The 110,323-nt window shown below is 67.2% G+C and carries 110 protein-coding genes, 3 tRNA genes and 1 other RNA gene (1 of these 114 only partly in view); 55 read left to right on the plus strand and 59 right to left on the minus strand.

The window, feature by feature from the left end:
- Positions 1-1,538: the 3' portion of a pyruvate, phosphate dikinase gene (ppdK, locus tag FZ938_RS06740; protein ID WP_149197838.1), read on the plus strand. Its footprint begins 1,156 nt before the window's first position; the window shows 1,538 of its 2,694 coding nt (coding positions 1,157-2,694); its start codon lies beyond the left edge, outside the window; its stop codon occupies positions 1,536-1,538.
- 151 nt (positions 1,539-1,689) lie between these two features.
- Here ppdK and FZ938_RS06745 read toward each other — a convergent pair whose 3' ends face one another.
- Together FZ938_RS06745 and FZ938_RS06750 are read right to left on the minus strand one after the other, a co-directional pair.
- Positions 1,690-2,028 (minus strand): XRE family transcriptional regulator, encoded by a 339-nt coding sequence (locus tag FZ938_RS06745; protein ID WP_149197839.1) that lies wholly within the window; start codon positions 2,026-2,028, stop codon positions 1,690-1,692.
- Entirely contained in the window at positions 2,025-2,384 is a 360-nt protein-coding gene (locus FZ938_RS06750; RefSeq protein WP_149197840.1) for a type II toxin-antitoxin system RelE/ParE family toxin, read from the minus strand. Before FZ938_RS06750 ends, FZ938_RS06745 begins: the two co-directional genes overlap by 4 nt.
- A gap of 72 nt (positions 2,385-2,456) precedes the next feature.
- Between FZ938_RS06750 and FZ938_RS06755 the strand changes: the two genes are divergently transcribed.
- Positions 2,457-2,603 carry a putative PEP-binding protein gene (locus FZ938_RS06755; RefSeq protein ID WP_211101041.1) on the plus strand — a complete coding sequence of 49 codons (147 nt, stop codon included), beginning with the start codon at positions 2,457-2,459 and terminating at the stop codon, positions 2,601-2,603.
- 374 nt (positions 2,604-2,977) lie between these two features.
- Here the strand turns inward: FZ938_RS06755 and FZ938_RS06760 are convergent, their stop codons facing one another.
- From FZ938_RS06760 to hrpB, 6 genes are all read right to left on the minus strand, one after another.
- Positions 2,978-3,247: a type II toxin-antitoxin system RelE/ParE family toxin gene (locus tag FZ938_RS06760; RefSeq protein WP_149197841.1), complete on the minus strand. Its 270-nt coding sequence runs from the start codon at positions 3,245-3,247 to the stop codon at positions 2,978-2,980.
- A complete protein-coding gene (locus FZ938_RS06765; RefSeq protein ID WP_149197842.1) occupies positions 3,238-3,411 on the minus strand; it encodes an antitoxin in 174 nt (57 codons plus the stop codon). Before FZ938_RS06765 ends, FZ938_RS06760 begins: the two co-directional genes overlap by 10 nt.
- Positions 3,412-3,704: 293 nt before the next feature.
- Positions 3,705-4,865 (minus strand): helix-turn-helix domain-containing protein, encoded by a 1,161-nt coding sequence (locus FZ938_RS06770; RefSeq protein ID WP_174757212.1) that lies wholly within the window; start codon positions 4,863-4,865, stop codon positions 3,705-3,707.
- Between the two features lie 78 nt (positions 4,866-4,943).
- Entirely contained in the window at positions 4,944-5,642 is a 699-nt protein-coding gene (locus tag FZ938_RS06775) for a hypothetical protein (protein WP_149197844.1), read from the minus strand.
- Between the two features lie 272 nt (positions 5,643-5,914).
- Positions 5,915-6,280: an HVO_A0114 family putative DNA-binding protein gene (locus FZ938_RS06780; RefSeq protein WP_149197845.1), complete on the minus strand. Its 366-nt coding sequence runs from the start codon at positions 6,278-6,280 to the stop codon at positions 5,915-5,917.
- A gap of 440 nt (positions 6,281-6,720) precedes the next feature.
- Positions 6,721-9,288: an ATP-dependent helicase HrpB gene (hrpB, locus tag FZ938_RS06785; RefSeq protein WP_149197846.1), complete on the minus strand. Its 2,568-nt coding sequence runs from the start codon at positions 9,286-9,288 to the stop codon at positions 6,721-6,723.
- Positions 9,289-9,465: 177 nt separating this feature from the next.
- Here hrpB and FZ938_RS06790 point away from each other — a divergent pair, with 177 nt between their 5' ends.
- A complete protein-coding gene (locus FZ938_RS06790; RefSeq protein WP_149197847.1) occupies positions 9,466-9,939 on the plus strand; it encodes a ferritin-like domain-containing protein in 474 nt (157 codons plus the stop codon).
- A 57-nt stretch (positions 9,940-9,996) separates the two neighbouring features.
- Here FZ938_RS06790 and FZ938_RS06795 read toward each other — a convergent pair whose 3' ends face one another.
- Both FZ938_RS06795 and FZ938_RS06800 read right to left on the minus strand, forming a co-directional pair.
- A complete protein-coding gene (locus FZ938_RS06795) occupies positions 9,997-10,209 on the minus strand; it encodes a hypothetical protein (RefSeq protein ID WP_149197848.1) in 213 nt (70 codons plus the stop codon).
- A 112-nt stretch (positions 10,210-10,321) separates the two neighbouring features.
- Complete coding sequence (locus FZ938_RS06800) at positions 10,322-11,323, minus strand: hypothetical protein (RefSeq protein WP_149197849.1); 1,002 nt, start codon at positions 11,321-11,323, stop codon at positions 10,322-10,324.
- A gap of 225 nt (positions 11,324-11,548) precedes the next feature.
- Between FZ938_RS06800 and FZ938_RS06805 the strand changes: the two genes are divergently transcribed.
- Both FZ938_RS06805 and FZ938_RS06810 read left to right on the plus strand, forming a co-directional pair.
- Entirely contained in the window at positions 11,549-11,965 is a 417-nt protein-coding gene (locus FZ938_RS06805) for an HRDC domain-containing protein (protein ID WP_149197850.1), read from the plus strand.
- 220 nt (positions 11,966-12,185) lie between these two features.
- Positions 12,186-12,332 (plus strand): hypothetical protein, encoded by a 147-nt coding sequence (locus FZ938_RS06810; RefSeq protein WP_246457683.1) that lies wholly within the window; start codon positions 12,186-12,188, stop codon positions 12,330-12,332.
- A gap of 161 nt (positions 12,333-12,493) precedes the next feature.
- Here the strand turns inward: FZ938_RS06810 and frc are convergent, their stop codons facing one another.
- Together frc and FZ938_RS06820 are read right to left on the minus strand one after the other, a co-directional pair.
- On the minus strand, positions 12,494-13,744 hold the full coding sequence (gene frc, locus FZ938_RS06815) for a formyl-CoA transferase (protein WP_149197852.1): 1,251 nt from the start codon (positions 13,742-13,744) through the stop codon (positions 12,494-12,496).
- A gap of 137 nt (positions 13,745-13,881) precedes the next feature.
- Positions 13,882-14,334, minus strand: a complete 453-nt coding sequence (locus FZ938_RS06820; RefSeq protein ID WP_149197853.1) for a PAS domain-containing protein — start codon at positions 14,332-14,334, stop codon at positions 13,882-13,884.
- Positions 14,335-14,670: 336 nt separating this feature from the next.
- Here FZ938_RS06820 and FZ938_RS06825 point away from each other — a divergent pair, with 336 nt between their 5' ends.
- Positions 14,671-15,342: a YopT-type cysteine protease domain-containing protein gene (locus tag FZ938_RS06825; RefSeq protein ID WP_174757213.1), complete on the plus strand. Its 672-nt coding sequence runs from the start codon at positions 14,671-14,673 to the stop codon at positions 15,340-15,342.
- Positions 15,343-15,360: 18 nt separating this feature from the next.
- Here FZ938_RS06825 and FZ938_RS06830 read toward each other — a convergent pair whose 3' ends face one another.
- The 6 genes from FZ938_RS06830 to mdh form a co-directional block, all read right to left on the minus strand.
- Positions 15,361-16,086 carry a Tle-like phospholipase domain-containing protein gene (locus tag FZ938_RS06830; protein WP_149197855.1) on the minus strand — a complete coding sequence of 242 codons (726 nt, stop codon included), beginning with the start codon at positions 16,084-16,086 and terminating at the stop codon, positions 15,361-15,363.
- A gap of 257 nt (positions 16,087-16,343) precedes the next feature.
- Positions 16,344-17,600: a 2-oxoglutarate dehydrogenase complex dihydrolipoyllysine-residue succinyltransferase gene (gene odhB, locus FZ938_RS06835; protein WP_149197856.1), complete on the minus strand. Its 1,257-nt coding sequence runs from the start codon at positions 17,598-17,600 to the stop codon at positions 16,344-16,346.
- A gap of 40 nt (positions 17,601-17,640) precedes the next feature.
- Positions 17,641-20,592 carry a 2-oxoglutarate dehydrogenase E1 component gene (locus tag FZ938_RS06840; RefSeq protein WP_149197857.1) on the minus strand — a complete coding sequence of 984 codons (2,952 nt, stop codon included), beginning with the start codon at positions 20,590-20,592 and terminating at the stop codon, positions 17,641-17,643.
- A 306-nt stretch (positions 20,593-20,898) separates the two neighbouring features.
- Positions 20,899-21,774, minus strand: coding sequence for a succinate--CoA ligase subunit alpha (sucD, locus tag FZ938_RS06845; RefSeq protein ID WP_014246680.1), 876 nt, complete (start codon positions 21,772-21,774; stop codon positions 20,899-20,901).
- 1 nt (position 21,775) lies between these two features.
- Positions 21,776-22,972 (minus strand): ADP-forming succinate--CoA ligase subunit beta, encoded by a 1,197-nt coding sequence (gene sucC / locus FZ938_RS06850; RefSeq protein WP_149197858.1) that lies wholly within the window; start codon positions 22,970-22,972, stop codon positions 21,776-21,778.
- A gap of 132 nt (positions 22,973-23,104) precedes the next feature.
- A complete protein-coding gene (gene mdh / locus FZ938_RS06855) occupies positions 23,105-24,073 on the minus strand; it encodes a malate dehydrogenase (RefSeq protein WP_042699729.1) in 969 nt (322 codons plus the stop codon).
- Positions 24,074-24,343: 270 nt separating this feature from the next.
- Between mdh and FZ938_RS06860 the strand changes: the two genes are divergently transcribed.
- The gene (locus tag FZ938_RS06860) at positions 24,344-24,847 is read left to right on the plus strand and encodes a hypothetical protein (RefSeq protein ID WP_149197859.1); all 504 of its coding nucleotides are present in this window, start codon (positions 24,344-24,346) and stop codon (positions 24,845-24,847) included.
- Between the two features lie 9 nt (positions 24,848-24,856).
- On the opposite strand, the gene FZ938_RS06865 is transcribed toward FZ938_RS06860, so the two are convergent.
- The 3 genes from FZ938_RS06865 to FZ938_RS06875 form a co-directional block, all read right to left on the minus strand.
- On the minus strand, positions 24,857-26,020 hold the full coding sequence (locus tag FZ938_RS06865; protein WP_149197860.1) for a DUF2336 domain-containing protein: 1,164 nt from the start codon (positions 26,018-26,020) through the stop codon (positions 24,857-24,859).
- Positions 26,021-26,245: 225 nt separating this feature from the next.
- Entirely contained in the window at positions 26,246-27,154 is a 909-nt protein-coding gene (locus FZ938_RS06870) for a hypothetical protein (protein WP_149197861.1), read from the minus strand.
- A 479-nt stretch (positions 27,155-27,633) separates the two neighbouring features.
- Positions 27,634-29,202 carry a lysine--tRNA ligase gene (locus tag FZ938_RS06875; RefSeq protein WP_149197862.1) on the minus strand — a complete coding sequence of 523 codons (1,569 nt, stop codon included), beginning with the start codon at positions 29,200-29,202 and terminating at the stop codon, positions 27,634-27,636.
- A gap of 193 nt (positions 29,203-29,395) precedes the next feature.
- On the opposite strand from FZ938_RS06875, the gene FZ938_RS06880 reads away from it, so the two are divergent.
- From FZ938_RS06880 to FZ938_RS06890, 3 genes are read left to right on the plus strand one after another with little or no spacing between them, the layout of a single operon-like run.
- Complete coding sequence (locus tag FZ938_RS06880) at positions 29,396-29,719, plus strand: DMT family transporter (protein ID WP_149197863.1); 324 nt, start codon at positions 29,396-29,398, stop codon at positions 29,717-29,719.
- Between the two features lie 51 nt (positions 29,720-29,770).
- Positions 29,771-30,109 (plus strand): ArsR/SmtB family transcription factor, encoded by a 339-nt coding sequence (locus tag FZ938_RS06885; RefSeq protein WP_149197864.1) that lies wholly within the window; start codon positions 29,771-29,773, stop codon positions 30,107-30,109.
- Complete coding sequence (locus FZ938_RS06890; protein WP_149197865.1) at positions 30,106-30,579, plus strand: SRPBCC family protein; 474 nt, start codon at positions 30,106-30,108, stop codon at positions 30,577-30,579. Before FZ938_RS06885 ends, FZ938_RS06890 begins: the two co-directional genes overlap by 4 nt.
- Before the next feature lie 14 nt (positions 30,580-30,593).
- Here FZ938_RS06890 and FZ938_RS06895 read toward each other — a convergent pair whose 3' ends face one another.
- The 3 genes from FZ938_RS06895 to secA all read right to left on the minus strand — a co-directional run bounded on the left by FZ938_RS06895 (position 30,594) and on the right by secA (position 36,917).
- Positions 30,594-33,341 carry an EAL domain-containing protein gene (locus FZ938_RS06895; protein ID WP_246457686.1) on the minus strand — a complete coding sequence of 916 codons (2,748 nt, stop codon included), beginning with the start codon at positions 33,339-33,341 and terminating at the stop codon, positions 30,594-30,596.
- A gap of 136 nt (positions 33,342-33,477) precedes the next feature.
- Positions 33,478-33,969 carry a large conductance mechanosensitive channel protein MscL gene (gene mscL, locus FZ938_RS06900; protein ID WP_149197866.1) on the minus strand — a complete coding sequence of 164 codons (492 nt, stop codon included), beginning with the start codon at positions 33,967-33,969 and terminating at the stop codon, positions 33,478-33,480.
- A 212-nt stretch (positions 33,970-34,181) separates the two neighbouring features.
- Positions 34,182-36,917, minus strand: a complete 2,736-nt coding sequence (secA, locus tag FZ938_RS06905) for a preprotein translocase subunit SecA (protein ID WP_149197867.1) — start codon at positions 36,915-36,917, stop codon at positions 34,182-34,184.
- A 417-nt stretch (positions 36,918-37,334) separates the two neighbouring features.
- Here secA and FZ938_RS06910 point away from each other — a divergent pair, with 417 nt between their 5' ends.
- The 5 genes from FZ938_RS06910 (at position 37,335) to FZ938_RS06930 (ending at position 42,610) form a co-directional block, all read left to right on the plus strand.
- Positions 37,335-38,303, plus strand: coding sequence for a peptidylprolyl isomerase (locus FZ938_RS06910; protein WP_149197868.1), 969 nt, complete (start codon positions 37,335-37,337; stop codon positions 38,301-38,303).
- Between the two features lie 83 nt (positions 38,304-38,386).
- Positions 38,387-39,625, plus strand: a complete 1,239-nt coding sequence (gene argJ, locus FZ938_RS06915; RefSeq protein ID WP_149197869.1) for a bifunctional glutamate N-acetyltransferase/amino-acid acetyltransferase ArgJ — start codon at positions 38,387-38,389, stop codon at positions 39,623-39,625.
- 19 nt (positions 39,626-39,644) lie between these two features.
- Entirely contained in the window at positions 39,645-40,088 is a 444-nt protein-coding gene (locus FZ938_RS06920; protein WP_085090320.1) for a (deoxy)nucleoside triphosphate pyrophosphohydrolase, read from the plus strand.
- Between the two features lie 427 nt (positions 40,089-40,515).
- Positions 40,516-42,432, plus strand: a complete 1,917-nt coding sequence (gene recQ, locus FZ938_RS06925) for a DNA helicase RecQ (RefSeq protein WP_149197870.1) — start codon at positions 40,516-40,518, stop codon at positions 42,430-42,432.
- Between the two features lie 103 nt (positions 42,433-42,535).
- Positions 42,536-42,610, plus strand: a tRNA-Thr gene (locus FZ938_RS06930).
- 172 nt (positions 42,611-42,782) lie between these two features.
- Here FZ938_RS06930 and map read toward each other — a convergent pair.
- Together map and sfsA are read right to left on the minus strand one after the other, a co-directional pair.
- Complete coding sequence (gene map / locus FZ938_RS06935) at positions 42,783-43,592, minus strand: type I methionyl aminopeptidase (RefSeq protein ID WP_149197871.1); 810 nt, start codon at positions 43,590-43,592, stop codon at positions 42,783-42,785.
- 58 nt (positions 43,593-43,650) lie between these two features.
- The gene (sfsA, locus tag FZ938_RS06940) at positions 43,651-44,388 is read right to left on the minus strand and encodes a DNA/RNA nuclease SfsA (protein WP_149198589.1); all 738 of its coding nucleotides are present in this window, start codon (positions 44,386-44,388) and stop codon (positions 43,651-43,653) included.
- 66 nt (positions 44,389-44,454) lie between these two features.
- Between sfsA and FZ938_RS06945 the strand changes: the two genes are divergently transcribed.
- Positions 44,455-45,255, plus strand: coding sequence for a competence/damage-inducible protein A (locus FZ938_RS06945; protein WP_149197872.1), 801 nt, complete (start codon positions 44,455-44,457; stop codon positions 45,253-45,255).
- A gap of 105 nt (positions 45,256-45,360) precedes the next feature.
- The gene (locus tag FZ938_RS06950) at positions 45,361-45,606 is read left to right on the plus strand and encodes a hypothetical protein (protein WP_109152243.1); all 246 of its coding nucleotides are present in this window, start codon (positions 45,361-45,363) and stop codon (positions 45,604-45,606) included.
- Here FZ938_RS06950 and FZ938_RS30465 read toward each other — a convergent pair whose 3' ends face one another.
- The gene (locus FZ938_RS30465) at positions 45,607-45,780 is read right to left on the minus strand and encodes a hypothetical protein (RefSeq protein WP_174757217.1); all 174 of its coding nucleotides are present in this window, start codon (positions 45,778-45,780) and stop codon (positions 45,607-45,609) included.
- Between the two features lie 254 nt (positions 45,781-46,034).
- Here FZ938_RS30465 and FZ938_RS06955 point away from each other — a divergent pair.
- Positions 46,035-46,119 (plus strand) — tRNA-Leu (locus FZ938_RS06955).
- A gap of 124 nt (positions 46,120-46,243) precedes the next feature.
- Here FZ938_RS06955 and FZ938_RS06960 read toward each other — a convergent pair.
- From FZ938_RS06960 to FZ938_RS06970, 3 genes are all read right to left on the minus strand, one after another.
- The gene (locus FZ938_RS06960) at positions 46,244-46,414 is read right to left on the minus strand and encodes a hypothetical protein (protein WP_211101042.1); all 171 of its coding nucleotides are present in this window, start codon (positions 46,412-46,414) and stop codon (positions 46,244-46,246) included.
- Between the two features lie 11 nt (positions 46,415-46,425).
- On the minus strand, positions 46,426-46,656 hold the full coding sequence (locus FZ938_RS06965; RefSeq protein WP_149197874.1) for a hypothetical protein: 231 nt from the start codon (positions 46,654-46,656) through the stop codon (positions 46,426-46,428).
- Positions 46,657-46,746: 90 nt separating this feature from the next.
- Positions 46,747-47,130: a rhodanese-like domain-containing protein gene (locus FZ938_RS06970; protein WP_149197875.1), complete on the minus strand. Its 384-nt coding sequence runs from the start codon at positions 47,128-47,130 to the stop codon at positions 46,747-46,749.
- 175 nt (positions 47,131-47,305) lie between these two features.
- Here FZ938_RS06970 and FZ938_RS06975 point away from each other — a divergent pair, with 175 nt between their 5' ends.
- On the plus strand, positions 47,306-47,659 hold the full coding sequence (locus FZ938_RS06975; RefSeq protein WP_149197876.1) for a carboxymuconolactone decarboxylase family protein: 354 nt from the start codon (positions 47,306-47,308) through the stop codon (positions 47,657-47,659).
- 51 nt (positions 47,660-47,710) lie between these two features.
- On the opposite strand, the gene FZ938_RS06980 is transcribed toward FZ938_RS06975, so the two are convergent.
- Positions 47,711-47,795 (minus strand) — tRNA-Leu (locus tag FZ938_RS06980).
- A gap of 234 nt (positions 47,796-48,029) precedes the next feature.
- On the opposite strand from FZ938_RS06980, the gene FZ938_RS06985 reads away from it, so the two are divergent.
- A complete protein-coding gene (locus FZ938_RS06985; protein ID WP_149197877.1) occupies positions 48,030-48,548 on the plus strand; it encodes a disulfide bond formation protein B in 519 nt (172 codons plus the stop codon).
- Positions 48,545-49,141, plus strand: coding sequence for a demethoxyubiquinone hydroxylase family protein (locus FZ938_RS06990; protein ID WP_149197878.1), 597 nt, complete (start codon positions 48,545-48,547; stop codon positions 49,139-49,141). Before FZ938_RS06985 ends, FZ938_RS06990 begins: the two co-directional genes overlap by 4 nt.
- Before the next feature lie 45 nt (positions 49,142-49,186).
- Here FZ938_RS06990 and FZ938_RS06995 read toward each other — a convergent pair whose 3' ends face one another.
- Positions 49,187-49,750, minus strand: coding sequence for an HNH endonuclease (locus FZ938_RS06995; RefSeq protein WP_149197879.1), 564 nt, complete (start codon positions 49,748-49,750; stop codon positions 49,187-49,189).
- A gap of 410 nt (positions 49,751-50,160) precedes the next feature.
- Between FZ938_RS06995 and FZ938_RS30470 the strand changes: the two genes are divergently transcribed.
- Positions 50,161-50,328 carry a hypothetical protein gene (locus FZ938_RS30470; RefSeq protein ID WP_014248815.1) on the plus strand — a complete coding sequence of 56 codons (168 nt, stop codon included), beginning with the start codon at positions 50,161-50,163 and terminating at the stop codon, positions 50,326-50,328.
- Positions 50,329-50,388: 60 nt separating this feature from the next.
- Positions 50,389-51,252, plus strand: coding sequence for a tRNA glutamyl-Q(34) synthetase GluQRS (gluQRS, locus tag FZ938_RS07000; RefSeq protein WP_149197880.1), 864 nt, complete (start codon positions 50,389-50,391; stop codon positions 51,250-51,252).
- Between the two features lie 10 nt (positions 51,253-51,262).
- Here the strand turns inward: gluQRS and FZ938_RS07005 are convergent, their stop codons facing one another.
- The 5 genes from FZ938_RS07005 to ffs all read right to left on the minus strand — a co-directional run bounded on the left by FZ938_RS07005 (position 51,263) and on the right by ffs (position 56,809).
- Positions 51,263-53,428, minus strand: coding sequence for a phytoene desaturase family protein (locus tag FZ938_RS07005; protein WP_149197881.1), 2,166 nt, complete (start codon positions 53,426-53,428; stop codon positions 51,263-51,265).
- A gap of 180 nt (positions 53,429-53,608) precedes the next feature.
- Complete coding sequence (recR, locus tag FZ938_RS07010) at positions 53,609-54,202, minus strand: recombination mediator RecR (protein WP_149197882.1); 594 nt, start codon at positions 54,200-54,202, stop codon at positions 53,609-53,611.
- 182 nt (positions 54,203-54,384) lie between these two features.
- A complete protein-coding gene (locus FZ938_RS07015; protein WP_085090301.1) occupies positions 54,385-54,708 on the minus strand; it encodes a YbaB/EbfC family nucleoid-associated protein in 324 nt (107 codons plus the stop codon).
- Positions 54,709-54,711: 3 nt separating this feature from the next.
- Positions 54,712-56,607 carry a DNA polymerase III subunit gamma/tau gene (locus FZ938_RS07020; RefSeq protein ID WP_149197883.1) on the minus strand — a complete coding sequence of 632 codons (1,896 nt, stop codon included), beginning with the start codon at positions 56,605-56,607 and terminating at the stop codon, positions 54,712-54,714.
- A 104-nt stretch (positions 56,608-56,711) separates the two neighbouring features.
- Positions 56,712-56,809, minus strand: an RNA gene (ffs, locus tag FZ938_RS07025) — signal recognition particle sRNA small type.
- A 150-nt stretch (positions 56,810-56,959) separates the two neighbouring features.
- Here ffs and FZ938_RS07030 point away from each other — a divergent pair.
- Complete coding sequence (locus tag FZ938_RS07030) at positions 56,960-58,138, plus strand: AAA family ATPase (protein ID WP_149197884.1); 1,179 nt, start codon at positions 56,960-56,962, stop codon at positions 58,136-58,138.
- A 63-nt stretch (positions 58,139-58,201) separates the two neighbouring features.
- Here the strand turns inward: FZ938_RS07030 and FZ938_RS07035 are convergent, their stop codons facing one another.
- Positions 58,202-59,395 (minus strand): phosphoglycerate kinase, encoded by a 1,194-nt coding sequence (locus FZ938_RS07035; protein WP_149197885.1) that lies wholly within the window; start codon positions 59,393-59,395, stop codon positions 58,202-58,204.
- A gap of 303 nt (positions 59,396-59,698) precedes the next feature.
- On the opposite strand from FZ938_RS07035, the gene FZ938_RS07040 reads away from it, so the two are divergent.
- Together FZ938_RS07040 and FZ938_RS07045 are read left to right on the plus strand one after the other, a co-directional pair.
- The gene (locus FZ938_RS07040) at positions 59,699-61,303 is read left to right on the plus strand and encodes a CYTH and CHAD domain-containing protein (protein WP_149197886.1); all 1,605 of its coding nucleotides are present in this window, start codon (positions 59,699-59,701) and stop codon (positions 61,301-61,303) included.
- A gap of 11 nt (positions 61,304-61,314) precedes the next feature.
- A complete protein-coding gene (locus FZ938_RS07045) occupies positions 61,315-61,938 on the plus strand; it encodes a ParA family protein (RefSeq protein ID WP_149197887.1) in 624 nt (207 codons plus the stop codon).
- An 18-nt stretch (positions 61,939-61,956) separates the two neighbouring features.
- On the opposite strand, the gene FZ938_RS07050 is transcribed toward FZ938_RS07045, so the two are convergent.
- The 3 genes from FZ938_RS07050 to FZ938_RS07060 form a co-directional block, all read right to left on the minus strand.
- Positions 61,957-62,739, minus strand: a complete 783-nt coding sequence (locus FZ938_RS07050; protein ID WP_149197888.1) for a methyltransferase domain-containing protein — start codon at positions 62,737-62,739, stop codon at positions 61,957-61,959.
- 90 nt (positions 62,740-62,829) lie between these two features.
- Positions 62,830-63,018 carry a hypothetical protein gene (locus FZ938_RS07055; RefSeq protein ID WP_085090296.1) on the minus strand — a complete coding sequence of 63 codons (189 nt, stop codon included), beginning with the start codon at positions 63,016-63,018 and terminating at the stop codon, positions 62,830-62,832.
- Positions 63,019-63,137: 119 nt separating this feature from the next.
- Positions 63,138-64,631 carry a sensor histidine kinase gene (locus tag FZ938_RS07060; protein WP_149197889.1) on the minus strand — a complete coding sequence of 498 codons (1,494 nt, stop codon included), beginning with the start codon at positions 64,629-64,631 and terminating at the stop codon, positions 63,138-63,140.
- Between the two features lie 132 nt (positions 64,632-64,763).
- Here FZ938_RS07060 and rfaE1 point away from each other — a divergent pair, with 132 nt between their 5' ends.
- The 3 genes from rfaE1 to FZ938_RS07075 all read left to right on the plus strand — a co-directional run bounded on the left by rfaE1 (position 64,764) and on the right by FZ938_RS07075 (position 67,133).
- A complete protein-coding gene (gene rfaE1, locus FZ938_RS07065) occupies positions 64,764-66,209 on the plus strand; it encodes a D-glycero-beta-D-manno-heptose-7-phosphate kinase (RefSeq protein WP_149197890.1) in 1,446 nt (481 codons plus the stop codon).
- 197 nt (positions 66,210-66,406) lie between these two features.
- Complete coding sequence (locus tag FZ938_RS07070) at positions 66,407-66,616, plus strand: cold-shock protein (protein ID WP_109052004.1); 210 nt, start codon at positions 66,407-66,409, stop codon at positions 66,614-66,616.
- Positions 66,617-66,764: 148 nt separating this feature from the next.
- A complete protein-coding gene (locus FZ938_RS07075; RefSeq protein WP_149197891.1) occupies positions 66,765-67,133 on the plus strand; it encodes a DUF6481 family protein in 369 nt (122 codons plus the stop codon).
- Positions 67,134-67,311: 178 nt separating this feature from the next.
- On the opposite strand, the gene FZ938_RS07080 is transcribed toward FZ938_RS07075, so the two are convergent.
- Positions 67,312-67,470, minus strand: a complete 159-nt coding sequence (locus FZ938_RS07080; protein WP_149197892.1) for an entericidin A/B family lipoprotein — start codon at positions 67,468-67,470, stop codon at positions 67,312-67,314.
- 289 nt (positions 67,471-67,759) lie between these two features.
- Here FZ938_RS07080 and lpdA point away from each other — a divergent pair, with 289 nt between their 5' ends.
- Positions 67,760-69,157, plus strand: a complete 1,398-nt coding sequence (gene lpdA / locus FZ938_RS07085; RefSeq protein WP_149197893.1) for a dihydrolipoyl dehydrogenase — start codon at positions 67,760-67,762, stop codon at positions 69,155-69,157.
- Positions 69,158-69,247: 90 nt separating this feature from the next.
- On the opposite strand, the gene FZ938_RS07090 is transcribed toward lpdA, so the two are convergent.
- The 7 genes from FZ938_RS07090 to fsa form a co-directional block, all read right to left on the minus strand.
- A complete protein-coding gene (locus tag FZ938_RS07090; RefSeq protein ID WP_149197894.1) occupies positions 69,248-70,000 on the minus strand; it encodes a hypothetical protein in 753 nt (250 codons plus the stop codon).
- A gap of 84 nt (positions 70,001-70,084) precedes the next feature.
- Positions 70,085-70,285 carry a nucleotidyl transferase AbiEii/AbiGii toxin family protein gene (locus FZ938_RS31500; protein ID WP_425492019.1) on the minus strand — a complete coding sequence of 67 codons (201 nt, stop codon included), beginning with the start codon at positions 70,283-70,285 and terminating at the stop codon, positions 70,085-70,087.
- Entirely contained in the window at positions 70,194-70,601 is a 408-nt protein-coding gene (locus tag FZ938_RS30970) for a hypothetical protein (protein ID WP_246457688.1), read from the minus strand. The genes FZ938_RS31500 and FZ938_RS30970 overlap by 92 nt, the downstream gene beginning before the upstream one ends.
- A gap of 131 nt (positions 70,602-70,732) precedes the next feature.
- The gene (locus tag FZ938_RS07100; protein WP_149197896.1) at positions 70,733-72,913 is read right to left on the minus strand and encodes a methyl-accepting chemotaxis protein; all 2,181 of its coding nucleotides are present in this window, start codon (positions 72,911-72,913) and stop codon (positions 70,733-70,735) included.
- Positions 72,914-73,222: 309 nt separating this feature from the next.
- Complete coding sequence (locus tag FZ938_RS07105; protein WP_149197897.1) at positions 73,223-74,188, minus strand: tyrosine recombinase XerC; 966 nt, start codon at positions 74,186-74,188, stop codon at positions 73,223-73,225.
- Positions 74,185-74,907, minus strand: coding sequence for a DUF484 family protein (locus FZ938_RS07110; RefSeq protein ID WP_149197898.1), 723 nt, complete (start codon positions 74,905-74,907; stop codon positions 74,185-74,187). Before FZ938_RS07110 ends, FZ938_RS07105 begins: the two co-directional genes overlap by 4 nt.
- A gap of 17 nt (positions 74,908-74,924) precedes the next feature.
- On the minus strand, positions 74,925-75,581 hold the full coding sequence (gene fsa, locus FZ938_RS07115; protein ID WP_085090287.1) for a fructose-6-phosphate aldolase: 657 nt from the start codon (positions 75,579-75,581) through the stop codon (positions 74,925-74,927).
- A 105-nt stretch (positions 75,582-75,686) separates the two neighbouring features.
- Between fsa and FZ938_RS07120 the strand changes: the two genes are divergently transcribed.
- Together FZ938_RS07120 and FZ938_RS07125 are read left to right on the plus strand one after the other, a co-directional pair.
- Positions 75,687-78,005 (plus strand): primosomal protein N', encoded by a 2,319-nt coding sequence (locus FZ938_RS07120; protein WP_246457690.1) that lies wholly within the window; start codon positions 75,687-75,689, stop codon positions 78,003-78,005.
- 187 nt (positions 78,006-78,192) lie between these two features.
- On the plus strand, positions 78,193-78,708 hold the full coding sequence (locus FZ938_RS07125) for a cache domain-containing protein (protein ID WP_149197899.1): 516 nt from the start codon (positions 78,193-78,195) through the stop codon (positions 78,706-78,708).
- Positions 78,709-78,820: 112 nt separating this feature from the next.
- On the opposite strand, the gene FZ938_RS07130 is transcribed toward FZ938_RS07125, so the two are convergent.
- Positions 78,821-79,204, minus strand: coding sequence for a hypothetical protein (locus FZ938_RS07130; RefSeq protein ID WP_149197900.1), 384 nt, complete (start codon positions 79,202-79,204; stop codon positions 78,821-78,823).
- Positions 79,205-79,589: 385 nt separating this feature from the next.
- Here FZ938_RS07130 and FZ938_RS07135 point away from each other — a divergent pair, with 385 nt between their 5' ends.
- The 7 genes from FZ938_RS07135 to gstA all read left to right on the plus strand — a co-directional run bounded on the left by FZ938_RS07135 (position 79,590) and on the right by gstA (position 86,527).
- Positions 79,590-80,159, plus strand: coding sequence for a F0F1 ATP synthase subunit delta (locus FZ938_RS07135; RefSeq protein ID WP_149197901.1), 570 nt, complete (start codon positions 79,590-79,592; stop codon positions 80,157-80,159).
- Complete coding sequence (atpA, locus tag FZ938_RS07140) at positions 80,159-81,688, plus strand: F0F1 ATP synthase subunit alpha (protein ID WP_109075927.1); 1,530 nt, start codon at positions 80,159-80,161, stop codon at positions 81,686-81,688. Before FZ938_RS07135 ends, atpA begins: the two co-directional genes overlap by 1 nt.
- Positions 81,689-81,775: 87 nt before the next feature.
- A complete protein-coding gene (locus FZ938_RS07145; RefSeq protein WP_109075928.1) occupies positions 81,776-82,663 on the plus strand; it encodes a F0F1 ATP synthase subunit gamma in 888 nt (295 codons plus the stop codon).
- Between the two features lie 86 nt (positions 82,664-82,749).
- Positions 82,750-84,171 carry a F0F1 ATP synthase subunit beta gene (gene atpD, locus FZ938_RS07150; protein ID WP_109075929.1) on the plus strand — a complete coding sequence of 474 codons (1,422 nt, stop codon included), beginning with the start codon at positions 82,750-82,752 and terminating at the stop codon, positions 84,169-84,171.
- A gap of 145 nt (positions 84,172-84,316) precedes the next feature.
- Entirely contained in the window at positions 84,317-84,733 is a 417-nt protein-coding gene (locus FZ938_RS07155) for a F0F1 ATP synthase subunit epsilon (RefSeq protein WP_149197902.1), read from the plus strand.
- Positions 84,734-85,007: 274 nt separating this feature from the next.
- Positions 85,008-85,832 carry an acyl-ACP desaturase gene (locus FZ938_RS07160; RefSeq protein ID WP_149197903.1) on the plus strand — a complete coding sequence of 275 codons (825 nt, stop codon included), beginning with the start codon at positions 85,008-85,010 and terminating at the stop codon, positions 85,830-85,832.
- An 80-nt stretch (positions 85,833-85,912) separates the two neighbouring features.
- The gene (gene gstA / locus FZ938_RS07165) at positions 85,913-86,527 is read left to right on the plus strand and encodes a glutathione transferase GstA (RefSeq protein WP_149197904.1); all 615 of its coding nucleotides are present in this window, start codon (positions 85,913-85,915) and stop codon (positions 86,525-86,527) included.
- A 72-nt stretch (positions 86,528-86,599) separates the two neighbouring features.
- On the opposite strand, the gene FZ938_RS07170 is transcribed toward gstA, so the two are convergent.
- Together FZ938_RS07170 and FZ938_RS07175 are read right to left on the minus strand one after the other, a co-directional pair.
- Complete coding sequence (locus FZ938_RS07170; protein ID WP_174757218.1) at positions 86,600-88,105, minus strand: DEAD/DEAH box helicase; 1,506 nt, start codon at positions 88,103-88,105, stop codon at positions 86,600-86,602.
- A 317-nt stretch (positions 88,106-88,422) separates the two neighbouring features.
- Positions 88,423-88,977, minus strand: a complete 555-nt coding sequence (locus FZ938_RS07175) for a superoxide dismutase family protein (RefSeq protein ID WP_136704581.1) — start codon at positions 88,975-88,977, stop codon at positions 88,423-88,425.
- A 141-nt stretch (positions 88,978-89,118) separates the two neighbouring features.
- Here FZ938_RS07175 and FZ938_RS07180 point away from each other — a divergent pair, with 141 nt between their 5' ends.
- The 10 genes from FZ938_RS07180 to FZ938_RS07225 all read left to right on the plus strand — a co-directional run bounded on the left by FZ938_RS07180 (position 89,119) and on the right by FZ938_RS07225 (position 98,531).
- Complete coding sequence (locus tag FZ938_RS07180; RefSeq protein WP_149197905.1) at positions 89,119-89,565, plus strand: Fur family transcriptional regulator; 447 nt, start codon at positions 89,119-89,121, stop codon at positions 89,563-89,565.
- The gene (locus tag FZ938_RS07185) at positions 89,562-89,786 is read left to right on the plus strand and encodes a hypothetical protein (RefSeq protein ID WP_149197906.1); all 225 of its coding nucleotides are present in this window, start codon (positions 89,562-89,564) and stop codon (positions 89,784-89,786) included. The genes FZ938_RS07180 and FZ938_RS07185 overlap by 4 nt, the downstream gene beginning before the upstream one ends.
- Positions 89,787-90,075: 289 nt before the next feature.
- On the plus strand, positions 90,076-90,894 hold the full coding sequence (locus tag FZ938_RS07190) for a phage capsid protein (protein WP_149197907.1): 819 nt from the start codon (positions 90,076-90,078) through the stop codon (positions 90,892-90,894).
- A 59-nt stretch (positions 90,895-90,953) separates the two neighbouring features.
- On the plus strand, positions 90,954-91,226 hold the full coding sequence (locus FZ938_RS07195; RefSeq protein ID WP_149197908.1) for a hypothetical protein: 273 nt from the start codon (positions 90,954-90,956) through the stop codon (positions 91,224-91,226).
- Between the two features lie 78 nt (positions 91,227-91,304).
- The gene (locus tag FZ938_RS07200; RefSeq protein WP_149197909.1) at positions 91,305-91,874 is read left to right on the plus strand and encodes a phage connector family protein; all 570 of its coding nucleotides are present in this window, start codon (positions 91,305-91,307) and stop codon (positions 91,872-91,874) included.
- A gap of 13 nt (positions 91,875-91,887) precedes the next feature.
- A complete protein-coding gene (locus tag FZ938_RS07205; protein ID WP_149197910.1) occupies positions 91,888-93,783 on the plus strand; it encodes a phage tail protein in 1,896 nt (631 codons plus the stop codon).
- Positions 93,783-94,589, plus strand: a complete 807-nt coding sequence (locus FZ938_RS07210) for a hypothetical protein (RefSeq protein ID WP_149197911.1) — start codon at positions 93,783-93,785, stop codon at positions 94,587-94,589. The genes FZ938_RS07205 and FZ938_RS07210 overlap by 1 nt, the downstream gene beginning before the upstream one ends.
- Before the next feature lie 33 nt (positions 94,590-94,622).
- Positions 94,623-96,653, plus strand: a complete 2,031-nt coding sequence (locus FZ938_RS07215) for a glycosyl hydrolase family 28-related protein (protein ID WP_149197912.1) — start codon at positions 94,623-94,625, stop codon at positions 96,651-96,653.
- Entirely contained in the window at positions 96,650-98,176 is a 1,527-nt protein-coding gene (gene terL / locus FZ938_RS07220; RefSeq protein WP_149197913.1) for a phage terminase large subunit, read from the plus strand. Before FZ938_RS07215 ends, terL begins: the two co-directional genes overlap by 4 nt.
- Positions 98,177-98,210: 34 nt before the next feature.
- The gene (locus tag FZ938_RS07225) at positions 98,211-98,531 is read left to right on the plus strand and encodes a hypothetical protein (protein WP_109075942.1); all 321 of its coding nucleotides are present in this window, start codon (positions 98,211-98,213) and stop codon (positions 98,529-98,531) included.
- A 56-nt stretch (positions 98,532-98,587) separates the two neighbouring features.
- Here FZ938_RS07225 and FZ938_RS07230 read toward each other — a convergent pair whose 3' ends face one another.
- A complete protein-coding gene (locus FZ938_RS07230; protein WP_149197914.1) occupies positions 98,588-98,806 on the minus strand; it encodes a hypothetical protein in 219 nt (72 codons plus the stop codon).
- A gap of 332 nt (positions 98,807-99,138) precedes the next feature.
- Between FZ938_RS07230 and FZ938_RS07235 the strand changes: the two genes are divergently transcribed.
- The 3 genes from FZ938_RS07235 to FZ938_RS07245 all read left to right on the plus strand — a co-directional run bounded on the left by FZ938_RS07235 (position 99,139) and on the right by FZ938_RS07245 (position 102,005).
- The gene (locus FZ938_RS07235) at positions 99,139-99,513 is read left to right on the plus strand and encodes a DUF952 domain-containing protein (protein ID WP_085090219.1); all 375 of its coding nucleotides are present in this window, start codon (positions 99,139-99,141) and stop codon (positions 99,511-99,513) included.
- Positions 99,510-100,583 carry a quinone-dependent dihydroorotate dehydrogenase gene (locus FZ938_RS07240; protein WP_149197915.1) on the plus strand — a complete coding sequence of 358 codons (1,074 nt, stop codon included), beginning with the start codon at positions 99,510-99,512 and terminating at the stop codon, positions 100,581-100,583. Before FZ938_RS07235 ends, FZ938_RS07240 begins: the two co-directional genes overlap by 4 nt.
- A 222-nt stretch (positions 100,584-100,805) precedes the next feature.
- Positions 100,806-102,005 (plus strand): EAL domain-containing protein, encoded by a 1,200-nt coding sequence (locus tag FZ938_RS07245; protein ID WP_246457694.1) that lies wholly within the window; start codon positions 100,806-100,808, stop codon positions 102,003-102,005.
- Positions 102,006-102,015: 10 nt separating this feature from the next.
- Here the strand turns inward: FZ938_RS07245 and FZ938_RS07250 are convergent, their stop codons facing one another.
- Together FZ938_RS07250 and FZ938_RS30475 are read right to left on the minus strand one after the other, a co-directional pair.
- Entirely contained in the window at positions 102,016-102,363 is a 348-nt protein-coding gene (locus FZ938_RS07250; protein WP_149197917.1) for a type II toxin-antitoxin system PemK/MazF family toxin, read from the minus strand.
- Positions 102,360-102,605 carry an AbrB/MazE/SpoVT family DNA-binding domain-containing protein gene (locus FZ938_RS30475; protein ID WP_174757220.1) on the minus strand — a complete coding sequence of 82 codons (246 nt, stop codon included), beginning with the start codon at positions 102,603-102,605 and terminating at the stop codon, positions 102,360-102,362. Before FZ938_RS30475 ends, FZ938_RS07250 begins: the two co-directional genes overlap by 4 nt.
- A gap of 202 nt (positions 102,606-102,807) precedes the next feature.
- Between FZ938_RS30475 and thrS the strand changes: the two genes are divergently transcribed.
- Positions 102,808-104,772 carry a threonine--tRNA ligase gene (gene thrS, locus FZ938_RS07260; protein ID WP_136704571.1) on the plus strand — a complete coding sequence of 655 codons (1,965 nt, stop codon included), beginning with the start codon at positions 102,808-102,810 and terminating at the stop codon, positions 104,770-104,772.
- An 84-nt stretch (positions 104,773-104,856) separates the two neighbouring features.
- On the plus strand, positions 104,857-105,384 hold the full coding sequence (gene infC, locus FZ938_RS07265) for a translation initiation factor IF-3 (RefSeq protein WP_042696225.1): 528 nt from the start codon (positions 104,857-104,859) through the stop codon (positions 105,382-105,384).
- 72 nt (positions 105,385-105,456) lie between these two features.
- Here infC and FZ938_RS07270 read toward each other — a convergent pair whose 3' ends face one another.
- From FZ938_RS07270 to FZ938_RS07280, 3 genes are all read right to left on the minus strand, one after another.
- Positions 105,457-106,833 (minus strand): CocE/NonD family hydrolase, encoded by a 1,377-nt coding sequence (locus tag FZ938_RS07270; protein ID WP_149197919.1) that lies wholly within the window; start codon positions 106,831-106,833, stop codon positions 105,457-105,459.
- Positions 106,834-106,936: 103 nt separating this feature from the next.
- Entirely contained in the window at positions 106,937-107,134 is a 198-nt protein-coding gene (locus FZ938_RS07275) for a DUF2783 domain-containing protein (protein WP_149197920.1), read from the minus strand.
- A 26-nt stretch (positions 107,135-107,160) separates the two neighbouring features.
- Entirely contained in the window at positions 107,161-108,816 is a 1,656-nt protein-coding gene (locus FZ938_RS07280; RefSeq protein ID WP_149197921.1) for an FAD-dependent oxidoreductase, read from the minus strand.
- Between the two features lie 262 nt (positions 108,817-109,078).
- Between FZ938_RS07280 and FZ938_RS07285 the strand changes: the two genes are divergently transcribed.
- Positions 109,079-109,717, plus strand: coding sequence for an acyltransferase (locus FZ938_RS07285; protein ID WP_149197922.1), 639 nt, complete (start codon positions 109,079-109,081; stop codon positions 109,715-109,717).
- A gap of 15 nt (positions 109,718-109,732) precedes the next feature.
- Here the strand turns inward: FZ938_RS07285 and FZ938_RS07290 are convergent, their stop codons facing one another.
- Positions 109,733-110,290, minus strand: coding sequence for a MarR family winged helix-turn-helix transcriptional regulator (locus FZ938_RS07290; protein WP_149197923.1), 558 nt, complete (start codon positions 110,288-110,290; stop codon positions 109,733-109,735).
- Positions 110,291-110,323 lie beyond the last annotated feature (33 nt).

The raw sequence follows: 110,323 nt of genomic DNA on the forward strand, positions 1-110,323 counted from the left end.
GCCGCATCGATCCGGCCTCGCTCGACCAGCTGCTGCACCCGACGCTGGACCCCAAGGCCGACCGCAAGGTGATCGCCAAGGGCCTGCCGGCCTCCCCCGGCGCCGCGTCCGGCAAGGTGGTGTTCACCGCCGACGAGGCCGAGCAGATGGCCGGCAAGGGCGAGTCGGTGATCCTCTGCCGCATCGAGACCTCGCCCGAGGACATCCACGGCATGCACGCCGCCCGCGGCATCCTGACCAGCCGCGGCGGCATGACCAGCCACGCGGCGGTGGTTGCCCGCGGCATGGGCCGTGCCTGCGTGTCGGGCGCCGGCGACCTGCGCATCGACTACAAGACCAAGCAGATGGCCGTCCGCGGCGTCACCGTGAAGGAAGGCGACATCGTCACCATCGACGGCTCCACCGGCGAGGTGATGCTGGGCGAGGTGCCGACGATCCAGCCGGAACTGTCGGGCGACTTCGCCACCCTGATGGGCTGGGCCGACAGCATCCGCCGGATGAAGGTCCGCGCCAACGCCGAAACCCCGCTGGACGCCCGCACCGCGCGGAAGTTCGGCGCCGAGGGCATCGGCCTGTCGCGCACCGAGCACATGTTCTTCGACCCGGAGCGCATCCTGGCCGTCCGCGAGATGATCCTGGCGGAGGACGAGGCCGGCCGCCGCAAGGCGCTCGCCAAGCTGGAGCCCTTCCAGAAGAAGGACTTCGTCGACCTGTTCACGATCATGACCGGCCTGCCGGTGACGATCCGCCTGCTCGACCCGCCGCTGCACGAGTTCCTGCCGAACACCGAAGAGGACATGGCGGAGGTCGCCCAGGCCACCGGCACCGATCCGCTGCGGGTGCGCCACCGCACCATCCAGCTGCATGAAGCGAACCCGATGCTGGGCCATCGCGGCTGCCGTCTGGGCATCTCGTACCCCGAGATCTACGAGATGCAGGCCCGCGCCATCTTCGCCGCCGCCGCCGAGGTCGCCAAGACCACCGGCGAGGCCGTCATTCCCGAAGTGATGATCCCGCTGATCATCACGAAGAAGGAGTTCGACATCCTCAAGGGGGTGATCGACCGCGCCGCCGAGCAGGTGAAGGCCGAGACCGGCGTGACGGTGGAGTACCTGACCGGCACGATGATCGAGATCCCGCGCGCGGCCCTGAAGGCCGGCGAGATCGCCGAGTCGGCCGAGTTCTTCAGCTATGGCACCAACGACCTGACCCAGACCACGCTGGGCCTGTCGCGCGACGACGCCGGCAGCTTCCTGCCGGAGTACCAGCGCCAGGGCATCCTGGAGCAGGACCCGTTCCAGTCGCTGGACGTCACCGGCGTCGGCGAACTGGTGGAGATCGCCACCGAGCGCGGCCGCAAGGTCCGTCCGGACATCAAGCTGGGCATCTGCGGCGAGCATGGCGGCGACCCGGCCTCGATCTCCTTCTGCGAGAAGGTCGGGCTGACCTATGTCTCCTGCTCGCCCTACCGCGTGCCGATCGCCCGCCTCGCCGCCGCCCAGGCCGCGCTGAACAGCGACACGGTCAAGCGCGACTGATCCGCTTCGGATAGCTGAAACGACTTCGGCCCTCTTCCCGCAAGGGAAGGGGGCCGTTTCGTTTTGGGGGCGGGGGTGGGCGGGTGGAACATCGTGGAACAGGTTTTGGGAGACTGTTCACTGTTCCATCCGGCGTGGCATCATGGACGGCTCAGCGCTGGGAACCGGAGGTCAACTCGCCGATGCCCGTCAGCTTGAACGCCCCTTTTCCCGGCAGGGAAACCCGCAACTCCAACTCGCCGCCCGCTGCTTCCACGAAGCGCCGCAGGGTGGACAGATACAGGTCGGTCCGCTTCTCGATCTGGTGGACGGTCGGCTGCTTCACGTTCAAGGTTTCGGCCACCTGACCCTGGGTCAGTTCAGCCAGCCTGCGCAATTCCGCCAATCCGTCGATCTCGGCCAGCATCCCGGCGGCCCGTGCATCCACTGCGGCGCGCTCGTCGTCGGTCATCTCGGAGAGGATCTGGTCGAACGGGATCGTCGCCGTCATGGCTTGGTTCCTTTCAGGTCGGAGAGATGGTCGTCATACCGGCTGTCGGCGGTGGCGATCAGCGAGGCGTAGAACCGCTTTTCCGAAACCCCGCTTTTATCCCCGGCAACCAGCACGACGGCGTTGCGCTTCGGGTCGAAGGCAAAGGCGACGCGCCACACGCCACCATTCGACTTGAACCGCAATTCCTTCATGTTCGCATGCCTGGACCCGTTCAATGTATCGACATGGGGCCGGCCGAGCGCCGGGCCACGCTCTCCAAGCACCTTGGCCGCGGCAGCGAGGTCGATCCGCACGGCGTGTGGCAGAGCCCGGAATTCGGCCGCGAACGCGGTATGGAAGAGAACGGTGTGCATCGGGAAGAATATAGGCTGCAGGCTATTTTTCGGCAATGGAGATATAGTGCGGAGCCTATTGTCCGAAGGCCGTTGAGCGGCGTCGGCGACCCAGCCTCAATCTCTTTCTGTGAGAAGATCGGGCTGACCTATGTCTCCTGCTCGCCCTACCGCGTGCCGATCGCCCGCCTCGCCGCCGCCCAGGCCGCGCTGAACAGCGACACGGTCAAGCGCGACTGAGCCGCTTCGGGTAGCTGAAACTTCGGCCCTCTTCCCGCAAGGGAAGGGGGCCGTTTCGTTTTGGGGGCGGGGTGAGGGGGAACAGCGTGGAACAGGTTTCGGGGGAGTGTTCACTGTTCCATCCGGGGCGCCCGACCCGGCCTGCGGCGGTCGGATGGAACGTTTGGAACAGTTTGGAACGGTTTTCCGGGGGCTGTTCACTGTTCCATCCGGCGGGGCGGGTGCGCGGGAGGACGGGCGCAAGGCGGCGTGGCACCGTTGATGATGCATGCAGGGCGCTCCTCGGGCGGTTGAGGCTTATAGTCCTATCATGGACGGCGGTTGGTGGTAAGGGGGGCGTGGAAAAGACGTGGCGGCTTGCCGGTGGGGCTGCGTCAGGGGCGGTTCTGTGCCCCGTGCCAGACACGCAGAATGGTGACGCGGGGCGGCGTCACGTCATAGACGATCACATAGGGATGAACCGCCACCAGTTCCCGCGCACCGTCTCGCCGAAGGCGGCCACGGTCAGGGAGGTCGGCGAGGCTTTGCGTAGCACTTCGGAGGCGTAGCGCCATGCGCCGGGCGGCTGCGGGATTGAAATGGCCAATATAGTTGCGGATCGCGATCAGATCGGCAATGGCGGCCGGAGCGAAGATTACTTCCACGACGGCGCAGGACGCTCATCCGCCGTGCCCCAACTGTCGAGCCAGTCGGCAACGTCGCGCAGAGGAATCATCTGACCGGCGGCAACCTGTGCCCGCGCCTCGGCAACGGCGCGTGTCAGCGCATCGTCATCGGTCGGTTCGAATGCAGTCGCAGGCTCGGCCATGGGGCACCTCCGTCAGTGAATATATGTGGTGAGCGTGAGTTGGTCCAGTTGAGGTCGCTTAAGAGGTGGATCGCTGAGCGGGCAGCTGTAAGGGTGAATGGGGGAAAATTGACAAAGGCGTTGAATCTCTCCAACGACAAATCAGGTTATCCATAGAGTAATCCCGAGTTTTCATAATCGCTCGGAAATGGTATATTCACACCTTGGCTGTACCCGCGCCTTAAAGAAGGCGCGGGCTAGGTCGTCCCGCTTAGAAAAAATATTTCCGAGGGAGAAATAGAATGGGTATTTTCTCAGTCTTTATTGCGGTGCGCGGCAATCGAAACCACATTACTTGTATCGCCAATTTGTACTCTTGATCGGATTGCAGGTTTCATTCGAACTAAGTTTTGAGGAGGTGGTGCCAGATAATGTTCAGATACCCCAGTTAGGTTTGCTATGTCGGCAGGAGGAAGCCCGATTTGGCGAATAAGATCTGATCGTGTACACAAGTTTTCGTCCAAAACCATCTGAATAGCGTTTGAGAGAACTTGTGGTTGCTCAACTGGTAGCTCATCATCAAATGGCTCGCACCCTCGCCAGCGTCTGTAACTATAATACTGCCATAGTCGTCTTTCATATTCCGGAGTAATTCTATCCAAAGCTGATAGTCTTTTGATCATAGCGGCTATAGCTACTTTCCAGCGTGGCTTCAGGTTACAGAGAGCCTCCAGCGAAAGTGAATAAACTTCACTCCCAAATGTTTCTTCTGGAAGAAGAAAAGCTCCAGCAAACATCATTGCTTGTTCTTCAATCAGAGTAAAATTGCTTTTCAGATCGTCGGGAGTTACGTGCCTATGTAAAACAATATGCCCAAGTTCGTGAGCTGCGTCGAAGCGCCTCCTTGCGCCAACGTTTTTGTCGCGGGCAAGTAGCATATAAGGACGCTCATCCAGTCCCCAGCGGGAAACACCATCAAGTTTGTTGGAGCCAATCTCATCATGGGCAGTCACAATTCCAGCATTCTCGATAACAAGAAGAAGGTCCTCAATTGGCTCATGACCAATATTCCAGTAATCTCGAAGTGCGTTGGCGTAATGGTCCATATCTGCATTGCGCAGCGTCCTAAAATCTCGGCCGTCCAATATATCTGGGATGTCAACAGGTGGTAGATCTATGTATTCACTTATAGAAGAGTTAATTTCCTCTACAAATGATAGTTTTGCTTCCGCTTTGTCGCGCATTCTTCCTAGTTCTGATTTCAGAGAGCGAAAGAATGCAGCCCCTTGTGCTTCGCCAGTAGGTTTGAAGAACCAGCTTACTTCGATGTTCAAAGCATTGGCAAGGCGAGACAAAGCGACAGCATCTGGACGTTGCTCATGATCGTCACTCTCCCATTTCGACACAGTCGTGTCGGCGCGGTCAACCAATGCAGCAAGATCTTTCTGCCTCAATGCGCGCGCATTGCGTGCCATTCGCAGGCGTGCAGGGACGAACCGATCAACACCCGCAGGCATAACGCACCACCATCCATTTTATCACCTGTCAACTCGTTACTTCTTCTTAGGGCTTGGTTTCTGCTTCAACGTCGGGAATTTCCGGCTTGGATTCTTTCTGGTCGGTTTTGTCTGCTTAGCAAGCTTAGCTCGGAGATATAGCATAATCTCTTCCAGAGAATAGCTGTGATATCTCTGCTTTAGGTCATTCGACGGAATCCACAACCCGAGGAAAGAGGGCACCTCATCGGTATAGCTACTATGTTCAGAAACTATAAAGCCACCAAAAGCGCCCTCAGGAATAACAGTTTTAACTGCTTCTGATGGATCGGGGAAAAGTTGCCCCTGGGGACTTAGGGGAGAATTTCTGGCGCATAGTGCTTTGGCGTATGCAGATTTAGTGCGTAGCTGCCTTGGAGCGTTACGGTTTCTGCTAAATATAATGCCAACAGCAACTTTAAACGCGCCCATCTTGACCGTTGGATAGCTCCAAGTTGCTGGTTTGCTCCATTCGGTGTCAACTTGAATTCCAGTCCGGAGACCAGCAGAGCGAATGGCATTTTCCATAAAGTGGCGACGTGCTGCGCCTCTTGCTTGCTTGGCTGATGATGTTGTTAGCGGAAAAGCTCGAACAGCATTTGCCGTTGCCGCGGTCATTTCTTCGTCCAGAGCCTGGATGAAACGCAACAACTGATTTGTGTCATGAGAACGAGACAGGAGGTCCAGTGGTTCAAAAGCTTGACCATCTATCGACATGGAAAACGGCCTTCGTGTTTATGACAAAGGCACAATAAACCTTCGTCGTTGCCGTGCCAAGCGGTTTTTCCTGCGGCGCCAGCGCGCTTTTGAGTCGGCGTTCCAGTGTTTTGTTTCAAGAAAATTGTTTATTTTCAGTCGTTTATCCGTACATTGCAAAGCGGCGCCAGTTCAGAACTTTGTATGCGCACGATCCTGCAAGCTATCGCTATCGAATGATGGGGTCCTCGTGTGGACCACGCGTTCCAGACTAATAAGCGTACGAAACTCTTTCACTCGACCGCCATAGGCACCACGCGGCAAGTCCCCCGCACCAGATCGACGTCGATCTTCGCCGCGACCAGTTCCGGCCAGATACTCATGCCATCGCGGACCAGTCGCACCAGACCGTGCTTCGCCAAGTCTTGCAGAGCGCGCGAGACGTTGGGCTGGGTGCGGTTGGCGAGTTGGGCGAGGCGGGAGACCGTCTCCGGGCGTTCGGCGGCAATCAGGTGCATCAACGCCCGGTTGGCCGGGGTCAGCACGCCGAGAAGACCGGAGACCGCCCCGTCATCCGTCACCGAGTGCGCCGGGGGAACCGGGCGGGTGCCCTGGGCGACCGCCAGCATCTCGTCGCGCAAATCATGCAAGGTCCGCATGGTCGGGCTCCCTGGTGTCTTCGGCGTGGTGGTTGGTAAGGCGCATCTAATATGCGCTTGGCGAGGGGATGCGGCTACCGCGTTTGCGTCCGGCTTTGGCTGGAGGTGCAGGGGCCATGCGGTTCGGGAGCCTTGGGGTGCCCCTCACCCTCCCCACGCCTTCGGCGCGGGTCCCCGCCCTCTCCCGGGGCGGGAGAGGGTGATCGGGCGCGCTGACGCGCGCCGCCAAGGGGCATGCTGCCCCTTCGCAATCCCCTGGCAAAGGCTGGCGCCTTTGCTGCCCCCTCACCCTGACCCTCTCCCCAGGGGGGAGAGGGGATGAGGACTGGTTGGATGGGGGATGAGGACCAGATGGGAGAGGGGATGAATACCGGTTGGAAGGAGAGGAAGAAGACCGGTGGGCGGAGGGGGCGGAGACGGAGTCGGAGATGGGGACGGAGTTACCGCCCCCTCGGCTTCGCCCTGGCGGTCGGCTCGGCTTCCAGCGGGTTGTCGGGCCAGTAGTGTTTCGGGTACTGGCCCTTCAAATCCGCCTTCACCGCCTTGTAGGCGTTGGCCCAGAAGCTCGCGAGGTCGCGGGTGACCTGCACCGGGCGGCGGGCGGGGGACAGAAGGTGCAGCAACAGCGGGACCCGGCCGCCGGCGATGCGCGGGGTCTGGGCCAAGCCGAACATCTCCTGCAGGCGCACCGCCAGAACCGGCTCCTCGCCGTCATAGTCGATGGGGATGCGGGAGCCGCTCGGCACCTCGACATGGGTCGGGGCCTCGGCGTCCAGGCGGGTCCGCAACTCCCAGGGCAGCAGGGCGCGCAAGGCGCTCGACAGGTCGATGCGCTCCAGATGGGCGCGGCGCGATACGCCGTCGAGGAAGGGGGCCAGCCACTCCTCCAGACCGTCCATCAGGGCCGTGTCGGACAGGTCGGGCCAGACGTCGCCCTCCTTCATGCGCAGGAACATCACGCGGGTGCGCCATTTGCGCAGCTCGTCGGTCCAGGGCAGGCAGGTGGGGCCGAGCGCGCGGATGCCCTCGATCATCGCGGCGGTCATCGCCTCGGCCGGCGGCTTGGCCAGCTTCTCGTCCTTCAGGATCAGGGCGAACAGCATGCGGCGGCGCCGCGCCAGCACCATCTGCTCGCGCGCGTCCCAGGCGACGATGGTCTCGCTGCGGATGTCGTCGGCGAAGCTCTCCTCCAGATCGGCCAGCGTGACCGGGGCGGCCAGGAAGATGCGCGATTCGCGGGCGGCGCCGTCGAGGTCGGCGATGGCGAGCCACTCCTCGGCCGACAGCGGCTCGGCATCCTGGAAATAGGCGCCGCGCCCGCCCGACAGGCGATACTGCGCCGCCACCCCGCCCGGCTGGCCACCGGGGCGGCGCTGGCCGATGCGGTCGGGATAGGCGAGCGCCACCAGAATGCCGACGGCGTTCGAGTCCATCGCGTCGTCGTCGCGCACGCCAAGCTGGCGGCGCCACTGCCGCGCCTGCTTCACCGCCTGCTGGGCGCCGCCGCGATCGACGCTGAGGCCGCGCGCCGCACCCTGGCCGCCGCGCTCCTCGCCGCGCAGCAGGTCGACGCGCAGGCGCAGGTCGGCGTCGCGGAAGCCGGGTTGGCTGCGGACAATGTCGCGCTCGCCCAGCAGGGCCGCGACCAGACAGGCGAGCGCGCCCTGGCCCATCGCCTTGCCGGCCAGCATCATGTGGGCCAGACGCGGGTGCACGCCAAAGCCGGCCATGCGGCGGCCGTGCGGGGTGATGGCGCCGCTCTTATCGAGCGCGCCGAGGCCGGTCAGCAGCTCGCGCGCCTGAGCCATCGCCGCGGCCGGCGGCTGGTCGAGCCAGGACAGGGTGGCGGGGTCGGACACTCCCCACACCGCAAGCTCCAGCGCCAGCGGGGCGAGGTCGGCGTCCTCGATCTCCGGCGTGGTGAAGGGGGCCAGCGCCTTGTGCGTCGCCTCCGGCCACAGGCGGTAACAGACGCCGGGCTCCAGACGGCCGGCGCGGCCGCGGCGCTGCTCGGCGGAGGCTTGGCTGACCTTCACCGTCGCCAGACGGGTCATGCCGCCGCGCGGGTCGAACCGCGGAACCCGCATCAGCCCGCTGTCGACCACGATGCGGATGCCCTCGATGGTCAGGCTGGTCTCGGCGATGGAGGTCGCCAGCACGATCTTGCGCTGGCCGGGCGGGGTGGGGGAGATGGCGCGGTCCTGCGCGTCGGCCGACAGGTCGCCATAGAGCGGGGCGATGATGGTGTTGGGGCCGAGGTCGGACTGGTCGAGCAGGGACTGGACGCGGCGGATCTCGCCGACGCCGGGCAGGAAGACCAGGGCGTTGCCGGGCTCCTCGCGCAGGGCGCGGCGGACGGCGGCGGCGACGGCGTCCTCGATGCGGGTGCCTTGCGATGGGGCGTCGAGGTGGCGGGTCTCGACGGGGTAGGCGCGGCCCTCGCTGGTCACCATCGGGGCGGGGCCTTGCGCGTCGGCCAGCAGGGTGGCGACAGGGGCGGCGTCGAGGGTCGCCGACATTACGACAAGGCGCAGGTCGTCGCGCAGCGCGCCGCGCGCCTCCTGCACCAGGGCAAGGGCAAGGTCGCTGTCGATGCCGCGCTCGTGGAACTCGTCGAACAGGACGGCGCCGACGGCGGGAAGCTCCGGGTCGTCCTGCAGTTGGCGCAGGAACAGGCCGTCGGTCACCACCTCGATCCGGGTCTTCGGGCCGACCTTGGTGTCCAGGCGGACGCGGTAGCCGACGGTCTCGCCCACCGCCTCCCCCAGCATCGACGCCATCCGGCGGGCGGCGGCGCGGGCGGCGAGGCGCCGCGGCTCCAGCACCAGGATCTTGCGGCCCTTCAGCCAGCCGGCCTCCAGCAGGGCCAGCGGCACCCGCGTGGTCTTGCCGGCGCCGGGCGGGGCCTGCAGCACGGCGGTGCCGCGGCTGTCCAGCGCCTCCAGCAGGGTGGGCAGGACGGGATCTATTGGAAGGGGCGGCAGGGCGGGGAAGGCGGGCTTGCTCATGAGGGGGAGTCTGCTGCCGCGAACCGGCGGGAAAGGCAATGGTTTTCGGGAGGCGGGAGGGACGGCGCGCGCCAAAAGGTCGCAGGGGCGGGGGAGGGGGACAGGGGCCGCGACCGATGACCGTAAAAAATGTATGGTTTTGGGGTCGTCGGGCTTATTCGCTTATCAAAGGGATCCATGACCGAAATCCACGACGCCGCCCTGTTCCTCGCCCACGCCTGCGCGCTGGAAGAGGACGCCGCCAACCGCTTCGCCGATCTGTCGGAAGCGATGAAGACCTATGGCAACCAGGAGGTCGCGGCCTTCTTCGGCCAGATGGCGAAATTCTCGCGCATGCATCTGGCCGAGGCGCGGGAACGGTCTGGCTTCCGCAAGATCCCGGACCTCGCGCCGGAAGACTTCCAATGGCTGGACGGCGACAGCCCGGAAGCGGCCTCCATGGAAGGCTCGCACTATCTGATGACGGTGGAATACGCGCTGGAGCTGGCGCTGGAGAGCGAGAAGCGCGGGCAGGCCTTCTACGCCGAGGTGGCGAAGACCACCACCGATTCGGAAGTCCGCATGATGGCCGAGGAGTTCGCCGCCGAAGAGGCCGAGCATGTCGCCCAGCTGGAGGTGTGGGCCAAGCGCTATCCGGCGCTGCAGGGTTAAGCGGGCCGGCCTGAAGGAACGGATGAGGAAGGGGGCGTTGGCGGCCCCCTCCCCTGGTTACTTTGACAGGGCGGACCAGTCGATCTCGTACACCTTGTCGGCCGGCTTGTAGGTCTTGAAGGCGGCGATCACGTCGTCGACGCTGACGCTGCCCGGCACATTCTGGATTTCATAGACGACCGAGCTGCCGCTGGTCGGGCCGACGTCGGCGTTGCGGTGAGCCTGCGAGACCAGCCCTTCGCCGGCCTTCTTGATCATGATGGAAGCCATGCATCCGTCTCCTGTTGCGACTCGCCCGACGGCAAAACCATAAACAAAAAGTGGTTTAACCGGAAGGCGGAAAGAACGGGGGCGGGTGCACTGCGTCATTTGGGGGCGGCAATCAGGGCAGGGCCGCTGCTTCGGTCACCACGGCGCGGCCGGGCATGCGGTCGGGCTGGGCGCCGGCCACCGCGCCGGCGATGCCGCCGGTCAGCCAGGCGGAGAAGGCGCTGCGTCCATCGGTGCTGGCTTGTCCGCAGGCGGTGGCGGGGACGGCATCCTCGTCATCGTAGTTCCACAGCGGCAGGTTGATGCCAGAAGGAGCCGCGGACGGCTCGGCGGCGGACGCGGTGGCGATCAGGCCGGTGGAGCGCGGGGCGGCGGGGCGGCTGTGCACCTCGATCAGGGCGACGCGGATGCCGGCGGCCCAGGCGCGGTCGATGAAGGCGCGTACCTGCCGGGCGGTGGCGGTGGAGCCGTCGACCGCGCCGGGCGACCCGCCGGTCAGCCAGGCCGACGGCGTCGGGCCGCAGCCGCGCCGGTATTGCAGCGCCACCTGATCCTGCACATAGGCCTGCCCGCGATAGAGCCGCATTAGACCGTGGCCGTAGCGCTCCAACTCGTCGACCGGGCTGCGGCTGGCGGTCAGCAGGTTGCGGTCGAGCAGGATCAGCGTCGGCTTGACGGCGATCAGCCGGTCGAGCAGCGGCTCGAAATCGGCGAACTGGGCCTGCCGGTGGACGATGCGCAGGAATTCCAGATTGGGCACACCACGCTCGGCGGCGATCTTCGCCATGCCCCGCTCGTCCAGCGTGGCGTCGCGCAGCGCGGTATCGCCGAGCGCCACCACCATCACCGAATCGGGATTGCGCGCCACCCGGTCGGCCATCGCGTCGATGCGGTTCAGGTTGTACCAGGCGAAGGGCTGGTCGTAGAGCATCGAGCCGGCCCAGAGGACCGCCAGTACCGCCACACCGCCCAGAGCCAGCGGCGCCAGCAGCAGCCCGGTCCCCAGCATCCACCAGCGCCGCCGGCCGCGGCGCGGTGTCGCGGCGGAGTCGGAAGCGGACTCCTCGGGAAGGGGATGGGCGGATTGCGGCTCCTGCGCTTCGGGATGGGTCATCTGGGGTCTCCAAGCGGTGGAGGCGTGGGACGGGCGAGGGGAATGGGCCGGGTGCCGGTGCGCGTCGTCTCCTCCCACAACGCGCGGGGGAGGAGATTCGGCCCGTGGAAATTGGGGGTATCCCCAAGGTCCGCGAACACCCCCGTGGCAGGGTCCCGGTTTGCCGAACGCGCCGTTTCGTGTAGGCTTCCTCCATCCAGGGAAGCCTTTCAGCAAGGTTGGGCGATGAGCACCGAGATCCGCACCTTCAGCATTCCCGACGCCGACGCCGAAGAGGCGCAGACGCAGCTGTCCGCCTTCCTGCGGACGGTCGAGGTCCAGCGCATCGAGACCGCCTATGCCGACGGCGCGTGGCGGGTGCTGGTGCTGTTCACCGACCTCCGCCGCAAGGAGGAGTCGCAGCAGATCGAGGCGGCCATCGCCGCCGCCCTGAACGGCTGGCGCGACAGGGCCGCCGCCCAGGCCGGGGTGACGCGCGACGCCATCCTGGCCGACGATCTGGTCCAGGAGATCGCCCGCTTCGCCCCGACGACGGAGCATGAGCTGTCGATCATCGTCAACGCCCGCGGACAGGCCAGCTCGCCCTATGGCGGGGAGATCGTGCAGGTGGTCCGCTCGACGCTGGACCTGCTGATCGACTGAGCGGATTGCGGCGGAGTCTTATGCGGTTCGACGGAGCCGAACACACCCAAAGGCTGTGACGCTGCTGCCGTAAGCGTCGGTTGGTTCCTGAGCGCTGACGTGCCAGGATTGCGCCCTTCACCGGCATCGACGGATGGGGTGGTTTGTGGCTTCGAAAGATCATCCGAAGGCTCGCGTCGCGGCCGAGGCGGCGTGGAGCGCAGTTCCGGACTATCGGAAGATGGCCCTTGAGCTGGCCCAACTGGGCGCGGAGGCCGCCCGGCGCGCCCGCATGACCGGCAATGGCCATTACGACCGGCTGGCCCACACCCTGACCAGCCGGGCCGGGGAGATCCTGGACGATCTGGAGCGCAGCGGAAAGATGTGACGGTCCGGGGTTGGGTGGATGCAAAAGAAAACGGCGCCCGGGTGGGGCGCCGTTGTCGTTTGTGCGGAGTGGTTGCTGATTGCCCCCAACCCCGACCCTCCCCCGCTCTCGGCGGACCGAAGGTCCGTCCGATGCGGGGGAGGGGGCAAGTGCGACCTGCCTCAGACCACCTTGGCTTCGTGCATGGCGGCGATCTGGTCCTTGCTGTAGCCGAGCTGCGCCAGGACCTCGTCGGTGTGCTCGCCGAGCAGCGGGGAGCCGGTGACCTCGACCTTCATGTCGGAGAACTTGATCGGGCTGCCGACCGTCAGGTACTTGCCGCGCACCTTGTGGTCGACCTCGACGACCGTGCCGCTGGCGCGCAGCGACGGGTCGTTGGCGATCTCCTTCATCGACAGCACCGGGGCGCAGGGGATGTCGTACTTGCGCAGGATGTCGACGGCCTCGAACTTGGTCTTGTCCTTCAGCCAATCCTCGATCACCGCGAAGATGTCGAAGATCTTGTCCTGGCGCGCCTCGGCGGTGTTGTAGGCCGGGTCGTCGATCCACTCCTCGCGGCCGAGAGCCTTGCAGATCGGCGCCCAGGCATGGCCCTGGATGGTGAAGTAGATGTAGGCGTTGGGATCGGTCTCCCAGCCCTTGCACTTCAGCACCCAGCCCGGCTGGCCGCCGCCGCCGGCATTGCCGCCGCGCGGAACCACGTCGGAGAAGGTGCCGTGCGGGTACTGCGGGTATTCCTCAAGATAGCCGACGCGGTCCAGGCGCTGCTGGTCGCGCAGCTTGACGCGGCAGAGGTTCAGCACGCTGTCCTGCATCGACACGGCGACCTTCTGGCCCTTGCCGGTCTTGGTGCGGGCCATCAGGGCGGTCAGGATGCCGATGGCGAGGTGCATGCCGGTGTTGCTGTCGCCGAGAGCGGCGGCGGATACGGTCGGCGGGCCATCCCAGAAGCCGGTGGTCGAGGCGGCGCCACCGGCGCACTGGGCGACGTTCTCATAGACCTTCAGGTCCTGGTAATGGTGGCCGTCGCTGAAGCCCTTGACCGAGGCGACGATCAGGCCGGGGTTCAGCTCCTTGATCTTTTCCCAGCTGAAGCCCATGCGGTCGAGCGCGCCGGGGCCGAAATTCTCGACCAGAACGTCGGATTCCTTGATCAGACGGGTCAGGACTTCCTTGCCCTCGGCCGTCTTGGTATCGAGCGTCAGGGAGCGCTTGTTGCTGTTCAGCATCGTGAAATAGAGCGCGTCGGCGCCCGGGATGTCACGCAGCTGGCTGCGGGTGACGTCGCCGGCGCCCGGACGTTCGACCTTGATCACGTCCGCGCCGTACCAGGCCAGAAGCTGGGTGCAGGCGGGGCCGGCCTGCACATGGGTGAAGTCGATGATCTTAATGCCTTCAAGCGGCTTGGTCATGACTGCAACACTCCCTTTTTTCACGTAGTTTCAGATTGTCTCTTGGACTTGCTCTTCTGCCCGGCCGGCCCACGCCCGGAGATCGGGGGCGTCGAGGTCGCTGCCGGCCGGAATTCGATAATCGCCGCAGGGCGCCGTCAGCCGGCCGCCGCTTCGAGTTCGGTGAGGCGGCGGCGCAGTTTCCGTTCTTCGGTCCAGCGGGCGGTTTCGTCCCGCACCACGGCAACGATCCCGGTCACTCCACCGTCGGTCCCGCGCAAAAGCGCGACGGTGAAGGCGATCGACAGGCTGTGCCCGTCCTTGTGGACCGCCGGAACCCGCAGCAGGTCATGGCCGTAACGGGTCTCGCCGGTGGCCATGGTCTTTTCGTAGCCGTCCCAATGACGCTGGCGCTGGCGTTCGGGAATGATGATGTCGAGCGACTTGCCCATCGCCTCGTCGGCGGTGAAGCCGAACATCCGTTCCGCCGCCGCGTTCCACAGAATGATGGCGCCGGCCGGGTCGGACACGATGACGGCATCGCCGATCACCGCCACCAACTGTCCGCAATCCACAACCGCGGGCGAACCCGCTGCTGCTGTCTGTTCCATGTCGATCTCCTTGGCGCTCGCCCCCTCTTGGATTGGGCGCCGGGGGAGCCGGTGCGGCGGTGGCCCGTAAACCAAGGCCGCACTGACATTATCGATACGGTATACCAGATACCATCGACCATGCAAGAGGATTTGAGAGGGACCCGAACTGTGGTGGAAACGAACAGATCGGTGGCGGATGTCCGCAGTTTCTCCCACCATCCGCCTGCCAACGGTCTGAATTGCTGGGAGTTGCGATTAATTGTACTCGAATGATTATCAGGCATAGTGTGGGTCGGAGGACCCGTGCGGAGCCTGCCGGCGGCCTTGAATCATTCGACATCGATGGGGAATGGGATGGCCGCGTTCGATAGCTACAGTGTCGCGCCTTTCAAGCAGCGCCTGCCGATCCAGCGGCTGTTTCCCAGCGACCACGAGGTGAACAGCGGGATCTGTTTCGGCCTCAGCCTGGAATGGATTTCGCGCCACCGGTCGCACAAGGGGGAGACGTCGAAGGCGCGCATCGCCTACATCGACCGCGACAGCACGATCCTGCATGCCAGCATCAAGCAGCGCCTCTACGGCGCGGAATTGAGCGCCGACCTGGACCTGTCGTCCGAACAGCTCGGTTCACGCAATCAGGCGATGGCGCTGGCGGGATTCAAGATCGCGGCGACGAAGACGCAGTGGGTGAGCGCGACCGACCCGGAAAGCGTCAAGGACCTGCTGAAGGCGATCACCACCGCCACCGCCAGCCCCCACACCTATCACGTCGTCACCATGATCTTCGAACAGCGGGGGATGGCGCACGCGACCTGCTGCTACAAGTCCGGCGGCAAGGCCTTCGGCTTGGGATCGCACCTCTATTTCTTCGATCCCAACTTCGGCGAATACAAGGCGTCCAGCGGCAGTGTCGGCGATCTGTTCGCCGGACTGGTCGACCGATACCGCAACTTCGTGAAGCGGGACGGGTCGACCGTCGACTATAAGGTCAAGGAGTTCGTGGTGCAGAGCATCTCGTTCAACTGATCCGGCAGCCGGCCGGCATCAGCCGACCAGACTGAAGAAGGGCATCGAGGCGTATTTGCTGGACTTGATGTTGGCGACGACCTTGTCCTGCGAATGGCCGCCGGTCGCCAGGGTGGCCGGCAGCTTGATCACCTTGCCAACCGCCTTCGACGATTTGCTGATCGGGTCCCATTGCAGGTTGAAGTTGATGATCTGCTTTTCGATGGACGCCAGATCCTCGGTGGGCACCCGGACATAGGGGCCGTGGATGATGCCGCCGCGCACCATCTTCGACACCGTCGGTGCATTGAAGGCGCAGCAGGGCAGCGCGGTCTCGACCGCGACGATGGTGGCGATGGCGCCGCCCAGCGAATGGCCGCACAGGATCGGACGGGCGGCGCCCAGCAGCATCTTCGCCTGTTCCAGCAGAAGATGGGCGGCACGGATGCCGGCGGGCAGGCTTTCGATGGTGTAGAGCGCGATGTCCGTCTTCAGGTTCTTGGTGCCGGCCATCTGGCCCGACGTGCTGCTGCCGACCGCCGTGCCGCGATAGGCGATGATGTATTGGTCGGAGTGCTTTTCCTGATAGACGGCGCCAAAGAAGCCGACGTCGATATCTTCGTGGGTGAAGATCACCTGGAAGCCGGGCGGCGACCGCCGCGCCCCTTCCGCCTTGTTGAAGGCTGCCGCATCGTTGCCGCGGCCCTTCTGGAAATTGTAGACGGTGTTCGCGGCAACGGCCAGATCGAGAATATTGACCGGCATGATGGCGCCCTTCGTCGTAAACGGGAAGCCGAGACAATACCGGCACGCAAGGGCTGTCAACGAACCGGGGCGATTGTTATCGGGATTTGTGCTTTTGTTTTGGTTGTATTCGCCGTTCCGGTCGCGGCGGCAAAAGAAAAGGGCGCCTCGCGGCGCCCTTTCAGGTCTCTTCAAACTCCTGGGCCCATGGGCCCTTGGCGGGTGGGTCAAGGGAGGGCGGGTGCCCTTCCTTGCCTCGTTGAACCCGTTCTTCCAGATCAGACGTCCAGCAGCAGGCGGCGCGGATCCTCGATCAGCTCCTTGATGCGGACGAGGAAGGTGACCGCTTCCTTGCCGTCGATGATGCGGTGGTCGTAGGACAGCGCCAGATACATCATCGGGCGGACCTCGATCTTGCCGCCGACGACGACCGCGCGGTCCATCGTCTTGTGCATGCCGAGGATGGCCGACTGCGGCGGGTTGATGATCGGGGTCGACATCAGCGAGCCGTAGACACCACCGTTGGAGATGGTGAAGGTGCCGCCGGTCAACTCGTCCATCGACAGCTTGCCGTCGCGGCCCTTCTTGCCGAGGGCGGCGATGGTGCCCTCGACGCCGGCGAAGTCCAGCTTGTCGGCATCGCGGACGACCGGAACCACCAGACCCTGCGGCGTGCCGACGGCGACGCCGATGTCATAGTAGTTCTTGTAGACGATGTCGGTGCCGTCGATCTCGGCGTTGACGGCCGGGATCTCCTTCAGGGCCTGGACGGCGGCCTTGACGAAGAAGGACATGAAGCCGAGCCGCACCTTGTGGCGCTTTTCGAAATAGTCCTTGTACTCGGCGCGCAGAGCGATCGCCGCCGACATGTCCACCTCGTTGAAGGTGGTCAGCATGGCGGCGGAGTTCTGGGCCTCCTTCAGCCGCTCGGCGATGCGCTGGCGCAGGCGGGTCATGCGGACGCGCTCTTCCTGAGCTGCCCGCGGACGGTCGCCCTGGGTGCCGGCGGCCCACACCATCTTCGGCGCCGGGGCCGGAGCGGCCGGCTTGGCGGCCGGGGCGGGGGCGGCGAGAACGTCGCCCTTGGTCACGCGGCCGTCCTTGCCCGAACCGGCGATGGACGAGCCGTCGATGCCCTTCTCGTCCGCCAGCTTGCGGGCGGCCGGGCCCGAAGCGGCCAGGTTGCCCGGAGCAGCGGCGGCGGCGGCCGGAGCCGGGGCCGGCGCGGCGGCCGGAGCCGGAGCGGCGGCCGGGGCAGCGGCGGGGGCGGCGGCAGCCGGAGCGGCGCCGGCGCCGGCGCCCTCGTTGATGACGCCCAGCAGGGCGCCGACCTCGACGTTCGCACCTTCCGGAGCGACGATCTCGGCCAGCACGCCGGCGGCCGACGCATTCACCTCAAGCGTGACCTTGTCGGTCTCCAGCTCGACCAGCGCCTCGTCCATGGCGACGGCCTCGCCGGCCTTCTTCAGCCAGCGGGCGACCGTCGCCTCGGAGACGGACTCACCCAGCGTGGGGACCTTGATGTCGGTAGCCATTCTTTATCCTCGTTCGTCTTCTTGTTCGCTTGGGTGATGGTCAGCGGACCGTCAGGGCTTCGTCCAGAAGCTTGGCCTGCTCCTGGTTGTGACGCTTCAGCAGGCCGGTCGCCGGCGAGGCGGTCGCCGGGCGGCCGACGTAGGACGGGCGGCCGGCCTTGTGGCCGACGTCCTTCAGCACGCCTTCCAGGCGGCGGTCGGCGAAGAACCAGGCGCCCTGGTTCTCCGGCTCTTCCTGGCACCAGACCAGCTCGGCGTTCGGATACTTGGCGAACTCGGCCGCCAGAGCATCCTTCGGGAACGGGTAGAGCTGTTCCAGGCGCAGGATGACCACGTCCTTGATTCCGCGGCTCATGCGCTCCTGCAGCAGGTCGTAATAGACCTTGCCGGAGCAGACGACGATGCGGCGGATCTTGTCGTTGGCGGCCAGATCGTTGGCGGTCTCGCCCAGCACGCGGTGGAAGCTGCTGCCCGGACCCATCTCCGACAGGTCGGAGATGCACAGCTTGTGGCGCAGCAGCGACTTCGGCGTGAACAGGACCAGCGGCTTGCGGAAGCTGCGGCGGATCTGACGGCGGAAGACGTGGAACAGGTTGGCCGGCGTCGTCACGTTGCAGATCTGCCAGTTGTCCTCGGCGCACATCTGCAGGAAGCGTTCCGGACGGGCGGACGAGTGTTCCGGACCCTGGCCCTCGTAGCCGTGCGGCAGCAGCATCACCAGGCCGGACATGCGCAGCCACTTGGACTCGCCCGACGAGATGAACTGGTCGATGATGGTCTGGGCGGTGTTGGCGAAATCGCCGAACTGCGCCTCCCACAGGACCAGATTGTGCGGCTCGGCCAGCGAATAGCCGTATTCGTAACCGACGACGGCGGCTTCCGACAGCGGGCTGTCATGGACCTCGAAGGTCGCCTGATCCGGGCTGACGTGGCAGAGCGGGATGTACTTCTCTTCGGTGTTCTGGTCGTACATCACCGCATGGCGGTGCGAGAAGGTGCCGCGGCCGGAATCCTGGCCCGACAGGCGGACGCCGGTGCCCTCGGCCACCAGCGTGGCGTAGGCCAGAGCCTCGGCGGTCGCCCAGTCGATGCCTTCGCCCGACTCCAGCGTCTTCTTCTTGGCTTCCAGCTGGCGCGCGATCTTGGAGTTGATCGCGAAGTCCTTCGGATACTCGCAGAGCTTGAAGCCGATCTGCTTCAGGTTGTCGATGTCCACGCCGGTCTCGCCGCGGTGGGCGGTGTTGGCGCCCTGCGCCTGCAGGCCGGCCCACTTGCCTTCCAGCCAGTCGGCCTTGTTCGGCTTGTAGGTGCTGGACGCCTCGAACTCACCCTCCAGCTTCTTCATGAAGTCCTGGGTGATCTGGTCGCCCTCGGCCTGGGTGATCACGTTCTCCTCGACCAGCTGCTTGGCGTACAGCTCGCGCGTGGTCGCGTGGGCGCGGATCTTCTTGTACATCAGCGGCTGGGTGAAGCCCGGCTCGTCGCCCTCGTTGTGACCGTGGCGGCGGTAGCAGACCATGTCGATCACGACGTCCCGCTTGAACTTCTGGCGGAACTCGATGGCGATGCGGCTGACATGGACGACGGCTTCGGGATCGTCGCCGTTCACGTGGAAGATCGGCGCCTGCACCATCTTGGCCATGTCGGAGCAGTACACGCCCGACCGCGAATAGGTCGGGTTGGTGGTGAAGCCGATCTGGTTGTTGATGATGAAGTGCATGGTGCCGCCGGTGCGGTAGCCGCGCAGTTCCGACAGGCCCAGCGTCTCGGCCACGATGCCCTGGCCGGCGAAGGCGGCGTCGCCATGGATCAGCACGCCCATCACCTGCTCGCGCTCCAGGTCGCGGCGCTGCTGCTGCTTGGCGCGCACCTTGCCGAGCACGACCGGGTTGACCCATTCCAGGTGGGACGGGTTGGCGGTCAGCGACAGGTGGACGATGTTGCCGTTGAAGTCGCGGTCCGACGAGGTGCCGAGATGGTACTTCACGTCGCCCGAACCCTGCACGTCCTGCGGGCTCGACGGGTTGCCCTGGAACTCCGAGAAGACGGCGGAGAAGGGCTTGCCCATGAAGTTGGTCAGCACGTTCAGACGGCCGCGGTGGGCCATGCCGACGACGACCTCTTTCAGGCCGAGCTGGCCGCCGCGCTTCAGGATCTGCTCCAGCGCGGGGATCATCGACTCGCCGCCCTCAAGGCCGAAGCGCTTGGTGCCGGTGTATTTCAGCTGCAGGAACTTCTCGAAGCCCTCGGCCGCGGTCAGACGCTCCAGGATGGCGCGCTTGCCGTTCACCGTGAAGTCGGTGTGGTTGCGGCCGCCCTCGATGCGCTCCTGGATCCAGGCCTTCTCTTCCGGGTCCTGGATGTGCATGAACTCGACGCCGATCGTCCCGCAATAGGTCTTGTGCAGGATCTCGAGGATCTGGCGCAGCGTCGCCGTTTCCAGGCCGAGCGAGTAGTTCAGGAAGATCGGACGGTCGAGGTCGTCCGGGCCGAAGCCGTAGGTTGCCGGATCCAGTTCCGGGTGCGGCTCGCGCTTTTCCAGGCCCAGCGGGTCGAAATGCGCGTTCATGTGGCCGCGGACGCGGAAGACGCGGATCAGCATCAGGGCGCGGATGCTGTCCAGCGTGGCGGCGCGCAGCTGCTGCGGGCTGATGCCGCCATAGACCTGCTGCGCGTGGGCCAGCATGGCGCCGTTGCCCGGACCGTTCATCGCGGCGGCGGCACCGTTGGCGGCACCGTTGGGGGCGCCAACGATGAAGCTCTCGGCGACCTGATCGCGCTTGGCCTTGGGGTCTTCCAGATCGGACACGGTCCAGGACGCGCCGCGCAGCTCGTCCAGGACGGCGCGCGAATCCTCGTCCAGATCCTGGAAGAAGCTGTTCCAGCTGGGGTCGACGGCGGCCGGGTTGGACAGGTAGCTGGCGTAGAGTTCGGCGACGTAACCGGCGTTCGAGCCGAAGAGGAACGAGGTCTGTTCCAGATTTGCCGACATGGTTTCACCTCGGGCCGTAAGCCCGATTCCCTGTGGGAGATGATCGCGAGTGATGAAGGAGGCGGGGGATCGTTGGATACCCATATGCGAGAACCGGCGAAAACAGCCGGTGGGGTGCGGGCTGGGATGCGAGAAGCACCGCCGACGCTTGCATATGGGTTCCCAGGACCATCCGTCCAAGAGGAGACCCCGAAGGGGCGGCGGGCGGGGCACCACAGCGTCCCGCCCGCCATCCTCTTCCGAGTCCGTCCCTTTTCAAAGGCGGGAGGCCGTGGGCGTCACCCTTGAGGCGACGCCCGCAGACCATCAGCCCTTGAATACCTTCAGCATGGTGGAGCCCAGGCTGGCGGGGCTGTCGGCGACGGCGATGCCGACCGACTTCATGAAGTCGATCTTGAAGTCGGCGGTGTCGTTGCCGCCGGAGATCACCGCACCGGCATGGCCCATGCGGCGTCCCGGAGGAGCCGTGCGGCCGGCGATGAAGCCGACGACCGGCTTCTTGGTGCCCGAGGCCTTGATGAACTCGGCGCCGCGGACTTCGGCGTCGCCGCCGATCTCGCCGATCATGATGATGCCCTCGGTCTCCGGGTCCTTCACGAACAGTTCCAGGCTGTCGACGAAGTTGGTGCCGTTGACCGGGTCGCCGCCGATGCCGATGCAGGTGGTCTGACCCAGGCCGGCCGCCGTGGTCTGCGCGACGGCCTCATAGGTCAGCGTGCCGGAGCGCGAGACGATGCCGATCTTGCCACGCTTGTGGATGTGGCCCGGCATGATGCCGATCTTGCACTCGTCCGGCGTGATGATGCCGGGGCAGTTCGGGCCGATCAGGCGGGTCTTGGAGCCGTCCAGGGCGCGCTTGACGCGGACCATGTCCAGCACCGGGATGCCTTCGGTGATGCAGACCACCAGCGGGATCTCGGCGTCGATGGCTTCCAGGATCGCGTCCGCGGCGAAGGGCGGCGGCACGTAGATCACCGAGGCGTTGGCGCCGGTCTTCTCGACCGCTTCCGACACGGTGTCGAAGATCGGCAGGTCGAGGTGCTTGGCCCCGCCCTTACCGGGCGTGACGCCGCCGACCATCTTGGTGCCGTAGGCGATGGCCTGTTCGGAGTGGAAGGTGCCCTGGGCTCCGGTGAAGCCCTGGCAGATCACCTTCGTGTTCTTATCGACGAGAACAGCCATGTTACGCGGCCTCCTTCACGGCCTTGACCACCTTCTCGGCGGCATCGGCGAGGTTGTCGGCCGAGAGGATCGGCAGGCCGGATTCGGCCAGGATCTTCTTGCCCAGATCGACGTTGGTGCCTTCCAGGCGCACCACCAGCGGAACGTGCAGGTGCACTTCGCGCGCCGCGGCGACCACGCCCTCGGCGATCACGTCGCAGCGCATGATGCCGCCGAAGATGTTGACCAGGATGCCTTCGACGTTGCTGTCGGACAGGATCAGCTTGAAGGCCGCGGTGACGCGCTCCTTCGTGGCGCCGCCGCCGACGTCGAGGAAGTTGGCCGGCTCGCCGCCATAGAGCTTGATGATGTCCATGGTGGCCATCGCCAGGCCGGCGCCGTTGACCATGCAGCCGATGTTGCCGTCGAGCTTGACGTAGTTGAGGCTGTGCTTGGCCGCCTCGATCTCCGCCGGATCCTCTTCCGCCTCGTCGCGCAGCTCTTCCACGTCCTTGTGGCGGAACAGCGCGTTGTCGTCGAAGTTCATCTTGGCGTCGAGCGCCAGGATGTCGCCCGAACCGGTGACGATCAGCGGGTTGATCTCGACGATGGCGCAGTCCAGATCCACGAACGCCTTGTAGGCGGCCTGGATGAACTTGGCGGCGGCGCCGACCTGCTTGCCTTCCAGGCCCAGCGCGAAGGCGACCTTGCGGGTGTGGTAGCCCTGGATGCCGGTGGCCGGGTCGATGGCGACCTTGATGATCTTCTCCGGCGTGTTATGGGCGACCTCTTCGATCTCCATACCGCCTTCGGTCGAGGCCATGATCGTCACGCGGCCGGTGGCGCGGTCGATCAGCATGCCGAGGTACAGCTCGCGCTTGATGTCGGCGCCTTCCTCGATGTAGAGGCGCTTGACCTCGCGGCCATCCGCACCGGTCTGCTTCGTCACCAGGACGTGGTTCAGCATCTCGGCGGCGTTCTTGCCGACTTCCTCGATCGACTTGACGACGCGGACGCCGCCCTTGCCCTCGGGGTTGTCCTTGAAGCGGCCGGCGCCGCGGCCACCGGCGTGGATCTGGGACTTCACCACCCAGACCGGACCGCCCAGCTCGCGGGCGACCGTCTCGGCCTCCTGCGGGGTGTAGGCAACGCCGCCGCGGGGAACCGCGACGCCGTACTTCTTCAGCAGGCTTTTCGCCTGGTACTCATGGATGTTCATCGGGCGTCCATCTGTTTTTTGTTTCGGCTGACGAGAACGGGTCGACTGAAGGACAAGACGGGCGCACCACCGGCGCCGTCCCGGACCCGGAAAATGGGCCGGGACGGCGCCGGAGACCGCGCACTCCGTTCTTTAGGAAGCGGCCTTCTCGGCGTCCAGCTTCTTGACGACGTCGACCAGCGTCTTCACCGCGTCGACGGAGTTCTGGAACATCGCCTTCTCTTCGTCGTTCAGCTCGATCTCGATGATCTTCTCGACGCCGCCGGCGCCGATGATCGTCGGGACGCCGACGTAGAGGTCGTCCTGGCCATACTGGCCGCTCAGGTGGGCGGCGACCGGCAGAACGCGCTTCTGGTCCTTCAGGTAGGACTCGGCCATCTGGATGGCGGAAGCGGCCGGGGCGTAGAAGGCGGAGCCGGTCTTCAGCAGCTTGACGATCTCGGCGCCGCCGTCACGGGTGCGCTGAACGATGGCGTCCAGCTTCTCCTGCGTGGTCCAGCCCATCTTGACCAGATCGGGCAGCGGGATGCCGGCGACGGTGGAGTAGCGCACCAGCGGGACCATCGTGTCGCCGTGGCCGCCCAGCACGAAGGCGGTGACGTCCTCGACCGAGACGTTGAACTCTTCGGCCAGGAAGTAGCGGAAGCGGGCCGAGTCGAGCACGCCGGCCATGCCGACCACGCGCTCCGGCGGCAGGCCGGACGCCTGCTGCAGCACCCACACCATCACGTCGAGCGGGTTGGTGATGACGATGACGAAGGCGTTCGGGGCATACTTGCCGATGGCCTCGCCGACCGTCTTGCAGACGCCGCTGTTGATGCCGATCAGGTCATCGCGGCTCATGCCCGGCTTGCGCGGGATGCCGGCGGTGACGATCACGACGTCGGCACCCTCGATGACCGAATAGTCGTTGCCGCCGGTCAGGCTGGCGTTGAAGCCCTCGACCGGGGAGGTTTCGGCGAGATCCAGCGCCTTGCCGGCCGGCATGCCTTCGGCGATGTCGAACAGGACGACGTCGCCCAGTTCCTTCTGAGCAGCGAGCAGAGCCAGCGTGCCGCCAATCTGGCCGGCACCGACGAGCGCAATCTTCTTGCGAGCCATGGAGCGTTCCCTAAAACGTTTGAGCGTCCCCCATTCAGCGGGAGACTAGAACCGTTGGTCATTCTAACGTCTTAGGGATCCAGCGCCCCGAGATTTCGGAAGCGTAGGTAGCGCGTTTTGTCGCGGAGGGCAAGCCTGACCGCTAGCGAGGCATTGCAGCTTTGCGTCGCACCCCCGATGATCCTTTCCAACGACTGGACCGTTCGGCTTTATACGTATGGTTCGCGTCCGGTCCTTACCTTGTTCAAAGATGGTCGAAGGAGAGCGCAGATGGCCAAGCTCGTGGCCCGTTTCATTCCCGGTCTGACCATGTCGCTGGCGCTTGCCGCCGGCATCGCCGGCGTCTCGGCGGCCGGCTCCGCCCAGGCCCAGACGGTCGGCGACTATACCGCCGCCATCGCCGCCGCCCCGATCACCGACCCGGCGGCGGAAGCCAGCGCCGCCTATTGCCGGCCGCTGACCAACTACGTCTACACTTCGATCCCCGCCGACCAGCGGGCGAACTGGGTGCTGCCGCTGGTGACGCTGGACGGCTCGCAGTCGGCGGAACTGGCCGCCAAGCGCGAGGCCTGCCTGAAGGTGCGCCAGATGCCGCTGATCGCCTTCGACGCCGGCACCGGCGAGCAGATCGTCACCCCGGCCGAGGCGATGGAAGGCCCGACCGACCGCGGCCCCTATTACAAGGAGGTCTCGCCCGACACCCCGGTGCCGCGCACCGGCCGCGCCACGCCGCGCCAGCCGATGCCGCGCGGGGGCACGCAGCAGCCTTACTGATCGGTCCCCTTACGGCCCGATGCCGTAGCGTTCCAGGTGTCGGGCCATCTCGGCGGAGGACAGCGGGAAGCCGCTGCCCTGCCGGGCGTTCAGCATGGCGCGCGGGTGGATGCCGGCCGCGCGGGCCTGGATCTGCATGGCGCAACGCATCGACAGGCCGGCGCGCCAGACCAGGGCGGTGACCGCCTGCGGATCGTGGGCATCCAGGATCAGCTCCACCACCTCCGGCGCCACGCGGGCGCGCAAGGTCAGCGCCGCCCGCACGAAACCGGTCTCGTTCCACGACATCGCGTCGCCCAGCGCCGTCTCGTCCAGCTTGCCCAGCCGGTGCAGGCGGACGGCGCGGCGTTCCGGCGACTCGGCCGACTCGGGCGCTTCGGCCCAGTCGATGCGGCGGCGGGTGGTGGCGGCGATCTCCGCCACCGTGGCGTCGTCGAAGTCGGGACGCCGCCGCAGAGTATCCGCCACCGCCAGATCGACGAAATCGGCCAGCCGGAGCGCCAGCCGGCGGGGCAGGGCGGGACGGCGGGCCAGCTTCTCCCGCCAGTCGGGATGGTGGGCCGACCGCTCCACCAGCGATTCCAGCGTCGGTTCGGCGATCACCGCCCCGCTGTTGTCGAGCAGGATGCCGGTGGCTTCGGCATGGCTGCTGCCGGCGATGGCGTCGGACAGGGCCGCGCCGATGCTGTGGCGCCGGGCGATGGCCGACAGCGCCCAGCCGGCGGGGGCGGCGGCGACGATGTCCAGCAGATCCTCATCGCTGAGCGCCGCGCAGCAGCGCAGAACCGGCTCCGCCACCGTCCGTTCGACGTCGCGCGCCAGCGTCGCCACCACCGTGGGCGGGGCGCAGGCGATGTCCTTGATCGCCGTCGCCAGCGCCTCGCGCACCCGGACGATGTGGTCGCGGGCCAGCTGCTCCAACGCGCGAATCGCCACGGCGCTGACGGTGTCGGCCCCGCCCGGCGGCAGGTCCGGCAGCAACCGGCACAGCTTGCGGGCGAGGGTGGAGCGCACGTCGGCATCGCCCATCCCGGCGAGCCGCGATTCGACCAGCACGTCGCCGACCTGACGGGCGACACCGCGGCCGGGCGCCGAGGGTGGTGCGGAGGGCGGTGCGGAGGGCGCCGCCTGGAGCGGTTCAGGCTCCGGCGACCCGGCGAACAGGTAGTCCATCAACTCGGGCGCGACGCCGCAGTCCGTCTCCGGCGGGAGGCGGGGGGAGGGGCGGGAAGGGGAGCGCCGGGCTGTCACCGGACCTGTAGCCTTGTGGTGGTGCCGCGGCGGGGCCGGAGCGGCAGCGGTGGGATCATGCGGTCCATCGAAGCGCCCCCCTGGTTAACGGCGTCCTAATTCGGCACTGGCCCAGCTTGTGACATCCGGCACGGCCGGCCGCGGGGCTCAGCGCCGCTTGGCGGCAGGGGTGGCGCCCAGCATGCTGCGTTGCGCCAGCATCGGGCGCGCCACCTGCCGGCCGCCCAGCACACGGATCGGTACCGACTGATCCAGCCGGTGCTTGTCGAACTGGTCGAAGATGCGCAGCAGCGCCTCCGCCGTGCCCTCGCCGTAATGGATGTCGGTGCGGGCGCGGTCCAGTTCGGTGCGCAGGCCGTCGCGCAGACGGCCGAACAGGGCGTCGAACAGCGTCTGGAAATGCTCCTCGGCGAAAACGAAATGCCGTTCGCGCAGATGGTCGGTCATCCGCCGGATGAAGGTCTGGCGCTGCTGGTGGAACTGGCGAAAGCGCAGCATCACCCGGATGAACGGCGTGTCGGCCAGCACCGCCAGCGTTTCCTCATGCGCCAGCCGCCGCCAGACCTCGGCATCGCGGTCGGTCCCCAACCGGTTGAACAGGGCGATGGCGCTGGCGTTCATCGCTTCCCACTCCTTCTCGTAGAACAGGGCGGTCAGCGTCGATTGCAGGCCGGGGAGGATCACCTGGGGAAAGCTGGCGCCGGTGATCGGGTCCATGCTGTCGGGCAGGCGGGTGCGCAGGGCCGAGACCATCAGGCGGGTGACGAAATCCCGGCGGCGTCCATCGTGATGAAGAGGCTGTTGCCCGTCCCCCGTCGCGTCCGCCGTCGTCGCACAGCCGCCGCAGCCGGACGCCGTGCAGGACTGGCAGATCGAGGCGAACAGCGGCAGCACCGACGGCCAGTGCGCCATCATCAATCCCATGGCGCGGGCGAATTCTTCGCGCGACAGCGTGCCCTTGGCGGTGAATTGCGGCTCCAGCGCCTCCTGAAAGGTGCTGACCAGAGCCTGCGCCGTGCGATGGTGGCGTTCGAACGGCGGCGGATCGGCGGTCATCCCACGCCCTCCCTCCCGATGCGTCCCGGCCGGCCTTACGGGCCAGCCGCGGTTACCGATACAATTTATCAGGTATTTTATTTATCTTGGCTGTGACGGCCATCACAGGGGAGGAGCGGCAGCCGGCCGCCGCGCCAAAAAAAAGGCCGCTGCCCAAGCGGGCGCGGCCTTTAGTCTAGGGAGGAAACGCACTGCAAAATGCAGTAACGAAGCGGAGTTTAAGCCTGCAGCCGTGTTAGCGGTACCACCCTTTTCGAATTGGTGCGGTGCGACATCCGCATAGCGCGGTATGGAATATCCTTAGGTTTGCCCATCCGGTGGGCGGAAAGGCAGTTTTCCGCACTCTTTTCGGGCATGTGGCCGGTTGCGGGGCAGGCGAACGATCGATTGCGAAAATAGTTGCGTTCGGATCGGTTCGGAAACGAAAAAAGGAGGCGCCTTTCGACGCCTCCAATCAGTCGCATGGAAACCGGCGGGCGTCAGGCCGCCAGCTTCTCGCGGATCAGCGCCTTGGTCTCGTCGATGCCGTAGAGCTGGATGAAGGAACCCATGCGCGGGCCGGTGGTCTGGCCCAGCAGCACCTCGTACAGAGCCTGGAACCACGCCCGCAGCTCGGTGAAGCCGTGGGTCTTGCCGACTTCGAACACCTCGTTCTGGATGGTGTCGGCGCGGGCGTCGGCCGGCAGGCCGTCCAGCTTGGCCAGCAGGTCCTGCAGGGCGGCGCGTTCGGCGTCGGTGGGGGCGCGGAACCGCTTGGTCGGCTTCACCTGATCCTGGTAGTAGCGCACGGCATAGCCGACCATGCTGTCCAGGAAGGGGCTGTTCTCCGGCGTGGCGTCGGGGGCGTAGCGGCGGATGAAGCCCCACATGGTGTCCTTGGTGTCGGCATTCGCCGCCCCCGCCAGATTGAGCAGCAGGTTGAAGGACACGTCGGAGCGCACGGCCGGCGGCTTGCCGTTGTGGATGTGCCAGGCCGGGTTCTCCAGCTTCTTCGCCGGCTCCTCGCCATGGACCTTGTCGACGAAGGTCAGGTATTCGTCCACCGCGCGCGGGATGACGTCGAAGTAGAGGCGCTTGGCCGACTTCGGCTTCTGGAACATGTAGAGGGCGAGACTTTCCTGCGGCGCGTAGGCCAGCCATTCCTCCATGGTCAGGCCGTTGCCCTTCGACTTGGAGATCTTCTGGCCCTTGTCGTCGAGGAAGAGTTCATAGTTGAAGCCTTCCGGCGGGGTGCCGCCGAGGATTTTGCAGATCTTGCCGGCGAGATCGGCCGACGGGATCAGATCCTTGCCGTACATCTCGTAATCGACGCCGAGGCCGAACCAGCGCATGCCCCAGTCGGGCTTCCACTGCAGCTTCACATGGCCGCCGGTGACCGGCAGTTCGACCTTCTTGCCGTCCTCGTCCTCGAAGACGATGGTGCCGGCATCGACGTCGCGCTCCAGCATCGGCACCTGGAGGACCCGGCCGGTGGAGGGGGAGACCGGCAGGAAGGGGCTGTAGGTCGCCTGCCGTTCGGCGCCGAGGGTGGGCAGCATCACCGCCATCACCTCGTCGTAATGGCGCAGGATGCCGAGCAGTGCCTCGTCGAAGCGGCCGGACTTGTACCAGTCGGTGGAGGACTGGAACTCGTACTCGAAGCCGAAGCTGTCGAGGAAGGCGCGCAGCCGGGCGTTGTTGTGGGCGCCGAAGCTGTCATGGGTGCCGAAGGGGTCGGGCACCTGGGTCAGCGGCTTGCCCAGGTTTGCCGCCACCATCTCCTTGTTGGGGATGTTGTCGGGGACCTTGCGCAGGCCGTCCATGTCGTCCGAGAAGCAGAACAGCCTGGTCGGAATGTCGCTCATGGTCTGGAAGGCGTGGCGCACCATGCTGGTGCGCGCCACCTCGCCGAAGGTGCCGAGATGCGGCAGGCCCGACGGACCATAGCCGGTCTCGAACAGGACATAGCCTTTGGCGGGCGGCGCTTTCGCGAAGCGCGCGACCAGTTTGCGCGCCTCCTCGAACGGCCATGCCTTCGCCTGCAACGCCAGATCCCGTTCGCCGGTCATCGTCGGACCCTTTCGAAACCACATAGATAAAGTTGGGAATGAGGGCAAAGACCCTAGGGCCGGCCGGGCGTGGCGTCAACCATGGGTGTCTGGAGTGGGATGTGCCGGGGGCCCTCTTGCGGCGCTCCTTCGCCCGGTCCATCCTGCGGCCCCGCGGGATCGGCCTTGCGGGAGTTGGCGGAGTGGCGAGGCGATGAGCTGGCTGTATCTGGTGGTGGCGATCCTGTTCGAGGTCGTCGGCACATCGGCGATGAAGATGTCGGACGGCATGACGCGGCTGGGTCCGGCGGCGGCGGTGGTCGTCTGTTATGGCGTCGCCTTCCTGCTGCTCGCCAAGGCGCTGCGCACCATGGAGGTCGGCATCGCCTATGCCATCTGGTCGGCGACGGGAACCGCGGCCATCGCCGCCATCGGCGTGTTCGTCTTCGGCGAGTCGCTGACGGTGATGAAGGTGGTCGGCATCCTCCTGATCGTCGCCGGGGTCATCAGCCTGCACATGGCGAACGGGGCGGCATAACCGCAATAGTTAGGCATTGACCTAAGTGTTTTCTCCCGCTAGGGTGCCGTCATGGATGCAGCACTCGACAGGACGTTCCGTGCGCTGGCGGACCCCACGCGCCGGGCGGTGATCCAGGCGCTGGGTCGCGGACCGGCATCGGTCGGCGACCTTGCGAAGCCCTTCGGCATGGCCCTGCCCAGCTTCCTGCAGCACCTGAAGATGCTGGAGGACAGCGGGCTGGTCGAAACGCGGAAACAGGGGCGGGTGCGCACCTGCACGCTGAAGCCGGAGGCGCTGGCGGCCGCGGAAAGCTGGCTTGAAGCCCAGCGGAGCCTGTGGACAAAGCGGCTCGATCAACTGGACAGCCTGGTGCTGGACCTGAACAAACGGGAGGAAGGGACACCATGACCGATGTGGTTTTCAACCCGCTGCTCGACCTTGAACTGAAGCGCGAGGTCGCGGTTCCGCCGGGCCTCGTCTGGCGGGCCTGGACCGAGCCGGAACTGCTGATGAAGTGGTTCACGCCGGCGCCCTGGCGCACCACCGCCTGCGAGATCGACCTGCGGCCCGGCGGCAAGTTCCGCACGGTGATGGAAGGGCCGAACGGCGAGAGGAACGACAGCACCGGATGCTTCCTGGCCGTGGAGCCCGAGCGGCGCCTGGTCTTCACCGACGCGCTGGGTCCGGGCTTCCGCCCCACCGGCGGCGGTTTCATGACCGCGACCGTCACCATCGAGCCGGCGGCCGGCGGCACGCTCTATACCGCCGTCGCGCTGCACAAGGACGAGGCGGCGAAGAAGCAGCATGAGGAGATGGGCTTCCATCACGGCTGGAGCGCCGCGCTCGACCAGCTCGTCGCCCTGGTGAAGGGACTGTAGGGAAAGGGGCGGCCTTAAGCCCCGACCTTGAACGGGTTCACCTGCCGGGCGGCGCGTTCGACCGCCTCGGCGGGGCCGGGGCGGCCCAGGTAATAGCCCTGGGCGACGTCGCAGCGCAGGGCGCGCAGGGCTTCCAGCGTTTCGGCGTCCTCCACGCCTTCCGCCACGGCGGTCAGGTTCAGGCTGTGGGCCATCTGGATGACGGCGGCGGTGATCTTGGCGCTGTCGTGGTTGCTGGTGAGATCGGCGACGAAGCTGCGGTCGATCTTCAGCTTGTCCACCGCCAGACGGCCGATGTAGGACAGGTTGGAATAGCCGGTGCCGAAATCGTCGATCGACACCTGCACGCCCATCGCCTTGATGCGGCGCAGATTGTCCATCACCAGATCGGTGTTCTGGATCAGCATCGATTCGGTCAGCTCCAGCTCCAGCAGAAGCGGGTCGAGCCCGCTGTCGGCCAGGGCCCGCGTCACCGTGGCGACGAGGTCGTTGCGCTGAAGCTGCAAAGCCGACAGGTTGACCGCCACCGACAGCGAAAGGCCGCGGGCATGCCAAGCCGCCGCCTGCCGGCAGGCCTCCGTCAGGACCCAGGCGCCGATGGGCACGATCAGGCCGCTGTCCTCGGCGATCGGAATGAAGTCGCCGGGCGGGACCATGCCCTTTTCCGGGTGGTTCCAGCGCACGAGAGCCTCCGCGCCGGTCACTGCACCGCTCTCCAGGCTGACCTGCGGTTGGTAATGGATCAGGAACTCCCCGCGGTCGAGCGCGCGGCGCAGGCCGCTGCGGGTGGACAGGTGGGCCACCGCCTCGGCGTTCATCGCCTCGGCATAGAAGCGGTGGGTGTCGCGGCCGGCCGCCTTGGCGTGGTGGAGCGCGGTGTCGGCGTTCTTCAGCAGGGTGGCGAAGTCCTTGCCGTCGGCCGGGGCCAGCGCCACGCCCGACGACAGGGTGACCGTCAGCTCATGCCCGCCGACCTGGAAGGGCTCGGCCATCGCCTCGTGCAGGGAGGCGACGGCCTCCACCACCGAATCGATGTCGGGCTGCCCGGACAGCAGCAGGATGAACTCGTCGCCGCCGCCGCGGCTGACCGTGTCGGTGTCGCGCACCGCCGCCTTCAGCCGCTCCGCCACCGCGCGCAGCAGGGCGTCGCCGACGGCGTGGCCTAGGCTGTCGTTCACGGTCTTGAAGCGGTCGAGGCCGCAGGCGACCAGCGCCACCAGCCGGCCGTTGCGTTCCGACCGGGCCAGCGCCTGCTCGGTGCGGTCCTGCACCAGGACGCGGTTGGGCAGCAGCGTCAGCGCGTCGTGGCGCGACAGATACTCCATCCGCTCCTGCGCCGCCTTGCGTTCGGTGATGTCGCGGACGAGGACCAGCAGCCGGCGGTCGTTGCCGTCGATCACGGCGCGCCGCATGCTGACCTCCACCCAGAACAGCGCGCCATCGAGCCGGCGGGCGTGCCATTCGAACAGCTGCGGTTCGCCGTCGGCCGCCTTGCGGATGCGGGCCGCGGCGTCGTGCCGCGTGTAGGGCGGCACGCCGGAACTGATCATCGCGACGGTGAGGTCCGACAGCGACATGTTGCCGACCCGGTACATCTCCCGCATCCTGCGGTTGACCTCCAGGATGGCGCCGCTGTCCAGGTCGTGGATGAAGATGGCGTCGGTGACGCTGTCGAAGATGGTGCGGACGCGCTCCTCGCTGGCGGTCAGGGCCGCGACCGCGGTGCGCAGGCTTTGCGTCTTGCTTTCCACCTGCCGGCGCAGCAGCAGCACCCACACCAGCGCGCCGAAGCCCAGCACCGCCAGTCCGCTCAGCAGCTTGAGCAGCAGGTCCATCATCTGGGGGCTGACGATGCCGGTGAGGCTGCGGCCGAGCCAGCGCTCCTCGACCGCCTTGCGCTCCTGCGGGGTGATGCGGGCGAAGCCGTCGGCGATCAGGCGGAACAGCGCCGTGTCGCCCTTGCGCACCGCCCAGTGCAGTTCGCCGGTATAGAGCGGATCGGTGTAGCGGAAGCGTCCCTGCACGCCGCGCTTGGTCATGTAGTAGCGGGCGGACGGGTCATCCATGCAGAAGACGCGGGTTTCCTGCTTTGCCGCGGCATCCACCATCGCTTCGAAGCCGGAATAGCGCTGGAAGGCGGTGATGCCCTGGTCGGTCAGCCATTCGATGCAGAAATCGCCGTCCTTCACCCCGACCGTGAAGGCGCGCAGCGACTCCACCCCGGTGATGCCGCTGAGGTCGGCGCTGAACCAGATCGGCACGTCGACGCGGGCATAGGGCTTGGAGAAGTCGTAGATCAGGTCGCGGGCGTCATTGCGGAAGATCGTCTCGATGACGTCGGCGCCGCCGCTGTCCATGGTCTTGCGGGCAAGGCCCCAATCGAGCGGAAGCATGCGGACCGGGATGCCGGTCTTCTGCGACCACAGCGTCCATATGTCCTTCACGATGCCGACATGGGCGCCGTCCGGGGTGCGGAAGCTGTAGGGCGGGTAAGTGTCGTCCAGCGTCACCCGGATTTCGGCGGGGCGCGGGCCGGCGTCCGGAGGCGCCGCAGCCGGTGCCGGCGTGCTGATCGCCGCCGCCGGGTCACCGGCCAGCAGGGACAGCAGCAGGATGGCAAGCAACCGCATGGCGGCCCGGCGAGCCGCGGAGCGGATCATGGCGGCGCACCGTCGGGAACGGTCGGCGGACAGCGCTTGGCGGACATGGACATGGCCCTTGTCGAGGTCATGGACAGCGCAGGCGTGCGAGGCCTTCGCCATCTCACCGCCATCGCCAGCTTATCCAAGAGGGTAACCCGTTCGACGCGCTGCGGCAACGGGGGGTTCTCCCCACCCTGTGACAAGCTCCCGCAGTGAGCGAAATCACACCGGCGCCGGCGCGGGGCCGGCGGGAGAATCAGGGGCTGCGGTCGGCGGGTGGCGGCCGGTTAGCGGCCTGACCGCCGGGTTGACTGCTGGGTTGACCGCCGGATTGATCATTGGCTTGGGCGCGCAGGGCGTCGCGGATTTCCTCCAGCAGCAACTCCTGGCGCGGCGGGGTCTTGGGGGCTTCCTTGTGCAGGACATGCAGGCGGTTGACCTGCCGGACGATCATGAACAGGGCGCCCGACACGATCAGGAAATTGATGCAGGCGTTGATGAAGCGGCCGTAATTGACGGTGGCCGCCCCCGCCTTCTCGGCAGCCTGGAGCGAGTCGTAATGGCCGCCCGACAGGCTGACGAAGTAGTTCGAGAAATCGATGCCGCCCATGATCCAGCCGATCGGCGGCATCAGGATGTCCTTGACCAGAGAATTGACGATTCCGGTGAAGGCGGCACCGATGATGATGCCGACGGCCAGCTCGACGACATTGCCGCGGCTGATGAATTTCTTGAATTCTTCGAACATGGCGTCCCGTTTTTCCGTGGTCGTGGAAGGGAAACGGGATGGGGAGAGGTTGGTTTCAATGGGGCGTGGATGCTGACCTTTGCCCCCACCCTAACCCTCCCCCGCTGGGCGGGGGAGGGAATAACTCCCTCCCTTGCGAAGCGGGGGAGGGAAGGGGCCCGCGGCGAAGCCGTGGGAAGGGAGGGGGCACCGGCAGGCACCCCACACCCCCCTTACGCCATGCGGCCGTGGCAGTGCTTGAACTTCTTGCCCGATCCGCAGGGGCAGGCGGCGTTGCGCGGGGTGTTTTCCATCACCTCGGCCGGCAGCGGCTGGTCTTCCGGCGTGCCGGCCAGCGACGAGGCGCGGACCATGCCGTCGGGCAGGGCTTCGCCATCACCGGCCCCCATGGCAGCCATCGCCAGCGCCGGGTCCATGCGGCCCTCGTGCATCTCCTGCATCTGGCGGGCGAACAGTTCCTCCTGCGACGGCGCCATGCGGATTTCGACATGCATCAGGATGGTGGTGACCTGCTCGCGCAGCGCCATCAGCATGCTGTCGAACAGCTCGAAGGCCTCGCGCTTGTACTCGTTCAGCGGGTCCTTCTGGGCATAGGCGCGCAGGTTGATGCCCTGGCGCAGATGGTCGAGCTGGAGGAGGTGGTCCTTCCATTCCTGGTCCAGGATCTGGAGCAGGATGCTCTTTTCCACATGCCGCATCGTCTCGGCGCCGTAGGCCTCCTCCTTGTCCGCATATTTGCGGTCGGCGGCCTCGCGCACGCGCTCCTCGATCTCCGGCTCGGCGATGCCCTCCTCCTTGGCCCACTCGTGCACCGGCAGGTCCATGCCCAGCACGCGGTTGACCGCCTCGTGCAGGCCGTCGATGTCCCACTGTTCGGAGTAGCTGTTGGCCGGGATGGCGGCCGAGACCATGTTGGCGATGATCTGGTGGCGCATCTCGCGGATTTCCTCCGCGATGTCCTCGCTCTCCATCACCTCGTGGCGCTGCTCGTAGACGACCTTGCGCTGGTCGTTCATGACGTTGTCGAACTTCAGCAGGTTCTTGCGGACCTCGAAGTGATGCGCCTCGACCTTCTGCTGCGCCTTTTCCAGCGCCTTGTTGATCCAGGGATGGATGATCGCCTCGCCCTCCTTCAGGCCGAGACGCTGGAGCATGCTGTCCATCCGCTCCGACCCGAAGATGCGCATCAGGTCGTCTTCCAGCGACAGGAAGAACTTGGAGGTGCCGGGGTCGCCCTGGCGGCCGGAACGGCCGCGCAGCTGGTTGTCGATGCGGCGGCTCTCGTGCCGCTCGGTGCCGACGACATAGAGGCCGCCGGCCTGCTTGACCGTCTCGCGCGCCTCGGCGATCTCGGCCTCGATCTGCTTGATGCGGGCCTCGCGCTCCGGGCCTTCCGGGACGTCGGCCAGCTCGACCTCGATCCGCATCTGGAGATTGCCGCCCAGCTGGATGTCGGTGCCGCGGCCGGCCATGTTGGTGGCGACGGTCACCGCGCCGGCGCGGCCGGCCTGGGCCACGATGTAGGCTTCCTGCTCGTGGTGGCGGGCGTTCAGGACGTTGTGCGGGATGCCGCGCTTGTTCAGCAGCTCCGACAACAGTTCCGACTTCTCGATCGAGGTGGTGCCGACCAGCACCGGCTGGCCGCGCTTGCGGGCATCCTCGATCAGGTCGATCATCGCATGATATTTCTCGGTCGCGGTGCGATAGACCTCGTCGTCGTGGTCGATGCGCTTGACCGGGACGTTGGTCGGGATGTCGACGACCTCAAGCCCATAGATCTCGCCGAACTCCGCCGCTTCGGTCAGGGCGGTGCCGGTCATGCCGGCCAGCTTCGGATAGATGCGGAAGTAGTTCTGGAAGGTGATGGAGGCCAGCGTCTGGTTCTCGCGCTGGATCGTCACCTTCTCCTTGGCCTCCAGCGCCTGGTGCAGGCCTTCGGAGAAGCGGCGGCCTTCCATCATGCGGCCGGTGAACTCGTCGATGATGACGACCTTGTCGTCCTTGACGATGTAATCCTTGTCGCGTTGGAACAGCATGTGGGCGCGCAGCGCCTGCTGCGAATGGTGGACCAGGGCCACGTTCTGGATGTCGTAGAGGCCGCCGGTCTTCAGCAGCCCGGCCTCGGCCAGCAACTGCTCCATGTGCTCCTGGCCGGCCTCGGTGAAGCTGACCGAGCGGTGCTTCTCGTCCTTCTCGTAATCCTCGGCCACCAGCATCGGGATCAGCCGGTCGACCTGGACATACATCTCCGACGAATCGGTGGAGGGGCCGGAGATGATCAGCGGGGTGCGCGCCTCGTCGATCAGGATCGAGTCGACCTCGTCGACGATGGCGTAGTTGAAGGGCCGCTGGACCAGTTCCTCCAGCCGGAACTTCATGTTGTCGCGCAGATAGTCGAAGCCGAACTCGTTGTTCGTGCCGTAGGTGATGTCGGCGGCGTAGGCGGCGCGCCGCTCGTCGTCGTCCAGCCCATGCACGATGCAGCCGGTGGTCAGGCCGAGGAAGCCGTAGACCCGCGCCATCCAGCCGCTGTCGCGCGAGGCGAGATAGTCGTTCACGGTGACGACGTGGACGCCCTTGCCTTCCAGCGCGTTCAGGTAGACGGCCAGCGTGGCGACCAGCGTCTTGCCTTCGCCGGTGCGCATCTCGGCGATCTTGCCGCTGTGCAGCACCATGCCGCCCATCAGCTGCACGTCGAAATGGCGCTGGCCCAGCACGCGCTTTGCCGCCTCGCGCACGGTGGCGAAGGCGTCGGGCAGGATGTCGTCCAGCGTCTCGCCCTTGGCCAGCCGCTCGCGCAGCCAATCGGTGCGACCCTTCAGCTGGTCGTCCGACAGCGCGGCGACCGACGGCTCCAGCGCGTTGATCTGAGCCACGGTCTTGTGCAGCGCCTTGACCGCGCGCGTGTTGGCGGTGCCGAAAATCTTGCGGGCGAGAGCGCCGAACATGAAAACCTCGGGAGTAAAGCGGAATGTGGGCCAGCCTATCGACGGGTCTCACATAGGACTATGGCAAGGCCCTGTCAACGAGACCGGGCCGGCGGGGGCTCCGTTGCGGCATTTGCGCAGGCGGCCGGGGCAGGGGAGAAGCCGGGGGATGCCATGACCGTTTCATGAATTCGCGTCCAGAAAGCGCCGCGGCGGTTGGCTGCGACCGGCGGGGGCTGGTATCCCCTTGCGCTGGCACATGAGCTATAGGGCGGTAGCCACGGGGACCCTTGCCCCGCGCGGCTTAGCCATGCTTAATCCCCTGCGGAATCGGGCGCGGAGCGGCGGATGGCTCCGATGCCGCAGACCATGCGAAACGGGCGCCGGTCCACCGGCCGCCCATTTGTGAAGCATCCGCCGGAAGGAAACAGACACGCCATGGTTCAACGAGTGTTCCGCACCGCGCTCCTGTCGGTTGCCGCCTGTGGCATCGCGCTGGCCGCCCACGCCCAGACGCCTGCTCCGCAGACGCCGGCGCCCGCCACTCCCGCTCCGGCCGCTTCGGCTCCGGCCGCTCCGGCCGATCCGGTGGTCGCCCGCGTCAATGGCGAGGAGCTGCACAAGTCGGACGTCACCCGCATGGTCTCGCAGCTGCCGCCGCAGGTGCAGCAGATGCCGATCGAGATGATCTATCCGGCGGTGATCGACCAGCTGGTCAGCGGCAAGCTGGTTTCCTCGGCCGGCTACAAGGCCGGTCTGGCCGATTCGGCCGAGGTGAAGGACGAGATCAAGCGCGCCGAGGAGCGCGCGGTCCAGCGCGCCTTCATCCAGAAGGAGATCAAGGCCCGCGTGACGCCCGAGGCGCTGAACAAGGCCTATCAGGATTACCTGAAGGAGAACCCGGCGCAGGAGGAGGTCAAGGCCGCCCACATCCTGGTCGAGAAGGAAGACGAGGCCAAGGCCATCATCGCCCAGCTGAAGAAGGGCGGCGATTTCGCCAAGCTGGCCAAGGAGAAGTCCAAGGACGCCGCCGCGGCGGCCCAGGGCGGCGACCTCGGCTATTTCACCAAGGACGCGATGGTCGAGCCCTTCGCCAACGCCGCCTTCGCCATGAAGCCGGGCGAGGTCAGCAAGGAGCCGGTCAAGACCCAGTTCGGCTGGCACATCATCAAGGTCGAGGACAAGCGGACCCAGCCGCAGCCGACGCTTGAGGAAGTGAAGCCGCAGCTGGAGCAGGCGCTGTCGAAGGACATCGTCACCGCCCTGGTCGAAGAGCTGCGCGGCAAGGCGAAGATCGAGACCTTCCAGATCGACGGCTCGCCGATGCCGAAGGAAGAGCCGGCCGCCGCCCCGGCGACCCCGGCCCCGGCCGCTCCCGCCACTCCGGCGGAGCCGGCGAAGAAGTAAGGAAGACGGTAAGGGGGTGGGGGTTCGCCACCACCCCCACCACCCACACGCCACCACCACTCCCCACCACGGGAATTTCCTTCATGGCCACGACCCTCTCCCCCTTGGCTCCCGCAAGTTTCCCGACGCTGCCGCCCATCGCGGGCGTGCGCATCGCCACGGCGAACAGCGGCATCCGATACAAGGGCCGCGACGATCTGCTGCTGGCCGTGCTGGATCCCGGCACCGCTGTGGCTGGCGTGCTGACCCGGTCGCTGACCTGCTCGGCCCCGGTGATCTGGTGCCGCGACAGCCTGCCCAAGGGGTCGGCCCGCGCCGTGGTGGTGAATGCCGGCAACGCCAACGCCTTCACCGGCAAGGCGGGCGACGCCACCGTGCAGGCGACCGTCACCGCCGCCGCCGAACTGGCAGGCTGCGCCCCCGACGAGGTCTATATCGCGTCGACCGGCGTGATCGGCATCCCTCTGGCCGCCGACGCCATCGGCAAGTGCCTGGCGCCGATGGCCCCGAATCTCAAAGCCGATTCGGCCGCGTGGGAGAAGGCCGCCCGCGCCATCATGACCACCGACACCTTCCCGAAGGGTTCGGTGCGCACCGCCAAAATCGGCGGAACGACGGTGACCATCGCCGGCTTCGCCAAGGGCTCCGGCATGATCGCGCCGGACATGGCGACGATGCTGGGCTTCGTCTTCACCGACGCCGCCATCGCCGCCTCCGCTCTGCAGGACATGCTGTCGGAATTCACCGAGCGCACCTTCAACGCCGTCACGGTCGACGGCGACACCTCGACCAGCGACACGTTGCTGCTGTTCGCCACCGGCAAGGCCGGCAACGCCCCGGTGTCGAGCGCCGACGCCGCCGAGTTGGCGGAGTTCCGCGCCGCGCTGGAAGAGCTGCTGCTCGATCTGGCGCTGCAGGTGGTGCGTGACGGCGAGGGGGCGACCAAGTTCATCGCCATCACCGTGCGCGGTGCCGACAGCGACGCCGCCGCCAAGCGGATCGGCATGACGGTGGCGAACTCGCCGCTGGTCAAGACCGCCGTCGCCGGCGAGGACGCCAACTGGGGCCGCATCGTCGCCGCCATCGGCCGGGCCGGCGAGCGCGCCGACCGCGACCTGATCAAGATCACCGTCGGCGGCACCCTGATCTGCGCCGACGGGATGGAAGTCCCCGGCTACGACGAGACCCCGGTCGCCAATCACATGAAGGGCAAGGAGATCGACATCGACATCGACCTCGGCCTGGGCAAGGGGACGGCGAAGGTGTGGACCTGCGACCTGACGCACGGCTACATCGACATCAACGGCAGCTATCGGAGCTGACGGTCAACGGAGCCGAGTGATGACCGCCTGTTTCGATCCCAACTCCACCCCCGCCCGCGGCTCGCTGCCGGTGCTGATGGTGGTCGCGGTGGCGCTCGTCGATGCCGACGGGCGGGTGCTGCTGGCCCAGCGCCCCCCCGGCAAGTCGCTGGCCGGCTTATGGGAATTTCCCGGCGGCAAGGTCGATGCCGGGGAAACGCCGGAAGCGGCGCTGGTGCGCGAGCTGAAGGAGGAGTTGGGCATCGACACGGCGGCCAGCTGCCTCGCGCCCTTCACCTTCGCCTCGCACAGCTATGAGAGCTTCCACCTGCTGATGCCGCTCTATGTCTGCCGGGTGTGGGAGGGCGACGTGATGCCGCAAGAGGGGCAGAAGCTCGCCTGGGTCTACCCGAACCGGATGGGCGATTACCCGATGCCGCCGGCCGACGTGCCGCTGGTGGCGATGCTGCGGGATTTGCTGTAGGGGCCAATTCGCAGCATTGCCCAATACCGCGCGTTGAAAATCGGGCCGCGCGGCTGTATATTTTTCGGAGGTGGCCGGCGGGTGCTGCTACACCCGCCGGCACGCTCCCGGTGCTTAGCGACGGATCAGACGGATTTCTATCCGCCATCGCCGCCACTGGAGCACCAGGAAGAAGGGCATCTTCTTCATGCCACCTTCCTCTCTGAAACGGCGGATGGCCTATTCCATCCGCCGTTTTCAGTTTACACGCGGACGATGAGCGGGCGCTACCTTTTCACACCAATGTGTGGTGGTGCCAACGGCTGTCCGACCTTTGTTCCCAGGCGTGATCCTTTGCGGCTTTGCCCCGGGGGCGATCTGTGCGACATGATGGGGCGTTGAGACGACAAGCCGGATCTCCGGCACCACTTTCCTGAACCGCATCGGCGTGGATTCGTTGTTTTCCTACAGCAACCCGGGTGCGTCGGACGATGCCCCCGGTCAACGGCCGGCCACGGCGCTCGACGCGCTGCGGACGGTGTTCGGCTACGACTCCTTCCGCGGCCAGCAGGCCGACATCATCGACCATGTGGTGCGCGGTGGCGACGCGCTGGTGCTGATGCCGACCGGCGGCGGCAAGTCGCTGTGCTACCAGATCCCGGCACTGGTGCGCGACGGCGTGACGGTGGTGGTCTCACCGCTGATCGCCCTGATGCGCGATCAAGTGACGGCGCTGCGGGAGCTTGGCGTGCGCGCCGCCTTCCTCAACTCCTCCCTCGGGCCGGCGGAGGCGCGGGAGGTGGAGCGGGCCATGGTGCAGGGCGAGATCGACCTCGTCTATGTCGCGCCGGAACGGCTGGTGACGCCGCGCTTCCTCGATCTGCTCGACCGCACCAGGCTGGCGCTGTTTGCGCTGGACGAGGCGCATTGCGTGTCGCAGTGGGGGCATGATTTCCGCCCCGAGTATCTGCAGCTGTCGATCCTGCACGAACGCCACCCGATGGTGCCGCGCATCGCGCTGACCGCGACGGCCGACGTGCAGACCCGCGCCGAGATCAAGGACAAGCTGGGGCTGACCGACGCCCGCGTCTTCCTGTCCAGCTTCGATCGGCCAAACATCACATATCGCGTGGTGCCGAAGAAGAGCGAGCGCCAGCAGATGCTGGCCTTCCTGCGCGAGAACCACCCGGAAGACGCCGGTATCATCTATTGCATGTCGCGCAACAAGGTGGAGGATGTCGCGGCCTGGCTGAACAGCCAAGGCCGCGAGGCTCTGCCCTACCATGCCGGGCTGCCCGCCGAGGTGCGCGAGGCCAACCAGGACCGCTTCATCAAGAGCGAGGGTCTGGTGATGGTCGCCACGGTGGCCTTCGGCATGGGCATCGATAAGCCGAACGTCCGCTTCGTCTGCCACCTCGACCCGCCCAAGAGCCTGGAAGCCTATTACCAGGAGACCGGCCGCGCCGGCCGCGACGGCCTGCCCGCCAATGCCTGGATGGCCTACGGCATGGCCGACGTGGTGATGCTGCGCCAGATGCTGGAGCAGTCGGAAGCCGGCGACAGCCACCGCCGGGTGGAGCGCGGCAAGCTGGAGGCCCTGCTCGGCTTCTGCGAGACGCCGGACTGCCGCCGTCAGGTGCTGCTGAACTATTTCAACGAGACGCTGCCGGAGCCCTGCGGCAACTGCGACACCTGCCTGGACCCGGTCGAGACCTGGGACGGCACCATCGCCGCGCAGAAGGCATTGTCGGCGGTCTACCGCACCGGTCAGCGTTACGGTGCCGGTCACCTGATCGACGTGCTGGTCGGCAATGCCACCGAGAAGGTGGTGCAGCAGAACCATGACCAGCTGAAGACCTTCGCCGTCGGCAAGGATTTGACCAAGGTCGAATGGCAGTCGGTCTACCGCCAGCTGGTGGCGACCGGACTGTTGACCGTCGATCTGGAGGGCTATGGCGGCTTCCGCCTGACCGATGCCGGGGTCGCCGTCATCAAGGGGCAGCGGGTGGTGAAGCTGCGCAAGGACCCGGTGCTGGAGCGCCGCCGCGGCGTCCATGACGCGCTGCGCCGCCACACCGCGCGGGGTGGAAGCTTGAGCGGGGAGGGCGTGTCGCGCTCGGGCGCCCGCGGTGCGTTGTCGGCGGCCGACGATGCGCTGTGGCACGCGCTGAAGGACTGCCGGACGGCGCTGGCCAAGGCGCAGAGCGTGCCGCCCTACGTGATCTTCCACGACAGCACGCTGTTGGAAATGGTGGCCCAGCGCCCGCGCGACCACGCCGCCTTCGCCCATCTGCCGGGGGTCGGCGGACGTAAGCTGGAACGCTACGCCGACGCCTTCCTGGAGGTGATCCGGCAGCACGGATGAGGCTTTCGGGCGCATGGCAGGCTTGAGGAGGAGCGGCCGATTTTTCCGAAATTCACCGCTTGCATCTCGCGAAGCACCTCGCTATGTTCCGCGCCACAACGACGCCGCAGTAGCTCAGGGGTAGAGCAACTGATTCGTAATCAGTAGGTCCGGGGTTCAAATCCCTGTTGCGGCACCAGTTTCTTCAAGGGCTCGGCAAGCAATTGCCGGGCCCTTGATCGTTTCAGGGCTGTTCCGGCGTCGTCCGTTGCGGCGATGGTCAATCGAGTGCTTGGCCGCCGCCATAAACAACTCGGGCGCCGCATCTCCCGACACGGCGCCCGCTACTCAGCCGAAACTATCCCCCGCCCTCACTCCACCGCGTAAGGCGGCTTCGTGTACCCCGCCGGCGACAGGGTGAAGATCTCCGCACCGTCGGCCGTCACGCCGATGGAGTGCTCGAACTGGGCGGACAGCGACTTGTCCTTGGTCACGGCGGTCCAGCCGTCGCCCAGGATCTTCACGTCGGGACGACCGGTGTTGATCATCGGCTCGATGGTGAAGATCATGCCTTCCTTCAGCACCAGACCCTCGCCCGGTTTGCCGTAATGCAGGACCGACGGCGGTTCGTGGAAGACGCGGCCGACGCCGTGACCGCAGAAATCGCGGACCACCGAGAAGCGATGGGATTCGGCGAAGCTCTGGATGGCGTGGCCGATGTCGCCCAGCGTGGCGCCCGGCTTCACCGCGGCGATGCCGATCATCAGCGCGTCATAGGTGACGTCGACCAGCTTGCGCGCCTTCACGCCGACGTCGCCGCACAGATACATGCGGCTGCTGTCGCCGTACCAGCCGTCGACGATCGGCGTGACGTCGATGTTCAGGATGTCGCCGTCGACCAGCCGCTTGTCGCCGGGGATGCCATGGCAGACGACATGGTTGACTGATATGCAGTTGGCGCGCGGGAAGCCGCGATAGCCCAGCGGGGCGGGGATGCCACCATGGTCGCGGATGAACTGCTCCAGCAGGCGGTCGAGCTCGCCCGTGGTGACGCCCGGCTGCACATAGGGGACGATGTAGTCCAGTGCCAGCGCGGCCAGACGGCCGGCCTTGCGCATGCCTTCGAATCCCTCCGGACCATGAAGGCGGACGCGGTTGGATTCGACGTGATCCTGTTCCAAGACGAAAGCCCCTATGCCAAGTAACCAAAAGCCGGATGCCGAAGCCCGCGGCAGAGCCCTAAAGCCGGATCGGCAGCGGCCGGTCCAATTCAATCGATTCGGGCGTGATCGCGCAAGACCAACACAGCGCCTCCACCCCCGAATCCAGCGCGCGGCGCAGACCGTCATGATAGGCCGGATCGAGATCGGCCGCCGTGCGGAAATGGGAACAATCGCCGCGCTGGACAAGGTAGAGCATGACCGCGCGGCAGCCCTGGGCCACCATCGCCGCCATCTCCTGCAGATGCTTGGCGCCGCGGGCGGTGACGCAATCCGGGAATTCGGCGGCGTCTGCATGGGGGCCGTCGGGGCGGCGGAGGTGGACGTTCTTGACCTCGACGTAGGTCGGTGGGCGGGCGCCGGGCTTGGCCGGGTCGTCCTCCAGAAGTACATCAATGCGGCTGTTGCGGCCGTATTTCACCTCGCGCCGCAGCCGGTCGTAGCCGGCAAGTTCCGGGATGGTGCCGGCAGCGATGGCGGCGGCGACCAGCGCGTTCGGGTGGCCGGTGTTGACGCCGACCAGCCCCTCGCCCCAGGGGGTGGCGGCCTCCACCAGTTCCAGCGTGTAGGCCAGCTTGCGGTTGGGGTTGTCGGAGCGCGAAAGCCAGACGGCGGAGCCGGGAATGTCCAGCCCGATCATGCTGCCGGAATTTGGGACATGCGCCGTCACCTCCACCCCGTCCAGCAGGACGTCGGCGAGAAACCGCTTGTAGCGGCGGATCAGGCGGCCTTGAAGAAGGGGGGTGGGAAAGCGCATCTTGGCCGCGACGCTACCCTTGGCCTTCCCGCTCGACAAGAGCGTTCCACGGAGCCCCGCACCGCCATGACGTCCGAGACCGCAGAAAGCCCGGTTGCCGTGAACCCGACCGCCGCAAATCCCACTGCCGCCGTCCTGGTGATCGGCAACGAGATCCTGTCGGGCCGCACCAAGGACGCCAATCTGGGCCACATCGCCGAGAAGCTGACGGAGATCGGCGTGCGGCTGCGCGAGGCCCGCGTGGTGCCGGACGTGGAGGAGGAGGTCGTCGCCGCGGTCAACGCGCTGCGCGCCCGCTATACCTACGTCTTCACCACCGGTGGTATCGGCCCGACCCACGACGACATCACCGCCGCCTGCGTCGCCAAGGCCTTCGGCGTGGCATTGGAGCGCAATCCGGAGGCGGTCGCCCGGCTGGAGCGCCATTACGCCGCCGGCCAGTTGAACGAGGCGCGGCTGCGCATGGCCAACGTCCCGGCCGGCGGCATCCTGATCGACAACCCGATCAGCCAGGCGCCGGGCTTCCAAATCGGCAACGTCTTCGTCATGGCCGGCGTGCCCAACATCATGCGGGCGATGCTGGACGGCATTTTGCCGCGGCTGGCCGGCGGGCCGGCGCTGCATGCCCGCACGGTGGCCTGCGAGCTGGCCGAGGGTGTGATCGCCGCCGAGCTGTCGGCTCTGCAGGACCGCCATCCGGACCTGGAGATCGGCAGCTATCCTTACTTCCGCGCCGGCTTCTTCGGGGTCAGCCTGGTCCTGCGCGGCACCGACGAGCAGGAGTTGGCGGCCGCCACCGACGAGTTGGCGGAGATCGTCCGCCGTCTGGGCGGCACGCCCACCGTCACGGTTGGTACGAAAGGGTAGTCGGACTATGACCGCTGGTATGTCGGTGGGTCGATTGTCCCGGACCGATTCGGTCCTACATCAACAAACTGTCATCCAAATCAGCTTTGCCGCGGGAGTCCCGCCATGAAGAGCTTCGAGAAAGCAGCGCTGCTGTTTCTTCTCCGCCACCTGTTCGCCGGCATTGTCGGCGCCGTGGTGCTGGCGACCGGTCTCTTGTGGTTCGATGTCGCCAAGCTGGCGACGCTGATCGGCAACAGTGACTACGGCATCACCGCCACGGTGATGCTCTATGCCGGCCTGATGCTGACCTTCGGCAGCGTGTCGATGGGGATCGGCATCATGACGATGAACGAGGACACCCGTCCTTAATCAGATGCCGAACGGCCCGAATCGGTTATAGACCCAGACCAGGGCGACGATCAGCGCCAGCCAGAGCGCGGCATTGCGCAGCACGACTCCGCGGTTCCGGCGAAGGGCGGCCGGCACCACCAGGACCGCGACCATCAGCAGCGCCACCAGCGACATCCATTGCGTCTCGCTCACGCCGCCTCCTTCCATTTCCGGCCCTGTTCCGGGCCTGTCTCACAGTTGCGCTTCCTTCGATATGGGAATGCCTGCGGTATTGCGAAGGCCTCTTGACCCGCAGCCCCGCGATTGTCTAAGTCATGACCACGGAACGGTGCGTTGCATATCGAGGTATGCAATCTGCGCGGGCAGCGCGGGACCGCTCCGTGGACATGAGCTTTGCCGTACGGATCCGGTCGCATGGGCTGGATTGCGATGGCAGAGTCCGGGGCGCGGGCGTGGCGAAACCGGTAGACGCAAGGGACTTAAAATCCCTCACCCTAAGGTATGCGGGTTCGAGTCCCGCCGCCCGCACCATCTTGCTGATCGATGGCTTTCCTGGCCGGTCTTCCTGACCGATGTGGGACCGTCCCGACGGGCGTGGAGCGGTCGGGAACCCACCCAGGTCCCACCCGTGCGAGACTTCCGCACCGGCGGTTGTTCACCGCGCCTCGACCGGGCCGCAGGTTCGGCGGTGGGCCAGCAGGCAGTCTTCGGTCTTCGACTGCCGCATCAAGGCGTCCATCAGCCAATATCCCAGCACGAGGACAATCATGATGGCGATGGCGGCGCCGAGATTGGCGGCCATGCGGGGGCGGTCGTCGTTCGGCATCCTGTCGGGCATCATTTCTTGCCCGGCTTCCGCTTGGTCCGGCCGTTGGCCGCCTCGCCCTCCTTGCGCTGGAGGAACAGGCGGCCGGCCTGCATCGCGGCTGTACGGCTGATGTAGCTGCCGCAGTCGAAGCGCCGGCCGTCGAACATCACCGTCAGGGTGAAGCTCTGCGGGGCGGCTTCATCGACCATGATCGACGAGGGGGCGGTCGGGGGGGCGGTCGGGGGGGAGGCGGGCTTCATGCGCTGGTCTCTGCTTTTTGCCTGCGGCGGTAGGATTCATACGTCCCCGGCTACGCGCAGACCAGCGGCTTTGGCGAGCCCGCCTTCCACTCAGCGCTCCACCTTTCCGCCGGCATTGACCCAGGCGGCGAAACCGCCGCGCAGGCGGTTGATGGTGCCGGTGTGGCCGGCGGCCATCATGCGTTCGGCGGCCGGACCGCAGCGCATGCCGCCCTGGCAATGGAAGACCAGATGCTTGCCCGGATCGGTCGGGACGCGCGACGGGTCGAACCGCGACAGCGGGTTCAGGATGGCGCCGGGGATATGGCCGGCGGCGTGTTCGTGCGGTTCGCGGACGTCGACGATCACCGCCTCGCCCTTGGACTGCCATTGGATCGCGGTCGCCGCGTCGATCTGCTGGATGCGGCCGGCGCCGCTCTGGCCATCCGAGGGTGCCGCGGGAATCAGGCGGCGGAAAAGCGAGCACAGCGACATGATTCTTGGTCCTTCCAAATTCTTGGGGCGACTGGTGGGGATGGTGCGGGCGGGGAGGCGCCCGCGGACGGCTCTTGACCTATAGATTAGTATATTCTAATTTATTGTCAATGAATGGCGGTGCCGCCTGGGCAAAGATGGTCGGGCGGGCGCCTTTCAAGAACAGGAGACCACCATGCATAAGAACTGGCCGCAGATGACCGGTGAGCTGTCCGGTGCCATCCGTGAACTGCGCGGCGGTGCGCCCGACGTCATGAAGGCCTTTTCCGGAATGGCCCAGGCGGCGCTGAAGGCGAATGCGCTGGACACCAAGACCAAGGAGCTGATCGCGCTTGCCATCGCGGTGGCGATCCGTTGCGACGGCTGTGTCGCGTTCCATGCCGAAGCGGCGATGAAGCAGGGGGCGAGTCGCGACGAGGTGATGGAGACGATGGGGATGGCGGTCTATATGGGCGCCGGGCCGTCGGTGATGTATGCCGCCCAGGCGGTCGAGGCGTTCGACCAGTTCACCGAAAAGGTGGCCGGCTGATCGAAAGACTTGATCCGGCCGGAAAGCGCGATCCCGAGTTTGGGGATCGGGTGGTGCGGGCGGTCGGACTCGAACCGACACTCCTTGCGGAACCGGATTTTGAGTCCGGCGCGTCTACCAATTTCACCACGCCCGCAGCGACGCCTCTTCTAACGCAACAGTCCGGAAACGGAAAGTGCAAAAGAACGGGGCGTCCGGGCAACCCCGTCCGGACATCGCCAAGCGTTGAGGACGCCGCTGCGGTGCCGCTTATTCCCCGTGCCGGTCGTGGCCCCTGCCATGCCGTCGCAGGAGCGCCGCGGGTGTCGCGGACGGCTGGCCGAACGGCCCAGTACGCGCTACCTTGTCGGACATGACGACCAAGCCCCTCATGTCCCGCGTCTTCGACGATCCCCGCGTGGCCGCCCTGCTGCTGGCGCTGGCCAGCGCCGGGGTGCTGCTGTCGGCCCTGTTCTTCCAGTTCGTGCTGGATTACCAACCTTGCGTGCTGTGCATCCTGCAGCGCTGGCCCTATGTGGCGGTGATGGTGCTTGGGCTGGTGACCTGGCTGTTCCGCCGCTGGAAGGGGCTGGGCGACGCGTTGCTGGTGGTGAGCGGGCTGGCCCTGCTGGCCGGTGCCGGCATCGCCGCCTATCATGTCGGGGTGGAGCAGCATTGGTGGGCCGGCACCTCGTCCTGCGGCGGGTCGGCGCCGGCCAATTCGCTGGAGGCGTTGCGCGCCCAGGTGATGGCCGCCCCGGTCACCCGCTGTGACGAAGTGGCGTGGTCGCTGTTCGGGATCTCAATGGCGGGTTACAACGTGGTGATCTCGCTGGCGCTGGCGGCCTACGCCTTCGTCGCGGCACGCATCGCCTACACCCGCACCCCGGTGTCGAGGACCGCATTGTGAGTGAAACGACGTCTGCCACCGCTGTTTCCCGTTCCGGCCCGGTTGCCGGTTCTCTGCCCGGTTCGCTGCCCGGCGATTTGCCGCGGCGCGAGCGGCTGGCCCGCATCGTCCGCGTCGACCATGCCGGCGAATATGGCGCCAAGCGCATCTATGAGGGCCAGATCGCCGTCATGGGCAAGGGGCGCCACGGCAAGACCCTGCGCCACATGGCGGAGCAGGAACTGGTCCATCTGGAATATTTCGAAAAGCAGCTGAACCGGCGCCGGGTGCGGCCGACCCTGCTGCAGCCCCTGTGGCACGTCACCGGCTTCCTGCTGGGCGCCGGCACGGCGATCCTTGGCGAGCGCGCGGCGATGGCCTGCACCGTCGCGGTGGAAGAGGTGATCGAGGAGCATTACGAGGCGCAGCTGAAGCATCTCGGTCCCGAGGAGCAGGAACTGTCCGACAGCATCCGCAAGTTCCAGGCGGAGGAGGTCGAGCACCGCGACATCGGGCTGCGGAACGAGGCGGAGCGCGCGGCGGGCTATCCGATCCTGTCGGCGGCGATCAAGGCCGGCACCCGGGCGGTGATCTGGGTGGCCGAGAGGGTGTAGCGGGCGGGCGCAGGGGGGCGATACCGTCCCCCCATCCGCACTGCGCTACGTCGGGTCCAATTCCGAGTCCCAATAAAGAAAATCCCGCCAACTTTCATGGAGGAAGTTTGGCGGGAAGGCGCGTCCGTTCTCTTGCAGCTCGTAGGCACTGGGCTGGAAGGGCGGACTGAGGGGGATCATGCCGCAGACGTGGGGAAGGCGGTCGCCCTTCGCCAGGTTGCAGGCCGAACAGGATGTTATGACGTTTTCCCACGTCGTCCGACCGCCGCGGGACCGCGGAATCACATGGTCGAAGGTCAGATCGTGGGTGGGGAAGGGGCGGCCGCAATACTGGCAGGTGAAGCGGTCGCGCAGGAAGACGTTGAAGCGGGTGAAGGCCGGGCGGCGCGTGGCCGGGATGAACTCTTTCAGCGAGATGACGCTGGGCAACCGGACTTCGAAACTTGGGGATCGGACGACCCGGTCATAGTGCGATACGATGTTGACCCGTTCCAGAAAGACCGCCTTGACCGCTTCCTGCCAGGACCATAGCGACAAGGGGAAGTAACTGAGCGGGCGGAAATCCGCGTTCAGCACCAGAGCCGGACAGTGATCGGGTGGTGGAGCCAATGGCCACTCCCTTATCTGAAACCGTTGTCTGGATCCCGGCACGCGACACGGGTGCGGCTTGTGCGCGGGGGCGTCTATGCTCCGCCCCGGCGGCCGGATCGCCGATCCGGGACAACCAAATACATAGTGGATCAAGGGGCCGGACTCAACATCTTGACCCGGTGCGGCCGAATTTCTTCACCGATGTGTAACCTTTTTTGCACTGTGGACATGCCCGGAAAGGCGGCAGACCGCCATCCGGACCTTCGCGCGGGGGCTGTGACATCGACAACGATATCGGCAGAAAGTCCGGCCGCTTCCCTTGCACGCTTACCCCTCGTTAACCATGACGGCGCCATGGTGGGTCTCGTTGATCCAAGCTGATCCCGCCGGTTCGAACCGGCCGGAAGCGACCCCGAGGAAAGTCCGCCATGACCGCCGTCATCATCGACCTCGCCCAGAAGCGCCGTGAACGCGAGGAGCGTGAGCGCCAGATCCGCATCGACGCGTTCGACCGCGAACTGCGTCGCCGTCTGGCGCTGTATCTGGAAGGCGAGGAGATCCCGGTCGAGCCGATCCGCGACAATCCTTATATTTAAGTCCCGCCTTCCCGACAGATCCGCCGCCCGGTCCGGCGCGCGATCCGCTATAAGGCGGGGATGAGCGATCTCGTCACCCGCTTCGCCCCCAGCCCCACCGGGCACCTGCATCTGGGCCATGCCCATTCCGCGCTGTTCGGCTGGACCACCGCCCGCAGCGCCGCCCGTAGCGTCGCCGGCCGCTTCCTGTTGCGGATCGAGGACATCGATCCCAACCGCTGCCGCCCCGAGTACGAGCGCGACCTGATCGAGGATCTGGCGTGGCTCGGTCTCGACTGGGACGGCCCGATCCGGCGGCAGTCCGATCATTTCGACGATTTCCGCGCAGCGCTGGCCCGGCTCGGGTCGCTGGGCGTGCTCTATCCCTGTTTCTGCACCCGCAAGGACATCGCCGCCGAGATCGCGCGGGCCGGTGCGGCGCCTCATGGCCCGGACGGGCCGCTTTATCCCGGCACCTGCCGTCATCGGTCGGCCGATGAGCGCGCGGAGCGGATCGGTCGTGGCGACAGCTGGGCGCTGCGACTCGACGTGGAGGCCGCCCGGCGGCTGACCGGGCCGCTGCGCTGGCACGACCGGGCGCGGGGCTGGCAGGATGCGACGCCGGAACTGCTGGGCGACGTGGTGCTGGCGCGCAAGGACACGCCGACCAGCTATCATCTCAGCGTCACCGTCGACGACCATCTGCAGGGCGTGACCCTGGTCACCCGCGGCGAGGACCTGTTCTTCGCCACCCACCTGCACCGGCTGCTGCAGGCGCTGCTGGGCTACGATCCGCCGGACCATCACCATCACGGCCTGCTGCGGAACGCGGCGGGCGAACGGCTGGCCAAGCGTGACCGCGCCCAGTCTCTGCGCTCGCTCCGCGACGAAGGCCGCAGCCCGGCCGAGGTGCGGGCGTTGGCGGGGTTTCCGGACCGGACTTGAATACCAGGGCTCACCCCATCTGCGCCACCGGCAGGGCGGGGGAGCGGACGGCCTGCCCGGCGGGGCCGCGCAGGGCATCCGGCGTCAGGCTCTCCTTGCCCAGCAGGGCTTCGGCCGCCAGCCGACCGGAGATGACGCAGGCCTCGACGCCGGGACCGGGAAAGACGCCGGCGCCGGTCAGGCACAGGCCGGGGATCGGGCTGCGGCGGGTCAGCCGTTTGTGGTCTGGGGCAATGCCGTAGATGCTACCGTCGCTGGTGTGGGCATAGCGGGCGAAGGTGGCGGCGCTGGCCTCCTGCCGGGTGGTGATGTGACGCTCAAGGTCGGGGATCAGGCGGGCGGCGGCGGCGATCATCGCGTCGCCCTCCGCCCGCTTGCGTGCCTTGTAGGCGGGGTCGGCGCGGTTCCAGCCGGCATCGGCCGGGGCCAGCCGAAGCAGGCTCACCGCGGCGTGGCCGGCGGGGGCAAGGCTGCGGTCGTGGGTGGAGGGGACAGAGATGGCCATGCCGAATCCGGCGCCATCGGACGGCAGGAAGGTCATCGCCGGCAGGTCGGGGACGATGTCCAGCCCCAGCGTGACCATGAAGGCGGAGGTCGAGGGACGCAGCGCCGCGCAGCGGGCGGCGTAGGCGGCCGGCAGATGCTCCGCCCCCACCAGTTCCAGCATGGTCCGCCGCACGTCGGCGTTGGAGATCACGGCGGGGGCGCGGATGACACGGCCATCAGCGGTTTCCACCCCGGCGGCGCGGCCGTTTTCGATCAGAATGCGGCTGACGGGGGTGCGAAGGCGGACTTCGCCGCCGTCGGCGCGGATCGACTGGGCCAGCGCGTCGGCCAGCGCCTGCGACCCGCCGGCGGGATAGCGGCCGCCGGAGAACCAGTAGCCGAAGATCGGCGCCATCTGGCCGGCGGTCAGCAGTTCCGCCCGGTCGCTGAGATAGCCGGTCAGCACGGTCAGCAGGCGCTGGCCGGCGCGGTCGGGGATGTAGTGGTCCAGCATCTCCTGAAAGGGGCGGCTCATCCAGCGGAAGGCATGCGGACAGTCCGCCACGTAGCGGCGCATCGCCGCCACCGAATCGGGAATGTTGGGCAGGCCGCGCTCGGCGCAGCCGCGATACATCTCGTCATGGATCGCCCGCATCTCCGCCAGGAAGGCGGCGGCGCCGGTGGCGCTGGGCGGGTGGTCGGCGGCGATCTGGGTTGCCAGTCCGTCGGCATCATCGGCCAGTTGGAGCAACTTGCCGTTCATCACCACGCCGCGATTCACCGGTTGCCACTCCACCCGGTCGCGGACGCCGAGCGTACGCAGCAGATGATCGACCGGGCCGCCGGGTTGGGCGCCGCTGATGTCGTGGACGCCGGCATCGAAGACGTAGCGGAAGGGATCGGCCCCCGCTTCGCCGCGGTTGCGGGCCTTGACCGTCCAACTGGTGCAGAAGCCGCCGGGGCGGTCATGCGCCTCCAGAACCGTGACCCGCGCCCCGGCCCGCGCCAGCAGCGCCGCCGCCGTCAGCCCGCCGATGCCGGAGCCGACCACCACCACGTCGCGTTCACTGGGGGCGGTGCGCGTCCGGTTCAGGATCGCCGGAGCCGGCCAGGGGTGCGGGTCGAATTCGCTGAGCCGGCGGCGCATTCCCATCGTGACCAGCCAGGTCGGCAGCAGCCGGTTGGCGACCATGCCCAGCGCGCTGGCGCCGATGGAGAGCGGGGCTTCCCAGCCGGGCAGGGCGGCGAAGCCGAGCCCGCCGACCAGGAACAGCACGCCCCACACCGCCGTCATCAGCCGGTTGACGGCGACGAACTGCGGCAGGTGCCAATACTCGCGGGGCCAGTCGTCGCGGGCATATTGCAGGGTGAAGGGGCTGCCGACGGCGATGCTGCCGAAGGCCATGGCCGACAGCGCCAGATGGATGACGAAGCCCAGATTGTGGACCGGCCAGTCCCAGCCCAGCGGTGCGCAGAGCGGCAGGGCGGCGAAGAAGGCGGCGGCGACCAGTTCCGGCGCCTTGTAGGAGCCGCGCAGCCGGTCGAGGACGCAGAGGGCGAGACTGGCCGCCAGCGCCGTCAGCGAGGCCGGCAACAGTCCGGCGAGCGGCAGGACGGCGCCGAACAGCAGCCATGGGGAAAATCCCAGCAGGATGCGAAGTGCGATGGGAAGTTTGCGGAGGGTGCTCATCGGAATGGTGCCTTCGCGGGGGATGCGGATTGCGAAGGACCATGGTCGGCAGGCAGGTGTACGTGCCAGCGCAGGTGCGCGGGGAGCAGGGGCGGCTTCGTGAAGTGCGGCGTACGGCGGTTTGCGATGCGTGAAGTGCGGGGGCGTACGGCGGTGTACGTCCCAGGCGCGGGACCGCTGTTACAGCGGCCGCCGTGCCTTCAGCGCCGCGGTCAGCGTGCCGTCGTCGAGATAATCCAGTTCGCCGCCGACGGGGACGCCGTGGGCGAGACGGGAGACCGAGACGTCGGAGTCGGTCAGCCGGTCGGTCACCACATGGGCTGTGGTCTGGCCGTCGACGGTGGCGTTGAGCGCCAGGATGATCTCGCGCACCGCCGGGTCCTTGGCGCGTTCGGCGAGGCCGGCGATGTTGAGGTCGTCGGGGCCGACACCCTGCAGGGCCGACAGCAGGCCGCCCAGCACATGGTAGGTGCCGCGGAAGGCGCGGGTGCGTTCCAGTGCCCACAGGTCGCCGGCATCCTCCACCACGCAGATGACCGAACGGTCGCGGGTGGGGTCGGAGCAGATGGTGCAGGGGTCGCGGCTGTCCAGGTTGCCGCAGATGGAGCAGGCGCGGATCGACTCGCCGGCCGCCGCCATCGCCTCCGACAACGGCACCAGCAGGCTGTCCCGCCGCTTCATCAGATGCAGTGCCGCCCGCCGCGCCGACCGGGGACCGAGTCCCGGCAGCTTGGACAGCAACTGGATCAGGCGTTCGATTTCAGGTCCGATCATTCACTTGGCGGCCGACACATAACTCCCTCTCCCGCCCCGGGAGAGGGAAGGGGCCCATGGCGTCAGCCATGGGAAGGGTGAGGGGTGATGCGAGGATCAGGGGATCCATGTCCGGATCACCCTTCACCCTCCCCGCCTTCGGCGGGTCCCCTTCCTCTCCCGGGGCGGGAGAGGGCAAGAAATCAGAACGGCAGCTTCATGCCGGGGGGCAGCTTCAGGCCGCCCATCATCTTCGAGGTTTCCTCGGCGACGTGCTGTTCGACCTTCTTCTTGGCGTCGTTGAAGGCGGCGACGATCAGGTCCTCCAGCACCTCGACGTCCTCGGGATCGACGACGGACTTGTCGAGCTTGACCTTCTTCATCTCGCTCTTGCCGTTGACGGTCACGACGACCATGCCGGCGGCGCTCTGGCCGGTCACTTCGACCTGCTCCAGGCTCGCCTGCATTTCCTGCATCTTGGCCTGCATCTGCTGGGCCTGCTTCATCATGTTGCCGATATTCTTCATCGGTCAGTACTCTCCTTCGTCGTCGAGGGGGTAATAGACCCCATCGTCCTGCTGCTGAACCATGAAATCGGGTGTCTCGCCGTCATCCGCAACCGCCGCGCTCTCCGCCGCGGCAACTTCGGCGAGGTCGCGGACGTCGATGATCTTTGCGCCGCTGAAGGCGTCTAGCACGGCGCGCACCACCGGGTTGGCCTGCGCCTCCGCCCAGGCGCGGTGCTTTTCGGCCTGATCCTGCTCCGCCAGCGTCGGCTGTGCCGGGCCTTCGGACAAGGCGACGATCCAGCGATGGCCGGTCCATTCGGTCAGGAACTGCCCGACCTTGGCCGGCAGGGTCGGCGGGGCGGCGGGGCGGAGCTTCAGCTCCAGCCGGCCCGGCTCCATACGGACCAGCTGGACCGTCTCCATCAGATAGCCGTAGAGCGCGCCCTCGCGCCGGTCGGAGAACAGCTGTACCAGCGCACGGAAATCGTGCGGCATCGGCGACAGCTCCTCGCCGGCCGCAATGGGGGCCGGAGTGGCGGCGGGGGCGGGGGCCGCCTGCGCCATCGGGGCGCTTTGCGGCTGGGCCGAGCCCATGGAGCGGGCCACGGCGTGTGTAGACTGGCTGGCGACCGCGACCGGGCCGCCGCCACCGCCGGGGCCGCGGCCCATCGGCGCGCCGCCTCCGGCATTGGCTCCACCGTTGCCCTGTTGGGCCTGGAACTGGCGGATCAGCTCGCCCGGCGTCGGCAGGTCGGCGGCGTAGGACAGGCGGACGATCACCATCTCCAGCGCCTGTTGCGGCACCGGGGCGGCCTGCACCTCGTTCAGCCCCTTCAACAGAAGCTGCCACGCGCGGGTCAGCGCCGGCATGCCGAGCTTGGCCGACAGGAAGGAACCGCGCGTGCGCTCCGCCTCCGGCAGGGACGGGTCGTTGGCACTGTCGGGCACCACCTTCAGGCGGGTCAGATTGTGGACGAGGTCCAGCAGGTCCTGCAGGATCACCACCGGATCCGCACCGACACGGTGCAGGTCGGCCAGGATGTCCATCGCCTCGGCCGGGCGGGCGGAGACGGCGGCCTCGAACAGGTCGATGACGCGGGTGCGGTCGGCCAGACCCAGCATGTCGCGCACCTGCTGCGCGGTGACGGTGCCGGCGGCCAGCGCGATGGCCTGATCGAGCAGCGACAGCCCGTCGCGCACCGACCCGTCGGCGGCCCGCGCGATCAGGGCGGCGGCATCGCCCTCGATCTCCGCGCCTTCCATGGCGGTGATGCGGGTGAAATGCTCCTTCAGCACCTGGGCGTCGACGCGGCGCAGGTCGAAGCGCTGGCAGCGCGACAGCACCGTGACCGGGACCTTGCGGATCTCGGTGGTGGCGAAGACGAACTTCACATGGCTCGGCGGTTCCTCAAGCGTCTTCAGGAGCGCGTTGAACGCGCTCTTCGACAGCATGTGGACTTCGTCGATGATGTAGAGCTTGTAGCGGGCCGAGACGGGCGAGTAGCGCACGCCGTCGATGATCTCGCGGATGTCGTCGACGCCGGTGTGGCTGGCGGCGTCCATTTCCATCACGTCGACGTGGCGGTCTTCCGCGATGGCGCGGCAGTTGTCGCAGACGCCGCAGGGGCTGACCGTCGGCCCGCCGGTGCCGTCCGGGCCGGTGCAGTTCAGCGCGCGGGCGATGATGCGGGCGGTGGTGGTCTTGCCGACGCCGCGCACCCCGGTCAGCATGAAGGCCTGGGCGATGCGGCCGGACTGGATGGCGTTGGTCAGGGTGCGGACCAGCGCGTCCTGGCCGATCAGCTCGTCGAAGGTCTTCGGCCGGTATTTGCGCGCCAGCACCCGGTAAGCCTGCCCGGTGGCGGGAGCGGAAGCGGCGGTGATTTCGGCGCCAGAAACGGCAGTTGTATCGGTCACGCGGCTGGCCTGTCGAAACGACGGGAGGGGAATTTCGGGCCGCAGGATAGCGTCCCGGCGCCGCGCTGTCGCCGTCTGTTTCGTGCTGGCAATTTTCGGGAAGGGTGGGAGACTGGACGAACGACCCGAGCCGTAACTCGTTGCGGCTGCTTCCTTCCGGACCTGACCGGGTTGGCGAGGGACTCGTCCGACGCCAGCCTCCCGCGGCTGTTATGGAGATTCGTGCGGGCGGATGCAAGGGGAAACGGTTCGTGTGCGCGGGCGTCGTCGGTTTCCAAGCTGGACTATTGACGATTATTTTTTGGACCATAAATTATGGTTCTCTGCATAATTGGTCCTAGTGAGGCCGCCCGTGTCGTCCGCCCCCACCTCCGCAGCTGCGCAGAAGTTCCTGTTCCACCGGCCGAAGCTGGCGGCGTCGCTGGCAGACATCGTGACCGGGGATGCGCCGATCGGGGCGGAGCCGACGCTGTGCCTGGCGGCGCCGCGGCGGACCGGGAAGAGCACCTTCCTGCGCCACGACCTGGGGCCGGAGTTGGAGAATCGGGGCATTCTGGCGGTCTATGTCGATCTGTGGTCGGACATGGCGGCCGATCCCGCCCATCTGATCGCGGAGGCGCTGAAGGCCGAGCTTCGCCGCGCCGACAGCCTGCCGGTGAAGGCGGCGCGGGCGGTTGGACTCAGCAAATTGGGCGTGGGCGGCGTCTCGGTCGATATCGACAGGATCGGGCAGGCGCAGGGCACCACGCTGGCCGACGCGCTGGAGGCCCTGCTGGAACGCACGCACAAGCGGATCGCCCTGCTGGTGGATGAAGCGCAGCACGCGCTGACGACCGAAGCTGGGCTGAATGCCATGTTCGCGCTGAAGGCGGCGCGCGACCGGCTGAACACCAGGGATGATGCCCGCGACGGCCCGAACCTGATGATCGTGCTGACCGGATCCCACCGCGACAAGCTGAGCCGACTGGTGCTGAACCGCGACCAGCCCTTTTTCGGGACGAGCGTGCGCAGCTTCCCGCTGCTCGACCGCACCTATACCGATGCCTATACGGCCTGGATCAACGCCCGGCTGGCCGAAGGCAACCGGTTCGATGCCGACGATGTTTTCGCGGCCTTCGACGCGGTGGGGCGGCAGCCGGAAACCCTCATGCGGATTTTGTCGGACGCGGCGTTGCTGGTCGGCGATGCCGGCGAGTTGAAACGGGCGCTGGCGGACGGGGCGACCGGGCTGCGCCAGCGGGTGTGGGACGATTACGAGAATCTATGGTCTGGGCTGACGCCGTTGCAGCAGGCGGTTGTCGAACGGCTGGCGGTGGAGGGGCCGCAATCCGCCCCCTTTTCCGCCCCGGCGTTGCAAGCCTATGCCGATGCGGTCGGCGAAGCGGTCGAGCCGCCTTCCGTGCAGACAGCCATCGAGGCATTGCGGCAGAAGAACATCCTGTGGCGGTCGGCGCGCGGGCAATATGCGCTCGACGACCAAGGGATGGCGGACTGGCTGAAGGTGAGGGCGGAACGGGCTGGGCAGGGATGAGAAAGCAAAAAGGCTCCGGGCCGAAACCCGGAGCCTTTCGCCTCTGCGATCCCGTGGAACCGCTTACTTCTTCAGCGCCGCCACACCCGGCAGTTCCTTGCCTTCCAGCCATTCCAGGAAGGCGCCGCCGGCGGCGGACACGTAGGTGAACTTGTCCTCGGCACCGGCATGGGCCAGCGCCGCGACGGTGTCGCCGCCGCCGGCGACCGACAGCAGGCCGCCCGATTCGGTGCGGGCCGCGACCAGACCGGCCACCGCGTTGGTGCCGGCGTCGAAGGGCTGGATTTCGAAGGCGCCGAGCGGGCCGTTCCAGACGATGGTCTTGGCGCCCTGCAGCTTCACGCCCAGGAACTCGACGGTGGCCGGGCCGATGTCGAGAGCCATCTCGTCGGAACCGATGGCGTCGAAGGCGACGACGCGGTTGGCGGCGCCGGCCTTGAACTCCTTGGCGACGACGAAGTCCTTCGGCAGCAGGATCTCGCAGTTGGCTTCCTTGGCGGTCGCCATGATGGCGCGGGCCTGATCGGCCATGTCCTTCTCGCACAGCGAGGCGCCGACGTCGGTGCCCTGGGCGAACAGGAAGGTGTTGGCCATGCCGCCGCCCAACACCAGCAGGTCCACCTTGCGGACCATGTTGCCGAGCAGTTCCAGCTTGGTGGAGATCTTGGCGCCGCCGACGACGGCGGCGACCGGGCGCTCCGGCTTCTCCAGCGCGAGCGTCAGGGCCTTCAGCTCGGCTTCCATCAGGCGGCCGGCGGCGCTGGGCAGCAGGCGGGCGACACCCTCGGTCGAGGCATGGGCGCGGTGGGCGGCGGAGAAGGCGTCATTGACGTAGAGGTCGCCCAGCTCGGCCATCTGCTTGGCGAAAGCCGGGTCGTTCTTTTCCTCTTCGGCGTGGAAACGGGTGTTCTCCAGCAGCACGATGGCGCCGTCATGCACCTTGGCGATGGCTTCCTTGGCCTTGTCGCCGACGCAATCCTCGGCGAAGGCGACCTTCTGGCCGACGGCGGTGCTGAGCGCGTCCAGCACGTTGCGCAGCGAGTTCTTGGCGTCCGGGCCGTTCTTCGGGCGACCGAAATGCGACAGGACCACGACCTTGGCGCCCTTGGAGGACAGCTCCTTCAAGGTGGGGGCGAGGCGGTCGATGCGGGTGGTGTCGGACACCTTGCCGTCCTGCATCGGAACGTTCAGGTCGGCGCGGACCAGCACCGTCTTGCCGCTCACCTCGAGGTCGTCGATCGTGTTGAAATCGGTCATCTTCACACTTCCCCAATTATGGCCCCTCCCCAACGGGGACAGGCCGTTTCAGTTTGCGGGAACCCAACCACAGGCCTGCACGCTTTGCAACGCCCCAGGGGTGGGGTGAAATGGGGCATAATGACCCTGCAACCGCATGTTTAACGCTTCGTTCCGGTTATCTCGGAACGGACCGGATGCAGGGGCGGGAGTACCGCAATCGCAGGCTCCTGCAACATTTCCGTAACTTGACCCTGTCCATAGGCTGTGCAAACACCCAACTGTAGGCCAATGGGCCGCAAAACGGGGGTTGAAGCGCAGGCGATGGCTGAGGCCGAGATCAACCGCGAGACGGAACTGAAGCTGGCGGCGAAGCCGGAAGACTTCGACAGGCTGCGCGCCGCTTCCGCCATCGCAGACCGGACGGCTGGGCCGGCGGTGACGCGGACCCTGGAAAGCACCTATTACGACACCGAGGACCGCCGGCTCGCCGCGCGCAAGGTGACGCTGCGGGTGCGCAAGACCGGCGACGGCTATGTCCAGACGGTCAAGTCCGCGCCGGACGAGGACGGGCTGGGGCGCGGCGAGTGGGAATGCGCGGTGACCTCCGCCGCCCCCGACCTGACGCTGATCGCCGACGGCGCCGCCATCGAGCTGCTGGGGTCGCTCAGCGACTCGGAATTGCGGCCGGTCTTCACCTCCATCGTCGAACGGACCACGCAGGACGTGACGCTGGGCGACGGCGACGATGCGGCCCTGATCGAGGTCGCCTTCGACCGCGGCCGGATCGAACTGCCCGACGGCCGGTCGCGCGACCTGTGCGAGGTCGAACTCGAACTGAAAAGCGGCACACCCGCCGCGCTCTACGATCTGGCGCAGGAGCTGACCAAGTCCGCCCCGCTGCGGCTGGAGATGCGGACCAAGGCGGAACGCGGCCATGCGCTGGCGAACGGCGCCGCCGACAAGGCGCTGAAGGCGGAAAAGCTGCTGCTCGACCCCGAGACGACGGTGGAGGGGGCGGTCGCCCGCATCGTCCGCGCCTGCCTCGCCCACATGGTGGCGAACGAGGCGGTGACGCTGGCCGGCGAGGATCCGGAGGGCGTGCACCAGATGCGCGTCGCGCTGCGCCGGCTGCGCTCGGCCACCGCGCTGTTCCGGCCCTTCATTCCGGCCGCGCAATATCTGTGGCTGGTCGGCGAGATCAAGTGGCTGGCCGGCAGCCTGGGGCCGGCGCGCGACTGGGACGTGTTCGGCGAGGAGCTGCTGGCGCCGGTGCGCGACGCCTTCCACAAGGCCGACGGCCATGGACGCTCGGCGGTGGAGGATCTCGACACGCTGGCGGCGGCGGCCGAGGCCAAGCGGCTGCGCGCCTATGAGGGCGTGCGCGAGGCGATCCGGTCCGAGCGCTATACCGCCTTCCTGCTGGGCGTCGGCAGCTGGGTGGAGAAGCGCGGCTGGCGCGACCAGCCGGTCAGCGAGGAATCGGTGCGGCTGTTCCAGCCGGTGATCGGGCTGGCCGACCATCTGCTGAACAAGCGCCACAAGAAGGCCAAGCGGGCCGGCCACGGCTTCGCCCATCTGCCGGTGGCCCAGCGCCACCAGCTGCGCATCGCCTTGAAGAAGCTGCGCTATGCCGTGGAGTTCTTCCGCAGCCTGTATGACGACAAGCCGGTGCGCCGCTACATCCAGCAGCTCGCCGCCTTCCAGGATGCGCTGGGGCATCTGAACGACGTGGCGACGGCGACCCGGCTTCTGCACGAACTGCACGACGACGGCAGCCGGTCTGCCCCCGGCGAGCCGCGCGCTGCCGGCATCGTCATCGGCTGGCACGCCCGCGGGGTGGCCGACACCGAGGCGGCGCTGGTGGCCCTGTGGCATGATTTCATCGACACCAAGCATTTCTGGTCGAAGCCGGACGCCGCGGTGTAGAGTCCACGGCCATGCTCACGATCCTCGTCGCCAACATCAAGGGCGGCTGCGGCAAGACGACCGTCGCCACCCACCTCGCCGCCGCGTCCGCCGCGGCGGGCCTGCCCACCGTGCTGGCCGACGTCGACCGTCAGCGCTCCTCGCTCGGCTGGCTGGAGCGCCGGCCGGAGAAGGCGCCGCCGCTGGTCGGGCTGGACTGGGCCAAGGATTTCACCGACACGCCGCGCGGCACCAAGCGGCTGGTCATCGACGCGCCCGCCGCGCTGAAGACCAGGCAGATCGAGGATCTGGTGAAGATGGCCGACATCGTCGTGCTGCCGGTGCTGCCCGGCGCCTTCGACGAGCAGGCGACCCAGCGTTTCCTCACCAAGCTGGACGAGCTGAAGCGGATCGCCAAGAAGAAGACCATTGTGGCGGTGGTCGGCAACCGCATGCGCGCCCGCACCAAGGCCGCCGACCGGTTGGACCGCTTCCTGGGCGGCATCGGCCATCAGGTGGTGACCCGGCTGCGCGACAGCCAGATCTATGCCGATGCGGCGGAAAGCGGTCTCAGCCTGTTCGACATGCCGGGCAAGCGCGCCGCCGAGCATCGCGGCGACTGGCAGCCGCTGCTGAGCTACATCGACGAGGTTTGAAGTGGGGTGGGTGCCCCCCTACACCCGCACCACCATGAACAGCCATTGGGTCGGGATCAGCGCGCTGCCGCTGGAGTGCTCGGGATAGGCGGTTTCCAGCCGGCGGCGGTAGGCGGCGAGGAAGCGGTCGAGTTCGGGGCCGGTCAGGCGGTCCATCACCGGGACCAGCTCCGCCTGATGCAGCCATTGCAGCAGCGGCACGTCGCCGTCCAGCGCGTGGAAATACTCGGTCTCCCACAGATCGATGGCGGTGGCCTGGGGGCTGAGCCAGTCGTAATAATCCTGCGGGCCATAGCTCCGGCCACCGATTGATTGGGCGGCGGGCCAGGCGCCGTGCAGCCGGTCGGACCAGGGGCCGTCGGCAGCGGTTTCCAGCAGCAGGCGGTGGGCGGTCTGGTCCTGCGGGCGGGGCAGGGCGACGGCGAGCACCCCACCGGGGCCGAGCGCTTGCAGCAGGTCGGGGAACAGCCGCTCGTGCCCGGCGACATGCTGCAGCCCACCCGCGGAGATGACGAGATCCGCGGGCCAGTGCGGGCGCCAGACGGTCAGGTCGGCCTGCTGGTAGCGCACGCGCGACGGCGTGTCGGCCGCCCAGCGCAGCATCGCCGGGGACTGGTCCACCGCCAGCACGTCGGCCAGCGGCCAGCGCGTCGCCAGCAGCCGGGACAGCTGACCGGCACCGCAGCCGAGATCGACGATGGTGTTCGGAGCCAGGGAGAAGGGAAGCGCCGCCGTCAGGTCCATGACGGGACGACGGCGCAGGACGTCAATCGTCGCGAAGGCGTTGGGGTCCCATGTCATAGAGCATGTCATGCGGCACCCGCTCTGTTAGGCGCCTGCCCCTCCGGGAAGATCTCCCGGTCATCGCGTTCAGTCGTCCGTGAGGACGGGTCAGTGGGCGGAGCCCATGCGGTCGAAATAGCGGCCGATCGACGCGAAGATGAAGAGCACGCAGCCGAGGAAAACGATCAGACCGCCGGCCGCGAAGGCTTCGTCCGCCGCGCGCGAAGAGGCGAGCAGGCCGACGAAGGCCATGATGCCGGCGAGGATGGGGTTGATCCAGAAGGAGAAGGCTTTCACGTCCCGGAGTCCTTTCAGAACAAGGCGTTGTCAGGGTGGAAGCGCCCGCCTCCCGCCCCGCCGGGCTGCCCGCGAACGCTTCGCTGTTGAAGGAATTCTGCGGGAGGGAGCCCGCGGAATCAATGCGACACAAACGACTTGTGCCCTGCAACAGCTACAGGGCCGGTGTCCGCATTGCATTGCGGTATGTCAAGGGCGAAGGCCGTTCCGGCGGCATTGCTCTCCACCAGCCGCAGTTCCCCGCCATGGGCGCGCAGCACCTCGCGCGCGATGGCGAGGCCGAGGCCGATCCCGCCGGCCCGCGCCGATCCGGCGAAGGGCTGGAACAGGTTTTCCCGCGCCCGCGGGGCGAGGCCGGGGCCGTTGTCGGCGATGGTCAGGGTCAGCGCGCCTGCGCGCCCGCTCCGGGCGGAGAGGCGCACCCGGTCGGCGCCGGCCTGCACCGCGTTGCGGCCGAGATTGACCAGGGCGCGGCCCAGCTGGGCGGCATCGACCTGGGCCAGGGTGCCGGCGGGGATGTCGTTGATCCACTCCGCCTCCACCCGGCCGCCGTCGGGACGGGCGGTGGCGAGCACCTCGGCCCCCGCCTCCTCGGCCAGCCGGTGCAGGTCGGTGGGCGCGGGGGTGAGCGGCAGGACGCCGTCGCGGGTGAAGGACAGGGTCTGGCTGCACAGTTCCACCGCGCGGTCGAGCGAGGCGACCAGCCGCGGCGTCACCCGCCGCACTTCCGGATCGGCGCTCTCGGTCAGCCGCTCCGACAGGAGGGAGGCGGTGGAGAGGATGCCGCGCAGGTCGTGGTTGATCTTCGCCACCGCGGTGCCGAGCGTGGCGAGCCGCTCGCGCTGGCGCAGCGCCGCGCGCACCGTGCCCTGCATGGCGGCAAGCTCGCGCTCCGCCACGCCGATCTCGTCGCTGCGGCTGCCGGGCACCAGCGGCGGGGCGCCGTCGGGATCGCGGCGGAAGGCGACGACCTCGGCGGTCAGCCGGCGCATCGGCCGCACCAGCAGGGCATGCAGCGTGACATAGACGAGGATCGCCGCGATCAGCGAGATGGCGACCGACACCGCCAGGATGCGCCGGGAGAAGTCGAGCATGGCGTCGATCAGCGGCCGTTCGTCCATCGTCACCTCGACGCGCTGGGCCGGGTCGTTGGGCGAGCGGTCGATCACCCGGATCACCCGGTCGCGCCGCGGCCCGAGAGCACCTCCCAGCGCGCCCTCCAGGGCTCCCTCCAGGGCGAGCCACAGGGCGTTGCCGGCATCGACGAACTGCATGCCCATGCCGGTGCCGCGCAGGTCGTACACCGCATCGACCCGCGGCGGCATCGGACTGGACAGCATGTAGACGCGGGCGCCGGGTTGGATCAGGTCGATGACGTGGGTGCCGGTATAGGCCAGCAGCTTCGCCTGCAACTCCTTCGTCACCATCAGGTCGGGCGCGGCCTCCACCGACAATGCCGCGATGTGGGCGGCGGCCAGCCGCTCCTCCAGGTAGCTCATGCGGAAACGGGCGATGGAGGGGGCGTAGATCAGCACCTCCGCCAGCAGCACGAACAGGATGGTGAGCAGCAGCAGCTTGGCAGACAGGCTGGTCGCGACGGTAGGACGGGACATGCGGGGGACCAGCGGGAATGGGAGAGGGGGTGTTGCCGGAACGCCATCGTACGACGGTGACAAACGAGCGTCACCAGTTCGGAGGCCCCGATCCGCTGGCGTTACCGCTTTGGCATTGGTAAGACAGGCGCCATGAGCGACCTTGCCCGTCACATCGACACCCTGTCGCGCGCCAACGTGCTGTGCCTTGGCGACGTGATGCTCGACCGTTTCGTCTATGGTTCGGTGGACCGGGTGTCGCCCGAGGCGCCGATCCCCGTCCTGCGCGTGGACCGCGAAGTGCCCAAGCTGGGCGGCGCCGGCAACGTCGCCGCCAATCTGGTGGCGCTGGAGGCGGATTGCCGCTTCGTCTCGGTGGTCGGGCGCGACGGCATCGGCGGCGACCTCTTGGCCCTGCTGCGGCGCGAGGGCGTCAGCGACGGCGCCATCGTGATGGAGGATGGGCGGCAGACCACGGTCAAGACCCGTTTCATTGCCGGCCAGCAGCAGCTTCTGCGCACCGACATCGAGACGGTGGTGCCGATCACCGTCGCCGACCGCGTGCTGGAGCGCGTGCGCGACCTGCTGCCCGAGGTGGGCGGCGTCATCCTGTCCGATTACGGCAAGGGCGTGCTGACCGACGAGCTGGTGGTGGCGGTGATCGCCGCCGCGCGGGAGGCCGGGCGCACCGTGGTGGTGGACCCGAAGGGGCGCGACTACCGCCGCTATCGCGGGGCCGACATCGTCACGCCCAACCGCAAGGAGCTGATGGAGGCCACCGGCCTGCCGGCCCGCACGGACGAGGAGGTGATCGCCGCCGCGCGTCACCTGATCGCCACCTGCGGCATCGGCGCCGTCGTCGCCACCCGCAGCGAACAGGGCATGTCGGTGGTGACGGCCGAGGACGCGGTGCATCTGCCGGCCGAAGCGCGCGAGGTGTTCGACGTGTCGGGCGCCGGCGACACGGTGGTGGCGACGCTGACCGCCGCGCTGTCGGTGGGGATCGATCTGGTCGATTCGGCGCGGCTGGCCAATCTGGCGGCCGGCATCGTGGTGGGCAAGGTCGGCACGGCGGTGGTCCGTTCGGCCGAACTGCTGTCCGGCCTGCACGAGCAGGAATGGCGCCACGGCGAGGAAAAGGTGCTGACCCGCGACGCCGCGGCGGAACGGGCGGAGCGCTGGCGGCTGCGCGGCAAGCGGGTGGGCTTCACCAACGGCTGTTTCGACCTGCTGCACCCCGGCCACATCTCGCTGCTGAAACAGGCCCGCGCGGCCTGCGACGTGCTGGTGGTCGGCCTGAACAGCGACGCATCGGTGAAGCGGCTGAAGGGCGACAGCCGTCCGGTGCAGAACGAGACGGCGCGCGCCACGGTGCTGGCGTCGCTGGGCTGCGTCGATCTGGTGGTGATCTTCGGCGAGGACACGCCGGAAATGCTGATCCACGCCCTGCGCCCCGACGTGCTGGTCAAGGGAGCGGACTACACCATCGCCACGGTGGTGGGGGCGGATTTCGTCCAGAGCTATGGCGGGAAAGTGGTGCTGGCCGAACTGGTCCAGGGCCAGAGCACGACCAACACCATCAAGCGCATGAAGAGCTGAGACAATCGGGCATGCATCGGCGGCGAACGTCGATTGTCGCTTGTAAACCGCCGATGCCTGCCCCATCTATGGATGGTCGACGTTGCTCTGGGCTTTGTTATTCTGATCCGTCACGCGGATCTGGGTCTCTTCCCCGAAGTGAAATTGATGCGCCTGCGCAAACTCGCGCGGCGCAACGCCAGGAAGGGAACTGACCCATGGCTATCGGAACCGTCAAGTTTTTCAACTCCACCAAGGGCTTCGGCTTCATTCAGCCGGAAGACGGCACGGCCGACGTGTTCGTCCACATCTCCGCCGTCGAGCGCGCCGGGATCAGCAACCTCGGCGAAGGCCAGAAGCTGTCCTTCGACGCGATCCGCGATCCGCGCCGCGGCAAGGTTGCGGCCGAGAACCTCCGCGCTCTCTGAGCGCAGCAGGTTCGAAGAGAAAGGGCGGCTCCGGCCGCCTTTTTTTGTACCCACCCCCTCGGTTGACGATGCCCGGTCCGACCGGCCCCCTGATCTTCCCGAGGATGATCTTCCCGAGGGCACGGGGAAATTCACGAAATGGATGGAAATGAACGGCTTTAAGAATGCAGGGCTTTCGGAGCGTCTGAGCGCCGCCGCCGGCGCGAAGAAGGCACTGCTGGACAAGTTCAAGGCGCAGCCCGGTGTGAACGATCCGATCTTCGCGGAGCGCGAAGAGGCCCGGCGCGCCGTCCGCGTGGCTCGTGAAGCCCGCGAGGCCGAACGCAATGCGGCGCGCGAAGCCCGCAAGGCTGCCGAACAGGAAGCGTTGCAGGCGGAACAGGCCGAGCGGGCCGCCCGCGAGGCGCTGGCCGCCCAGGAGATCGCCGAACAGGCCAAGCGCCAGGTGGCGACGGCAGCCGAGGCGAAGGCCGCTCGCGACGCCCGCTATGCGGCGCGCAAGGCCAGGAGCCGCTGACCCGCATCAAGGGATGCCGGGATCGACGTGACGCGCCGCTCCGGCCGTCAAACCAAAACAGCCATGGAGCCCGATGCGGTCGATCCGAACCGCATCAGGCTCCATGGCTGTTTTGTTGGTGGCTGTTCCGTCGTCGGCCTTGGAAGGATGGATTTCCAAGGCCGAGCCGAATGCCGACTTACATCTTCTTCTGGACGTTGTCGGCGCCCCGTTCGATGGCGCGGCCACCGGCCTGCACGTCCTGGCCGGCGCCCTCGACCGTGTTGCAGGCGGCCAGCGTGCTGCCCAGCAGCGTGCCGAGGACGGCGAGCAGGGCGAACTTCTTGACGGTGGTCATGGTGGTCTCCGTTGCGGTGGCAGTGTGATGCCGACTGGAACGCAAGCGGGGCCGTAAAGGTTTCCGCACTCGAAGGGGGAGGGGGCTTGCGCAAAGGTGGTGCCCTTCGCTTCGGCAGAGACATTCCGAAATCCGATTCCGGCCGCAACCCTGCACCCAGAGACGAAGTGTCCCGTTGCCACGGGGCGTGAGCGCGGGCATAAATCGCCCCGCGGAATATCTCGCGGCCCTCCCCGCTGGATGGGACGGCTTTTGGCAACGAGCAAGAATGGCGAAAGGAAAGCCTCTCATGGCTGAAAGCACTTTTGACGTCGTTGTGATCGGCGGCGGTCCCGGCGGGTATGTCTGCGCGATCCGCGCGGCGCAGCTCGGCTTCAAGGTTGCCTGCGTGGAAAAGCGCGGGACGCTGGGCGGCACCTGCCTGAACGTCGGCTGTATCCCGTCCAAGGCTCTGCTGGCGGCGTCGGAGAAGTTCGAGGAAGCGGCCCACGGCCTTGCCAAGTTCGGCATCAAGGTCGGCAGCGTCGACCTGGACCTGCCCGGCATGCTGGCCCACAAGGACAAGGTCGTTAAGGACAACGTCACCGGAATCGAGTTCCTGTTCAAGAAGAACAAGATCGCCTGGCTGAAGGGCGCGGGGAAGATCACCGCCGCGAACACCGTCGAGGTCGAGGGTGTCGGCACCATCACCGCGTCGAAGGCGATCGTCATCGCCACCGGGTCCGACGTGACCCCGCTGCCGGGCATCGCCATCGACGAGAAGCGCGTGGTGTCCTCCACCGGCGCCCTGTCGCTGCCGGAAGTGCCGAAGCATCTGGTCGTCATCGGCGGCGGCGTCATCGGCCTGGAACTGGGCTCCGTCTGGGGCCGCCTGGGCGCCAAGGTGACGGTGGTCGAATATCTCGACCGCGTGCTGCCGACCATGGACAACGAGCTGTCGAAGCAGGCCCAGCGCATCTTCGCCAAGCAGGGCATGGACTTCAAGCTGAGCACCAAGGTGACCGGCGCGTCGGTGACCGAGACCGGCGTGACCCTGACGGTCGAGCCCGCCGCCGGCGGCGAGGCGCAGACCATCGAGGCCGACGCCGTGCTGGTCGCCATCGGTCGCCGCCCCTACACCGAAGGCCTCGGCCTGGAGACGGTGGGCGTCGAGCTGGAGCGCGGCCGCGTCAAGATCGACGGCCATTTCCAGACCAATGTGCCGGGCATCTACGCCATCGGCGACGTGGTCGAAGGCCCGATGCTGGCCCACAAGGCCGAGGAAGAGGGCGTCGCGCTGGCCGAGCAGTTGGCCGGCCAGAAGAGCCACGTCAACCACGACCTCGTCCCCGGCGTCGTCTACACCTGGCCGGAAGTCGCCGCCGTCGGCAAGACCGAGGAGCAGCTGAAGGCTGCGGGCGTCGCCTACAAGTCGGGCAAGTTCCCGTTCACCGCCAACGGCCGCGCCCGTGCCGGCGGCAACACCGACGGTTTCGTGAAGATCCTGTCGGATGCCTCCACCGATCAGGTGCTGGGCGTCCACATGATCGGCCCGAACGTGTCGGAGATGATCGGCGAGCTGGTGCTGGCCATGGAGTTCAGCGCGTCCGCCGAAGACGTCGCCCGTACCTGCCACGCCCACCCGACCTTGTCGGAAGCGGTCAAGGAAGCGGCCCTGGCGGTGGACGGCCGTCCGCTGCACATCTGATCGGGCTTTTCACCTGAAATACTGGTGCCGAGCGCCCTCTCCCGCATGCGCGGGAGGGGGCGTTTCTTTATCAAATATTACCCTCAAGTATTAGAATGGAATCTCCTCATCAATATTATCTCTTATTGGATTCTCCTCGGCCACACCTCTTGCGGGAGTCTGGTTATTCTGTCGTATTGGTGGAGGGAGTGCTTTGGTTGGAGGGCTAAGTCTCAGTGTTGCGTGAGTCTCTGTTTCAATATCTTTCCCAATTATCTTAAGGATATTTGTGATCGCTGTTCCGCCATCGGCAAAAATTGTTGTCATTGCCCCTGCAGCCTGGGTTAATGTTACTAAAATTACAAAGCCCACGGCATAACTGAAGCGGGGCTTATTTAACTCTTCTTCAAAGTCAGATAGGGAAATTAGCAGGGACTTTTTCTTTTCATCCGAAAAATCTGAATCTTTGATTGAGGACCGGAGTCGATCAATGTAGTGCTTTATTTTAACTTTAGCGTTATCTGTGAGCAGTACAGATTTTTCTTTTGCACGACCTCGATTTTTAAATCTTATCCTGGCCGTCTCTTTTTTGACAGCTATAGAAAATCTTTGGAAAGTGTCATATCCATAATGATCCGGTTCGGCTGCAAGAATGGAAGATAGACCGCATACATTTGCGAGCCCAATCATAGTTGACACATAGTTAGTTCTAATTAGTTCATCAAAATCTTGACTTGAATTTTGGTCAATCAAAAGTGCCATTTTGTTTAGGCATATTCTATCTGCTTCGGCAAAAGCTTCCTCTGCATCTAGCGGAAGTGATTCATAATCCTCCGGAGACATAAGCTCATATCTGTCGACCACTTTATTATCCTCTCAAATTGGATCCGATATGATCTCAGCGTATCCGCGCCTTATATGCGGAGATTCAAAAAAATCACTGCTACATTACTGCCCCGCTAGCAGCGCGCGGGTGGCCGCATTTCGTGCCGGTGTCAGGTCACGCAGCACGTCCGAGTCGCGGACAAAGATGTCGATCTCGTAGCTGACGCGGTGGTCATATTGTGCGGCGAGCGCCGTGCCGCCGCCGAAGCTCCAGCGCGGTTTGTCCGGGAGCGACCGTAGCAGACGGAGGGCGTCCGCGAGCAATGCAGGCCAGCGTGAGGGCGGCCATTTCTTCGATCCAGGGGTGGTTTCGTCCATCGCTCATCCCCCATATACGCGCCGCGCGGTCCAGTTGGTCGAAATCCACCACCCCGGCCAGCACCAGATCGTGCAGCGCCTCGATGGACACCTCGTCGAACAGGGCCTCGATGTGCGGGCGCCAGCGCGGATCGGGGCACTCGGCGCCGAGGCAGTCGAGCAGCGTCGCCTCGTCCATCACAACCGGGCGGGGAGCGTTGATCGTGCCCAGCACGAGGGCGATGGCACGCCTCGCCCGCTCCGACAGCGCCACATCCGACATTTCCGCCTCCAATCACCGGCCCATAGTGTGGGGAGATGGCGGAGGGGCGTCAACATTGGGAGAAGCGGCAGACGGCAACAGGCTCCTCTGCCAGCCGGCAGGGGAGCCCTTTTGCACGTCGTCCTGTCGGATCACGCCGCGCGGATGGTCGACAGGAAGCCGTTCACCGCGCTGCGCAGGCGGCCGGCGTCGCCGGCGAGCTGGCCGGAGACCGACAGGACGGTCTCGGCGGAATGGCCGGCCTCGACCGCGGCACTGCGGACGTCGGCGATGGTCTTCGTCACCTCCTGGGTGCCGCTGGCGGCCTGCTGGACGTTGCGGGCGATCTCGGCGGTGGCGGAGCCCTGTTCCTCCACCGCGGCGGCGATGGCGGTGGAGATCTCGTCGATCTGGGCGATGATGCCGCCGATGCCCTTGATGGCGCTTGCCGTCTCGTCGGTGACGCGCTGCATGCCGGTGACGTGGCCGGCGATCTCCTCCGTCGCGCGGGCGGTCTGGCTGGCGAGGCTCTTCACCTCCTGCGCCACCACGGCGAAGCCCTTGCCGGCCTCTCCGGCGCGGGCGGCCTCGATGGTGGCGTTCAGCGCCAGCAGGTTGGTCTGGCTGGCGATGTCCTGGATCAGCTGCACCACCGTGCCGATCTTCTCCGCCGCCTCGGTCAGGCTGAGCACCTGTCCATTGGCCTGCTGGGCAGCCTCCACCGCCTCGCGGGCGATCTGGGCGGAGCGGTTGACCCGCTCGCCGATCTCCTGGATCGAGGAGGACAGCTGCTCGGTGGCGCTGGCGACGGTCTGCACGTTGCTGCTGGCATCCAGCGAGGCATTGGCGACCACGCCGGCCTGCTGGCTGGTCTGGGTCGCGGTGGCGGTCATCGTCTGGGCGGTGCCGGTCATCGACTGGGCGGCACGGTCGACGCCGTCCACCACATTCATCACCTGGGCTTCCAGGTTATCGGCGAGCTGCAGCATGGCCTTGCGACGCTCGGCGTCGGCCTTGGCCTGGTCCTCCGCCCGCTGGTCGATCATCCGCTTCAGGTCGGCCAGCATCTTGCGCAGGGCGTCGGCGAGCGCGCCGACCTCGTCGGCCTGCCGGATGTCCAGCGTCTGGTCGAAGCGGCCGGCGGCGATGCCTTCGGCGAAGCTGACGCTGGCGCGGATCGGACGGGCGATGCCGCCGGCGACCACCCACATCACCGCGACCGCGCCAAGCGCGACCAGGGCGCCGACGGTGATCTGCCACAGGATGTTGGAGTTGGCTCGTTCACCCAGATTGGCGGCGAGAGCCATGCTGTCGGCCAGCACGATGTCCTTCGGCACCTGGACCAGCACGGCCCACGGCTTCTGGGTGTTGCCGAGCGTGATCGGGGCGAAGCTGCGCAGCATGTTGGTGGAGGCTTCGATGTCGACATGCGGCTTGCCCGCCTGGACGCCCGCAAGATCGGCCTGCCACGAACTGTCGAAGGTGGAGATCGACTGGCCGATCAGGTCGGGCCGCGCGCTGTGGGCGACGATCAGCCCCATGTTGCTGATGATGACCACCTGGCTACGGCCGTCGAACACCGCGGCGCTGACCTTGGTCGACAGCTGCTGCACGAAGTCGAGGTTGAAGTCGGCGCCGGCCACGCCGCGGAATTTGCCGCCGATGACCACAGGCACCGACAGGGTCGCCAGGAACACCTGCTTGCCCTGCACGACATAGGGCAGGGGGTCGAGCACACTTTCGCGGCCATTCTCCTGCGGGCCGATGTACCAGCCGCCCTTCATCACGCCGTTGGGGTGACGGTCGCGGCTGTCATACTCGACCAGCGGCTGCATGGCGATGCGGCCGTTCTGGTCACGGTTCCAGTAGGGGATGAAGCGGCCGGTGGCGTCGGTGCCGGTTTCGCGGCGGTTGCGGAACTCCTCGTCCCGGCCATCGAGCGCGTCGGGCTCCCACGCCGAATAGGTGCCGTTGAACAGCGGGTTGTTTTTCAGAACCGACAGCAGGACGCCGTTGAAGGCCTCGCGCCGCTTTTCCGGCGGGACATGGCCGGGCAGCCCATCGTCGGCAAGGCTGGCGAAGCTGCCGGCCATCGTCCGGGCGGCGTTCAGCGCGGTGTCGAATTCCGAACGCAGCAGGCCCGCCTGGGTGGCCGCGAGATTCTGCAGGGATTCCGTCGTCTTGCTCTCGATGATCCGTTCGACGTTGTCGGTCACGAACTCGTTGCTGGAGCGCGTCGATAGGACGGCGAAGCCGACGAGCACCGCGACGGTGCCGGCCAGACACAAACCCGACAGCATCGCGATCTTCGATTGGATTGATTTTATTTGCATGATGTTCCCCCCGCGTGAATCGCTCGCTGGAGGGAACTGTGGAACTGGCCTGTTAACGAAAAGTGAAGTCTGGGTAAGGGTTGGGCGCTGGTCTTTGGTGCTAAAGTAGGATGCTCAGGCATTATTTCGGGAGAATTTGCATCCATCTTAGCCGATCACTTGAAATCGCCTAAACGTACTTTTATTATCAATGCTAAGACATATTATTGCAAGAGCGGGCTTGGCGCGCGAAGGCGTTGCCAACATCGGTGAGAGCGATCGGCATGAATACCCTGATATGCTTGCCTTGATTGCAGAGGCCGGTCCCGGTCAGCCCTTGCGCGCCCGAGGATGGGCGTTGCGGTACACGTTCATCAGCTGCTCGTTCTCGACGTCCGTGTAACGCTGGGTAGTGGAGAGCGAGGCGTGGCCGAGCAGGTCCTGGATGGCGCGCAGGTCGCCGCCGTCCGCCAAAAGATGGGTCGCGAAACTATGTCGCAGGGCGTGCGGCGTCGCGCTGTCGGGCATTCCCATCAGGGCGCGCAGCTTCTGCATCTGGTGCTGGGCGACGCTGGCGTTCAGCCGGCCGCCGCGGGTGCCGACGAACAGCGGGCCATCCGGCGCCAGCGTGAAGGGGCACGACTCGATATAGGCGCGCACCGCCTCCGTCACCGCCGGCAGGACCGGGATCATCCGGTCCTTGCGCCCCTTGCCGGTGACGCGCAGCGTGTCGCCCAGCGGGGCGTCCTTCCTGGCCAGACCCAGCGCTTCGGAGATGCGCAGGCCGCAGCCGTAGAGAAGGGTGAACAGGGCGCGGTCGCGCTTGCCGATCCAGGGCTCGTCGCGGTCGCGCTCGGCCTCCTCCAGCAGGCGGTCGGCGTCGATCTCCGTCAGCGGGCGCGGGGCGGGACGCTTGACCTTCGGCGTGGCGAGGGTGGCGACGGCGGGATTGTGCAGCCGGCCGCTGCGGTCCATCCAGCGGAACAGGTTGCGCACCGCCGCCAGCTTGCGCGCCCGGCTGGCCCCGACCAGCCCATCCATCGCCAGCCTGGACATCCAGGCGCGGAAATCCGCCGCCTTCAGGTCGCCCAGGTCGTTCAGCGAGGGCGGCGAGCCGCCGCGGAATTCGGTGAGGAAGCGCAGGAACTCGGCCACATCGGCGGTGTAGGCCGACAGGGTGTGGCGGGAGACCGCCTTCTCGCTCTCCATCCAGCGGCGCCAGTGGGCCAGCACGTCCTGAACGTCCGGCTTGGCGGAGAAGCCCAAACTTGGAAAACCGGGCACAGGCTCGGTCACGCCGGCAGCTCCAGCCAGCCGCGGATCACCCGCTCGATGACGCGGGCAAGGAAGCCGACCAGCTCGGTGCCCTGGCCGGTGTGGAAGGTGTCGGGCTCGCGGCTGCCGAAGGCGAGCAGGCCGTCGGGCGTCTCGCTGGAAACCTGGATGCGGATCAGCGCCTCCGACCGGACGAGGCCGGCGCCGGGACCGTAGATCTCGGGATCGCCCTGGATGTCGGTGTTCAGCACCACGTCGGCGCGGCCCAACCGCTCGGCGATGGCGCCCGGCTCCACCACCCGCACGCCGGAGCGGTGGACGTGGGGGATGTCGTTGCCGTTGGATTCGATGACCAGACAGGCGACGTCGAGGTCGAGAAGGACCGCGAGGTCGGTGGTGATGGTCTGGATCAGCTGCTCGAAGCTCTGGGCGTCGAGCAGGAACAGGACCGCGGCATGGATGCGGTTCTGGCTGTTCAGGTTGGCCCGGCTGGTGCCGATCAGTTCGCGCTGCTGGTCCTTGAGGGTGCGGACCTCGGCGCGCAGCCGGTCGACCATGAAGGCCTGGAGGTCCACCACCCCCCGCCCGCGGTCAAGCGACGGCGGGGTCAGGTGGTGGACCAGATCGGCGTTCTGGGCCAGGAAGTCCGGGTGGGTCCGCAGATAGGCGCGCACATCCTCCGAAGAGAGCGTCGACGTCCGGTGCGGGCTGTGGCCCGGTTCGCGGCCCCTGTCGGCCATGATCGCTCCGGCCCGCCTTACAGGATCGACTGGCCGGTCTTCTTCCAGTCATCGACGAACTGGGAGAGACCCTTGTCGGTCAGCGGGTGGTTGAACAGCTGCTTCAGCACCGACGCCGGCGCGGTCACGACATGGGCGCCCAGGCGGGCGGCCTTGACGATGTGCATCGGGTTGCGGATCGAGGCGACCAGCACCTCGGTCTTGAAGGCGTCGTAGTTGTTATAGATCTCGCAGATGTCCTTGATGATGCCCATGCCATCCTGGCCGATGTCGTCCAGGCGGCCGACGAAGGGCGACACGAAGCTGGCGCCGGCCTTGGCCGCCAGGATCGCCTGGGCGGGGGAGAAGCACAGCGTGACGTTGACCATCGTGCCTTCGGACGAGATGATCTTGCAGACCTTCAGGCCGGCCGGGGTCAGCGGCACCTTCACCGCGACGCGGTGGGAGATCTTGGCGATCTTGTGGGCCTCGGCGAGCATGGTCTCGAAGTCGGTGGACGCCACCTCGGCGCTGACCGGACCGTTGACGACGTCGCAAATCTCGGCCACGAGGTCGAGGAATTGACGGCCGGACTTGGCGATCAGGGAGGGGTTGGTGGTAACACCGTCCAGCAGACCGGTATCGGCCAGATCGCGGATCTCGGCGATGTCGGCGGTGTCGACGAAGAACTTCATGACGAAGGGTCCATGCTTGCTGATGTTGACCGGAACCGGCCGCGCCGGAAAGCTGACCGACGCGCCGTCCCGCCCGGTGCCCGGGACATGAGGCCACTCTAGCCGATGCATTCGACTTCCGCCAGTTCCGCCCCGGGCTTTCAGGGGGATCTTCTTGGGGACACGCCCGAAACGGGGCAGCCCGAAGGCGATTCCGCAGCCAATTCCAGGGCCAATTCCGCAGATTTCCCGGTAAAGCCGCAGCCTCGCGGGTCCGACCGCCGCGTCGCCGTCCTGCTGCCGCTGCCGCTGCGCGAGGCCTACGACTATCGCGTGCCGGACGGGATGGAGCTGGTCCCCGGTGATTTCGTCGAGGTGCCGCTGGGCCCGCGCCGGGTGATCGGCGTCGTCTGGGGTCCCGGCGCCGGGACGCTGGAGTCCGGCCGGCTGAAGCCGGTGGTGCGCCGGTTCGACGTGCCGCCGATGACCGAGGTCGGCCGCCGCTTCGTCGAATGGGTCGCCGCCTACACCATGACGCCGCCGGGCTTCGTCCTGCGCATGGCGGTCAGCGTGCCGTCGGCGCTGGAGCCGCCCAAGCCGATGCTGGCCTATCTGCGCAAGCAGGGAGCGGAGCCGCCGCCCGGCTTCAAGATGACCGACCCGCGCAAGCGCATCCTGGCCCTGCTGCAGGACGGCCCCCCTCGCACCCCGGCGGAACTGGCCGACGAGGCCGGCTGCGGCGTGACGGTGGTGCGCGGGCTGGCCGAGGCCGGGCTGCTGGAACCGGTGATGCTGCAGCCGACCCGGCTCGGCCGGCCGGACTGGCGCCGGCCCGGACCCAGCCTGTCGGCCGACCAGCGGGCGGCGGCCGACGATCTGCGCGCGCGGGTGGCGTCCGGCAGCTATTCCACCGTGCTGCTCGACGGCGTCACCGGGTCGGGCAAGACGGAGGTCTATTACGAGGCGATCTCGGCGGCGCTGGAACAGGGCAAACAGGCGCTGGTGCTGCTGCCGGAGATCGCGCTGTCGGCGCAGTGGCTCGACCGCTTCGCCCGCCGCTTCGGCGCGCCGCCGGCGGAATGGCATTCGGAGCTGACCGGGGCCCAGCGCCGCGACACCTGGCGCGCGGTGGCGAAGGGCGAGGTGCCGGTGGTGGTAGGCGCGCGGTCGGCGCTGTTCCTTCCCTACCCGGATCTGGGCGTCATCATCGTCGATGAGGAGCACGACTCCGCCTACAAGCAGGAGGAGGGGGCGATCTACCATGCCCGCGACATGGCGGTGGCGCGGGCGCATCTGGGCGGGCTGCCGATCGCGCTGGTCTCCGCCACGCCGTCGCTGGAGACCAAGGTCAATGCCGACAGCCACCGCTATGCCCGCATCGAGCTGCCGGCCCGCCATGGCGGCGCGGTGCTGCCCGATGTGGAACTGATCGACCTGCGGCGCGACCGTCCGCCGGCCCGGCACTGGCTGGCGCCCAGCCTGCGCAAGGCGCTGACCGACACGCTGGCCGTCGGCGAGCAGGCGATGCTGTTCCTGAACCGCCGCGGCTACGCCCCGCTGACCCTGTGCCGCGCCTGCGGCCACCGCATGCAATGCCCGAACTGCACGGCGTGGCTGGTCGAGCACCGGCTCGCCCGCAAGCTGCAATGCCACCATTGCGGCCTGCAGCAGCCCTTGCCCCACGCCTGCCCGGAATGCGGGGAGGAGGGGACGATGGCCGCCTGCGGTCCCGGGGTGGAACGCATCGCCGAGGAGGTGGCGGAGCTGTTCCCCGATGCCCGCGCCGCCATAATGGCGTCCGACACCCTGCACGGCCCGCGCGCCATCCAGGAGATGGTTGAGAGCATCGGCCGGCACGAGCTTGACATCATCATCGGCACCCAGGTGATGGCGAAGGGCCACCATTTCCCGATGCTGACGCTGGTCGGGGTGGTCGATGCCGATCTGGGGCTGAACGGCGGCGACCTGCGGGCGGCGGAGCGCACCTATCAGCTGCTGCATCAGGTGGCCGGGCGAGCCGGGCGCGGCGAGCGGCCGGGCCGGGTGATGCTGCAGACCTTCATGCCCGAGCATCCGGTGATGCAGGCGCTGGCCGCCGGCGACCGCGACGGCTTCTATCAGCTGGAGGCCGAGATGCGGCTGGAGGCCGGAATGCCGCCCTTCGGCCGGCTGGCGGCGCTGATCGTCTCCGGCGAGGATCCGACGTTGGTGGAACGGGTGGCGATGGCGCTGGGCCGGGCCGCCCCGCGCAGCGACTCGGTCCATATATTGGGGCCTGCCCCGGCGCCGCTGGCTCTGCTGCGCGGACGGCACCGCCGCCGCCTGTTGCTGAAGGCGCCGCGCAGCACCCAGGTGCAGCCGCTGATCGCGGAGTGGCTGGACCGGGTGGAGATTCCGCCGGCCATCCGGGTGCAGATCGATGTCGACCCCTATAGCTTCCTTTAGCCGCCATTAGGGCAGGCAGGGCAGGCTGCGGCGAATTGACACGATCCGGTCGTGGGAGGGCACAGGCATGGCACCTGTGACGTTTGGTCCATTGCGCGGCGCCGGGCATGGTATTACCACGCTCGGGATGGTTCCGAATCCAAACTTCCTTCCCGGACCCAAACGTCACAGGCACAGGTTCAGGCTGATGGTCGGCATGGTCTCCAAGCTTCGTCTGCGTGTTCAGCGGCAAACACTGCTGACCGTCCTGCCTGTTCTTCTGCTGCTGGTGGTCATCGCCTTTGCCGCCGGCGCCCCGGCCCGCACCCGCGGCACCGATGCCGAAGCGCTGACGATGATCGACCGCGCCGAGCAACTGCTGGAGCGGATCGGCCCGGACGCGGCGGCCGAAGCTTTTGCCGCCCATGATAGCGCTTTCACCGACCGCGACCTCTACCCGATGCTGCTGGACGACAAGGGCGTGATGGTTGCCCATGGCTGGACCGCGACGCTGAACGGGTCGAACCTGAAGGAGCTGCGCGACGTCGACGGCAAGCCCTTCATCCGCGAGGCGCTGGACGGGGTGGCGCGCGACGGCCGCACCGACGTCACCTATCAATGGATCGACCCGCTTACGGGCCAAGTCGCGCGCAAGACGATGCATGCCCGCCGTCTGGTTCTGAACGGCAAGCCCTACATGCTGGCGGTCGGGGTGTATCGCTGAGGCGTTTATGAAACTGCTGCGGCGGGATGCCGCAGGCCGCTTTTTTACATGGTGAAAATTACCGCGGCCAAATCCAGGGGACCAAATCCAAGGGGGCCAAATCCAAGTCCGGTCAGGGCGACCGCGGGCGGCGCGGGCGCCAGATCGACAGGCATTCGGCGGCGTTGTCGCCGGCCCCGATGCCGTACCAGCCCGAGCGGTCGTGGAAGGACAGGCTGTAGCGCCCTTTGGCGTCGCGCTCGAAGCGGAAGACCGGGCGGTCGACCTCCGGCAGAAGCACCAGAAGCCGGTCGTGGGTGCGCCCCGACTCGCGCAGCACGCCGACCCAATGCCCGTCGCGAATCTTGGGTTCGGCCACGGCGGCGAAGGCGTCCAGATCGTCCGGGGTAAAGCGGGCGCGGCTGAACTGGATGACGTTGGGCGCGCCCTCCTCCAGCCGGGAGCCGGCGCCGGCGTCGGTGTCCGCAGAGGTGTCGGTCGTCGGCAGGATGGACATGGCGGATAAGGCCTCTGATCTCTCGGGACCGGCTGCGGCGGGGCAAAACGACAGGAATACCAAGGTCGGATCGGCCGCCCGCACGGTTCCGGCCGACCCTGGATCAGATTGGTTAACCTTGAATTAAACCGGGAATAGGGCCACATCGAAGTCACAGCCGGTATGACCAGTCGAGCGTCACCCGAGTCCTCGGCGAACGCAGTTGCGACCAATGATTCCGCAGTTGCTCAAAACGCCGCAGCCAAATTGTCCAGACCCCGTTGCGTGGTGGCGATTCCTGTGATATTGGACCGCTCGCTTTCGCGGCCGGGGTGTTTGTGCCTCGGGTTGACACCCTATAAGGCCGCCGAATTCACCGTCTACCGAACTCAATTCGAGGGATCAGGTGGCATCCGAAGGAACAGGCGTATCCGAACTCGCCGCGCGTTACTCCATCGCGCTGTTCGAGCTTGCGGACGAAAACCAGGCGTTGGACACGGTCGCGAGCGATCTGGCCACGCTGAAGCAGATCCTGGCCGAGAGCGCTGACCTCCGTCGCCTCGTCCGCAGCCCCGTCATCAGCCGCGCCGATCAGGGCAAGGCCATGGCCGCTGTCCTGGACAGCGCCGGCGTGTCCGATCTGACCAAGCGCTTCATCGGGCTGGTGGCGGCCAACCGCCGCCTGTTCTCGATCGACGGGATGATCGACGGCTTCCTGGCCGAACTGGCCCGGCGCCGCGGCGAGGTCACGGCGCAGGTCACCTCGGCCCAGCCGCTGAGCGACGCCCAGCGCAACGCCGTCATCGACGCGCTCAAGGCGTCCATCGGTTCCAAGGTGTTGGTGAACACCTCCGTCGATCCGGAGCTGATCGGCGGCATGATCGTTAAGTTCGGCTCGCGCATGGTCGATACCTCGGTGCGCACGAAGCTGAACAAATTGCAACTCGCCATGAAGGCCTCAGGGGGATCAGTCTGATGGATATCCGCGCCGCAGAAATCTCTGCGATCCTCAAGCAGCAGATCGCGAATTTCGGGACCGAGGCGGATGTCGCCGAGGTTGGTCAGGTCCTGTCGGTGGGTGACGGCGTCGCCCGCGTGCACGGCCTGGACAACGTCCGCGCCGGCGAAATGGTCGAGTTCCCGGGTGGCCTGCAGGGCATGGCGCTGAACCTCGAGACCGACAATGTCGGTATCGTGATCTTCGGCGACGACCGCGGCATCAAGGAAGGCGACACCGTCAAGCGCACCGGCACCATCGTCGACGTTCCGGTCGGCCGTGGCCTGCTGGGCCGCGTGGTCGACGGCCTCGGCAACCCGATCGACGGCAAGGGTCCGCTGGTCGACGTCGAGCGCAAGCGCGTCGAGGTGAAGGCCCCCGGCATCATCCCGCGCAAGTCGGTGCACGAGCCGATGCAGACCGGCCTGAAGGCCGTCGACAGCCTGGTTCCGATCGGGCGCGGCCAGCGCGAGCTGATCATCGGTGACCGTCAGACCGGCAAGACCGCCGTCGTCATCGACACCTTCCTGAACCAGAAGCCGATCAACCAGGGCGACGACGAGAGCAAGAAGCTCTACTGCATCTACGTCGCCGTCGGCCAGAAGCGCTCCACCGTCGCCCAGATCGTCAAGACCCTGGAAGACGCCGGCGCCATGGAATACTCCATCGTCGTCGCCGCCACCGCGTCGGAGCCGGCTCCGCTGCAGTTCCTGGCGCCGTACACCGGCTGCACGATGGGCGAGTATTTCCGCGACAACGGCATGCATGCCCTGATCGTGTACGACGATCTGTCCAAGCAGGCCGTCGCCTACCGCCAGATGTCGCTGCTGCTCCGCCGTCCGCCGGGCCGCGAAGCCTATCCGGGCGACGTGTTCTACCTCCACAGCCGCCTGCTGGAGCGCGCCGCCAAGATGGGCGATGCCCACGGCAACGGCTCGCTGACCGCCCTGCCGGTCATCGAGACCCAGGCCGGCGACGTGTCCGCCTACATCCCGACCAACGTGATCTCGATCACCGACGGTCAGATCTTCCTGGAAACCGGCCTGTTCTATAAGGGCATCCGCCCCGCCATCAACGTCGGTCTGTCGGTGAGCCGCGTCGGCTCCGCCGCCCAGATCAAGGCGATGAAGCAGGTCGCCGGCACCATCAAGATGGAACTCGCGCAGTACCGCGAGATGGCCGCCTTCGCCCAGTTCGCCTCGGACCTCGACGCCTCGACCCAGCGCCTGCTGGCCCGCGGCGCCCGTCTGACCGAACTGCTGAAGCAGGGCCAGTTCCAGCCGCTGCCCGTCGAAGAGCAGGTCGTGTCGATCTTCGCCGGCGTGAAGGGCTACCTGGACGCCATCCGCGTCGAGGACGTGAACCGCTTCGAGGCCAAGTTCCTGTCGGAAATCCGCGCCAAGGGCGCCGATATCCTGGCGGCGATCCGCACCGACAAGCAGATCACCTCGGCGACCGAAGAGAAGCTGAAGGCGTTCCTCGACGGCTTCGCCAAGGTCTTCGCCTGACCGACCGCGCGTGGGGGCGGGAAACTGCCCCCCACCGTCTTGTAGAGACGGGCACGGAACGACCTCGAGCGGAATTGAAGGGCCGGCATGCCTAACCTCAAGGACCTAAAGAACCGGATCGCGAGCGTCCAGTCGACGCGCAAGATCACCTCGGCCATGAAGATGGTCGCGGCCTCCAAGCTGCGCCGCGCCCAGGAGCAGGCGGAAGCCAGCGGTCCCTACGCGGAGCGTATGGGCCGCATGCTGTCCTCCCTGGCCGCCAACGTGCAGGACAGCGGCAACGGCCCGAAGCTGATGACCGGAACGGGCGCCGATCAGGTGCATCTGCTGGTCGTCATCAGCTCCGACCGCGGTCTGTGCGGCGCCTTCAACGGCTCCATCGTCCGCGAGGCCAAGCGCCAGATCGTCCGCCTGCAGGGCGAGGGCAAGACCGTGAAGCTGCTGACCGTCGGCCGCAAGGGCCGCGACCAGCTGAAGCGCGAGTTCGCCTCCCTGATCGTCGAGAGCTATGAGGATGTCGGCCGCCGCCGGCTCGGCTTCAGCGACGCCGACATGGTGGCGACGAAGGTGCTGTCGATGTTCGACGCCGGCGAGTTCGACGTCTGCTCGGTCATCTTCAACAAGTTCAAGTCGGCGATCTCGCAGGTCGTCACGGTTCAGCAGCTCATCCCCTTCGCCGTCGCCACCGAGGCCGCCGAGGCCGCCGGCGCCGAGGCCAAGGCGATGTACGAGTTCGAGCCGGACGAGGAGCAGATCCTCGCCGAACTGCTGCCGCGCAACCTGTCCATCCAGATCTACCGCGCCCTCCTGGAGAGCGCCGCGTCCGAACAGGGCGCCCGGATGACCGCGATGGACAACGCGACGCGCAACGCCGGCGACATGATCAACAAGCTGACGATCACCTACAACCGGACGCGCCAGGCCTACATCACCAAGGAGCTGATCGAGATCATCTCCGGTGCCGAGGCCCTGTAACGGCCGCATCCGACACGTAGCGTCCAGCCTATTTGCGCCGGCGACGGCATACCGACACTTACCGAGTTCCTAGGGAGCTTTACTCCATGGCCACCACCAATTCTGTCGGCAAGATCACGCAGGTCACGGGCGCCGTCGTGGACGTGCAGTTCGACGGCGACCTGCCGGCGATCCTGAACGCGCTGCACACCCAGAACGACGGCAAGACCCTCGTTCTGGAAGTGGCGCAGCACCTGGGCGAGAGCACGGTCCGCACCATCGCCATGGACAGCACCGACGGTCTGGTGCGTGGCGCCGAGGTGTCGGACACCGGCGCCCCGATCGCCGTGCCGGTCGGCCCCGAGACCCTGGGCCGCATCATCAACGTCATCGGCGAGCCGATCGACGAGCGCGGTGCGGTCAACGCCGCCCGCTCGCTGCCGATCCACCGTCAGGCTCCGGACTTCGTCGACCAGTCGACGGACGCCGAAGTGCTGATCACCGGCATCAAGGTCATCGACCTGCTGGCTCCCTACGCCAAGGGCGGCAAGATCGGCCTGTTCGGCGGCGCCGGCGTCGGCAAGACCGTGACGATCATGGAGCTGATCAACAACGTCGCCAAGGCGCACGGCGGCGTGTCGGTGTTCGCCGGCGTGGGCGAGCGTACCCGTGAGGGCAACGACCTCTACCACGAGATGATCGAGTCGGGCGTCATCAAGCTCGACGGCCCGGGTTCCAAGGTGGCCCTGGTGTACGGCCAGATGAACGAGCCGCCGGGCGCCCGCGCCCGCGTCGCGCTGAGCGGCCTGACGCTCGCGGAATATTTCCGCGACGAGGAAGGCCAGGACGTGCTGTTCTTCGTGGACAACATCTTCCGCTTCACGCAGGCCGGTTCGGAAGTGTCGGCTCTGCTGGGCCGCATCCCGTCGGCGGTGGGTTACCAGCCGACGCTGGGCACCGACATGGGCGCCCTGCAGGAGCGCATCACCTCGACGAAGAAGGGCTCGATCACCTCGGTGCAGGCCATTTACGTGCCCGCCGACGATCTGACCGACCCGGCCCCGGCCGCCTCCTTCGCCCACCTGGACGCCACCACGGTGCTGTCGCGCTCGATCGCCGAAATGGCCATCTTCCCGGCCGTGGACCCGCTCGACTCGACCAGCCGCATCCTCGACCCGCGCGTCGTCGGTGAGGAGCACTACCAGGTCGCCCGTTCGGTCCAGAAGGTTCTGCAGACCTACAAGTCGCTGCAGGATATCATCGCCATCCTGGGCATGGACGAGCTGTCGGAAGAGGACAAGCTGGTCGTGGCCCGCGCCCGCAAGATCCAGCGCTTCCTGTCGCAGCCGTTCCACGTCGCCGAGGTGTTCACCGGCACGCCGGGCGTGCTGGTCAGCCTGGAAGACACCATCAAGGGCTTCAAGGGCATCGTGAACGGCGACTACGATCACCTGCCGGAGGCCGCCTTCTACATGGTCGGCACCATCGACGAGGCGATCGCCAAGGCCAAGAAGCTGGCCGCCGCCTGATCCTGATCCGGGATCGCGGCATTCCGACCCGGCTCCACCGGCCCTGAGAAGGGGCCGGAGCAGGCCGGGCGGAAATCGACATCAGCACACCCCCTCCCCCCGTCAGCGGGGGAGGGGGTTCCTATGAAGAGGCACCAGGAAACCCATGGCCGATAAAGTCGAATTCGAGCTGGTCTCGCCGGAAAAGCTGCTGAAGTCGCAGCCCGTGGACATGGTCGTGGTGCCGGGTTCGGAAGGCGATTTCGGCGTGCTCGCCGGTCATTCGCCGATGATCTCGACCGTGCGTCCGGGTGTCATCGACGTCTATGAGGGCGACCGCGTGGTCGACCGCGTCTTCGTCGCCGGCGGCTTCGCCGAGGTCACCGAGGCCCGCTGCACCGTGCTGGCCGAGGAAGCGGTGGCGCTGACCGACCTGGACCGCGCCACGGTCGAGAAGCAGATCAAGGACCTGTCCGAGGACGTGGACGACAGCAAGTCGGACGCCGAGCGCGCCGCCGCCGAGTCCAAGCTGGCCGTCGCGCGCGCCAAGCTGGACGCGCTGACCCAGTCCTCCGCTCACTGAGCGGAGGCCGTCGGCCCGGCTCCCGTCCGTGCGGGACCCCGGCGCCAACGGCATATATCTCTTCGGTCGAACGGGCGGCTTGGGCATCCAGGCCGCCCGTTCGCGTTGCGACTTGGTTGCATCGCGAGAAAGAGCGATTACATTCGAAGGCCGAAACCGTGAACCCCGCCGCACCCGACGGCATGAAGGCGGGGACACGGGGAGCGGCGAACCCTTTCCCGATATGAACCGGCCGCAACGGCAGCGCGGCCCAGAACGAGGCGGTAGAGCGGACATGGCGCGTGCGCATTGGCGAATCGACGAGCTTCCCTGGGACCGTTTCGACGCCAGCAAGATCGATTCCGATCTGGTCCCGCTGATCAAGGCGGCGGCACTGGTGGAATTCAACGCCGACGACTACACAGCCTATCTGTGCAACGTCTTCAAGGACGATCCGGAGTTCCAGGAGGCTGCCCGCGGCTGGGCGATCGAGGAGGTCCAGCATGGCGAGGCGCTGGGCCGCTGGGCCGAGCTGGTCGATCCGACCTTCGACTTCCGCGCGGCGGTCGAGCGCTTCCGCGCCGGCTACCGCGTGCCGATCGACCTCGACGCCTCGGTCCGCGGCTCGCGCACCGGCGAGATGATCGCCCGCTGCATGGTGGAGACCGGCACCAGCTCCTATTACGCCGCCATCGGCGATTCGACCGACGAGCCGGTGCTGAAGGAGATCTGCCGCAACATCGCCGCCGACGAGCTGCGCCACTACAAGATCTTCTATACCTACGCCAAGAAGTATCTGGACCGCGAGGGGCTGAACAAGGTGCAGCGGCTGAAGGTTGCGCTGTCGCGCATCGGCGAGTCGGAGGACGACGAGCTGGCCTATGCCTACTACGCCGCCAATGCCCCGGCCGACGCCGCCTACGAGCACAAGCTCTACAACGCCGCCTACAAGCGGCGCGCCTTCGGCCGCTATCGCCGCAAGCATGTCGACCGCGCCATCGCCATGGTGTTCAAGGCCTGCGGGCTGAAGCCGCACACGCGGCTGTGCAGCGTCGCCTCGCGCGGCGCCTGGTGGTTCATCGACCGGCAGGCCAGGAAGCTGGCGACTCAGGCGGTCTGACCCCCTTCGCGACGCTGGCGGCGCCGGCCTCTTTGGGGTAGCCATGATGGCCTAAACCACCCAACGAGGGTTTCGGAGACATGAAGCTCTATTACAAGCCCGGCGCCTGCTCGCTGTCGCCGCACATCGTCCTGCGCGAGGCCGGGCTGCCCTTCGATCTGATCAAGGTCGATCTCGTCACCAAGACGCTGACCGACGGCAGCGATTTCCGCGCGGTGAACCCGAAGGGCCAAGTGCCGACCCTGGCGCTCGATGAGGGCGGCATCCTGACCGAGGGTGCCGTGATCGTGCAGTACATCGCCGACAAGGTGCCCGACAGCGGCCTGATCCCGGCGGCGGGCACGATGGAGCGCTACCGCGTGCAGGAACTGCTGAACTTCATCGGGTCGGAACTGCACAAGGGCGTCGTCCCGCTGTTCCCGATGCTGAAGGACGTGGTGTCGGAGACCTACAAGGGCTTTGCGACCAAGGTGCTGGGCGCCAAGCTGTCGGTTCTGAACCAGCAACTGGAGGGCAGGGCCTATCTGACCGGCGAGGTCTTCACCGTCGCCGACGCCTATGCCTATACGGTGCTGAGCTGGTTGCCGCGCATCGCCTTCGACCTGTCGCCCTGGCCGAACCTGGTGGCCTTCGCCGAGCGCGTCGCCGCCCGTCCGGCGGTGCAGGCGGCGCACGCCGCCGAAGCCCAAGGCTGATGGCCGGCCGGGTTGAAAAAAAGAAGGCCCCGTCTCGGTGAGGCGGGGCCTTTTTCGTGGGCGCTGTCAGGGTCAGGCGGCGCTGGGCTTGCGGCGCAGCGGGGTGTTGCCGCCGGGCGTGCCGGAGGCGCGCGGCGCCTGCTTGCCGCTCCCCTGGCTGTTGCCGTGCGACACGGCATGCGGAGCCGGGCGGCGGTCGTGGCGGTTCTGGTCGTTGCGGGCGGCGTCCGGACGCGGCGCACCGGCCGGCTTGCCGGCCTTCTGCGGAGCCTTGGCAGCCTGCGGAGCCTTGGCAGGCTGCTGCGCCGCCTTCGGCGCGGCCTTCGGCGCGGCGTTCGCCGGGCGGGCCTGCTGCTGGTTGCGGTTGTTCTGGTTGCGGTTGCTGCCCGGCGCCTTGGGGCGGGGCGGCGGCTTGGACGAGGCGTGGATCTGCGCCACGTCCACCGCATGGTAGGGGTGGGTGGTGTCGGACGGGATCGGCTGGCGGATCGTCTTCTCGATGTCCTTCAGATAGCCGACCTCTTCATGGTCGCAGAAGGACACCGCGCTGCCGTCGGTGCCGGCGCGCGCGGTCCGGCCGATGCGGTGGACGTAGCTTTCCGGCTCGTTCGGCAGATCGAAGTTGATGACGTGGCTGATGCCGTCGATGTCGATGCCGCGCGCGGCGATGTCGGTCGCCACCAGCGCCCGCAATTCGCCGGCGCGGAAGCTTTCCAGCGCGCGGACGCGGGCCGACTGCGACTTGTCGCCATGGATGGCGTCGGCGGCGATGCCGGCCTTCTTCAGATGGTCGGCGATGCGGTCGGCGCCATGCTTGGTGCGGGCGAAGACGATGGTGCGGGCCATCGCGCTGTCTTCCAGCAGGTCGGCCAGCAGGCGGCGCTTGTCGCTGCGCTCGACGAACAGGACGCGCTGGTTGATACGCTCCACCGTGGTCGACTGCGGCGTCACCTCGATGCGCTCGGCATCGGTCAGGATGCTGTTGGCAAGGTCCACGACCGCGTCGGGCATGGTGGCGGAGAACAGCAGGGTCTGCCGCTCCTTCGGCAGCACCGCGACCACCTTCCGCACGTCGCGGATAAAGCCCATGTCGAGCATGCGGTCGGCCTCGTCCAGCACGAACAACTCGATGCCGCCGAGGTTGACGTGGTTCTGCGCCATCAGGTCGAGCAGGCGGCCGGGGGTGGCGATCAGCACCTCCGTCCCGCGGGCGATGGCGGCGACCTGCGGGCTCTGGCCGACGCCGCCATGGATGACGGTGCGGCGGATCGGCAGATGGCGGCCATAGGTGGTGAAGCTGTCGCCGATCTGCAGCGCCAGTTCACGTGTCGGGGTCAGGATCAGGGCGCGCGGCGATTTGGCGGCCACGCGCTTCTTGTTCTGGAACAGCCGCTGCAGCATCGGCAGCGTGAAGGCGGCGGTCTTGCCGGTGCCGGTCTGGGCGAGGCCCAGCACGTCGCGGCCGGCCAGCAGAAGCGGGATGGCGCCGGCCTGGATCGGCGTGGCCGTGGAGTATCCCTCCTCCGCGACGGCGCGCAGAAGAGGCTCGATCAGGCCGAGGCCGGAAAATTCGGTCATGGAAGCGATGGTCCTGGTCACCAGAATGGGGGCCGCGCCAGGAGGGAGCGGCCGGGCTTGCGCGCTCCGCGGCGGGTTGGCGCGGAGCCGTCGGGCGGCGGGCGATCAGGCGAGCGCAAGTCCTGCGCGGCGCCGGGCGCCGTCCGACCCCGGACAGATAGGGCCGGTGGCTTGATTTGGCAAGCAAACTCGTCGCGCGGCAGGGGTGCGCGGAGTGTTGCGCGGGGTCGAGCGGAGACGTGGCAGGAGGGGAAGGGGCGCGAACCGACGCCGCGAAGCTGCGGCATATGGTCGCGCCCCGTGCCGTCCGTCGGCGCTTACGGCTTCTTGATGATGCCGCAGGCGAGGCGGTCGCCGGAGTTGCCGGCGGGCTGGCTGAGGTAATCGTCGGGCTGGGCATGGATGATGATCGAGGTGCCGCCCTGTTTGAACAGGCCGTCGGCGCCGTCGGTCAGGCTGACCATGTGGGTGATCGCCTCGAAGCCCGCCTTTCCGGCCTCGTTGGCCCAGATGTTGGGAAGCTCACCGTAATGCATGTGTTCGGACTCAAGGCCGTGCTTGGAGCCCTGGGCGCCGAAATGGCCGCCTGCCGCCTTGAAATCGGGGGTGCAGGCGCCGTTTTCATGGATGTGGATGCCGTGCCAACCCGGCGGCAGCCCTTCCAGCTGGCCATGCACCAGGATGCCGTGCGGGAACTTGGTGAAGGTGACGGTGCCCAGCGGCTTGCCCTGGGCATCGGCGATGGCGGCCTGGGCGGCCGGAGCGGGCGCCGGGGCGGATTGCTGGGCCAGTGCCGGAGCGGCTGCCAGCGACAAGCCGGCGAACAACAGGGCCGGGGCAAGACGCAGATGGCGGGGCGGGGTGCACGACATTCCGGTGGGTCCTCCATATTGGCCGGGTCGCGTGGGCGGCCGGCGGATTCGCGACTTTGCGCCGCTGCGAAACCGCTCTGGGATTGCGAACGGTTTTCAGTATGATGGGGGCATCGGCAAGCAAAGACCAGGGTTGGGGTTATGACGTCGCGTCTGGAAGCGTTGTGCATGGAGAAGGGGCTGAAGATGACCGGGCAACGCCGCGTCATCTCCCAGGTGTTGTCGGAGGCGGACGACCACCCCGACGTCGAGGAGGTGCATCGCCGCGCCGTGCAGATCGACCCGCGCATCTCCATCGCCACCGTCTACCGCACCATGCGGCTGCTGGAGGACGCGCAGGTGATCGAGCGCGTCGATCTGGGCGACGGGCGTGCGCGGTACGAGGAGGCGACGGCCGACCACCACCATCACCTGATCGACACCCGCACCGGCCGGATCATCGAGTTCGCCAGCCCTGAGCTGGAGGCGATGAAGGAGCGGATCGCTCACGAACTCGGCTATAAGATCGTCGGCCATCGGCTGGAAATCTACGGCGTGCCGCTGGACGACGCCGGTGACGACGCCCGGGATGAGGAGGAGCGTCCATGACCGATCCCCGTTTCTTCGAGGCCGATCAGCCGATTGCCGATGCCATCGCCTGCCGCGACGCGGTGCAGCGCTGCTATTCCGGCCTGTGCCGTTGCGGCCAGCCGGAACGCTATGCGCTGGAGGCGGCGGTGACCGTGTATCGCTACCACCATCCGGAGACCCCGCCGGCCCAGGCGGAGACCATCGTCAGCCATTGGGTGGCGGGGCCGGTTCGGCATTGATATGTGAAAATAGTCCTTGATCTTCGCCGTATAAAATCCTAGAACCAATCTTGTCAAGGCGATGGGTCCGCCCCTCGGACCTGCCGCCCGACAGCACCAAAGCTCCCCCCTCGCTTCGGTCCGAAAAGGGCCGGTCGGACACTCGAAGGTCCGGCCGGCCCTTTTCGTTTTCGCGTTTCGCCCGCGGCCGGCGCTGCGTCCCGCACGCATCCCGACAACCGGATGGCGGAACGATCCCTCCCGCCGTCACCGAGCGGGAGCCGCAGGAACGCGAAAGGAAAATATCCCCATGTCTACCAGCATCGCCCAGGCTTTCGTCAAGCAGTTCGAGCGCGAGGTCCACGAGGCCTATCAGCGCATGGGTTCCAAGCTGCGCAACACGGTGCGCAGCAAGAACAACGTGCAGGGCGCCTCCACCGTCTTCCAGAAGGTGGGCAAGGGCGCCGCTTCCACCAAGTCGCGCCACGGTGCGGTTCCGGTGATGAACCTGGACCACACGCCGGTGGAATGCGCGCTGTACGATTTCTATGCCGGCGACTGGGTCGACCGGCTGGACGAACTGAAGACCAACATCGACGAGCGGCAGATCATCGCCAATGCCGGCGCCTATGCGCTGGGCCGCAAGACCGACGAGCTGCTGATCGCCGAGCTGAACAAGTCCGTCAATTATGCCGGCGGCGCCACCGACGGTCTGACCAAGGCGAAGATCCTGGCCGCCTTCGAAATGATGGGCGAGGCCGACGTGCCGGACGACGGCCAGCGCTATGCCGTCGTCGGCTGGAAGCAGTGGAGCCAGCTGCTGGGCATCGAGGAGTTCGCCAGCTCCGACTATGTCGGCTCCGACGAACTGCCCTGGCGCGGCACCCAGGCCAAGCGCTGGCTCGGCACGCTGTGGCTGCCGCATTCCGGCCTGACCCTGAACGGTGGCGTCCGGCTCTGCCACTGGTATCACAAGACGGCGGTCGGCCATGCGGCGGGCGCCGACGTGAAGACCGACATCACCTGGCACGGCGACCGCGCGGCGCATTTCGTCAACAACATGATGAGCCAGGGCGCCGCGCTGATCGACACCACCGGCGTGGTGACCCTGCGCTGCCTGGAGAGCTGAGCGGGGGGTGATCCTCCCCTTCTCCCGCATGCCCCACAAAAATTCGGAGTCTTCGATCCATGGCCTATGCGTCCAAGGATTTGAGCGTGCTCGCCTATGCGAACGGCTTCACGCTCTGGCACTACACCACGCGCGACGTGGCGACCGATGTCGACACCGCCGGCTATTTCAACGGCGCTGCCGACCTGCTGCGGGTGGGCGACATGCTGCTGGCGAACTGTGCGGTCGGCACCGCCAGCCCGGCGACCGGCGTGCTGGTGGTGGCCGCCAGCGCCAACGGGGCGGTGGATGTCGCCAACCTGACGCCGTTCGGCAGCGCCAACAGCGACTGAGCCGCCGAAGGGGGAGGGCGCCGCACGTCGACCATGAAGGGCGACGCCTTCCCGGAACCCTGGAAAGGGAGAGTTGCCATGGCCCTGACCGCCATCGGCCTGTGCGGCCGGGCGCTGATCAAGCTCGGCGCCACCGCCATCGCTTCCTTCGACGACGGCACAGCGGAGGCGGAGGTGGCCGCCGCCCTCTATGCACCGACGCGCGACGCGCTGTTGTCGGCCAACGCCTGGAGCTTCGCCAGCGTCCAGGCCACGCTGCCGCGGCTGGCCGAACCGCCGGTCGCCGACTATGCCTGCGCCTTCCAGCTGCCGGCCGACTTCCTGCGGGCGCTGGGAGCGGGCGGCAATGGGCGGGGACACGGCCTGTCCTATCGCATCGTCGGCCGGACGCTGCTGTGCGATGCCGGCGCCGTCACCCTGTCCTACATCGGCCGCCCGGCGGAGGAGGAGTTTCCCGCCTTCTTCGATCAGGCGCTGATCGCCCGGCTCGCTGCCGAATTCTGCCTGCCGCTGACCGAAAGCTCGACGCGGGCGGAGCTGCTGGCCCAGCTGGCCGAGAGCGAGTTTCGCCGCGCCCGCCAGATCGACGCCCAGCAGGACAGCCAGCCCGGCTTCGAGGACTTCACCCTGATCGACGCGCGGGCATGATGGGGAGGGCGTGATGGGACGGCTGCATCAGGTCAAGACCAACTTCACCGCCGGCGAGGTATCGCGCCGCCTGCTGGGACGCGGCGATCTCAAGGCCTATGACAATGGCGCGCTGGCCCTGCGCAACCTGTTCATCGACCCGACGGGCGGGGTGACCCGGCGCTCCGGCCTCGCCTTCACCGCGCTGGCCCGCGGCGACGGCCGGCTGGTGGCGTTCGAGCGCAACAGCGAACAGACCTATCTGCTGGTCTTCACTGACCGCTGGATCGACGTGTTCCAGGGCGGCACCAAGCTGGCCTCGGTTGCCGCACCCTGGACGTTGACGCAACTGGCGCAGATCACCTGGACGCAGAGCGCCGACACGCTGCTGGTCTGCCACCCCGACCTGCCGCCGCGCAAGCTGACGCGCGGCGACGATGGCGGATGGACCTTGGCCGAGTGGGTTTTCGCGGTCGAAGGCGAACTGGTGCGTACGCCCTTCCACCGCTTCGGCGATCCGGCGGTGACGGTGACGCCGTCCGGCACCAGCGGGGCGATCGGCGTCACCGCCTCGGCCCCGGTGTTCGACCCGCGCCATGACGGCACCCGCATCCGCATCAAGGGCAAGCAGTTGCAGGTGACCGGCGTGGTGTCGGCCACCCAGGTCAACGCGACGGTCAAGGAAACGCTGGCCGACACCCAGCCGACCACACAATGGGAGGAGCAGGCCTTTTCGGGCTTGCGCGGCTGGCCGGTGTCGGCGGCCTTCCATCAGGACCGGCTGGTGATCGGCGGGTCGCGCGACCTGCCCAACCGGCTGTGGCTGTCGCGCTCCGCCCAGATCTGGAACTTCGACCTGGGCGAGGGGCTGGACGATCAGGCCATCGAGTTCGGCATCCTGTCCGATCAGGTGAACGCGGTGCGCGCCGTCTTCTCCGGCCGGCATCTGCAGGTCTTTACCTCCGGCGCCGAATATATGGTGACCGGCGATCCGCTGACCCCGCAGAGTATGCAGGTCAACCGGCAGACACACATCGGCTCCCCCATGGACCGCGCCATCCCGCCGCGCGACGTGGAGGGGGCGACGCTGTTCGTGCCGCGCAACCGGCGCGAAATCCGCGAGTTCCTCTATACCGACACCGAAGCCGCCTATCAGGCCAACGATCTTGCCCTGCTGGCCCGCCATCTGGTGGCGAGCCCGCGCGACCAGGATTACGACCAGAACCGCCGGCTGCTGTTCGTGGCGATGGAGGACGGCACCCTTGGGGCGCTCACCGCCTACCGGGCGGAGAATGTCACCGCCTGGACCCTGCTGGAGACCGACGGGGCGGTGCGCTCCGTCGCCGCGGTGGGGGACGAGGTCTATGCGCTGGTGGAGCGGCGCGGCGTCTGGACCGTCGAGCGGTTCGACGATGCGCTGAACCTCGACGCCGCGATCACCGGCGAAAGGGGTGAGGCAACCGCGGTGTGGGGTGGGCTGGCCCATCTGGAGGGGCGGACGGTCGCCATCGTCGCCGATGGGGTTATCCGCAACCCCGCCACGGTGCAGGCCGGCAGCGTCACGCTCGACCCGCCGGCGCGCAGGGTGGAGATCGGGCTGCCCTACACCCACCGGGTCGAACCGCTGCCGCCCAACCTGTTGGGGCAGGCGACCGGGGCCGACATCGTCCGGCTGGTCGCCATTACCTTCCGGCTGGAGGAGACGGCGGCGCTGCGCTTCGATCTGGGACGCGGGTTGCAGGAACTTCCGCTTCACCGGCTGGGGCCGCAACCGGCCGGCGGGGTGCCGCCGCGCGTGTCCGGCGACCGCCGGCTGCGGGCGCTCGGCTGGCGCCACGACACCGACGTGCCCCTGTGGCGCATCGAACAGGATGCGCCGCTGCCTTTCACGCTGCTTTCCGTGACCATGGAACTGAAGGTGAATGACTGATGGGTGGAATCACTCCCCTCGTGACCACGGCGCTGCCGCTGGCGAACTCCGTGATCGGCACCGTGCGCAATGCCGGCGCCGGCCAGTCCAGCGCCGCCGCGCAACAGGCGGCAGCCCAGCAGGCCGCTGCCGAACTGGAATACAAGCGCCAGCAGGATGCGGCGCAGGCTGCCGCCGCCCAGGCGGCGTTGGAGCAGAAATACCGCGAGGAAGCGGCGGCGGCCGAACGCAATGCCCAGGCCGCCGCCGCCGCCCGCCAGCAGCAGGCCCAGTTGGAGGCCGAGGCGCAGGCTCGCCAGTGGAGCCACGATGCCGAGTTGCGGCAACGGGAGCAGGAGCTGCAACGCCAGAAGGACGAGGCCGCCGCCGCGGCCGCTGCGGCGGCACGGGCCAAGGAGATGGAGGATTTCCGCGGGTCCCAGGAGCAGACGCTGGCCCAGCTGCGCGCCAGCCAGGAGGAGGCGGTCCGCGCCAAGGAAACCGACGCACAGACCCAGCTGGCCCAACTGACCGCCGCGGCGGACGCCGCCGAACAGCGCCGGCTGGCGGCATTGCGGCAGGCGGTCAGCAAGACCCGCGCCGGGCTGGGCGCGCGGGGGGTGACCGCGCAGGACGGCTCCGGCGAGGCGATCCTGCTGGGGCTGACCAACTCCAGCGAGACCGAGCACAAGGACGCCCAGGCGACCGACCAGCTGAAGCGCGCCGCCATCCAGCAGAGCCTGGACGAGGCCAAGCGCCGCAACCTGCTGGAGTTGTCGCAACTCGCCGACCGTCAGCGGCTGGAATACATGAGCAAGTTCTTTTGAATGCGCTCGTGTCCGTTTTCGCGGAGATCCCCGATGACCACGTCGCTTCTCATCCCGCGCGGGACTCCGCGCGTGCAGTATCTCGCCGACGGCCTGCAGCGGGTCTTCACCTACCCGTTTCCGATCTTCGCCGACGAGGATCTGCAGGTCTTCCTGGGCGCCGCGCTGCAGAGCACCGGTTATGCCGTCGGTGGGGCTGGCGCCAGCGCGGGCGGGGCGGTGACCTTCGCCGCGGCGCCGGTGGAGGGAACAATGGTGCTGCTGCGCCGCCGGCTTCCCATCGAACGGCGCAGCGACTTCGGCGAGAGCGGGCCGCTGCCGGCCTCCGCCCTCAATGGCGAGCTGGACCGGCTGACGGCGATGCTCCAGCAGGTGGCGGGCGATCAGGACCTGATGCTGCGCTATGGCGACAGCGACCTGCCGGCCTCTCCCCTGCTGCCGGAGCGGGCTTTGCGTCAGGGCAAGCTGCTGGCATTCGACAGCGCCGGCAATCCGACAATCCGCCCGCCGGTGGACGAGGAGGCACTGGCGACCTATGTGCCGCCGGGAGCCGGGGCCACCGCCCGGCCGGTGCGCGACAAGCTGGCCGATCTGGTGTCGGTGAAGGATTTCGGTGCGGTGGGCGACGGGCTGGTGGACGACACGCTGGCCTTGCAGGCGGCGCTGACCTCGGCCCACGCGGTGTTCGTGCCGCCGGGGACCTACCGCATCGCCAACACGCTGACGCTCGGTCATGGGCGGACGCTCTACGGGGCGGGGCAGGCGTCGGTGATCCGCGGCGCGTCCAACGGCTTCGACCTGATCCATCTGCCGGACGGCTACGCCACCCTGTCGGGCCTGCGGCTGGAGCAGGGCAAGGCGGGGGTGCGGCTGTTCGGGCGCGACGGGCCCTGCGTGCAGAACAGCCTGACCGACCTGACCCTGTGGGAGCCGGAGGTGGGGCTGGTCTTCGACGGCTACATCGACCCGAACCTGCCCTGCTATTGGAACAACATCGCCCGCGTGCTGGTGGCGCGGCCGTCGCGCCATGGGGTGTGGCTGACGCGGACGGGGGCGGGCGACACGCCGAACGCCAACCGGTTCCATGCGGTGCGGGTCTATTCGTTGTCGGCGCCGATGACCGGCTGCGGATTCTTCGTGGAGCAGGGGCGCTTCAACAACGCCTTCTTCGATTGCGAGGCAAATCTGTGGCCGCAGGCGGAGGCCTGTTTCCGCGTCGGCACCGTCACCGACAAGACGCTGATCGTGAATTTCTACGCCGAGTCGCTGGGCGCCCTGCCGAACCTGCAGCTGGATGCCGGGTCGGTGGAGACGGCGATCATCAACCTGTTCTCCGCCGCCGCCGGGCCGGCGATCCTCGACCGGTCGGGCGGGCAATATACGGCGGTCAATGCCGGCTATCCGGAGAAGAACCGGCTTCAGCGCAGCCGCGTCACCGAACTGGTGGTGGAGGCGTTGCGCTACGACACCGAGTATGTGGAGCCGGCCACGGGCGGGCTGGTGGCGCTGGACCTGAGCAGTTCGGTCTATCTGGCCAGCGCCTATGGCGGGGCGGTCGAGTTGCGTCTACCGAAAGCCGAGGATGCCAACGGCCATGCGGTGACGATCAAGCGCACCGATGCGTCGACCAACCCGCTGACGGTGACGGAGATCGGCGGGCCGGGTCCGGACGGGCGCGCGCTGTCGCTGGGAAACCGGTACGACTTCGTCACGCTGGTGTCGAACGGGGCCGGCTGGTGGATCGTCGCCGGCAACAGCCAGCCCGGCAACGCCCACTATCACGACACCCCCGGCCTGTTCGAGCCGGATTTGAACCAGCAGCTCTATCTGGTCAGCGCCTGGAGCGGAGCGGTGGAGGTGCGGCTGCCGGCGCCGTCGGCTCCGCATGCGGTCGGGCGGACGGTCACCGTCAAGAAGTCCGACATCGGCGGCAACCGCGTCACCGTCACCCAGGCCGGGGGCGGCGGGCCTGACAGCGAGGCCATCGCGCTGACCGCCCAGGGCCATGCGGTGACGGCGATGTCGAACGGCGCCGGTTGGCACATCCTGGGGCGGAATCCATGACGGGGAAGGACGACGACAGCTTTGCCGGCTTCGTCCAGGGCTGGAACGCCATGGTGGAGCTGAAGACCCCCGCCCACCATGCGGAGATGGCGGGATGGCTGGAGGAACATGTGGCCGGGCCGAACCGGCGGATGCTGCTGATGGCCTTCCGCGGGTCGGGCAAATCGACCCTGGTCGGGCTGTTCGCGGCCTGGCTGCTGCTGCGCGATCCCAACCGCCGGCTGCTGGTGCTGGCCGCCGACCTGAAGCTGGCGATGAAGATGGTGCGCAACGTCAAGCGCATCCTGGAACGGCATCCCGGCTGCAGCCATTTGAAGCCGCCGACCAGGGAGCGCGACCAGTGGGCGGCCGACCGCTTCACCGTGGTGCGGCCGATGGAACTGCGCGACCCGTCGATGGCGGCAGCCGGCATCGGCGGCAACATCACCGGCAGCCGCGCCGACGTGGTGATCTGCGACGACGTGGAGGTGCCGCGCAACGCCGACACCGCGGTGAAGCGCGCAGCATTGCGCGAGCGTTTGTCGGAACTGGAGTATGTGCTGGTGCCGGGCGGGGCGCAGCTCTATGTCGGCACGCCGCATGCGCAGGACAGCCTCTATGCCGAGGAGACCGACGACGGCAGCCCGCCCTTCCTGGATGGGTTCGAGCGGAAGGTCCTGCCGGTCTACACCGAGGATGAGCAGGGCCGCCGCACCTACACCTGGAAGGAGCGCTTCGGCGAGGCGCATGTCGCCCGCATCCGCAAATCCACCGGCCCCAACAAATTCACCAGCCAGATGCTGTTGCGCCCGGTCAGCATCACCGATGGGGTGCTGAATGTCGACAATCTCGGCCGCTACGACGCGGAGCTGGAGTATCGCGAGGCGCTGGGCCGCGCGGTGCTGACGCTGGACGGGGTGAAGCTGGTATCAGCCACCTGCTGGTGGGACCCGGCCTTCGCCCGGCCGGCAGGGGAGGGGGACGGCAGGAGCAGGGGTGGCGACGGCAGCGTGGTCGCCGCGGTCTTCGCCGGGGAGAACGAGCGCTTCTACCTGCACCGGGTGCTGTATCTGGCCGTCGATCCCAAGGCGGAGGAGACGGAGGCCGACCAGCAATGCCGGCGGGTCTCCCGCTTCCTGGCCGACAACCATTTGCCGGCGGTCCACATAGAGATCAACGGCCTTGGCCGTTTCCTGCCCGGACTGCTGCGCAAACGGCTGCGCGACGATCGGCTGGCCGCCGGGGTGGTCGAGCAGAACAGCCGCACGCCCAAGGCGGATCGCATCATCAAGGCCTTCGACGCCCTGCTGGCTGATCGCCGCCTGCTGGCCCATCGGCAGGTCTGGCAAACGCCGCTGATCCGCGAAATGCGCGACTGGCGCCCTGACGGCCGGTATCGCGGGCCCGATGACGGGCTGGACGCGGTGGCCGGCTGCCTTGGAGCCGAGCCCTACCGCTTCGACCGCAGCACCGCCGCGCCCGAACGCCGCCCCGACTGGCGCGGTGCGGGGACGGTGATGGCGGAGGCGGATTGGGACCTTTGAGCCTTTCCCCACACCATACGAACGGGAGACCCCGATGCATGATGCCCTGACTGGAGGCCTGGATCTCGCCTGGTGGATCACCGCCGTCGAACTGCCGGCGATGGGCGGGCTGTTCTGGCTGATCGCGCGGGTGCGCAAGGATGCGGACAGCGCGCTGGACGATCTGCGCAGCCGGGCCGAGGAGGCCCAGGCGCAGGTGCGCGAGAGCCTTGCCGCATACAAGCTGGAGGTCGCGAAGACCTATGTCTCCTTCGCGACGCTCAAGGACGTGGAACAGCGGCTGACCGACCACCTGCTGCGGATCGAGACCAAGCTCGATTCGGGCTTCATGCCATTCGAGGGCGGGCGGCGCTGACCGGGGCCTTGACCTTGACCGGGACCTTGACCGGGACCTTGACCGGGCGGGCCGGCTCAGTCGGCGTGATGGATCATCGCCTGGTAGATCTTCCAGGCGACCTCGACCGACACGCCGCCGGCCCGCGCGCCGGCTGCCAGCATGGTGGCGCTCGGCTTCAGCGGGACCGCGGTCTGACCCGGTTCGCACAGCGCGCCCATGGCGGTGACCGAGGCGCCCAGATTGGTATCGCAGGGCTGGCTCTTCTTCATCAGGGTCATGGCAATCGCGTTCATGGCGGGTCCTCCGTTGACTTGGAACCGTCACAGCAAAAGCGGTGCCAACCGGTGCGAACGGCCTGAAGCCAGGGAATCGCTGAGGTTGAAGGGGCGACCCGGCCGATCCGGCGGTGAAGGGCGCCGCCGAATTTCAAAAATACCCGCAAAATGCCGAATAGTTTCGAGTGTGCTTTGCAAAATGCAACGCGCGAAGCGTGCGGAATTGCATTCGGGGAGTCGATCTTGCGTTGTGCCGTGGTGAGCAGAGCGGTGGGTTTCCAACGCGCTGCGAAGCTGCGGCTTCGAGGTCTCTGGCCGGTGGCCGCGCGTTGGGTTAGTGTCCCACCGCCATGACCGACCGCATCATTCATCACATGTGCCGCGCGGACGAGTGGGACGCCGCCCGCCCGGCCGGCCGTTATCCCGGTTCGTCCCAGGATGTCCAGGACGGCTTCATCCATTTCTCGACCGCCGCGCAGGTGGTGGAGAGCGCCGCCAAGCACCGCGCCGGCCAGGACGGCCTGCTGCTGCTGACGGTGGATGCCGACCGGCTGGGCGACGCCCTGCGCTGGGAGCCGTCGCGCGGCGGGCAGTTGTTCCCGCACCTCTACGGGCCGCTGCCGGTGGATGCCGTGCTGCGCGTCGATCCGCTGCCGCTGGGGCCGGACGGGCGCCATGTCTTCCCGGCCGGCTTTCCCTTCACCCTTCAGGACCTCGTTCCGTGATCGACCTCTATCCGCTTGCCGGACCGCTGCTGTTCCGCTTCGACCCCGAGACCGCGCATGGCCTGACCATCAAGGCGCTGAAGTCGGGACTGGTCCCGCCGGCCCGCGGCAAGGACGAGCCGGCGCTGCACACCCGCGTCTGGGGGCTGGACTTCACCAACCCGGTCGGGCTGGCTGCCGGCTTCGACAAGAATGCCGAGGTGGTCGACGCCATGCTGAACCTGGGCTTCGGCTTTGTCGAACCCGGCAGTGTCACCCCGCGGCCCCAGCCCGGCAACCCGCGCCCCCGCCTGTTCCGGCTGGTGGAGCAGCGCGCGGTCATCAACCGCATGGGCTTCAACAACGAGGGGCTGGAGGCCTTCGCCCAACGGCTGGAGCGCCGCCGCGAGAAGGCCAGGCGCGCGCCCGGCATCGTCGGCGCCAACCTGGGCAAGAACAAGGACACGGCGGATGCCGCCGACGATTACGTGATCGGCGTGCGCCGGCTGGCGCCGCTGGCCGACTATCTGGTCGTCAACGTCTCCTCCCCCAACACGCCGGGACTGCGCGCGCTGCAGGGCCGCGATCCGCTGCGCGCCCTGCTGGAGCGGGTGCTGGAGGCGCGGGCGTCCTGCGGCCTGAGCCGCAACCCGCCGCTGCTGCTGAAGATCGCCCCCGACCTGACGGTGGAGGACAAGAGCGACATCGCCGCGGTGGCGCTGGAGAGCGGCATCGACGGGCTGATCGTCTCCAACACCACCATCGCCCGGCCCGACAGCATCCCGGCGGCGATGCGCAGCGAGGCCGGCGGCCTGTCCGGCGCGCCGCTGTTCGAGCCCTCGACCTCCGTCCTGCGCGAGATCTACGCGCTGACCGGCGGCAAGCTGCCGATCGTCGGGGTGGGCGGTGTTGCGACCGGCGAGGACGCCTATGCCAAGATCCGGGCCGGCGCGTCGCTGGTGCAGCTCTATTCGGCGATGGTCTATGCCGGTCCGGCGGTGGTCCACCGCATCCGCCGCGAACTGGCGGAACTGCTGCGCCGCGACGGCTTCCGGTCGGTCGCCGAGGCGGTGGGGGCGGATCACCGCTGAGGGATCTCCACTTGAGGCCGCGCAGGATGCGGCGGGCAGGGGCGTAGCATTAACGGATCGTCAAGCGGGTGTCCCGACAGTGGGTCCCAGGGTTGGGACACCCGCGCGGTTCCGTGTCATGCTCCTGCCAGAGGCTGCGCACCCGTGAAGGCCCTGACCGCCGACCTCCGCCCCGGAACCGCTGCCTCATCCGCGGCCGTTCTTTTCACCCTGGTTCCCGCGATGACCCTGCTGACGCACCTCGTCTATGCGCTGGCCTATCTGATCGCCGGGGTTTCGGCCGGTGCGGCGCTGTGGGCGCTGCGTCCGGAGGCCGATCCGCTGTTGGCGTTGCTGGCGGGCGCGCTGGTGGCGCTGACCGGTGCCCTGGTCCATGACGTGGTGACGCGGCTGGAGCGCGAACACAAGGCCTCCCGCCGCATCGCCCGCCTGAACGACCGGGTGGAGGAACTGGCCCACTTGCTGGAGCAGCGGCTCGCTGCCGACGCCGGCCCCCAGCCCGAGGCTGGCGCCCGTTACGACGCGGTGATGCAGGAGGTGAGGCTTCTGCAGTCGCTGGTCGCCCGCCTGACCGAACGGCGCGCGCCCCGGCCGCCGGCCGCCAGTGCGGAGCGCCGTCCCGCGCCGGCCCCGTCCACCGCCGCTCCGTCCCCTGCCGCGCCGTCCGCGCCGGTGGCGGTGCCGATGGACGACGCCGCGGTGCTGGAGGCGGTGCGCGACGCGCTGAAGGCCGACCGCATCGACGTCTATCTCCAGCCCATCGTCAGCCTGCCCCAGCGCAAGCACCGCTTCTATGAGGTGTTTTCGCGGGTGAGGGCCGCCGACGGGCAGCAGATCATGCCCGACCGCTATCTCGACATCGCCGAGCGCGAGGGGCTGATCGCCACCATCGACAATCTTCTGCTGGTCCGATGCGTCCAGCTGATCCGCGAGACGGAGCGGCGCCAGCACGCCATCGGTTTCTTCGCCAACATCTCCGCCGCGACGCTGGCAGATGCGGAGTTCATGCGCCAGTTCCTGAACATGATGGCGCAGAACCACGCCCTGGTGCCCAAGCTGGTGTTCGAGTTGAGCCAGCATGACCTGCGCGTCGGCGGGGCGGTGACGATGGGCATCCTGTCGCAGCTGGCGCGGCTGGGCTTCCGCTTCTCCATGGATCAGGTGACGGACCTCGCCATCGACCTGGACCGGCTGCTGCGCCACGAGTTCCGCTGCATCAAGCTGGACCGCGCGCTGGTGCTGGATCCCGCCAACGCCGCGCGTATCCGCGAGCTGCGCCACCGCTGCGCCGCCGAGGGCATCGACCTGATCGTCGAGAAGATCGAAACGGAGAACCAGCTGGTCGAGGTGCTCGACACCGGCTTCGACTTCGGCCAGGGCTATTTGTTCGGTGAGCCGAGGCTGAGCCGGAAGCCGGAGTGAGGCTGGGTTTCTAAAGTCCAATCAGCGCGGCGAGCTTTCCGCGGACTTCGGCCAGGATTGCCGATGGAGCGCGTGCGCCGGAAAACAGCAGCGGCCGGGCCATGGTGTCGATGCTGCGAACATGGCTGGTCAGGATTTCGCCGGAAATCGGCGGACCCGGCGGCAATACGGCACTGCTGGGAAACGGGCGAACGCGCGTGGTGATCGGGCATACGATTGCAAAGCGTGTCGCCTGCCAAAAAGCATGGGGTGACACGATCAGTGCTGGTCTGCGCCCGCCCTGCTCACGCCCCGTCCGTGGATCGAAGTCAGTCCAGATGAGATCGCCGGCTTCCGGTTCCCATTTATCGTCGGTCATTCCTCAACGACCTCACGGCCAACATCGGGACCCCAGTCGAACGCCTCCCGCATCGCCTCCGGCGTGACGCCTTTCATGAGTTCATCGAGGCTGTAGCGGGGGCGATCTGCGGTGATGACGATCCGATCGCCTTCGGCGTGAATGTCCACCCTTGTGCCGTCGCGCAGCCCCACCTGACTGGCGATGTCCTTGGGAATGCGGATGCCCAGGCTGTTGCCCCATCGTGCGAGTTGGACCTGCATGCGCGTGGCCTCCTTGCCGCTGCGATGGCTGTCGATTGGATATTCATAGGATATACAGTGAGCGTGGCAAAAATAAAGCCATGAGTTGCCCGGAGCCCTTGATTTCCGCCACCGCGCTTGACATTCCCCCACGCGGCGATGGAAATTTCGCGTTCCCGGCCAAGTCCGGGCACCCGATGCGGGTGAGACCAACACTAGTGAAATGGTGACTTCGGTGACGTCCAACATCGCCATCACGCTGCCCGACGGCAGCGTGCGGGAGTTCGACCGGCCGGTGACGGGGCTCGAGATTGCCCAGTCCATCGGTTCGCGCCTGGCCAAAGATGCGCTTGCCGTCAAGATCGACGGTACGGTGAAGGACCTCACCACCACCGTCACTACCAACGCCAAGATCGAGATCGTCACGCGCAACCACGCCGACGCTCTCGAGGTCATCCGCCACGACGCCGCCCATGTGCTGGCCGATGCGGTGCAGAAGCTGTATCCCGGCACGCAGGTCACGATCGGCCCGTCGATCGCCACCGGCTTCTACTATGACTTCGCGCGCGACGAGCCGTTCACGCCCGAGGATCTGGAAAAGATCGAGGCGAAGATGCGCGAGATCGTCGGGGCCGACATCCCGATCGTCCGCGAGGTCTGGGACCGTGACGAGGCGGTCGCCTACTTCAAGAAGCTCGGCGAGCATTACAAGGCCGAGCTGATCGAGGCGATCCCGCAGGGCGAGCCGGTGTCGATCTACCGCCAGGGCGACTGGCTGGATCTGTGCCGCGGGCCCCACGCCATGACGACGGGCAAGGTCGGGCAGGGCTTCAAGCTGATGAAGGTGGCCGGCGCCTATTGGCGCGGCGACAGCCGCAACCCCATGCTCCAGCGCATCTACGGCACCGCCTGGCGCGACGAGAAGGAGTTGAAGGCCTACCTGCACCAGATCGAGGAGGCGGAGAAGCGCGACCACCGCAAGCTGGGCAAGGAACTGGACCTGTTCCATGTGCAGGAAGAGGCGGTCGGCTCGGTCTTCTGGCATCCGAAGGGCTGGACGCTCTACCAGACGCTGGAAACCTACATCCGCACCAAGCTGAAGGCCGCCGGCTATGTCGAGGTGAAGACGCCGCAGCTGATCGACAGCTCGCTGTTCAAGGCTTCCGGCCACTGGGACATGTATGGTGACAACATGTTCAAGGTGGAGGCCGACGGTGGCGAGAAGCTGCTGGGCATCAAGCCGATGAACTGCCCCGGCCATGTCCAGATCTTCCGGCACGGCCTGCGGTCCTACCGCGACCTGCCGATCCGCATGGCGGAGTTCGGCGCCTGCCACCGCAACGAGCCGTCGGGCGCGCTGCACGGCATCATGCGCGTCCGCGCCTTCACCCAGGACGACGCCCACATCTTCTGCACCGAGGATCAGGTGCAGAGCGAGGCGGCCGAGTATTTCAAGCTGCAGCTCGGCGTCTACAAGGACCTGGGCTTCGACAAGATCTCGGTGAAGCTGGCGCTGCGTCCGGACGTCCGCACCGGCGCCGACGAACTGTGGGACCGGGCCGAAGGCGCGCTGGCCCAGGCGCTGCGCGACGCCGGGCTGGAGTATGAGGAACTGCCGGGCGAGGGCGCCTTCTATGGCCCCAAGGTCGAATTCCACCTGACCGACGCCATCGGCCGGACCTGGCAGTGCGGCACGCTGCAGTACGACCCGAACCTGCCGGAACGACTCGATGCCAGCTATATCGGTGAGGATGGCGCCCGCCATCGGCCGATCATGCTGCACCGGGCGATCCTGGGGTCGATGGAACGCTTCATCGGCATGCTGATCGAGCATTACGCCGGCAAGTTCCCGCTGTGGCTGTCGCCGGTGCAGGTCACCGTCGCCACCATCACCAGCGAGGCCGACGGCTATGCCGAGGAAGTGGCGAAGCTGTTGAAGCGCAAGGGCCTGCGCGTCGAACTCGACACCCGCAACGAGAAGATCAATCTGAAGGTCCGCGAACACAGCCTGCAGAAGGTCCCCCTGATGCTGGTTGTCGGAAAGCGGGAAGCGGACGAACGGACGGTCGCGCTCCGCGTGCTGGGCGGCAAGGATCAGGAAATTCTTGCCCTCGACGCCGCGGTGGCTAAACTGGTTGAGGAAGCGAGATCGCCTGCCGGCGAGACCGTGACCGATTCGCCGTTTTAACCGACCGCGCGACGCCGCCGGCCCGTCCTCTGGACGGCTGGCTTCCGCGTGGTTTCAGACCATGGAGAAGCGTCCATAGCCAGGATTCCGTCCGAAGCCGCCCCGACCCGCGATGGCCCGCGGGTTAACCGGGAGATCTCGGCTCGTTCCGTTCGTCTCGTCGGTGCCGACGGCGAGATGATCGGGGTGGTGTCGTTGCGCGATGCTCTGCTGGCCGCTGAGGATGCCGGTCTCGATCTGGTCGAGATCGCTCCCCAGGCGGAACCGCCTGTCTGCAAAATCCTCGACTATGGCAAGTTCAAGTACGAGGCGCAGAAGAAGGCGAACGAGGCCCGCAAGAAGCAGAAGATCATCGAGGTCAAGGAGATCAAGCTCCGGCCGAACATCGATGACAACGACTATGACGTGAAGATGCGCTCGGCGCGCCGTTTCCTCGAGGAGGGCGACAAGGTCAAGGTGACCCTGCGCTTCCGCGGCCGTGAAATGGCGCACCAGGATCTGGGTATGAATGTGCTGGTCCGCGTCCGCGACGAGCTGGAGGCGCTGGCGAAGGTCGAGCAGATGCCGAAGCTCGAAGGCCGCCAGATGGTCATGGTTCTGGCTCCGCGCTGACGCGGGGTGAGGTTACGGAAAAGGCCCGTCCGGGATGCCGGACGGGCCTTTTTCTTTTGGGGCTACGACGCCTCAGCGCAGCGGCCGGTCGTCGACGATGACGACATAGCAGGTGTGGCGGGTGAATTTGGCACAGTTGTCCAGGGCGCCGCGGCGGGCGGCGTCCTCGCTGGGCATGCCGGACTTCCAGCCGAAGGCGCCGTCCTGCGACACCGCGAATGCCTTGCGCCCGGCAGCCTCGACATAGGCGCCGAACTTGTCGCGGCCGGTGGCAGACAATTCCTGCGGCGGCTCCAGCCTGACGCGGGTGCCGCGCGGTGGTTCCGTCGGGGCGGTGGCATCGGCGGCGCCGGTGCCGGCCGGGCGGTCGTTGAGATAGGCGATGCGGCAGCCCTTCTGGGTGTGGGACGCGCAATTCTCCAGCGCGCCCTTCTGCGCCTCGTCCAGGCTGCGCATGCCCGACTTCCAGCCATAGGCCCCGTCGGGCGACACGGCGAAGGCCTTGTTGCCGCCGGCCTCGACATAGGCGGGGAACTTCGCGCGATTGGCGGCGGACAGCTCCGGCGGTGGAGGAAGCGCCGGCAGCGACAGCGCCATCGGCGTGTCGCGCAGCACCAGCCCGTTCTTCGCCAGGAACCGGTCGACCATCGGCGTCCATTGCGGGATGGCGGTGCTGAAGAAGCCATGCCCGTCCTTGCCGGTGGGCGGGGCGGCGATGAACTCCGCCCGTCCGCCTTCATGAATGAAGGCCTCCCACAGGCGCCGGGCGAGATCGGGACCGAAGAACAGGTCGTTCTCGGCATAAATCCACAGGGTGGGAACGCGCGAACTGCGGCCCAGCGTGCCGAAGGCGGCGACCAGCCGGTTCTCCTGGCAGACCTCGTTGTCGGCGACGGAGCCGCGGCCGCCGGCGAAGCTGATGGCGGCCTTCAGTCCCGGCGGCGGATCGGCGCTGAGTGCGATGCTGGCAAGCCCGCCGGCCGAGACACCGACCGCGACGATCCGGCTGGCGTCGGCGAAGGGTTGGGCCGCGACATAGCGGACGGCCTGACGCAGATCCTCGGCGCTCTGGTGGGCGGAGTGCAGGTAGTCGGGGTTGCTGCAGGCGCCGGTCGTCTCGCTGTAGGGACCGTCCGATCCGCCATAGCCGCGCCGCATCACCGCCACCACCGCCCAGCCGCGCCGCGCGAATTCGCGGGCTTCCGGCAGATAGCGCAGCGGCGTCATCTGCGCCCGGTCCGCCGGGTTGCGCGGCGTGCCATGGCTAAGCAGGACGATGGGGTAGGGGCCGGGGCCGTCCGGCCGCAGCAGCAGCGCCTCCAGCGTGGCGGAACTGCCGTCGGGGAAGCGCGCGGGGATCGACAGCGCCGTCTGAGTCAGCCCCTCCGCCAGGGCGGGACCGCAGCACAGCAGCATGAACAGCAGGGGAAGCAGGCGGCGCAGGGTCATGGTCGGCGCAGTCTCCGCGACGGAAAGGGGCTGCGCTCTTGTACGCCAACTTTGGCTTGGCGTCAGGGGGGAGGTGGGGGTGGGGCCACCTCCCCCACGGCCGTTACTCCACCCCCTGCCGCGCCACGCGCAGCGCCTCGGCCAGAACCTCCGCGTCGCCGATGTGGTTGGCGAGCAGCAGGATCAGCTTGGCGTTCAGGCGGTTGCTCTGGTCGGGGGTCAGGTCGCGGTGGCTGTCGATCAGCAACTGGTACACGTCATCCGGGCTGGCGAAACGCTGCTCGGTCATCAGTTTGGCCATGGGTGCAACTCCGGAAAATCGGGGGATCAGCGGCCGGTGGCGCGGTCCAGCGCGGCGGACAGGGCGGCGGCATCGAAGCGGCGCCAGCGGGCGGCGATGTGCTGGTCAGGGCGGATCAGATAGACGCTGCCCGGCGTCAGGTCGTAGCGCTCGCGCAGGCGGCCGGCGCTGTCCACCAGCTCTCCGGCGATGCCGCGACGCCGCTCGGTCACCACATACCAGGCCAGCGGCAGCGGCCCGGCGGCGAGACCGTCCAGCGCCTCCGCCACCTCGGCCGGAACCGGCCCGTCACCAGCGGCGTAGAGCACGGTGAAGCGCCCGTCCAGCGCCTCCATCAGCCAGCCGGCATGGCCGTCACGCTCCACCGGCGCGTCGGTGGCGGGGGCGCCCGGCACCATTCTGCCGGCGAAGGCGTCGGCGTCCGGCGTGTTCAGCGGGCTGTCGCTGTAGGTGGTGGGGGTGGACAGCCGGCCGGAATTGACCAGCGAGCGGGCGAAGGGCTGGTCGACCGCAAGCTCCAGCACCGCGTCGCGGAAGACGCGGCTCATCTCGCTTTTCGGCGTGATGAAGTCGGTGGAGCGGGTGGAGTTCAGGATGTTCTCCTTGGCCGCCGCGACCCGTTCATCGCTGTAGCTGTCCAGCAGCGAGTCCGGCGCCTTGCCGTCCAGCACCAGCGCCAGTTTCCACACCAGATTGTCGGCGTCGGGCACGCCGCTGTTGGCGCCGCGGGCACCGAAGGGCGAGACCTGATGGGCCGAATCGCCGGCGAACAGGATGCGGCCGTGGCGGAAGCGATCCAGCCGGCGGCACTGGAAGGTGTAGACCGACACCCATTCCAGTTCGAACGGCGTGTCGGCGCCCAGCATCGCCTGGACGCGGGGGATGACGCGCTCCGGCTTCTTCTCCTCCTCCGGGTCGGCGTCCCAACCCAGCTGGAAATCCAGGCGCCAGACATTGTCGGGCTGCATGTGCAGCAGGGCCGACTGCTTGCGGTGGAAGGGCGGGTCGAACCAGAACCAGCGTTCCGCCGGGAAATCGGCCTTCATCACCACGTCGGCGATCAGGAAACGGTCCTTGAACACCTCGCCCTGGAACTCCAGGCCCAGCATCTTGCGCACCGACGATTTGGCGCCGTCGCAGGCGATGACCCAATCGGCCTCCACCGCATGGACGCCGTCGGGCGTCTCGACCTGCAGGACGACATGGTCGGCCTCCTGCTTGGCCGAGATGACGCGGGAGAGCCAGCGCAGGTCGATCAGATCGTGCTTCCGCGCTTCCGTGACCAGGAAATCCTCCAGGTAATATTGCTGGAGGTTGATGAAGGCGGGGATCTTGTGGTCCGGCTCCGGCAGCAGGTCGAACTGGTAGACCATGCGGTCACCGTTGAAGACCTTGCCGATCTTCCAAACGACACCCTTGTCGATCATGCGCTGGCCGACGCCCAGCCGGTCCCACACCTCCAGCGCGCGCTTGGCATAGCAGACGGCGCGGCTGCCGACGCTGACGGTGTCCTCGGCGTCGAGCACCACCACCGGCACGCCCTTGCGCGCGAAGTCGAGCGCCGCGGTCAGCCCGACCGGGCCGGCGCCGATGACCACCACCGGATGGCGCCGGACGGTGCCGGTGCGCTGTTCCTGCGAGGGTGTGAAGCTGTATTTCGGATAGCTGAAAGTCGCGTGCATTGGGCGTTTCCTCCCCCGGAAACCATGACAGAACGCGTTGGCGGCCCGGCCGCGGAGCGGCCGGCTTTGCGGTGATTTGTTATTGTTGCCAACGATACAGTTTCATTTGATACCAATCAAGCCCCGATCCGAGGGTTGGGAAGGGAGCCGGTGAAGCGATACAGACATGCTCACTATGACGGAAAATCAGTATCGCGTACAGCGTGCGGCGGTGTAGCCTCGTGGCAAAAGACCGGATAGAGACACCGAGGAACGCCTGACCATGCCCAACCCGACCGTCAACCCCACCTTGCCGCGCCCGACCGTCTACGCCATCGACGGCGTGATCCCGGTCATCGACCCGACCGCCTTCGTCCATCCCACCGCCGTGCTGATCGGCGACGTGGTGGTGGGGCCGGGCTGCTATGTCGGCCCATGCGCCAGCCTGCGCGGTGATTTCGGCCGCATCGTGCTGCAGCGGGGCAGCAACGTGCAGGACAACTGCACGATCCACGCCTTCCCCGGCCATGACGCCATCGTCGAGGAGGACGGGCATGTCGGGCATGGCGCCGTGCTGCACGGCTGCATCGTCCGCCGCAACGCACTGGTCGGGATGAATGTGGTGGTGATGGACGGCGCGGAGATCGGCGAGGAGTCGATCGTCGCCGCCATGGCCTTCGTCAAGGCCGGCTTCGTCGTGCCGCCGCGCACGCTGGTGGCCGGCCTGCCGGCCAAGGTGATGCGCGAGCTGCGGCCCGATGAGGTCGCCTGGAAGTCGGAAGGGACGGAGGAATACCAGCGCCTCGCCCGCCGCTCGCTCGCCACCATGGTCGCCTGCGCTCCGCTGGAGGCGGAGGAACCGGGCCGGGGCCGCGTCGATGCGGGGACAAGCCAACCGCTGCACAAGGTGAAGGGGGGCTGAGCGGCCCCCCTCCTTCTACTCCTCCACCGGCTCCGTCTGCGCGCCGACCGGCGCCGGGCGGGCCGCCAACTGGTCGGCGCGGGCCTGGAGCTTCGACAGCAGCGTGTCGAGCTGCGCCCGCTCGTCGATCGACAGGGCGTCGGTGACTTCTTCCTCATAGGTCAGGGCCATCGGCACGATCTCCGCATAGATCGCCAGCGCCTTGGGCGTCAGGGTCAGCAGGGCCTTGCGTCGGTCGGTGTCGCCCGATTCGCGCAGGATCAGGCTTGAGTCGAGCATGCGGCTGATGGCGCGGCTGACCTGCACCTTGTCCATCGCGGTGCGCTGCGCGATCTCGCCCGCGCTCATCGTCTCGCCGCCGCCCAGCACGGCGATGATCCGCCATTCCGGGATCGTGATGCCGAACCGCTTCTCGTACAGCTTGGCCAGCGTGTGGCTGACCGTGTTGGCCAGCACCGACAACCGGTAGGGCAGGAAGCGCGTCAGGTGCAACGCCGGGATGTCGGCCGGCGCCGCTGCGGGTTTCGCAGAGATTTTGGATGATGCGGTGCTGGAACGGCGGGCGGGCGGCATCGGCGGGCGTCGTCTGTGATGAAGGTCGCGGGT

Source organism: Azospirillum oryzae (assembly GCF_008364795.1).
GTDB classification, from domain to species: Bacteria; Pseudomonadota; Alphaproteobacteria; order Azospirillales; family Azospirillaceae; genus Azospirillum; species Azospirillum oryzae.

Bases quoted from the DNA above. Each gene is read 5' to 3' on its own strand.
- FZ938_RS06745 (WP_149197839.1), bottom strand. From the start codon at position 2,028: ATGACGGCGACGATCCCGTTCGACCAGATCCTCTCCGAGATGACCGAC.
- FZ938_RS06750 (WP_149197840.1), bottom strand. From the start codon at position 2,384: ATGCACACCGTTCTCTTCCATACCGCGTTCGCGGCCGAATTCCGGGCT.
- FZ938_RS06765 (WP_149197842.1), bottom strand. From the start codon at position 3,411: ATGGCCGAGCCTGCGACTGCATTCGAACCGACCGATGACGATGCGCTG.
- FZ938_RS06770 (WP_174757212.1), bottom strand. From the start codon at position 4,865: ATGGCACGCAATGCGCGCGCATTGAGGCAGAAAGATCTTGCTGCATTG.
- FZ938_RS06775 (WP_149197844.1), bottom strand. From the start codon at position 5,642: ATGTCGATAGATGGTCAAGCTTTTGAACCACTGGACCTCCTGTCTCGT.
- FZ938_RS06780 (WP_149197845.1), bottom strand. From the start codon at position 6,280: ATGCGGACCTTGCATGATTTGCGCGACGAGATGCTGGCGGTCGCCCAG.
- hrpB (WP_149197846.1), bottom strand. From the start codon at position 9,288: ATGAGCAAGCCCGCCTTCCCCGCCCTGCCGCCCCTTCCAATAGATCCC.
- FZ938_RS06790 (WP_149197847.1), top strand. From the start codon at position 9,466: ATGACCGAAATCCACGACGCCGCCCTGTTCCTCGCCCACGCCTGCGCG.
- FZ938_RS06795 (WP_149197848.1), bottom strand. From the start codon at position 10,209: ATGGCTTCCATCATGATCAAGAAGGCCGGCGAAGGGCTGGTCTCGCAG.
- FZ938_RS06800 (WP_149197849.1), bottom strand. From the start codon at position 11,323: ATGACCCATCCCGAAGCGCAGGAGCCGCAATCCGCCCATCCCCTTCCC.
- FZ938_RS06805 (WP_149197850.1), top strand. From the start codon at position 11,549: ATGAGCACCGAGATCCGCACCTTCAGCATTCCCGACGCCGACGCCGAA.
- FZ938_RS06810 (WP_246457683.1), top strand. From the start codon at position 12,186: ATGGCCCTTGAGCTGGCCCAACTGGGCGCGGAGGCCGCCCGGCGCGCC.
- frc (WP_149197852.1), bottom strand. From the start codon at position 13,744: ATGACCAAGCCGCTTGAAGGCATTAAGATCATCGACTTCACCCATGTG.
- FZ938_RS06820 (WP_149197853.1), bottom strand. From the start codon at position 14,334: ATGGAACAGACAGCAGCAGCGGGTTCGCCCGCGGTTGTGGATTGCGGA.
- FZ938_RS06825 (WP_174757213.1), top strand. From the start codon at position 14,671: ATGGCCGCGTTCGATAGCTACAGTGTCGCGCCTTTCAAGCAGCGCCTG.
- FZ938_RS06830 (WP_149197855.1), bottom strand. From the start codon at position 16,086: ATGCCGGTCAATATTCTCGATCTGGCCGTTGCCGCGAACACCGTCTAC.
- odhB (WP_149197856.1), bottom strand. From the start codon at position 17,600: ATGGCTACCGACATCAAGGTCCCCACGCTGGGTGAGTCCGTCTCCGAG.
- FZ938_RS06840 (WP_149197857.1), bottom strand. From the start codon at position 20,592: ATGTCGGCAAATCTGGAACAGACCTCGTTCCTCTTCGGCTCGAACGCC.
- sucD (WP_014246680.1), bottom strand. From the start codon at position 21,774: ATGGCTGTTCTCGTCGATAAGAACACGAAGGTGATCTGCCAGGGCTTC.
- sucC (WP_149197858.1), bottom strand. From the start codon at position 22,972: ATGAACATCCATGAGTACCAGGCGAAAAGCCTGCTGAAGAAGTACGGC.
- mdh (WP_042699729.1), bottom strand. From the start codon at position 24,073: ATGGCTCGCAAGAAGATTGCGCTCGTCGGTGCCGGCCAGATTGGCGGC.
- FZ938_RS06860 (WP_149197859.1), top strand. From the start codon at position 24,344: ATGGCCAAGCTCGTGGCCCGTTTCATTCCCGGTCTGACCATGTCGCTG.
- FZ938_RS06865 (WP_149197860.1), bottom strand. From the start codon at position 26,020: ATGGACTACCTGTTCGCCGGGTCGCCGGAGCCTGAACCGCTCCAGGCG.
- FZ938_RS06870 (WP_149197861.1), bottom strand. From the start codon at position 27,154: ATGACCGCCGATCCGCCGCCGTTCGAACGCCACCATCGCACGGCGCAG.
- FZ938_RS06875 (WP_149197862.1), bottom strand. From the start codon at position 29,202: ATGACCGGCGAACGGGATCTGGCGTTGCAGGCGAAGGCATGGCCGTTC.
- FZ938_RS06880 (WP_149197863.1), top strand. From the start codon at position 29,396: ATGAGCTGGCTGTATCTGGTGGTGGCGATCCTGTTCGAGGTCGTCGGC.
- FZ938_RS06885 (WP_149197864.1), top strand. From the start codon at position 29,771: ATGGATGCAGCACTCGACAGGACGTTCCGTGCGCTGGCGGACCCCACG.
- FZ938_RS06890 (WP_149197865.1), top strand. From the start codon at position 30,106: ATGACCGATGTGGTTTTCAACCCGCTGCTCGACCTTGAACTGAAGCGC.
- FZ938_RS06895 (WP_246457686.1), bottom strand. From the start codon at position 33,341: ATGGCGAAGGCCTCGCACGCCTGCGCTGTCCATGACCTCGACAAGGGC.
- mscL (WP_149197866.1), bottom strand. From the start codon at position 33,969: ATGTTCGAAGAATTCAAGAAATTCATCAGCCGCGGCAATGTCGTCGAG.
- secA (WP_149197867.1), bottom strand. From the start codon at position 36,917: ATGTTCGGCGCTCTCGCCCGCAAGATTTTCGGCACCGCCAACACGCGC.
- FZ938_RS06910 (WP_149197868.1), top strand. From the start codon at position 37,335: ATGGTTCAACGAGTGTTCCGCACCGCGCTCCTGTCGGTTGCCGCCTGT.
- argJ (WP_149197869.1), top strand. From the start codon at position 38,387: ATGGCCACGACCCTCTCCCCCTTGGCTCCCGCAAGTTTCCCGACGCTG.
- FZ938_RS06920 (WP_085090320.1), top strand. From the start codon at position 39,645: ATGACCGCCTGTTTCGATCCCAACTCCACCCCCGCCCGCGGCTCGCTG.
- sfsA (WP_149198589.1), bottom strand. From the start codon at position 44,388: ATGCGCTTTCCCACCCCCCTTCTTCAAGGCCGCCTGATCCGCCGCTAC.
- FZ938_RS06945 (WP_149197872.1), top strand. From the start codon at position 44,455: ATGACGTCCGAGACCGCAGAAAGCCCGGTTGCCGTGAACCCGACCGCC.
- FZ938_RS06950 (WP_109152243.1), top strand. From the start codon at position 45,361: ATGAAGAGCTTCGAGAAAGCAGCGCTGCTGTTTCTTCTCCGCCACCTG.
- FZ938_RS06960 (WP_211101042.1), bottom strand. From the start codon at position 46,414: ATGCCGAACGACGACCGCCCCCGCATGGCCGCCAATCTCGGCGCCGCC.
- FZ938_RS06965 (WP_149197874.1), bottom strand. From the start codon at position 46,656: ATGAAGCCCGCCTCCCCCCCGACCGCCCCCCCGACCGCCCCCTCGTCG.
- FZ938_RS06970 (WP_149197875.1), bottom strand. From the start codon at position 47,130: ATGTCGCTGTGCTCGCTTTTCCGCCGCCTGATTCCCGCGGCACCCTCG.
- FZ938_RS06975 (WP_149197876.1), top strand. From the start codon at position 47,306: ATGCATAAGAACTGGCCGCAGATGACCGGTGAGCTGTCCGGTGCCATC.
- FZ938_RS06985 (WP_149197877.1), top strand. From the start codon at position 48,030: ATGTCCCGCGTCTTCGACGATCCCCGCGTGGCCGCCCTGCTGCTGGCG.
- FZ938_RS30470 (WP_014248815.1), top strand. From the start codon at position 50,161: ATGACCGCCGTCATCATCGACCTCGCCCAGAAGCGCCGTGAACGCGAG.
- gluQRS (WP_149197880.1), top strand. From the start codon at position 50,389: ATGAGCGATCTCGTCACCCGCTTCGCCCCCAGCCCCACCGGGCACCTG.
- FZ938_RS07005 (WP_149197881.1), bottom strand. From the start codon at position 53,428: ATGAGCACCCTCCGCAAACTTCCCATCGCACTTCGCATCCTGCTGGGA.
- recR (WP_149197882.1), bottom strand. From the start codon at position 54,202: ATGATCGGACCTGAAATCGAACGCCTGATCCAGTTGCTGTCCAAGCTG.
- FZ938_RS07015 (WP_085090301.1), bottom strand. From the start codon at position 54,708: ATGAAGAATATCGGCAACATGATGAAGCAGGCCCAGCAGATGCAGGCC.
- FZ938_RS07035 (WP_149197885.1), bottom strand. From the start codon at position 59,395: ATGACCGATTTCAACACGATCGACGACCTCGAGGTGAGCGGCAAGACG.
- FZ938_RS07040 (WP_149197886.1), top strand. From the start codon at position 59,699: ATGGCTGAGGCCGAGATCAACCGCGAGACGGAACTGAAGCTGGCGGCG.
- FZ938_RS07045 (WP_149197887.1), top strand. From the start codon at position 61,315: ATGCTCACGATCCTCGTCGCCAACATCAAGGGCGGCTGCGGCAAGACG.
- FZ938_RS07050 (WP_149197888.1), bottom strand. From the start codon at position 62,739: ATGACATGGGACCCCAACGCCTTCGCGACGATTGACGTCCTGCGCCGT.
- FZ938_RS07060 (WP_149197889.1), bottom strand. From the start codon at position 64,631: ATGTCCCGTCCTACCGTCGCGACCAGCCTGTCTGCCAAGCTGCTGCTG.
- rfaE1 (WP_149197890.1), top strand. From the start codon at position 64,764: ATGAGCGACCTTGCCCGTCACATCGACACCCTGTCGCGCGCCAACGTG.
- FZ938_RS07070 (WP_109052004.1), top strand. From the start codon at position 66,407: ATGGCTATCGGAACCGTCAAGTTTTTCAACTCCACCAAGGGCTTCGGC.
- FZ938_RS07075 (WP_149197891.1), top strand. From the start codon at position 66,765: ATGAACGGCTTTAAGAATGCAGGGCTTTCGGAGCGTCTGAGCGCCGCC.
- FZ938_RS07080 (WP_149197892.1), bottom strand. From the start codon at position 67,470: ATGACCACCGTCAAGAAGTTCGCCCTGCTCGCCGTCCTCGGCACGCTG.
- lpdA (WP_149197893.1), top strand. From the start codon at position 67,760: ATGGCTGAAAGCACTTTTGACGTCGTTGTGATCGGCGGCGGTCCCGGC.
- FZ938_RS30970 (WP_246457688.1), bottom strand. From the start codon at position 70,601: ATGTCGGATGTGGCGCTGTCGGAGCGGGCGAGGCGTGCCATCGCCCTC.
- FZ938_RS07100 (WP_149197896.1), bottom strand. From the start codon at position 72,913: ATGCAAATAAAATCAATCCAATCGAAGATCGCGATGCTGTCGGGTTTG.
- FZ938_RS07110 (WP_149197898.1), bottom strand. From the start codon at position 74,907: ATGGCCGACAGGGGCCGCGAACCGGGCCACAGCCCGCACCGGACGTCG.
- fsa (WP_085090287.1), bottom strand. From the start codon at position 75,581: ATGAAGTTCTTCGTCGACACCGCCGACATCGCCGAGATCCGCGATCTG.
- FZ938_RS07120 (WP_246457690.1), top strand. From the start codon at position 75,687: ATGCATTCGACTTCCGCCAGTTCCGCCCCGGGCTTTCAGGGGGATCTT.
- FZ938_RS07125 (WP_149197899.1), top strand. From the start codon at position 78,193: ATGGTCGGCATGGTCTCCAAGCTTCGTCTGCGTGTTCAGCGGCAAACA.
- FZ938_RS07130 (WP_149197900.1), bottom strand. From the start codon at position 79,204: ATGTCCATCCTGCCGACGACCGACACCTCTGCGGACACCGACGCCGGC.
- atpA (WP_109075927.1), top strand. From the start codon at position 80,159: ATGGATATCCGCGCCGCAGAAATCTCTGCGATCCTCAAGCAGCAGATC.
- FZ938_RS07145 (WP_109075928.1), top strand. From the start codon at position 81,776: ATGCCTAACCTCAAGGACCTAAAGAACCGGATCGCGAGCGTCCAGTCG.
- atpD (WP_109075929.1), top strand. From the start codon at position 82,750: ATGGCCACCACCAATTCTGTCGGCAAGATCACGCAGGTCACGGGCGCC.
- FZ938_RS07155 (WP_149197902.1), top strand. From the start codon at position 84,317: ATGGCCGATAAAGTCGAATTCGAGCTGGTCTCGCCGGAAAAGCTGCTG.
- FZ938_RS07160 (WP_149197903.1), top strand. From the start codon at position 85,008: ATGGCGCGTGCGCATTGGCGAATCGACGAGCTTCCCTGGGACCGTTTC.
- gstA (WP_149197904.1), top strand. From the start codon at position 85,913: ATGAAGCTCTATTACAAGCCCGGCGCCTGCTCGCTGTCGCCGCACATC.
- FZ938_RS07170 (WP_174757218.1), bottom strand. From the start codon at position 88,105: ATGACCGAATTTTCCGGCCTCGGCCTGATCGAGCCTCTTCTGCGCGCC.
- FZ938_RS07175 (WP_136704581.1), bottom strand. From the start codon at position 88,977: ATGTCGTGCACCCCGCCCCGCCATCTGCGTCTTGCCCCGGCCCTGTTG.
- FZ938_RS07180 (WP_149197905.1), top strand. From the start codon at position 89,119: ATGACGTCGCGTCTGGAAGCGTTGTGCATGGAGAAGGGGCTGAAGATG.
- FZ938_RS07185 (WP_149197906.1), top strand. From the start codon at position 89,562: ATGACCGATCCCCGTTTCTTCGAGGCCGATCAGCCGATTGCCGATGCC.
- FZ938_RS07190 (WP_149197907.1), top strand. From the start codon at position 90,076: ATGTCTACCAGCATCGCCCAGGCTTTCGTCAAGCAGTTCGAGCGCGAG.
- FZ938_RS07195 (WP_149197908.1), top strand. From the start codon at position 90,954: ATGGCCTATGCGTCCAAGGATTTGAGCGTGCTCGCCTATGCGAACGGC.
- FZ938_RS07200 (WP_149197909.1), top strand. From the start codon at position 91,305: ATGGCCCTGACCGCCATCGGCCTGTGCGGCCGGGCGCTGATCAAGCTC.
- FZ938_RS07205 (WP_149197910.1), top strand. From the start codon at position 91,888: ATGGGACGGCTGCATCAGGTCAAGACCAACTTCACCGCCGGCGAGGTA.
- FZ938_RS07210 (WP_149197911.1), top strand. From the start codon at position 93,783: ATGGGTGGAATCACTCCCCTCGTGACCACGGCGCTGCCGCTGGCGAAC.
- FZ938_RS07215 (WP_149197912.1), top strand. From the start codon at position 94,623: ATGACCACGTCGCTTCTCATCCCGCGCGGGACTCCGCGCGTGCAGTAT.
- terL (WP_149197913.1), top strand. From the start codon at position 96,650: ATGACGGGGAAGGACGACGACAGCTTTGCCGGCTTCGTCCAGGGCTGG.
- FZ938_RS07225 (WP_109075942.1), top strand. From the start codon at position 98,211: ATGCATGATGCCCTGACTGGAGGCCTGGATCTCGCCTGGTGGATCACC.
- FZ938_RS07230 (WP_149197914.1), bottom strand. From the start codon at position 98,806: ATGAACGCGATTGCCATGACCCTGATGAAGAAGAGCCAGCCCTGCGAT.
- FZ938_RS07235 (WP_085090219.1), top strand. From the start codon at position 99,139: ATGACCGACCGCATCATTCATCACATGTGCCGCGCGGACGAGTGGGAC.
- FZ938_RS07245 (WP_246457694.1), top strand. From the start codon at position 100,806: ATGACCCTGCTGACGCACCTCGTCTATGCGCTGGCCTATCTGATCGCC.
- FZ938_RS07250 (WP_149197917.1), bottom strand. From the start codon at position 102,363: ATGACCGACGATAAATGGGAACCGGAAGCCGGCGATCTCATCTGGACT.
- FZ938_RS30475 (WP_174757220.1), bottom strand. From the start codon at position 102,605: ATGCAGGTCCAACTCGCACGATGGGGCAACAGCCTGGGCATCCGCATT.
- thrS (WP_136704571.1), top strand. From the start codon at position 102,808: ATGGTGACTTCGGTGACGTCCAACATCGCCATCACGCTGCCCGACGGC.
- FZ938_RS07270 (WP_149197919.1), bottom strand. From the start codon at position 106,833: ATGACCCTGCGCCGCCTGCTTCCCCTGCTGTTCATGCTGCTGTGCTGC.
- FZ938_RS07275 (WP_149197920.1), bottom strand. From the start codon at position 107,134: ATGGCCAAACTGATGACCGAGCAGCGTTTCGCCAGCCCGGATGACGTG.
- FZ938_RS07280 (WP_149197921.1), bottom strand. From the start codon at position 108,816: ATGCACGCGACTTTCAGCTATCCGAAATACAGCTTCACACCCTCGCAG.
- FZ938_RS07285 (WP_149197922.1), top strand. From the start codon at position 109,079: ATGCCCAACCCGACCGTCAACCCCACCTTGCCGCGCCCGACCGTCTAC.
- FZ938_RS07290 (WP_149197923.1), bottom strand. From the start codon at position 110,290: ATGCCGCCCGCCCGCCGTTCCAGCACCGCATCATCCAAAATCTCTGCG.